The following is a 111060-nucleotide window of genomic DNA, read 5'->3' on the forward strand; positions in this document are numbered from 1 at the left end:
ACCGTCCGCGCCCAAACCCGAGCCGTGGGCCGGTCCGGCGGCACTAGCCTCCGGACCGGCCCTCGGCGTTTACCGCTTCTAGGCTGTGGTTGATCTGGGGTGTGACGCCCATACCGCATCGTGGAGGGAACGGGCCGTTTTCTTCAGAACCTTGCGCAGCTTTTCCTTGTTCTGGCCGTAGGTCTTGAGCGCATGGCAGTTGGGGCACAGGGCGATCATGTTCGATGGCACGTCCGGGCCGCCCTTACTGAGGTCGTCGATGTGGTCGACTTGCAGTATTGGGTCACCGGCAGTGGTGAGCTCCATGGGGTGGCCTGCGCAGCCGGGGTTCTCACATTGTCCGTTGCTTCGGCGAATGACGGCGGCTCGGGCGCCTGGGTTTCGAACGTAGCGATCGACTTTGGTTTCGCGCTTGGCTGCCTTCCTGCGGGCCAAGCTGGCCTCGGCTGCCTGGTCAAGACGGCGGTACGCTTCCTCGGCGCTCTCCTCGGGGCGTTGGATGGTGGGATCGACGTCTCCGGGCTGGTAGTCATCGGTATCGTCGTAAAGCTCGCCGGTGTCACTTGCCAGCGCCTCAAGGACGTCCTGTGGCCACGTTTCGCGTAGCGGTGAGGGCACTGGTGCGAGGATCCATACGAACTCTCGACGCCACTCCTTGTCCGAGCCCTTGCCCCAGCGGCGTCGGCGTTGGACGACGACGGCCCAGGTCTCAAAGTTGAAAGCGCTGTCGAGTGGCTTGTGCCAGTAGCGGAGTGGCCGCTGACTTGCTTGGTGCTGCTCCAGGGCCTTGTTCCCGGCGATGGGCCTTTGATCGCCCTTGAGTCCATCCCCGACGTAGGAGATCCAGTTCATACCGGCAACGCGGCCATCGGCGTAAGGCCCGTCGTCCGTGGAGAACGTGCTGAGGACGCCGTCGGCTAGGGTGCCGATGCCAGCCACCTTTTCTCCACCGTAGGAGTGCCAGATGGCTTCCCGGTCCTCGAATTTCTCGCCGATGAGCGGCCGAAGGGCATCTGCCCACCGATTGGTCAGATGACCCTGGAGGCCGATGTCGGCTAGCAGCCCGTCGGGCAGAGGATTGAAGAATCGCAGGATCAGAGCAGCAGCAACCTCTGTTGCTACCTCTGGCTTGGCGCGTAGCAGTTGGTAGTCGGCCTCCGGGAATCCGGCGTTTGGATTGTCCCGGTTCAGGGATTCGATCGTGGTGTAGCGACGCTTCGGAGACTCCTCAGAACCATCGGACCCAGTTGGTGCAATCTCCCATAGTTCATCGCTGACGAGAGCCGTGAACGGGTAGTGAGCGGCCTGCATGCCGTCTCGTACGTCTCCGTACTTTTCCAGCAGGGGCGCGAGTGCTGAACGTGTCACGGCCCAGGACTGTTCGCGGGGCGCGCCGGCGAGGAGCTGCCCAATGGCCCACAGGACGAGGAGTGCACGGTGTGGAGCTGGCTCGTCCTTACGATCGGTTGGCCGAATCCTGCCAACGCGCGTGCCGAACGACCTAGGCCGCTCGATCACGGTGAAGCCTTCGCGCTCTAGCCAGGCAATCGCACCCTCGGGGCCGCCACTGAACTTCCCCTGCTTGAGCGCTTCGCCGCAGTCGAAGAGATGCGCCACTCCTGCAATGGCTTTGACGTCGTAGTGCCGATCGTTGTGGGCGACTACATGGCTTGCGATCGCGCGGTACCTGTAGGTCTCACGAAAGGGCCCCTCCCCGAGTCGGTCGTGTTCCGCGATCGCTTGCAGGATGCCTGAGCGAGTGATGCCACCGATCTCCATGAAGGAACGGTAGACCACCCCTCTGACAACGTCGGTCGCCAGTTGTATCTCGGCGTGAGCAGCGGCTTGTGGAGGTCGTGAGGTGGACCTCGCGGAGTTGGTGATCTTGCAGAGTCGACAACTGCTCTGACTGCTAAGGCGATTCGATGCAGGGGCCCCGGCCACCGGCGGACTGCGGCGGGGCGGGGTGGGGCTCCACCCCCGGGTGGAGCGGGGGTGGCTCCACCCGGGGGTGGTGGTGGGGTGGTGGGGTGGGGTGGAGGCTTGCGGGATGGGAGCTCTGCAGTCGGTTTTGGGTGTGGTGACCGGGACGTGCGTGGCGATCTTCTGCGTGGCCTGGGTTGCGGGTGTCGTCTACTTCGCTGTGGTGGGGAGGTCCGGGTTCCGGGGGTGGTTGGGCGGGTTGCGCCGTTCGCTGTTGCGGCGGGTCCTGTTGGGCGTCGGGGTGTACGTGGTGCTGGCGGTGGTGGACCGGACTCAGGGGTTCTGGCGGGAGTTGAGGTTCTGGCAGCCGGAACTCGCGGTGCTGGGCGGGGCGTTGGTGGTGGCGTCGACGGCTTTCCTGCTGTGGGCCCGGTGGGTGCTGGGCACGATGTGGGCGAGTGTGCCGGCCGTTCAGGAGCGGCACGAGCTGCGGACCGACGGGCCGTACGGGCTGGTGCGGCACCCCATCTACACCGGGCTGCTCGGGCTCGTCGGCGGAGGCATGCTGGCCTGCGGCTTCGGGGTGTGGGTCGCCTATCTGCTGGTCGTCGTCCCGTGGTTGCTGCTGAGGGTGCGGGCCGAGGACGGGATGATGGCCGGCCTGTTCGGGGCGGAGTACGAGGGCTACCGGGCCCGGGTGCCGGCGCTGGTTCCGCGGGGGTGGCGCCGCCCGGGTCCGTCCGGGAGTTGAGGGCGTCCCCGGGGGGCCGGGGCGGGGGCCTGCTGTGGTAGGAGAAACGGGTGACTACCAAGGCTTTCGATGCGGTGCTGTGTGATGTGGACGGTGTGATCCGGTTCTTCGACGGGGTCGGGGTGGCCGCGCTGGAGCGGGCCGCCGGGGTGGAGGAGGGGAGCACGGCGGCGGTCGGGTTCGCGCCGGTGAACGACCTGCCCTTGTTGTTGGGGCGGATCGGCCGGGCGGAGTGGGTGGACTCGATCGCGCGCGGGTTGGCCGACCGGGTGTCGGAGGAGACGGCCCGGGGCCTGGCGGAGGCGTTCGCGCACTCGCCGTTCCGGGCGGACGAGGTCGTGGTGGAACTGCTGCGGCGGGTGCGGGAGCACTGTCGGGTGGTGCTGGTGACCAATGCGACGGTGTGGCTGGACGAGGACCTGGCGTTCCTGGGGCTGACGGACCTGGCGGACGAGGTGGTGAACAGCTCCCGGGTGGGCAGCGCGAAGCCGGACCGCCGGATCTACGAGATCGCCGCCGGGCGGGCCGGGGCGAGGCCGGAGCGGTGCCTGTTCGTCGACGACCGGCAGGAGAACGTGGACGCGGCGGTGGCACTGGGGATGACCGGGGTGCTCTACCGGGGCCCGGAGGACCTGCGGCGGGCGCTGGCACCGCTCCTGGGGTGACGGGTGACGGGTGACGGGTGATGGGGACGGGTGACGGGTGGCGGGGCCGCAGGGGCCGGGCGAGGATCGGGGGGACCGTACGGACCCCTGAGGGCGGTGGGCGCGGATGGCGGAGCGGACGGGGGAGGCGGGGGAGACCCGGGCGGAGCTGTCGGCGCGGTTGAACTGGTTGCGGGCCGCCGTGCTGGGCGCCAACGACGGCGTGGTCTCGACGGCCGGGATCGTGACCGGTGTGGCGGGCGCGGCCGGGTCCCGGGCCGCGCTGCTCGCGGCGGGGGTGGCCGGGCTGCTGGCGGGGGCGATGTCGATGGCGGCCGGCGAGTACGTCTCGGTCAGCACCCAACGGGACACCGAGCGGGCCGCGTTGGCGAAGGAGCGGCGCGAGCTGGCGGAGGACCCGGAGGGGGAGCTCGACGAACTGACCGACTACTACCGGGACAGCGGGCTGGCCGACGGTCTGGCCCGGGAGGTGGCCACGGCGCTGACCGAGCGGGACGCGCTGGCGGCCCACGCGCAGACCGAACTCGGCATCGACCCCGAGGCGTTGACCAACCCCTGGGAGGCGGCGCTGGCGAGTGCGGCCGCGTTCACGCTGGGTGCGCTGGTGCCGCTGCTGGCGGTGCTGCTGCCGCCGGAGTCCTGGCGGCTGGGGGTGACGGTGGCCGCGGTGGTGCTGGCGCTGACGGCCTCGGGCTGGACGAGTGCCCGGCTCGGCGGTGCGGGGGCGGTGCGGGCGGTGGCGCGCAACGTGGCGGGCGGGCTGCTGGCGATGGCGGTGACGTACAGCGGCGGGGTGCTGCTGGACCACCTCACCGGCTGAGGCGCCCGTCGGTTGCCCCGCCCGTCGGTTGCCCCGCCCGTCGGTTGCCCCGCCCGTCGGCTGCCGCGCTCGACGGGCAGGCTCCGGCGGCCTGTGTTTGTGTGGCTGCAAACCGCTTGGGAGAGGTGAACCACCGTGACCATGCCCCCGTTCGGATCGAACGACCCGTTCTCCGACCTGCTCAGCCGGTTCTTCGGGATGAGTCCGCTGGCCTCCCCGCCCGCCGTGCAGCGGGTGCCGATCGGGCGGCTGCTCAGCGAGTCCTCCCAGGAGCTGCTGGGGCTCGCCGCGCAGCGTGCGGCCGAGGACGGCAGCAGCGACCTGGACACCGCGCACCTCGCCTGGGCGGCCACCCGGGTGGAGCCGTCCCGGCGGATGCTGGAGCGTGCGGGCATCGACCCGGACCGGCTCTCCGGGGACCTGGAGCACGCGCTGCCCTCCGGCAACCCGGAGGCGCTGGACGGGCGGCCCGCGCTGACCCCGTCGGCCAAGCGCGCGCTGCTCGCCGCGCACGCCCGTTCGCAGGCGGTCGGCGCCTCGTACATCGGCCCGGAACACATCCTCGGTGCGCTGCTGGAGCAGGAGCGGTCCGGTGCGGGGACGGCGCTGCGCAACGCGGCGCCCTCGCAGGAGGCGTTGAAGTCGGTGCTGGACGGGCGTGGCACGGGCGGCGAGCGCAGCAGCACGGGCGGGCACCCGAGCGACACCCCGACCCTGGACGAGTACGGGCAGGACCTCACCGAGGCGGCGCGCGGGGGCCGGTTGGACCCGGTGGTCGGGCGGGCCGAGGAGATCGAGCAGACCGTGGAGATCCTCTCCCGGCGGACGAAGAACAACCCGGTGCTGATCGGGGAGCCGGGCGTCGGCAAGACCGCGATCGTCGAGGGCCTGGCCCAGCGGATCGTCTCCGGGGACGTCCCGCAGAGCCTGCGGGACAAGCGGGTGGTCACCCTGGACCTGACCGCGCTGGTGGCCGGCTCCAAGTACCGGGGCGAGTTCGAGGAACGGCTGAAGAAGGTGATCGACGAGGTCACGGCGGCCGAGAAGAGCGTGATCCTGTTCCTGGACGAGCTGCACACCGTGGTCGGCGCGGGCGGTGGCGGCGAGGGGTCGATGGACGCCGGCAACATCCTCAAACCGGCGCTGGCGCGCGGGGAGTTGAGCGTGGTCGGCGCGACCACGCTGGACGAGTACCGCAAGCACGTGGAGAAGGACGCCGCGCTGGAGCGCCGCTTCCAGCCGGTGCTGGTGCCGGAGCCGAGCGTCGAGGAGACGATCGAGATCCTCCGGGGGCTGCGCGACGCGTACGAGGCGCACCACCAGGTCCGGTTCACCGACGAGGCGCTGGACGCGTCGGCGACCCTCTCCGACCGGTACGTCAGCGACCGCTTCCTGCCCGACAAGGCGATCGACCTGCTGGACCAGGCCGGTGCCCGGGTGCGGCTGCGCAGCCTGAGCGGCTCCACCGAGTCGACCTCGGTGCAGGACCGGATCACCAAGTTGAAGCGGGAGCTGGACGAGGCGGTCGCGGACGAGGAGTTCGTCCGGGCCGCCAACCTCAAGTCCGAGCTGCGGCGCACCGAGGACGAGCTGGCGGCGATCGCCGAGTCCCGCGAGGAGGTCGTCGACGTGACCGCCGACGACATCGCGCAGGTGCTCTCCTCCCGCACCGGAATCCCGGTCGCGGAGCTGAACGCGACCGAGCGGGAGCGGCTGCTCAGGCTGGAGGACCACCTGCACGAGAAGGTGATCGGCCAGGACGAGGCGGTCACCGCCGTCGCCCAGGCGGTGCGCCGCGGCCGCGCCGGAATGGGCGACCCGGACCGGCCGACGGGCTCCTTCCTCTTCCTCGGGCCGACCGGTGTCGGCAAGACCGAGCTGGCCAAGGCCCTGGCGGCGCTGCTGTTCGGCGACCCGGACCGGATGATCCGCTTCGACATGAGCGAGTTCCAGGAGAAGCACACCGTCTCCCGGCTGGTCGGCTCCCCGCCCGGGTACGTCGGCTACGAGGAGGCCGGGCAGCTGACCGAGGCGGTCCGCCGCAAGCCGTACAGCGTGCTGCTCTTCGACGAGGTGGAGAAGGCGCACCCGGACGTCTTCAACCTGCTGCTCCAGGTGCTGGACGACGGGCGGCTCACCGACTCCCAGGGGCGTACGGTCGACTTCCGCAACACCGTGGTGATCATGACCAGCAACATCGGCTCGCAGCGGATCCTGGACCACTCGGGCAACGTGGACGAGATCAGGGACGACCTGATGCGGGACCTGCGCCGGCAGTTCCGGCCGGAGTTCCTCAACCGGATCGACGAGGTGATCGTCTTCCACGCGCTCACCCGGAAGGACCTGCTGTCGGTGGTCGACCTGCTGCTGGAGCGCAGCCGGCGGCGGCTGCGGGCCCAGGACGTGCGGCTGGAGGTCACCGAGGCGGCCAAGGAGTACCTGGTCAACCGCGGCTACCAGCCGGAGTTCGGGGCCCGGCCGCTGCGCCGGACGATCCAGTCGGAGCTGGACAACCGGATCTCCAACCTGCTGCTGGACGGGACGGTGCGGGAGGGGGACACGCTGATCGCGGACGTGGGCGACGGGGAGCTGACGGTGACGCTGGCGCGGCCGGAGGCGTCGGCGGCCGTCGCGGAGGCATCGGCGGGGGCGCAGCAGGAGGAGTAGCCGGGGGCGCAGCAGGGGGAGTAGGGGGAGACGCAGGCGGAGTAGGGGTAGGCGCAGGGTGAGGGCGGCCGGGGCAGGGAGCTGACCGGTTCGGGCGTACTCCAGCGGGAGTACGCCCGAACGCCACCGGTGGAGGACGCGCCGGGGCCGGGCGCGGGTCTAGCCTTCCGGGCATGATGCCGCCCACGTCCCCACCACCGGAGCAGGGGCCGCCCTCCCCGGAGGCGCCGCCCGAACCGTGGCGCCCGCCGTGGGCGCGGGGGGCCCGCTCGGGCCTGCCGGTGCGGCTGGCGGTGGCGGCCGCCGTGGTGCAGGTGGTCGGGTCGGGGTTCGCCGCCCGCCACCAGGACGGCCGGGCCCCGCTGGACGCCGTCGGCTACCTGCTGTTGCTGCTCGGCCCGGCGCTGCTGGCGGTGTTCGGCCGCCGTCCGGTCGCCGCGGTGGCGGGGACGTCGGTGGTCACCGCCGGGTACCTGGCCGCCGGGTACCCGTACGGCCCGGTGTTCGTGAGCTGGGTGATCGCCTGCTGCTTCGCGATCGGCTACGGACACCGCCGGGCGGCCTGGACGGGGGTCGCCGGGGTGTACCTGGTGCACGTCCTGATGTCCTTCGTCCTGCCGGACGACTGGCAGCGCGCCGCCAAGCCCCGGTTCGTCTGGCAGGTCGAACTCGGCCTGCTGGCCTGGTTGCTGCTGATGCTGGCGGTCGCCGAGCTGATCCGCTTCCGGCGCGAGCGGATCGCCGCCCACCGGGCCTACCGGCAGCAGCTGGAGCAGCGCCGGGCCAACGAGGAACGGCTCAGGATGGCACGGGAGTTGCACGACATCCTGGCGCACAGCCTGTCCCTGATCAACATCCAGGCCGGGGTCGCGCTGGCGCTGCTGGACCGGCGGCCGGAGGAGGCCCGCACGGCGCTGGTCACCATCAAGTCGACCAGCAAGGAGGCGCTCGGCGAGGTCCGCCAGGTGCTCGCCACGCTGCGCGGGCCCGACGCCGCGCCGCGCGGGCCGGCCCCCGGGCTGGGGCGGCTGGACGAACTCACCGAGCAGGCCGACCGGGTGGGGCTGGCGGTCGAGGTGCTCGAGGACGGCGTCCGCCGCCCGCTGTCCGCCACCGTCGACCTGACCGCCTTCCGGATCGTCCAGGAGGCGCTGACCAACGTGATCCGGCACTCGGTGGCCCGGGAGGCGGTCGTGGTGCTGGACTGGCGGGACACCGCCGTTCTGGTGGTCCGGGTCGAGGACCCTGGGCCCGCGGTGGTCGCGGACGCCGGCGGGTCGGGCAGCGGGCTGGTCGGGATGCGGGAACGCGCCTCCGCGTTCGGTGGCACCATCACGGCGGGGCCGCTGCCCGGCGGCGGCTTCCGGGTCCGGGCGGAGCTGCCGACACCGAAGGCGGAGAGCGATTGATTCGGGTACTGCTGGCGGATGACCAACTGCTGGTCCGGGCGGGCTTCCGGGCCCTGCTGGACCTCCAGGACGACCTCACCGTGGTCGGCGAGGCGGACGACGGCGAGGCGGCGCTGCGGCTCGCCCGCGAACTGCTGCCCGACGTCGTGCTGATGGACGTCCGGATGCCCCGGATGGACGGGCTGGAGGCCACCCGGAGGATCGCCGGGGATCCGGCGCTGTCCTCCGTACGGGTGGTCGTGCTGACCACCTTCGAGTTGGACGAGTACGTCTTCGAGGCGCTGCGCTCGGGGGCGTCGGGCTTCCTGGTCAAGGACACCGAACCGGCCGACCTGCTGCGGGCGATCCGGGTCGCGGTGGCCGGGGACGCGCTGCTCTCGCCGGGCGTGACCAGGCGGCTGATCGGCGAGTTCGCGGCCCGCTCCAAGGGGCCGGAGACGGCTCCGGAGGGGCTCTCGGACGTCTCGGCGCTGACCGAGCGGGAGCGCGAGGTACTGGCGCTGGTCGGGATGGGGCTGTCCAACGAGGAGATCGCCCGGCGGCTGGTGGTCAGCCCGCTGACGGCGAAGACGCACGTCAGCCGGGCGATGGTGAAGCTCGGGGCGCGGGACCGGGCGCAACTGGTGGTGCTGGCCTACGAGTCGGGGCTGGTGCGGCCGGGCTGGCTGGGCTGAGGCGCCGCGGCCGGCGGGGCGGGCGCCGGGCGTGCCTCTGTGCGCCGGACCTCGGGCGCGCCTTCGTACGCCGAACCCCGGGCGCGCTTCCGTGCGGCTACTTCCGGCCCGGCGTGGCGCGGGGCATCCGTACTCTCCCGGGAGTACCCCAACTGCCGCTGCTGGTAGGACGCGTGATGAGACCCCTCGGCGGGACGCTCAAGGCACCTCGGGAAGACCCGGGGCCGTGGAGCCGACCGAGGAGATGAACCGTGATGACCACACAGCTGGCGGAGCAACTGGCGGACTGGCACGGGCCGGGCCCCTGGATCCTGCTGGTGCCCCTGGTCTGGATCGCCGTGGTGGTCCTGGTGATCACCCTGCTGCGCCGGACGGTCTGGCGGCGGCGCGGCGCCTGCGGGTTCGGGGCCGGCGCCCCGGGTGGCGCGGAGCACCCGCTCGCCGTCCTGGGCCGCCGCTACGCCGAGGGCGACATCGACGCCGAGGAGTACCGCGCCAAGCGGGCGGTGCTCACCGAGCCGACGCGGGACGTCCCCCGGGGCGGTGGCGCCGCGTGACCACCCTCGACGTCGTACGCGGCACCGCCGCCCGGGTCGCCGACGCCGTGAAGGTCTACGGCGTCGGCGGCACCGAGGTCCGGGCGCTGGACCACGTGACGGTGGAGTTCCCGGCCGGGCGGTTCACCGCGATCATGGGGCCGTCCGGTTCGGGCAAGTCCACCCTGATGCACTGCGCGGCCGGACTGGACACCCTCACCGCCGGCAGCGCCTGGATCGGCGACACCGAACTCGGCCCACTGAACGACCGGCGGCTCACCCTGCTGCGCCGGGAGCGGATCGGCTTCGTGTTCCAGGCCTTCAACCTGGTGCCCACGCTCACCGTCCGGGAGAACATCACCCTCCCGCTGGACCTCGCCGGAGCCGCCCCCGACCAGGCCTGGCTGGACACCCTGATCGGGGTGGTCGGCCTCGGCGACCGGCTGCGGCACCGCCCGAGCGAGCTCTCCGGCGGCCAGCAGCAGCGGGTCGCGGTGGCCCGGGCGCTCGCCGGGCGGCCGCAGGTGGTCTTCGCCGACGAGCCGACCGGCAACCTCGACTCCCGCACCGGCGGCGAGGTGCTCGGCCTGCTGCGCCGCGCGGTCGACGAGATGGGGCAGGCCGTCGTCATGGTCACCCACGACCCGACGGCGGCCGGCCACGCCGACGAGGCGCTGTTCCTCGCCGACGGGCGGCTGGTGGACCGGATGGCGCGGCCCAGCGCCGACCGGGTGCTCGACCGGATGAAGGCCTTCGAACGGGGGCGGTCATGACCGCGGCCGACGCCACCCTCCGGCTCAGCCTGCGCTCGCTGCGTGCCCACAAGCGCCGGCTGGCGGGCACCCTGCTGTCCATCCTGCTCGGCGTCGCCTTCCTGACCGGCACGATGGTGCTCGGCGACACCCTGCGGGCCAACTTCGACACCCTGTTCGCCGATGCCAACGCGGGCACCGACGCGGTGGTCCGCAGCGCCGACGTCCTGGACTCCCCGGCGGCGCCCGGCGGGGTGCGGGCCCCGGTCGACGCCGCGCTCGCCGACCGACTGCGCGCGCTGCCCGGTGTGGCGGCCGCCGAGCCGTCCGTCCAGGGCGCGGGCCAACTCATCGGCAGCGACGGCAAACCGGTCGGCGGCCAGGGCCCGCCCACCCTGGCGGGGAACTGGCTCACCGACGCCCGGCTGAACCCCTACCGGCTGGCCGAGGGCCGGGCACCGGCCGCGCCGGGCGAGGTCGTGGTCAACCGGGGCGCGGCCAAGGCGGGCGGGCTGCACCTCGGCTCGACCACCGTGCTGCGCACCCCCGATCCGGTGCCCGTCACCGTCGTCGGCATCGCCACCTTCGGGGCGAGCGCGGACGGCATGGGGCCGAGCACCTTCACCGCGATGACCTTCGCCGACGCCGAGCAGCACCTCACGCCCAAGGGTTCGGGGCAGGCCAGCTCGATCCAGGTCCGGGCGGCGGGCGGGGTGTCCCAGCGGGAGCTGGTCGACCGGATCGGCCCGCACCTGGCCGCCGGCGTCCAGGCGGTCACCGGCGCCGCGGCCACCCAGGAGAGCACCCAGCAGGTGTCCGGGCGCTTCCTCAGCCTGTTCACCACGCTGCTGCTGGTGTTTGCCGGGATCGCCCTCCTGGTGGCGACGTTCACCATCCACAACACCTTCGCCATCGTGGTCGCCCAGCGGACCAGGGAGAACGCGCTGCTGCGGGCACTCGGCGCGGCGCGCGGCCAGGTGCTCGGGGCGACGCTCGCGGAGGCGTCCCTGGTCGGTCTGCTGGCCTCGCTCGGCGGGCTGCTCGGCGGGATCGGGGTCGCGGCCGGCCTCAAGGCGCTGTTCTCGGTGCTCGGCTTCGCCCTGCCGACCGGCGGCATGGTGATCAGCACCGCCGCCGTGGTGCTGCCGCTGCTGGTCGGCACGCTGGTGGCGGTCGGGTCGGCGCTGCTGCCGGCCGTCCGGGCCGGCCGGACGGCGCCGCTGGCGGCCCTGCGGGAGACGGCGGTCGACGGGGCGGCCCGGGGCCGGGCGGGGCTCGTCCGGGTGGTGCTCGGGGGCCTGCTGCTGGCGGGCGGCGTACCGGTCGCCGTCCTCGGTGCCACCGACGGCCCGTCGGTCCTGCTGACGGCGGGCGGGGCGCTGGCGGTGCTGGCCGGCACGGTGGTGCTCGGGCCGGTCGCCGCGGCCGTCGCAGTCCGGACGCTGGGCGCACCGCTGCCCGGGCTGCGCGGGGTCTCCGGACTGCTGGCCCGGCGCAACGCGGCCCGCAACCCGCGCCGGACGGCGGCCACGGCGAGCGCGCTGATGATCGGCGTCGCGGTGGTCACGCTGTTCACCGTCTTCGGCGCCTCGATCAGGGCCACCCTGGACGACACGGTGGACAAGTCCTTCGCGGGCGACCTCGCCGTCACCACCGCCTCCTTCGGGGCGGGCGGCAGCGGGATCAGCCCCAAGGCGGCGGACGCCCTGGCCGCGCTGCCCGAGGTGCGGCAGACGGTCGGGCTCGGTCGCGGCGTCGCCCGGATCGACGGGCACGGCCGCACCCTGGACGTCACCGACCCGGCCCGGCTGCCCGGCATCGTCGACCTCGGCCGGGTGGACGGCTCGCTCACCGCGCTCGGCACGGACGGCCTCGCCGTCTCCCGCAGCGAGGCGAAGCAGCACGACTGGCGGCTCGGACAGTTCGTCACCGTGGGCTTCACCGACGGAGCGAGCGGGCCGTTCACCATCCGCGCCCTGTACGAGGGCGGCGGGCTGGCCGGCGACTACCTGATGACCAGGCAGGCCTGGGCCCCGCACCGGGGGCAGGACGCCGACACCATGGTCGCGATCGGGCTGCGCGACGGCGTTTCGCCGGCCGCCGGAAAGGCGGCGGTGGTCAAGGCGCTGGTGCCCTACGGCAGTCCGCAGGTGCAGGACCGGGCGGAGTACGCGAAGAGCGCGGCCTCCGGGGTCGACATGATGCTCTCGGTGGTCTACGCGCTGCTGGCGCTGGCCGTCCTGATAGCCCTGCTCGGCATCGCCAACACCCTCACGCTGGCGGTGCACGAGCGGACCAGGGAGCTGGGGCTGCTGAGGGCGGTGGGCCAGACCAGGGCGCAGCTGCGCGCGATGGTCCGCTGGGAGTCCGTGCTGGTGGCGGCCTTCGGGACGGTGGGCGGCCTGGGGCTCGGGGTCTTCCTCGGCTGGGCGCTGGTGAAGGCCTCGGACAGCGCGGGGACGGGGTCGTTCGCGCTCCCGGGCGGGCAACTGGCCGTGGTCCTGGCGGCCGGACTGCTCGCGGGAGCGGTGGCCGGCCTCCGCCCCGCCGGGCGGGCCGCGCGGCTGGACGTGCTGCGGGCGATCGCGGCGGAGTAGGAAGGAGGGAGCGGTGGAGCAGGAGGGGGTACGGGAGCGGGGGAGACCCCCTAGCAGAGGGCCTCCCCGAGGTCCCGGGTCCGGCGGGTCAGTGGTCCGGCAGATCAGTGGGCCGGCGGGTCAGCGGGTCGGTGGGTCAGCCGGCCGGCTGATCAGCTCACCGTGACCTGCGGGAACACCTCCCGCAGCAGCGGGTCCGGCAGCCCGCGCTTGCGCCACTCGCGCGGGTAGCCGAGCGAGACCTCCTCGAACGGGACGCCGTCGTAGGAGGTCTTGCGCGGAATGTGCAGGTGCCCGTAGATCATCGCCGCGGTGTTGAAACGGCGGTGCCAGTCGGCGGTCAGCTCGGTGCCGCACCACTGGGCGAACTCGGGGTACCAGAGTACTTCGGTGGGGTGGCGCACCAGCGGGTAGTGGTTGACCAGGACCAGCGGGACGTCCGGGTCACAGGCCGCGAGCCGCTGCTCGGTCAGCCGGACGCGCTCGCGGCACCAGGAGTCGCGGTCCGGGAACGGGTCCGGGTGGAGCATCCGCTCGTCCGCGCAGACGATGCCGCTCTCGTACGCGGCCGCCAGGGACTCCTCCTTGGTGGTCGTCCCCGGGGCGCGGAAGGTGTAGTCGTACAGCAGGAAGAGCGGGGCGATCCGCACCGGGCCGGCGGGGCCGTGCCAGAGCGGGTACGGGTCCTCGGGGGTGACGACGCCGAGGGCACGGCACAGTTCCACCAGGTGGTTGTAGCGGGCCACGCCGCGGAGCTGGACCGGGTCCTCGGGGTGGGTCCACAGCTCGTGGTTGCCGGGGGCCCACACCACACGGGCGAAGCGGTCGGCGAGCAGGCCGAGCGCCCACTCGATGCTGGTGGTGAGTTCGGCGACGTCACCGGCGACGAGCAGCCAGTCGTCGGGGTGGGTGGGCCGGAGCTTCTCCACCAGGTCGCGGTTCTCCCGGTAGGAGATGTGCAGGTCGCTCACCGCGAGCAGCCGCCCGCCCCCGCCCGCCCCGGTGGGCCCCGGCTGTGCGTCGCTGCGGATCTCGGTACTCACTCCTGCCCCCTGTGGTCACCCGGCCGATGTGGCCACCCTACGTGGCGGGCGGGGGTCGTGGGCAGGGTTGACATGATCGACTGTTCGGCCCGGGGCGCCCGGGAGTTGAAGCCCGGTCAGGAGCCGAGGTCGATGAGCACACCGTGGGAGGTGGCGGTGGTGACGGCGAGGATGGCCAGCGAGGCGATGCCGAGGGCCAGGCCGAGGAAGGCGCGGCCGCGGCGGCTGGTGCCGCGGACCAGGGCCAGGGTGGCGAGGGTGACGGCGATCGGGCCCAGCACGAGGTTGAAGAGCAGCAGGCCCGGGAGGCCGAGCAGGAAGGAGGCGACGGCCAGGTTGTCGGCCTCGGCGGTGCCCTGACGCTCCTCGGCGGCGCGCTCGGCGCTGCTGCGGACGGCGGCGGTACGGCCGGCGCTGTCACGGCTGGTGACGGCGTTGCTGGTGACGGCGCGGTCGGTGACGGCGTTGCTGGTGACGGCGTGGTCGGTGACGGTGCTCATGGCGGTGGCGGTCCTCTCGGCGGTCGACGGGAGTGGACGGTGCGGCGGGCTCAGCGGTGCCGCAGGCGGGCGACGCCTTCGCGGGCGCCGAAGGCGAGCAGCCAGGCGGAGATGGCGGCGGAGGCGGCGAGGAACACCGGGAGGGGGAGGTGGGCGGCGGTGCCGATCAGGACTCCCATGGCGACCAGTGCGGAGAACAGGATCACGGCTGGCTCCTTCGGCTGCGGATGCGGCTGCTGCCGCGCCGATTTCGGTTGACAAGTGTTCACTGACTTCGAGGCCCACTGTACGCCCGGCTGGCCAAGTTCGGCAAACGACTGTTTACTGAATGGCGTGAATCACACCGTGGGGGCCAGACAGGCCCAGAAGCAGCAGAGTCGGCGGGCCTTGCTGGACGCCGGTCTGCACCTGCTGGCCGATCAGAACCTGGCGAGCCTGGGCGTCCGCGAGGTCACCCGGGAGGCGGGGCTGTCCCCGGCCGCCTTCTACCGGCACTTCCCGGACCTCGCCGCCCTCGGCGTCGCCCTGGTCGAGGAGTCGCTGGCCAGCCTGCACGTCATGATCCGCTCGGTGCTCGCCGAGGCCGGCGGCGCCGAGGAGCTGATCGACCGGGCGGTGGACGTCATCCAGCGGCACGTCCGCGAACACCGGCCGCACGTGCGCTTCCTGTCGCGCGAGCGGCACGGCGGGGTCCGGCAGGTGCGTGAGGCGATCGACGCCGAACTGGGCCGATTCGCCGCCGAAGTGGGCTCCGCCCTGGCGCTCCAGCCGGTCTCGGCGGGCTGGAGCGAGCAGGACCTGCGGATGCTGGCCGAGCTCTACGTCGACCACATGGTGTCGACGGCCTCCGCCTTCCTGGAGGCCCAGGAGGCGGACCCTGCCGGCGAGCAGCGGATCGCCGCCACGGCGCGCTCGCAGCTGCGCCTGATCAGCCTCGGCCGGCGGCACTGGCAGGGGAGTTGACCGCAGCAGGGACGCCGCGCCGCCCTGAGCGCCGGGCCGGGCACCTGCCCGGGCGCCGGGCGGTCGATTCCATGACCAGGGGTGTTCTCTTGGTCTGGTTTTGACTCTTGACAGTAAGTCATGTCCGCGACAGCTTTGGGGGACCCCCACACCGAGAGGTCTCTCATGAAGAAGCCGCTCATAGGCATGCTCGCCACGCTCCTGGTCGCGGGAGCCACCGCCCTCGGCGGTGCCGCCCCGGCCCAGGCTGCCGCCCCGGCGCAGGTCACCGCCCCGACGGAGGCCGCCGCCCAGGCCGAGGGCTCCGCCCCGGCGGCCAAGCCGGCCGCCGTCAGCTTCGCCGGGACGGTCGCGCTCAGCAACTGCTCCGGCTCCCTGGTGCGGATGCCCGGCTCGGCCGCGACCGACCCGGCCCTGGTGCTCTCCAACGGCCACTGCCTGGAGTCTGGTATGCCCGGCCCCGGCGAGGTCGTCCTCAACCAGCCCTCCAGCCGGACCTTCACCCTGCTCAACTCGACCGGCGGCCGCCTCGCCACCCTGCGCGCGACCAAGGTGGTCTACGGCGCGATGACCGACACGGACGTGTCGATCTACCAGCTGAACACCAGCTACGCCTCGATCAAGTCGAAGTACGGGATCTCCCCGCTGACGATCGCCGACACCCACCCCAACCAGGGCGCGGACATCCGGGTCGTCTCCGGTTACTGGAAGAAGATCTACTCCTGCTCGATCGACGGCTTCGCCTACCAGTTGAACGAGGCCGACTGGACGTTCAAGGACTCGGTCCGCTACACCTCGGGCTGCAACGTGATCGGCGGCACCTCGGGCTCGCCGGTGGTCGACGCCTCGACCGGTCTGCTGGTCGCCGTGAACAACACGATCAACGAGAGCGGCGAGTCCTGCACCCTGGACAACCCGTGCGAGGTCGACGAGTCGGGCGCGGTCACGGTGCACCAGGGCATCGGCTACGCCCAGGAGACCTACGGCATCCCCGCCTGCTTCGCGCCCGGCAACCGCCTCGACCTCACCCTGGCCGGCTGCACCCTGCCCCGCCCGTAGGCCCCGCTCGCACGCCCTGCCCGTAAGCCTTGCCCGTGCAAGCCCTGCCTGTGCAAGCCCTGTCTGTGCAAGTCCTGTCCGTAAGCCCTGGCCCGGCCCGGGTGCCCCGGCCCGCCCGCACCGCACCCCCTCGGCGGGCGGGCCGACCCACCGGGCCTCCGGGCCGTCGAAGGAACCGCAGCGACCCCCTTGACCAGCACCTTTTCCCCGATGGGCCACCCGCGACCAGGCGGGTGGCCCATTCGGCCGTCCATCGGGCGGCCACCGCACCACCCGCACCGCAGAGTAGTGCCGACGAGGCACATCATGTCCGTTGACCAGATGGAGAGTTGATGACCACCAGGTTCAAGAGGCTGCTGGTATCCGCCCTGCTGATACCGATGTTCGCGATCGGCGGCCTGGCCGCTCCGGCCTCGGCCGACACCGGCCGCGGGGCCGAGGCGTCCGGGGCCGCGCACGGCCGGAGCCCCGCCGACGACCCGACCGCCGACATCAAGGACCGCCTGGCGGCGATCCCCGGCGTGACGATCACCGAGGAGAAGCCCACCACCACCGGCCACCGCTACTTCCTGGCCACCTACACCCAGCCGATCGACCACTTCCGCCCCTGGCTGGGCACCTTCCAGCAGCGTTTCAGCGTGCTGCACCGCGGCTACGACCGCCCGACCGTCTTCTACACCAACGGCTACACGCTGGGCACCACGCCGTCCCGCACCGAGCCGACCCGGCTGGTGGACGGCAACCAGGTCTCCATCGAGTACCGCTACTTCACCCCCTCCCGCCCGGAGCCGGCCGACTGGTCCAAGGCGGGCATCCGCCAGCAGGCCGCCGACTCGCACAAGCTGGTGACCGCGCTCAAGCGGATCTACGACCAGGAGTGGCTCTCCACCGGCGCCAGCAAGGGCGGCATGTCGTCGACCTTCTACCGCCGCTTCTACCCGGACGACGTGGCCGGCACGATCGCGTACGTCGCGCCGAACAACACCGACGTCAGCGACTACGCGGCCTACACCGAGTTCTTCCGCAACGTCGGCACCCCGGAGTGCCGTGCCAAGCTGAACGCCGCCCAGCGCGAGCTGCTGGTGCGCCGTGACCGCCTGGAGTCGCGCTACATCGCCGACAACAAGGCGGCGGGTTCCACCTTCAACACCCTCGGCACCCCGGACCGCGCCTACGAGGCCGGCGTGCTCGACGTGGTCTGGGCGTTCTGGCAGTACAGCCTGGAGTCGGACTGCGCGAAGGTCCCGGTGGCCGCGACCGCGACCGACGACGAGCTGTACGCGTGGTACGACGCCCAGTCGGGCATCACCGGCAACAGCGACCAGTCGCTGGCGAAGTACACCGCGTACTACTACCAGGCCGCGACCGAGCTGGGTGCGCCGTTCTTCGACGTCTCGTACTTGAAGGACCAGCTGCACTACGACTACAAGGACCTCTACTCGGCCCGCTCCTACGTGCCGAAGGAGATCCCGACCGTCTTCAACCCGAAGGCGATGCCCGACATCGACCGCTGGGTGAAGCGCGAGGGCGAGCGGATGATGTTCGTCTACGGCGGCAACGACCCGTGGGGCGCCAAGCCGTTCCACCTCGGCCGGGGCAGTGACGACAGCTACGTCTACGTCGTGCCCGGCGGCAACCACGGCTCCAACATCGGCAAGCTGCCGGCCGACCAGTCGGCGGAGGCCACGGCCAAGGTGCTGGAGTGGGCCGGTCTGGGCGACCAGGCCGCCGCCCGCTCGCTCGCCAAGTCGGCGCAGCCGGGGGCGCCGTTCGGCCCGCTGGACGTCGAGGGCCAGCGCCTGGAGCAGGAGCGCCGCCCGCTGTAGCGCTGCGTAGCCCAGGAGCAGAACCAGGAGGCCGCCCCGCCCGGGGCGGCCTCCCGTCGTTCCCGCCGTCGTTCCCGCCGTCGTTCCCGCAGGTCCCGCTGCTGCCGCCGTCTCGACTCTCCCTCCCCCTCCCCGAAGCAGTGAATCGGTGCTTCAATACTTCCATGGCCTACCGACGCACCCCCGCCGTCCAAGCCCGCCTGGACGCCCAGCGCGAGGCGGTGCTGCAGTCGGCGGTCGGCCTGCTCGCCGAGCGCGGTTACGGCGGCTGCACCATGGCCGCGGTGGCGGACCGCGCCGGGATCGCGACCGGCAGCCTCTACCAGCACTTCGCCAACAAGGCCGAGCTGTCGGTGCAGTTGTTCCGCCGGGTGGTCACCCGCGAGATGGCCGCGGTGAACGCCGCCGTCGCGCTGCGGGACACCCCGCGGCAGCGGATCGCCGCCGTGGTCGAGACCTTCGCCACCCGTGCCCTGCGGGCCCCCCGGCTGGCGTACGCGCTGCTGGTCGAGCCCGCCGACACGGTGGTGGACGGCGAGCGTCTGGTGTTCCGGCGGGCGTTCCGGGACGTGATCGCCACCGAGATCGCCGCTGCCGTGGCGGCCGGCGAACTCCCCGAGCAGGACCCGGTGCTGACCGCCGCCGCCCTGGTCGGCGCGGTCGGCGAGGCCCTGGCCGGCCCGCTCGCGGCCCAGCCCTCGGGCCCCCAGCCCCCCGACGCCCGGCTCCCCGGTCCTCAGCCCTCCTACCCTCAGCCCTCCGACCCCCGGCCCCACTCCGACCCCCAGCGGGCCACCGCCGAGGTGGTCCCCGCCCTGGTCTCCTTCACCCTGCGTGCCCTGGGAGGACGCGATGACAGCGACGCATGAGGTCACCAACCAGGTGCCCCTGCCGTACGGACACGACACCGCCGCCGATCCGACCCTGCTCGCCGCCCTGCACCGGGCCGGCGCCGGCTGGGCCGAGCCCGAGCTGCGCGAGCTCGGCCGCCTGGCGGGCTCCGAGCAGGCCGCCGACTGGGGCCGGCTGGCCAACGAGAACCCGCCGGTGCTGCGCACCCACGACCGCTTCGGCCACCGGATCGACGAGGTCGAGTTCCACCCGTACTGGCACGAGCTGATGCGCACCGCAGTGTCCTACGGCCTGCACGCCGCGCCCTGGCGGGACGACCGGCCCGGCGCCCACTCCGCCCGCGCCGCCAAGTTCTTCGTCTGGAGCCAGGTCGAGGCCGGTCACACCTGCCCGATCTCGATGACCTACGCCGCCGTCCCGGCCCTGCGCCAGAACCCGGCCCTGGCCGCCGAGTTGGAGCCGCTGCTGGCCGCCACCGAGTACGACTACGGGCTGCGCGAGCCACGCACCAAGCGCGGGCTGATCGCCGGCATGTCGATGACGGAGAAGCAGGGCGGCTCGGACGTCCGCACCAACACCACCACCGCCGTCCCGCAGTCCGACGGCAGCTACCGGCTCACCGGGCACAAGTGGTTCACCTCGGCGCCGATGTCCGACCTCTTCCTGACCCTCGCCCAGGCCCCCGGCGGGCTCAGCTGCTTCGTGCTGCCGCGCGTCCTCCCGGACGGCAGCCGCAACCGGCTGCACCTGATGCGGCTCAAGGACAAGCTCGGCAACAAGTCCAACGCCTCCGCCGAGCTGGAGTACGACGGCGCGGTGGGCCTGCTGGTCGGCGAGGAGGGCCGGGGCGTGCCGACCATCATCGAGATGGTCAACATGACCCGCCTGGACTGCACGATCGGCGCCGCCTCCGGGATGCGCTACGGCGCCACCCGGGCGGTCCACCACGCCCTGCACCGGCGGGCGTTCGGCAAGGCGCTGGTCGACCAGCCGCTGATGCGCAACGTGCTGGCCGACCTGGTGGTGGAGTCCGAGGCGGCCACGGCCGTCGCGATGCGGCTGGCCCACGCGACGGACCTCACCCTCGCCGGGGACGGGAACGAGGCGCTGGTGCGGCGCCTGGGCCTGGCGGTGGCCAAGTACTGGGTCTGCAAGCGTGGTCCGGCGCACTCCGCCGAGGCGCTGGAGTGCCTGGGCGGCAACGGCTACGTCGAGGAGTCCGGGATGCCCCGGCTCTACCGCGAGGCACCGCTGGTGTCGATCTGGGAGGGCTCCGGCAACGTCGCCGCCCTGGACGCCCTGCGCGCCATGGCCAAGCGGCCGGAGACGATCGAGGCCTTCATGGGCGAGCTCGACGCGGCGGCCGGGGCGGACCGCCGGCTGGACGCGGCCGTCGCCGGACTGCGCAAGCAGTTCAGCGACCCGACCGACCTGGAGTACCGCACCCGGCGGCTGGTGGAGTCGATGGCGCTGGCCTTCCAGGGTTCGCTGCTGGTCCGGTACGGCAGCCCGGCGGTGGCCGACGCCTTCTGCGCGAGCCGGCTCGGCGGCGACCACGGTGCCGCCTTCGGCACCCTGCCGTCCGGCGTCGACACCGCCGCGATCATCGACCGCGCCCGCCCGGTGCCCGCGTGAACGATCGGGAGCACGATCTCGCGAACGATCAGGAGCACGACCCCGCGAACGACCAGGAGTCCGCAGGCGTACGGGAGTTCTGGCAGGGCTTGGGCCTGCCCGGGCTGATCGACGTGCACACCCACTTCATGCCGAAGAACGTCCTCGACAAGGTCTGGGCGTACTTCGACGCGGCCGGTCCGCTGGTGAACCGCCCCTGGCCGATCACCTACCGCGAGGCCGAGGAGCAGCGGGTCCGGCGGCTGCGGGACTTCGGCGTCCGGGCGTTCACGTCCATGCTGTACCCGCACAAGCCGGGTATGGCCGGCTGGTTGAACGCCTGGGCCGCCGAGTTCGCCGCCCGCACCCCGGAGTGCCTGCACACCGCGACTTTCTTCCCCGAACCCGGGGCGGCCGGTTACGTGGCCCGCGCGATCGAGGACGGCGCCCGGGTGTTCAAGGCGCACCTCCAGGTCGGCGGCTACGACCCGACGGACGACCGGCTGGACGAGGTCTGGGGGCTGCTCGCCGAGACCGGCACCCCGGTGGTCACCCACTGCGGATCCGGGCCGGTGCCGGGCAAGTTCACCGGTCCCGGCCCGATCGGCGCGGTGCTGGACCGGCACCCGGGCCTGGTCCTGGTGGTCGCCCACCTGGGCATGCCCGAGTACCGCGACTTCCTCGACCTCGCCGAGCGCCACCCGGCCGTCCGGCTGGACACCACCATCGCGTTCACCGACTTCGCCGAGGCCGACGTGCCCTTCCCGCGCGACGAACTGCCGCGCCTGCGCGGGCTCCGGGAGCGCGTCCTGCTCGGCAGCGACTTCCCCAACATCCCGTACCGGTACGTCCACCAGCTGGAGGCGCTGGCCGGACTGGGGCTGGGGGAGGAGTGGCTGCGGGCGGTCTGCCACGACAACGCGGCCACGCTGTTCGGTCTCACCTGAGGCCTCGCCCGAGGCTTCACCCGTGAGGCCTTGCCCGAGGCTTCACCCAAGTCCCACCCGAGGCCTCACCCGACCGCGCGCAGCACCCCCGCCGCGTCCGCGTGCAGTCCGGGCGCGGCGGTGAGGAAGCCGTCCGAGCCGGCCGTCCAGGCCGACCCGGCGGTGTCCGTCACCGTCGCGCCCGCCTCGCTCGCCACCAGGGCGCCCGGCAGCAGGTTGCCCGCGTCCTGCCCGTACTGCCAGAACAGCGCCAGGTGCCCGGAGCCGACCTGCGCCACCTGGAGCGCGGTCGGGCCGAGGTTGCGCACCGCGAGCACCGCGCCCGCCATCGCGGACAGCGACTCGCCGGCCCGGCGCAGCGCCACCGGGTCGGCGGCCACCAGCGGCGGCTGGCTGGTGGCGGCGACGGTGGCCGCCAGCTCGCGCTCCAGCGGCGCGATCGGCCGCCCGTCCAACTGGGCGCCGCCGCCCAGCACCGCCCGGTAGGTCCGGCCCGCGCCGAACAGCTCCGGGGCGTGCACCACGGCCAGCACCGCCGCGCCGTCGCGCACCAGCGTGGCCGTCACCGCCCAGTGCGGCTGCCCGAGCAGGTACTGCACCGCGCCGTCGGTCGCGTCACAGACCCACCACTCGCCCTCGACGGGCACCGAGCCGTCCAGTTCCTCCGGCACCCACCCGGCCTGCGGGCGCAGCGCGGTGAGCCGCTGGTGCAGTTCGGCGGCGGCCGGGCCGTCCAGTTCGGCGAACCGGGCCATCGCCTCCTCGACCGTCCGCCCCGGGGTCGGCTCGACCGGCCGGGCCGCCGCCAGCCCCGCGCCGACCTCGCGCACCGCCGCCTCCACGGCCTCCGTCAGCGCCCACAGCTCCGCGACCTGTCCCTGCCCGTCCATGTCCTGCCTCCTCGGCTCCGTGCTGCTCCGCCCCGGTCCGGTGCGTTCCGGTGCGTTCCGGCCGCGTTCCGGCCGGGCAGGACAAGGAGTACCGTCAAGACTGCCGAACAGGACGGACGAGCAGCCAAGAGCGACGGAGACCGGACACCATGGACCTCGAAACGACGGATCCGGACACCGTGCTGGACACCCTGGACCGCCGCCTGGTCTGCGCGCTCCAGGTGGACGGACGGGCCGAGCCCGGCCGGATCGCCGAGGTGCTGGGCGTCTCCGCCCGGACGGTCACCCGTCGGCTGGGCCGGATGCGCGAGGCCGGAGTGCTCCGGGTGGTGCGGCTGCCCGATGTCGAGGACGCCGCGGTGGGCGCGCTGCTGCTGCGGGTCCGGGTGCTGCGCGGCCGGGTGGACGCCCTCGCCCGGGCGCTGGCCGACCGCTCGGACGTGCCCTTCGTCGACGTGATGCTGGGCGGCCACGAGGTCGGCGCCGTGATGCTGGGCGACGCCCACGGCCGGGACCGGCTGTTGTACGGGCAGCTGCCCGCGACCGGTGCCGTCGTCGAGACCACCACCCACGCCGTCCTGCACGCCTTCGCGGACGCCGGGCAGTGGCGGGCCGGCGGGCTGACCGACGGGGAGGCCGCCGCGCTCGCCCGGCCGCTCGCCCCGCGCCCCGCCGTGCCCCCGCCGCTGGACGACCTCGACCGCGCCCTGCTGGACCGGCTGGGGCAGGACGCCCGGCAGTCCCACGCGGTGCTGGCCGGGGCGGTCGGCGCGCCCGAGTCGACCGTACGGCGCCGACTGCACCGGCTGGACGGGCTCGGCCTGCTGCGCACCCACGCCACCGTGGACCCCCGGCTGCTCGGCATGGCCGTGGACGCCAACCTCTGGCTGGACGTGCCGCCGGGCCGGCTCGCCGAGGTCGGCGCCGAGCTGGCCCGCCACCCGCAGGTGCACGGCGTCTTCGCCACCAGCGGCCCGACCAACCTGCTGGCCACGCTGTTCTGCCCGGACCACGGCGGCCTCTACCGGTTCCTCACCGACACCCTGGGCCCGCTGGGGGTCACCCGCGCGGAGACCACGATCACCGCCCGCGCGGTGAAGCGGGCCGGGGTGCTGCTGGACCGGCCGTCGCGCGCACGGTGAGCTCCGGGTGGGCCGGGCCGGGCGCCTCGCCCGTGCGGCGGCCGGGTACGTGACCCGCGGGGTAATCGACGGGCGCCGTCCGGCCCGGCAGGGTGGAGGTACCCGGGTGGGCGGTCGGCGCCACCGGGACACCACCCCGGTCAGGAGACGATCCGCATGCGTGCGAACGCACACCCCGTCACCCCCGTCACCCCCGTCACCCCCGTCACCCCCGTCACCCCCGTCACCCCCGTCACCCCCGCCCGGCCCGCTGCGGTGTTCTCGCCGTGGACGGTCCGCGGGGTCCTCGCCCTGGACGCGGTGGTCACCGCGGGCAACGGCCTGGCCTATCTGGCCTTCGCCGGTCCGCTCGGCGGCCTGCTCGGGGTCGGTCGTCCCACCCTGCTGGTCCTCGGGCTGCTCCTGACCTGCCACGGCCTGGTGCTCGGCGCGCTGGCCGCCCGCCGCCCGCCGCGGCCCGCGGTGCTGGCGGTGGCGGGGATCAACGCCGGGTGGGTGCTGCTCAGCCTGGTCGCGCTCGCCGTCCGGTTCGCGCCGACCGCGGCCGGCACGGTCTGGGTCCCGGTGCAGGCCGTCGCCGTGGCGCTGTTCGTGGTGCTCCAGCTCGCGGCCCTGCGCCGGAGCGGTGCCCGGTGGTAGGGCCGACCCACCGGGCACCGCTCCGGCGCAGGGCTACCGGTCCGGGCCGACCACGGACTGCAGGTGCTGCACGGTCTCCCGGTCGGCGGGCAGGAAGGTCTCCAGGGCGAGTTCGGAGACGGTCACGTCCAGTGGTGTGTTGAAGGTGGTGACGGTCGACAGGAAGGAGAGCACCCGGCCGTCGTGCCGGACCCGCAGCGGCAGCGCGAAGGGGTTCCGCTCCTCGGCGGCTTCCGGGGTCGGCTCCTCCTCCGGTTCGGGGTAGCCGAGGACCTCCTGGTACAGCTGCCGCAGCGGTTCCGCGTGGATCCCCGGCTCCAGCCGCTCCTCCAGCCGGGAGAGCAGGTGCCGCCGCCACTGCCGGAAGTTGACGATGTGCCGTGCCAGCCCGTCCGGGTGCAGGGCGACCCGGACGGCGTTGAACGGCGGCCGGAGCAGCTCGGGGGCGACGCCGTCCAGCAGCAGGGTGAGCGAGCGGTTGGCCGCCAGCACCCGGAAGGTGCCGTCGACGACCACGGCCGGGTACGGGTCGTGCGCGGCGAGCAGCCGTTCGACGCCGCCGCGCAGCGCGTCCATGGACGGGGCGTCCAGCGGTGTCTCGGGGTAGTGCGGGGCGTAACCCGCCGCCAGCAGCAGGGAGTTGCGCTCGCGCACCGGGACGTCCAGCTGTTCGGCCAGGCGCAGCAGCAGCTCCCGGCTCGGCCGGGCGCGGCCGTTCTCGACGAAGCTGAGGTGTCGGGCCGAGGAGTTCGCCCGCAGGGCCAGCTGGAGTTGGCTGAGCTGCCGCCGCTCCCGCCAGCCGCGCAGCAGCGGTCCGACGCCGGTCCCTGTCGGGCCGCCCATGCCCGCCATGATCGTCATGGGCAAGGACGGTACTCGAACCGACCCCGTCCGCGGGAGGGGGCCGTGGGTGCGGGTGCCGTGGGTGCGGGTGTCGTGAGATCGGGTGCCGGAGGTTCAGGCGCCGGTGGTCGAGCCGGGGCGGATCACCATCAGCACCACGACCACCGCCCACAGCAGGTTGAACACCCCGGCGGTCATCGGCAGCAGCCGCAGGCCGCTGACGGCCTTGGTGCGCTGCTCGTCCGCCGGGTCGAGGCCGAGCGCGTCCACGGCGGCCTGCTGGCCGGGCAGCACGAAGAGCAGCAGGGAGAGCGCGGCGACCGCGGTGAGCACCATGGAGGCGATCAGCCAGGACTGGCCGAGCACGTCCATCACCTGGGCCACGCCGATGCCCAGCAGCGGCACCGCGACGCCGAGCAGCGCGTAGACCTGGGTGATCCGGTGCAGGACGCGCAGCACGCCCGCGTCCGAGGCCTGGTCCGGGCCGCCGGCCAGGGCGGCCTTCGCCCGGCGCGGGAACATGCTGACGGCCACCGCGACCGGGCCTATGAACAGGACCGACGCGAGGACGTGCAGGCTCAGCAGGAACTTGGCCATGGCGGGGCACCCTTTGATCCGGTGGGCAGCGGGGGGACGGCGGGCGTGCGCGCTCGGCGTGCCCACGACCAGGCACGCTAACACCGCTTATCCACCGGCCCCGCGCTCGGGTGCCCGGCCCGGTGCCCCGCTCAGCCCGCCGGGACCAGCTCCACGATCCGCGGCGGGGCGGTGCTGACGGCCGCGACGGCGGCGCCCTGCCCGGGGTCGGTCCAGTCGAGCAGGTGGAGGTCCTCGAAGCGGCTGTGCAGCGGGGCGCCGGGCGGGACGTCCAGCGGCAGGGCGGAGAGGTCGACCTGCCCGAGGGTGTCCAGGGTGACCCGCCCGATCTTGATCAGCGACTCCTTGCGCACCCACTGCCGCAGGAACGCCCGGTCCGGCTCCGGGGCCGCCTCGACCAGGGCCAGCTCGGCGGGGGCGAGCACCCGGCGGGCCACGGCGCGCAGCGAGCCGCCCCGGCCGGCCAGCTCGACGTCCACGCCGACCGGGCGCCGGCCCGCGCCCGCCGCGACCACGCCCCGGGTGTGCGACAGGCTGACCTCCACCCCGGGGTGGTCGGGCAGGTAGGGCTTGCCGTGGTCGGCGAGGCCGCAGTCCGGGCACTCCTGGGCGAGCACCAGCCCGGCGACCGGGACGCCGAGCAGGCGGGCGGCGCAGAGCCGGACCAGCACGTGCCCGGCGACGAAGTCGGTCCGCCCGGACTCCTGCCGGAAGCGTGCGGCGCGGGCCCGCTCGATCTCGGTGAGCAGGTGTTCGCCCGCCTCGGGGTGCCGCAGTACGGCGTCGGCGGACGCGACGGCGACGAGCGGCGCGTCCGGCTCCTGGGCCTCGGTGGTCATGCCCTCCAACCTAGTCCGCCCAGCCGCCGGGCGGGGAGCCGGACCCTGGGGGAGCGGGCGGGACCGCGGTCCCGGCGGCGGGCGGGTCGGGCGGAGCGAGGAGTCGTCCGCAGGGTGCTCGGATCCGATCTGAGGGTCTGCAGGGTGTGAATATTCCGTTTTAGGGTTGAATGTCTCTGATCTATGGGATCGTCAGGAGATATGAATGAATCTGGCAGGTCGTCCGGACCTGCCCTTTTCTCTGCGCGGAGGAATTGTCGATGGGTCAGGCCACCGGTTCGCCGGATCACCGAGCGACCGCCGTGAGAAGAACACCCGCCACCGGCCGTCGCCGGGCCGTCCGGATCGCGGTGGCGACCGCCGTCGCCGCCGTGCCGATGGCCGCCGTGCTGACGGTCGGTTCGGCCGCCCCGCTCGCCCCGCCGCTGGGCGCCTGCTCCGGCCCCGACTGCCCCGCCACCTGGCCGCCGCCGAACAACGGCGACTTCACCGGGCGGGACGCCACGATCAACGTCTTCACCGGCGGCGACTACACCGTCAACGGCCGCGCGGCCGAGGCCGAAGGCAAGATCGTCACGCTGGGGAACCTGACCGTCGACAAGAACGGCGGCGGCGTCTACAACATGGGCGTGGTGGGCGTCGGCTCGCGCGTCGTGCCGCCCAACGGCAGTGACTTCGTCACCAGCGGCGGCAATGTCGACGTCAGGACCGGCAACTCGATCCTGATCGGCGGCAGCGACTCCCACGGCCCCGCCTTCGGCAATCTGCGCCACGCGGGCAGCGTCACCGGCACCGTCAGCATCGACCCCACCGGCCAGTCGATCCAGGACCCGAACGCCGCCGCGCCCTACCAGGACGTGCTGACCCAGATCGAGCAGGTCTCCGACTGCGTCGGGCGGGCCACCGCTACCGGCACCGTCGACGTCTCCTCCAGCCAGGCCACCTTCACCGGCGACGGCGTCAGCATGAAGCAGGTCTTCAACGTCACCCAGAACCTGGCCTCGCCGAGCGGCGGCCAGATCGGCCTGGTCTTCACCAACATCCCCGCCGGGGCCACCGTCGTGGTGAACATGCTCGGGGACAGCCCGGTCATCAACACCTACACCGGCACCGGCCTGGCCGGCGACCAGACCACCGACCTGCGCTCCAAGCTGCTGTACAACTTCCCGACCGCGACCTCGGCGCAGATCCTCGGCAGCGCCCAGTTCCAGGGCGCGGTCATGGCGGGCAACCCGGGCAGCACCACGACCCTCGCCCAGCCGGGCATCAACGGCCGGGTGTACCTCGCGGGCAACCTGATCCACACCGGTACGGGCGGCTACGAGATCCACAGCTACCCGTTCGACGGGGACCTGCCGGACTGCCGGGTGACGCCGAGCCCGACACCGACCTCGCCGTCCCCGACCTCGCCCTCCCCGACGTCGCCGTCCCCCACCTCCCCGTCGCCCACCTCGCCGTCCCCGACGTCGCCCAGCCCCACCTCGCCGAGCCCGACGTCCCCGTCGCCGACGTCCCCGAGCCCGACCTCGCCGCGTCCGACCCCGACCTCCCCGAGCGCGAGCACCACCTCGGCGTCGGCGAGCTCGTCCACGTCGAGCGCGGGCCCGGCCCCGACCAGCCACCACCCGAGCGGCCACCACCCGAGCGGTCACCACCCCGGTGGCCACGGCGAGTTGCCCTCGACCGGTGCGGGTGACGCGCCGGTGGTCTTCGGCCTGGCCGGTGTCGGCCTGCTCGGCCTGGGTGGTCTCGCCGTGCTGGCCGCCCGCCGTCGCCGGGGCCGCCACAGCTGACGCCCCGGCCAGTGCCCCTCGGGCCGCCCGCCCTCGTGGCCGGGCGGCCCGAGTCGTGTCAGCGCCCCGACTCGGTGCCCCGACCCAGTGCTCCGGCTCAGCCCTCCGACGGGTATCCGGCGAGTCCGGAGGCGAGCAGGCCGAAGGCCCGGTCCGCCGCCGCCGCGACCCGTTCCCGCACCTCCTCGGCCGGCTCCCCGGCGACCATCGCCCGCCGCACCTCGCCGAGTGCCGCCCGGTGGGCCCCGGCGAGGGCGCCGGCCACCACCCGGGGGAGCGGGTCCGCCGGTCCGGCGTCCGACTCCTCGGCCAGGGCGGCGGCCAGGGCGGCCTCGGAGCGTTCGCCGAGTTCCAGCAGCCGGGCCCGCAGGGCCGGGCTGTCCGCGACGATCCGCCAGAACGCGGCCATCCGGGGGTCGAGCCCGATCGTCGGCTCCCCGTCGGCGAGGCCCGCCAGCAGGTCGGCCCGGACGGCGTCGACGGCGGAGCTGCCGGCGGGCCGGCGGCGGACCACGTCGGCGAGGTGGCCGACGACCTCGTCCTGCCGGTCGAAGAACAGGTCCTCCTTGGTCGGGAAGTAGTTGAACACCGTGTTGGGCGAGACCCCGGCGGCCCGGGCCACCTCGACGACGGTGACCCGGTCGAAGCCGTGCTCGGCGAACAGGCCCATGGCGGTGTCGGAGAGGAGCTCCCGGGTCTGCTGCTTCTTGAGTTCGCGAAGTCCCATGGCCGCATCGTAGCGCCGAATCATGGTGTCACTTAAAACTTGCAGTGACACCAAAAATATCGGCTACGGTGTCGCCATGACCTTCACCTTCGGCATCTACCCCGGTGGACTGCTCGGCGACGAGGCAGGGCTGATCCCTCCCGTCCGCCCCGACGATCCCGCGGAGATCACCGCCGCCCTGCGCGAACTCCAGGGGGAGGCGGCCGAGTTGCTCGTGCGCGCCTACCGCCTGTACCCGGACGGCGCGCACACGCCGGAGCGGCCCGAGCGGTACGCCGCCGAGGGGCGGAAGCTCGACCTCGTGCTCCAGTTCCGCGAACAGAGCGGGGAGTTGGCGGGCTGGCTGGACTTCGTCCGGCGGACCGTCCGGGCCGAAGGCCCCCGCCTCGCGCTCCTGCAGATCTGCGAGGAGCCCAACCTGGACCTGCCCGTCCTCGACGGCAGCGTCCCGAACGTCCGCCGGGCGCTGGTCGAGGGTGTCGTCGTGGCCAAGGAGGAGGCGCTGGCCTGCGGTTACGACCACCTGGCGGTCGGCTTCAACGCGGTGCCGAGCTTCGATCCCGCCGACACCTTCTGGCCGGAGCTGGGCCGGCTCGCCGACGAGCGCTTCCACCGCGCCCTGGACTACGTCGGCCTGGACTTCTTCCCGGACGTCTTCCGCCCCGTCCCGGAGGGGCGGCTCGCGGACTCGGTGCGGGCGGTGCTCACCGGCTTCCGGAACGACGCGCTGCCCCGGGCCGGGATCGGGCCGGCCGTCCCGTTGCGGATCTGCGAGAACGGCTGGCCCACCGGTCCGGGGCGGAGCGAGGCCCGGCAGGCCGAGGTGGTGGAGCAGGTGGTCCGGGCGGTGGCCGGGCTGGCGGGCGAACTCGCCGTCCGGAGCTACTCGTTCTTCTCCCTCCGGGACGCCGACAGCGCCGGTCCGGGGCCGTTCCACCACTTCGGACTGCTTCGCGACGACTGGACCCGCAAGCCGGCCTTCGGCGTCTACCGCCAGCTGGTGGCCGAGTTGACGGTCGGTCAGTCGATCGGCTGAGCGAAGAACCGCTCCACCGTGCGGCGTTGGGCGGCGACGGTGTGCACCGGTTCGCCGACCACCCGGCCGGCCAGCACGACGGCCAGGTCGCCGACGTCCTGCCGCAGTACACCGGCGGCCTGCGTCCGGTCGGCGGCGATCCGGGCGCGGCCCGTGGCGAGGACCAGTTCGCGGTCGCGGACGCCTTCGGCGCGGGCCGCCGCGATCGCCGCCGTGCCGCGCTCGGTGTACTCCTGGCGGATCCGGGCCGCCTCGTGCCGGGCCTCGGTGATCTCGTGCAGCGCCGCGTCCCGGACCGCCTCGGCCTCGGCGCGGACGGCCTCCGCCCGTTCGGCGCGCCCCTCGGTCGCGTCCCACCGCTGGGCTCGCACCCGTTCGATGCGGGGGAGCAGGACGACACCGAGGGCGAACATGAGCAGGAAGAGCTGGGCCAGGCCGAGGACCAGCATGGAGGGATCCGGCTTGAGCGGGCCGAGTTCGATGTTCACGCCAACCTCCCCAGGGTGTGACGGATCGTCAAGGACGAGGTTTCCCTGGTGCGATGGCGGTCGAACTCCCGCTCGGGCATGAGCTGCGTCACGTCGCCGGGCGCGCCGTGCTCCCGGTCCCGCTGCGGGCTACTGGCCCATGACGTACCTGACGGTCGGCCCGGTGGTCCAGCCGCCGTCCACGGCCAGCTCGGCGCCGGTGACGTAGGAGGAGTCGTCGGAGAGCAGGTAGACCACGGCGGTGGCGATCTCGGGCGCCTCGCCGACCCGGCCCATCGGGGTGTTGGGGTAGTTGCCCTCGCCGCGCCGGATGCCGACCGAGGCGGTCATCGGGGTGTAGGTCATGCCCGGGTGCACCGAGTTGACCCGGATCCGCTCGGTGCCGAGCTCCACCGCGCCGATCTTGCTGAGGCCGCGCACGCCCCACTTGGAGGCGCCGTAGCCGGCGGTGAGCGCCAGGCCCATCAGGCCGGCCGCCGAGGAGATGTTGACGATCGAGCCGCCGCCGGCCGCGCGCATCGCCGGGACGACGGTCTTCATCCCGATGAACACGCCGGTCAGGTTGATGTCCAGGACCTTGCGGAAGTGCTCGACGCTCTCGTCCGCGAGCAGTGAACCGGTGGAGATCCCGGCGTTGTTGACCAGGCCGTGCAGGCCGCCGAACTCCGCCACCGCGAAGTCCACCACGCGCTGCCAGTCCGCCTCGGAGGTCACGTCGTGCCGGACGAACCGGGCCCGCTCGCCGAGTTCGGCGGCGGTGGCCGCGCCGTCCTCCGCCAGCACGTCGGTGATCACCACGTTGGCGCCGGCCGCGACGGCGAGCCGGGCGGCCTCGGCGCCGAGGCCGCGGGCGCCGCCGGTGATCAGGACGGTCCTGCCGGTGAGGTCGTTCATGACGTGCTCCTTCGGGGGGTGGGGGCGGAGAGCATGGCGGCGGACACCGTCACCAGGTCGGCGAGGAAGGTCTCCTCGTCCGTGAGGGGGGTGGACCCGGTGAGGTACTGCTGCGCCCGGTCGGCCAGGGCCGCGCCCACCAGGGTGAGGACCAGGTCGATCCGTTCCAGCCGGATCGGCTCCGGCAGCGCGGCGATCCGCTCCTCGACCAGCTCGATCAGCCGCCAGTAGCCGCCGCCCGCGAGGGTGGGGTGCGGGGTCCGGGTGCGGACCCCGCTGCTGTGGCTGACCTGGGCGGAGATCCGCAGGCAGTACCGGCCCTGTTCGGTGCGCAGTTCGGTGGCCTCGGCCGCGACCAGCGCGCCGAGCAGTCCGGACAGGTCCGCGTCCGCGAGTGCGGGCAGACGCGGCGCGAGGGCCCGCTCGGTGCGGTCCTGGCGGCCGGCCATGATCGCGTCGAGCAGGCCCTCGCGGGAGCCGAAGTGGTACTGCACGGCGGACGGGTTGCCCTGTCCGGCCAGCCGGGTGATGTCCCTGGTCAGGGCACCTTCCACGCCCCGGGTGGCGAAGAGTTCCTCCGCCGCCCGCAGCAGCCTGTCGCGGGTCTCGTGGCCCGCCGATGTCCTTGCCATGCGCACCAGATTAATACTGCGCATTATTAACGGCAAAGGACCCCCCGCCGCCGGCCCCTTTCCGTCGGCCCCTTGCCCCGGTCAGGTCACCTCGCCCCGACGGGAGAACCGTTCCTCCCGCCACTCACCGCTCTCCAGCACCTCGGCCAGCTGCCGGGCCGCGTCCCACACCTCGGTGTACGAGAGGTACAGCGGCGTGAAGCCGAAGCGCATCAGGTCCGGTGCGCGGAAGTCCCCGATCACCCCGCGCGCGATCAGCGCCTGGACCACCGGGTACCCGTCCGGGTGCCGCAGCGCGACCTGGCTGCCCCGCCGGGCGTGCTCGCGCGGGGTCACCACCTCGATCCCGTCCAGGCCCTCCACCAGCGAGACGAACAGGTCGGTCAGTGCCAGGCTCTTGGCCCGTACGGCGGCCAGGTCGGCCCGCTCCCAGATGTCCAGGGAGACCTCCAGCGAGGCCTGGCCGAGCAGCGAGGGCGAGCTGGTCAGGAAGCGCCCGATTCCCGGCCTGGGGTCGTACCCGGGCTCGAAGGCGAACGGGCGGGCGTGCCCGAACCAGCCGCTCAGCGGCTGCCGCGGACCGGCCGCCAGGTGCCGCTCGGCGACGTACAGGAAGGCCGGCGAGCCGGGGCCGGAGTTCAGGTACTTGTAGGTGCAGCCGACCGCGAAGTCGGCGCCGGCGGCGCCGAGTTCGACCGGCAGCGCGCCGACGGAGTGGCAGACGTCCCAGATCATCAGGGCGCCCGCGGCCTGCACCCGGGCGGTGATCCCGGGCATGTCCAGCAGTTCGCCGGTGCGGTAGTCCACGTGCGAGAGCACCACCGCGGCGACGTCGCCGTCCAGGTGCCGGTCCAGCTCCTCGGGGCGGATCAGCACGCTGCTCCCGCCCTCGACCAGGCCGGTCACGCCCTCGGCGATGTACAGGTCGGTCGGGAAGGCCTCGACGTCGCCGAGCACCGTGCGCCGCCCCGGGCGCAGTTGGAGCGCGGCCGCGAGCACCTTGAACAGGTTCACCGAGGTGGTGTCGCAGACGACCACCTCCGCCGGATCGGCCCCGATCAGCGGCGCGATCCGCCGTCCCAGCCGGTACGGCTGCTCGAACCAGCCGGCGTCGTTCCAGCTGCGGATCAGCTCCCGGCCCCACTCGCGCTCGACCACCCGGGCCACCCGCTCGGGCGTGCGCACCGGCAGCGCGCCCAGCGAGTTGCCGTCCAGGTAGATCACCCCGTCCGGCAGGGCGAACTCCTCGCGGAACGCCGCCAGCGGGTCGACGGCGTCCAGCGCCGCGCAGTCCTCGCGCGTGGTCATGCCCGTTCTCCCCTTCGCCACCGGCTCGGTCACAGCTCGTCCCGGATGGTCCACAGCTCCGGGAACACGTCCTGCTCGGCCGCCTTGCGCAGCCAGGTCAGTCCGCTGGAACCGCCCGAGCCGGGCTTGGCGCCCATGGTCCGCTTGACCGAGCTGAGGTGCCGCTGGCGCCAGCGGGTGACCCGCTCGGCGACGTCCAGCAGCGTCTCGGCGAGCGGCTGGAGGTCGGCGTACTCCGGCTCGGTGTAGACCCGGCGCCAGGCCGCGGCGACCTCCTCGGAGGGCCGGTAGCGCTGCTCCGGGACGGCCGCGGGCACCGCCAGGCCGCGGCGGGCCAGCAGGCCGAGCACCTCGTCGTACAGGCCGGGGGAGCGCAGCACCTCGGCCAGCTCGGCCCGGGTCTGCGGCATCCCCTCGTACATGTTCAGCAGCGCGGCGTTCTTGTTGCCGAGCAGGAACTCCAGGTGCAGGAAGGCCGAGGACTGGAAGCCGGAGGCCTCGCCGAACAGGGCGCGGAAGGAGTTGAACTCCTGCGGCGTCATGGTGGCCAGCAGGTCCCAGGACTCCACCAGCACGTCCTGGACGTGGGTGCCGCGGCGCAGCGCGGCCCGCGCGGCGGTCGGGTCGTCCTCGCGCAGCGCCTGCCGGGCGATCGTCCACTCGTGCCGCAGCAGGTCGAAGAGCAGCTCCATCACCTGGGTGGTGACGATGAAGGACAGCTCGGCCGGCTCCTTGCTGCGCGGGTGCTGGAGGCTGTGCAGCTCCTCCAGCCGCACGTACTGCGCGTACGGGGTGCCCCGACCCGGCCGGCCGTCCCCACCGAACGACAGGCTGGGTGTCTCCACCGTGTCGTGCCCCATCCCGATCCCTCCTGCTCCGTCCGGGCCGCGTCGCCCGGGTCCGGTGGAGCGGACGGACGTCCTGGTTCCACCGGGGTGCCCATTGTGCGGCGCCGCGGTCCCCCGCTTGAATGGCCGACGAGCACCGCAACAGGGCTTCGGGTTGTCGTTCGCGAGGCGTTCGGTCGATCTGCTTTACGAATGAAAAACCGCTGATCACACCTGCTGATCACCATCGCTCCGGGAGCCCCCATGGACGCCGTCGACCGCCGCCTGCTGGCCGAACTCCAGGCCGACGCCAGACTCTCGTACAACGAACTCTCCCGCCGGGTGAGCCTGTCCGCACCCGCGGTGGCCGAACGGGTCCGCCGCCTGGAGGCGGACGGCGTGATCAGCGGCTACCACGCCCACGTGGACCCCACCCGGGCCGGGCTGCCGATCACCGCGCTGGTCCAGGTGCAGTGCTACGGCCCGCGCTGCGTGCTGCGCGACCCCGAGGTGGCGACCTGGCCGGAGGTGCTGCAACTGCACCGGGTCACCGGCGGGGCCTGCTGCGTGCTGCTGGTCGCGGTCGCCACGATGGCCGAGTTCGAGGCGCTCTGCGACCGGCTCGGCGGGTACGGGCCGCCGGCCAGCTCGATGATCCTCTCCAGCCCGGTGCCCTGGCGGCCGCTGCTGCCGAGCTGACCGGCGCGAGCCCGCCTGCCCCGGCGCCGGCCGGCCCTGACACCCGGTGGCCCCGGCGCCGGCCGGCCCTGACGCCGGTTGGCCTTGACGCGGACGTCAGGGAGTAGGTTCCTCGGCATGCCGAACGAGCGCCACATCCTGCTGCTGCCCGGGAGCCTGCGGGCCGGTTCCGCCAACGAGGCCGTGCTGCGCACCGCCGCCGCGGTGGCCGACGACCTGCCCGGCGTCCGGACCACGTACTACGCCGACCTGGCCGGGCTGCCGCACTTCAACCCGGACCACGACACCGACCCCCTGCCGGAGCCGGTGGCCGCGCTGCGGGCGGCGATCGAGGCGGCCGACGCGCTGCTCGTCTGCACCCCCGAGTACGCCGGGACGCTGCCCGGCTCGTTCAAGAACCTGCTGGACTGGACGGTCGGCGGGATCGAGATCTCGGACAAGCCCGCGGCCTGGATCAACTGCGCCGGGCCCGGCCGCGGCCAGGGCGCCGAGGCGACCCTGGGCACCGTCCTGGGCTACACCGGCGCGGCCGTGCTGGCGCAGGCCTGCGTGCGGATCCCGCTGGAGCGCGGCGCGGTCGGCCCGGACGGGCTGGTCGCCGACCCGCTGGTGCGCGGGCGGATCGGCGAGGTGCTGGCCCTCCTGGCGGCCGGCTGAGCGCCCGTCCGGGGGCTGCGGCTCAGTGCCCGGGTGCTGCGGCTCAGTGCCCGGCGGGCAGCGGCACCCCGAGCCCGGCCAGGCCCTCCAGGAAGAGCTCGACGCCGACCGCCGCGAGCAGCAGCCCGAGCAGCCGGGAGGCCACCTCCAGCGAGGTGCTGTGGGTGCGCCGCATCAGCGGCGCGAGCACGGCCACGCAGAGGTAGTTGAGCACCGCGACGGCCACGTACGCCCCGGCGACGGCGGCCTTCCAGCCCCAGTTGTCCTGGTTGAGCGAGGCGACCAGGACGGCGGTGATCGCGAGCGGGCTGGCGATGTACGGCAGCAGCAGTTCGCGGATGCCGTCCACGAGCGGGTTGCCCAGGTGCTCGTCGTCGTCGCCGTCCGCGCCGAGGTGGAGGCCGAAGACCAGCGCGACGGCGTAGACGAAGAAGATCGCCCCGCCGGCGAGCTGCAGCGACTGGTCGCTGATGTGGAAGAGCGTGGTCACCTCGTCCGCGCCGAAGCCGAGGACCAGGCCGATGAGCGCCGAGACGGCCGTGCTCCAGGCGGCCAGCCGCCGGAGCTCCCGGGTGCTGCGGTCCCCGGCCAGCCTGGCGAAGGTCAGCAGGGTCTTCGGCGGGCCGACCACGGCGAAGAAGGTGATGAAGGCGCTGCCCAGGTTGAAGACGAACATGGGCCCAGCATTCCTTGTCGGGGCCGGATTCGCCCGGATGGCGGCCCCGGGTCGAGCCGGCGGGCGCTCTCGGGTGCCATGGAGGTACGGACGACCACTCCCCCGGCGGAAACGAGGATGCGACATGTGCCTGAACCGTAGGGACCTGGGCCTGCTGGCCCTGCGCAGCGCGGTCGGCGGGGTGCTGATCGCGCACGGGACCCAGAAGCTGTTCGGCTGGTTCGGCGGTGGCGGCCTGGAGGGCACCACCCAGGCGATGGACCACATGGGCTTCCACCCGGCCCGGGAGAGCGCCATCGCGGCGGGCGTCGGCGAGGCGGGCGGCGGCGCGCTGCTGGTGGCCGGGCTGGCCACCCCGGCGGCCGGTGCGGTGGTGGCCGGGACGATGGCCGGGGCCGTGGCGGTGCACGCCCCGGCGGGCTTCTTCGCGATGTCCGGCGGCTACGAGTACCCGGCGTTCCTGGGCGGGACCGCCCTGGCGATGGGCCTGGCCGGCCCCGGGCGGTACTCGCTGGACCACCTGACCGGGCACGTCTTCGACCGGCCGTGGGTCGGCGCGCTGGCCTTCGTGGCGAGCGCGGCGGGCGCGTACGGGGTGGTGGCGCGCCGTCGGCACCTGGTGCGGCTGCGCGAGGAGCGGGCGGCGGTGGAGGCGGACGAGCAGGAGGGCTCCGGGCTGTCCTGAGGCCGGGCCCTGTCCGGAAGGCCGCAGGAGGCCTCACCCGGAGGCACCACCCCTGCTGGCGGGCGCGGCGGGCGGCTCGGAGGGTGGGCGGGAGGTGTGCCGGGCAGCCCGGCGCCGGAAGGAACGAGGACCCGCATGGACCGCCAGCCGCTCACCCGGGCCGCCTCCGGGCCGCGCCGCACCGCACCGCGCCCGACCGTACCGACGAACCGTCAGCACCAGCTGGCCGCAGGGATGTTGGCGGCCGCCGTGCTGGGTTCGGCGGTGCTGGCCGGCTGCTCCTCCGGCAAGAGCGCGCGGGGTGAGGCCTCCGCGGCGGCCGGCGAGGTGCAGAAGGCGGCCAGCGCCGCCGCCTCCGCCGCGTCGGCGCTGGCCTCGGCGGCCGGCGGCGTGGGCGGGCTGCTCGGCTCGGCGCAGGCGGAGGCCTCCGCGGCGGTCTCGGCGGCCTCCTCGGCGGTCGCCGGGATCAAGGGCGGGCTGGACGCCAAGGGGGACGTCTCGGTCGGCGCGGTGTCGGCCGGTCCGGACGGCAGGCCGCAGGCGCAGCTGACCGTCACCAACCACGGGCAGGAGTCGTACCGGTACGTGGTCCAGGTGAACTTCACCGACGGGAGCGGCAAGCTGCTGGACGCCACCGCGGTGACCGTCCAGGACGTGGCGGCAGGCCAGAGCGCCCAGGCCACCGCGCAGGCCAACCGGGAGCTCAGCGGCACGGTGAAGGCCGAGGTGGCGAACGCCGTCCGGTTCTGAGCACCGGGCCGCGGGGAGCCCGTTCCGGCTCCGGGCGCCGCCGTTCCGGGGCGGGTGCGGAACCTTAAGCGGGTCTCAAGGCCAACAGGACCCCTTGACGGGGGAGTTGGTCTAGTCCATTTTTATTCCCCAGGTGCAGGGAGCCCCTGAACCGGCGTCACCGGCCTCGTGCCGGGGGCGCCGGTTCGGCACATCCCGGTGTCCGTCATGGCCTGTCCGCTCGATTCCCACCCCTGATCTGTCATGTCCCGGTCGTCCGGCCCCACCCCGGACGCGCCACCCCACCGGGCGACGGAACCCCCACACCCAGGAGTCACGCACCCATGCTGCGCTCACGCATTGAAAGGGCCGGGACCCCGGCTCCGGACGGGCCCCGCCGGCGCCGCCCGAAGAGCCTGGCCGCCATCGCGGCCGGCACCACCGCCTCCCTGCTGCTCGGCGCCGGCCTCGCGCTGTCCGGCGGCGGCGCGGCCAACGCCGCGACCACCAACTCCACCGGCGCGACCGCCACCAGCGGCGGCATCAAGGTCGCCTACTACGACCAGTGGTCGGTGTACGCCAACGCGTACTACCCGAAGACGATCCAGGACACCGGCGTGGCCGGGAAGCTGGACTACCTGATCTACGACTTCGCCAACATCTCCCCGTCCGACCTGGGCTGTTTCGAGGCGACCAAGGCCGCCGACACCAACGACAACAACCCCAACGCCGGTGACGGCGCGGCCGACGCCTTCGCCGACTACCAGAAGAGCTTCGGCGCGGACATCTCGGTGGACGGCGTCGGCGACGTCTGGAACCAGCCGATCGCGGGCAACTTCAACCAGCTCAAGAAGCTCAAGGCGAAGAACCCCAACCTCAAGATCCTGCTGTCGATCGGCGGTTGGACCTACTCCAAGTACTTCTCGTCGGCGGCCGCCACGGACGCCTCGCGCAAGCACCTGGTCTCGTCCTGCCTCGACATGTTCATCAAGGGCAACCTCCCGTCCGACGCCGGCTACGGCGGTCCGGGCACGGGCAAGGGCGTCTTCGACGGCATCGACATCGACTGGGAGTACCCGGGCGGCGGCGGCCACACCGGCAACATCTCCAGCCCGGCCGACAAGCAGAACTTCACCCTGCTGCTGCAGGAGTTCCGCAACCAGCTGGACGCCCAGGGCAAGGCCGACAACAAGACCTACGCCCTCTCGGCGGCGGTCGGCGCCGGCCAGGACAAGATCATGAACGTCGAGACCGACAAGATCGGTCAGTACCTGACCTTCCTCGACGTCATGACCTACGACATGCACGGCGGCTGGGACCCCCAGGGTCCGACCAACCACCAGGCCCCGCTGTACTCCGGCCCGAACGACCCGTCGACCCCGGCCAAGCCGGGCAACGGCAAGTACTCGATCGACAACGCCATCAAGGCGTGGACGGTCGGCGACGCCCAGTACGGCATCCCCGGCGGCTTCCCGGCCAACAAGATCAACATGGGTGTGCCGTTCTACTACCGCGGCTGGACCGGCGTCCAGAACAACGGCAAGAACGGCCTCTTCCAGCCCGCCACCGCCCCGGCCACCGGCGCCGCGATGTCCGGCAACGTCCCGGGCATCCAGATGTACAAGGAGCTGGCCGGCTTCGTCGACAACCCGTCCAAGACCTTCTGGGACGACGACGCCAAGGCCGCCTACTTCTACGACGGCACCACCTTCTGGAGCGGTGAGAACGCCAAGTCCATCCAGGCCAAGCTGGACTACGCGCACTGCAACGGCCTCGGCGGCTCCTTCGCCTTCTCGCTGTACGACCTGGGGACCAACACCAGCCTGTTCGACACGATGGTGAACGCCACCAACGGCTCCGCGGCCGGCTGCCCGGCCCCGCCGACCGGCACCCCGACGCCGACCCAGACCCCGACCGGCACGCCGACCGGAACCCCCACCGGTACCCCGACCGGCACGCCCACCGGGACTCCGACCGGCACCCCCACCAGCACCCCGACCACGCCGGCCACCTGCTCGGCCGCCCCGAGCTGGGACCCGAACGCCACCTACGCGGCCGGCGGCACCAAGGTCTCCTGGAAGGGCCACTACTACACCAACAAGTGGTGGACCAAGGGCGACGACCCGACCCAGAGCGGCCAGTGGGGCGTCTGGACCGACAACGGTCCCTGCTGACCCGCTGATCCGCGGAGCGGCTGACCTGCCGACCCGCTGACCGCCCGGGGCCCGACGGACCCCGCGGCACCTGAACGAGAACGGAGTCCGGCCCGCCGGGGGAGCACCCCCGGCGGGCCGGACTCCGTCGTTCCGGGCCCGCGACCGCGACCGCGACCGCGGCTCAGGCCAGGTCGGCCGTGCGCCCGAGCGCGTCCGGCTGGCTCTCCTCGATCCGCCGCAGCATCCGGGCCAGCAGGCCGGACAGCGCGGTGCGCTCCTCGCCCACGACGTCCTGCAGCAGCTCCTCCTCGAACACCGCCGCCATCCGCATCGACTCCAGCCACTTGTCGCGGCCGTTCTCGGTCAGCTCGATGATCACCCGCACCCGGTTGGACTCGTCCCGCTCCCGGGTGACCAGGTCCTCGGCCACCATCCGGTCGATCCGGTGGGTCATCGCGGCCGGGGTGAGCCCCAGCCGCTTCGCCAGCTCGCCCGGGCCCAGCCGGTAGGGGCTCCCGCTCACCACCAGCGCCTTGAGCACCTCCCACTCGGCGGAGGTGATCCCGAGCACAGTCAGCTGCCGGTCGTACGCGACGCCCATCCGCCGGGAGACCCGGTTGAGGGTCTGCACGATCGTCTCGACCTGGGGGTCGACGGTGGGGAACTCCCGCTGGTAGAGGGCCACTTGCTCGGCGATGCCGAACTCCAGGGGAGTGGTCCGCGGGGGCTTGTCGGCAGCCGGCGACGGCTTGTCCGTAGTCATGCGGACCAGTGTCGCACGGGCGTGCACTCCTTAAGCCTTTGACTCCGCAGTCTTCCGGTGCTAAGACTTTATCTCGGCAGAGTTTAGGTCTGAAATCTTCTGGGCTTAAGAGTTCCAGTGGAAACAGGAAGGGATGTGCACGGTGATCGGCACGGTGAAGCAGCAGAGGCAGCAGCGACGTGGGGCGGGCGGCCCGCTGCGCCGCGTCCAGATCGGCAACGCGCTCAGCGCGTTCGGCAGCGGGTTCACGATGCCGTACATGTTCGTGTACGTGGACCAGGTGCGCGGGCTGGGTTCGCTGGCGGCCGGGATGGTGTTCACCGTCTTCGCGCTGGCGGCGCTCGCCGTCCTCCCGTTCACCGGGCGCGGCATCGACCGGTACGGTCCCCGTCCGGTGCTGCTGGCGGGTGCGGCCCTGGCCGCCACCGGCGCGTTCGCCTTCGGCCACGCCACCGGCACGCCGGCCCTGCTGGTCTCCTCGTTCCTGTTCGGCGCGGGTGTCACCACCTGCCAGCCGGCCCTCGCCACGATGATCGTCCGCTGCTCGACGGCCGCGACCCGCTCGCACGCCTTCGCGCTGCAGTTCACCCTGGTCAACCTGGGCATGGGCATCGGCGCGCTGGTCGGCGGGCAGATCGTGAACGTCGCCGACCCGGCCAGCCTCACCCGGCTGTTCACCATCGAGGCGGTCACCTTCCTCGGCCTGGCCCTGGTCACCGGCACCGCCCGGATGCCGAAGGCCCAGCTGAGCGCCGTCCAGGACGCGGCGACCGGCCCGACCGGCCTGCGCGCCCTGCTCGCCGACAAGGCGATGGTGCGGCTCAGCATCCTCGCCGGGCTGATCTTCTTCACCTGCTACGGCCAGTTCGAGTCCGGTGTCGCGGCCTTCGCCACCGACACCGTCGGCACCGCGCCGTCCACCCTGGGCCTCGCGATCGGCGCCAACGCGGTCACCATCGTGGTGCTGCAGATGTTCATGGTGCGGATCACGGCGCGCCGCCGCCGCACCACCGCGATGGCCGCGGCCGGTGTGGTCTGGCTCGGCGCCTGGGGGATGGCCCTGGTCGCCGGCCTGATCCGGACCGAGACCATGGCCGCCACGGTCGCCATCGTCTCGATCTACGCCCTGTTCGGCGTCGGCGAGTCGCTGCTCGCGCCCACCATGGGCCCGATGGTCGCCGACCTCGCCCCGGCCCGGCTGCTCGGCACCTACAACGCCGGGTACGCCCTGGTGAAGCAGATCGCCATCGCGGTCGGCCCGGCCGTCGGCGTGCTGCTGGTCGGCTCCGGCACCTGGCCGCTCTACCTCGCGGCCATGGCGGGCTCGACGCTGCTGATCGTCGTGCTGGCGCTGCGCCTGCGTCCGTACCTCACGGCCGAGCAGGACAACGCGGCCCCGGCCGTGCTCCGCACCCCGGCCCCGGTCCGGGAGCGGGAGCTGCAGACCGCCGCGTGACGGCGGGCGGCCGAGCGAATCGGCCGCTTGTGCGGCCATGTGGACGGCCGCTCGTACGGGCGCCGACCAGGTCACCTGGTCGGCGCCCGTCGCGCTTGGCTTCCCGGGCACCGCCACATAGTGTCAGTGGCTGTTGACCGCCCGGCCCCGGCCGGGGCAGCAGACCCGGGCCCGGTGCAGCAACCCCCAGGGCCCCGCAGACAGGCGAATCGGCGAGGCTATGACGCAAGCGGCGCTCACGCACCCCCCGGCGGTCCAGGCCACCGCCGAACCGGACCCGGCACCGGCCCCGCGCGGCCTGCTGCGCTGGGCGGCCGACCGTTCCGGCTGGCTCGGCCCGATCGGCGTCGCGCTCTTCGCCGGCCTGCTGCGGTTCTGGAACCTCGGCTACCCCAACGCCTTCGTCTTCGACGAGACGTACTACCCCAAGGACGCCTGGTCCCTGCTCCAGCAGGGCTTCGAGGGCACCTGGCCCGACCACGCCAACGCCGACATCCTGGCCGTCCCACAGTCCGTCCCGCTCAGCTCCGCGCCCGAGTTCATCGCCCACCCGCCGCTCGGCAAGTGGGTGATGGCGGTCGGCGAGCAGCTGTTCGGACTGCACCCCTTCGGCTGGCGGTTCATGACCGCCCTGCTCGGCACCCTCACCGTGCTGATGCTGGCCCGGATCGGCCGCCGGCTCTTCGGCTCCACCCTGGTCGGCTGCACCGCCGCCCTGCTGATGGCCGTCGACGGCCTCCAGCTGGTGATGAGCCGGGTCGGCCTGCTCGACGGCATCCAGATGTTCTTCGTGCTCGCCTCCTTCGGCGCCCTGCTGATCGACCGCGACCACGTCCGCGCCCGGCTCGCCGGGGTCACCGACGGCGACGGGGTGCGGCTCGGGTGGCGCCCCTGGCGGATCGCCGCCGGGGTGCTCATCGGCGCCGCCTGCGCCGTCAAGTGGAACGGCGCCCCGATCCTCGCCGCCTTCGGCGTCCTGACCGTGCTCTGGGACCAGTCCGGCCGCCGCGCCGCCGGCGCCCGCCACCCCTGGCGCTCGATGCTGCGCCGGGACGCCGTACCCGCCCTCCTCGCCATGGTCGGCTCGGCCGTGGTGGTGTACGTCGGCGCCTGGAGCGGCTGGCTGGCCGGCGGTGCGAACGGCGGGGGCGGCTACGACCGGCACTGGGCGGACGGCCGCGCCGGGCTCTCCCCGGACCACGCCTTCGGCATCCCGCTGCCGCAGGTCCCGATGACCTGGGTGCCCGCGCCGCTGCGCAGCCTGTGGCACTACCACTCGCAGATGTACGACTTCAACACCGGCCTGAGCACCCCGCACACCTACCAGTCCAACCCCTTCGCCTGGCTGGTCGACGGCCGCCCGGTCTCGATGTACTGGGAGCAGGTGCCGACCGGGTCGCGCGGCTGCACCGCCCCCGGCGGCTGCGCGGCGCAGATCCTGGGCCTGGGCACCCCGTTCCTGTGGTGGGCGGCCTGCTTCGCGCTGGTCTACCTGCTGTGGCGCTGGTTCTTCCGCCGGGACTGGCGCTCGGGCGCCGTGCTGTGCGCGGTGGCCGGGATCTACCTGCCCTGGTTCCAGTACCAGGAGCGGACGATCTTCTCCTTCTACATGGTCGTGCTGGTGCCGTTCCTGTGCCTGGCCGTCGCCCAGATGCTCGGTGCGATCCTCGGCCCGGCGGGCTGCAGCCCCCAGCGCCGCCGGTACGGGGCGATCGGGGCCGGGCTGATCGTGCTCGCGATCGTCGGCTGCTTCGCCTTCTTCTACCCGCTGTACACGGCGGAGGTGATCCCGATGTCGTCCTGGCAGGACCGGATGTGGTTCACCAGCTGGATCTGATGCCGCTGTCCCCGTGGATGACGCCGTCGGCACCCGTACCGCTGGCGGCGTCCGGCGCCGGGCAGCTGCTGCCGGTCACCCCGGTGCTCGGGGTGGTCACCGCGGTGCTGCTGCTGGCCGCCGTGGCGGTGGCCGGCCGGGGTCTGCTCGGCCACGGGCGGGCGGTGGCGCGGGCCGGACTGCGGGCGGTCGTCCAGCTGGCCGCCGTCGCCGCGGTGATCAGCTGGGTGGTCGCCTCGCTCTGGTGGTCGGCGCTGTTCGTGCTGCTGATGTTCACGGTCGCGGTGCGCACCGCGGGCCGGCGGATGACCCCGGGCCCCGGCTGGGTCTGGGCGGCGGCCCCGATCGGCGCCGGGGTGCTGCCGGTGCTGGCCCTGCTGCTGGCCGTCGGGCTGCTGCCGCTCAAGGGCCTGTCGGTGATCCCGGTCGCGGGCATCCTGATCGGCGGAGGGCTCACCGCAACCTCGCTCGCCGGCCGGCGCGCCCTGGACGAGCTGCGGCAGCGGCGCGGCGAGGTGGAGGCGGCGCTGGCGCTGGGCTTCGAGGAGCGGGACGCCCGGCTGGAGATCTGCCGTACGGCGGCCGCGACCTCGCTGGTCCCGGCGCTGGACCAGACCCGCACCGTCGGCCTGGTCACCCTGCCCGGCGCCTTCGTCGGGATGCTGCTCGGCGGCGCCTCGCCGGTGCAGGCGGGCGCGGTGCAGTTGTTCGTACTGATCGGGCTGCTGGCGGTGGAGTCGGTGGCGGTCGTGGTGGTGCTGGAGCTGGTCGGGCGGGGTCTGGTGACGGCCGACGCCGGGCAGGGCGGCCACGGCGTCGGGTAGGCTGGAGCGCGTTGAAGGGGAGTAGCCCTCCACCGGACCGTCGACATACTGGCCCCCAGGGGCCCGGCGCCCGGGGCACCGCTCGAATGGCGGCTGCCGGCGAGACCTTCGGCCGCAGTGCTGTGACCATTTCCAGTGCTGTCGGGCCGAAGCGTCCCCTGACGGACCTGCGGAGGCCGGACAGCCGACCGAGGGGTTCCTCCGATGAGTTTGACCGTTGCCGCGTTGACGTTCGGCATCATCTTCCTGGCCGAGCTGCCGGACAAGACCGCGCTGGCCAGCCTGGTGCTCGGCACCAAGTACCGGGCGAGCTACGTCTTCGCGGGCGTCGCCGCCGCCATGCTGCTCCAGGTGGTGCTGGCGCTGGCCGCCGGGCACCTGCTCTCGCTGCTGCCGCACCGCTGGGTGGAGGGCGTCACCGGGGTGCTGTTCCTGGTCGGCGCGGCGATGCTGCTGTTCCACGGCGGTGAGGACGAGGAGGGGCACGCCGCCAAGGAGCCGTCCTCGAACCGCTTCTGGAAGGTGGCCGGGACCAGCTTCGCGGTCGTCGCGGTCGCCGAGTTCGGCGACCTGACCCAGATCATGACCGCCAACCTGGCCGCCAAGTACGCCGACCCGCTGGCCGTCGGCCTGGGCTCCTGGCTGGCGCTCTGCGCGGTCGGCGGGATCGCCATCGTGGGCGGGCAGAAGCTGCTCAAGTACGTGCCGATGAAGCTGATCGTCCGGGTGGCGGCGGCGATCATGGTGGTGCTGGCCGGGGTCAGCATCTTCGGGGCGATCACCGGCTGACGCCGGTCAGCAGGTGGTGCGGGTGGCCGGCGGTGGGACCGGCCGACGGCGCGGCCGCCTCCCGCCCGGCCCCGCTCAGCAGCCGGGGTCGGCGGCGAGGGCGGCCTGGGTCTTGGGGCCGTAGACGCCGTTCTCGCCCTTGATCCGGTTCTGCCGCTGGTAGTCCTGCAGCGTCGTCTGGGTCCACCAGTCGAAGGTGCCGGTGACGAGCGACTTGTCGACGAATCCGCACCCGGCGCCGACGAGCAGTTGCTGCATCGCCTTGACGTCGGGCCCGCTCATTCCCATCTGGAGCAGCCGCGGGGTCTGCGACGGGGTGGGCGTGGGCGTCGGGGTCGGTGTCGGCGTGGGGGTCGGCGTCGGTGTCGGGGTGGGGGTCGGGGTGGGTGTCGGCGTGGGGGTGGGGGTCCTGGTGGGGCTCGGTCTGGCCGACCGGGTGGCGCTCGGGCTGGGCGTCTCGGGGGTCGGCGTGGGGTCGCTGGGCGCCGGGGCGGCCACGGTCGGCGGCTCCACCGGGGCGGGGGCGAGCGAGGTGGTGGGCGCCGGTTCGGCCCGACGGGTCGGCTCGGAGGAGGGCGTCACGGCGTACGCGAGGCCGACGGTGAGCGCCAGCAGTCCGGCGCCGACGCCCGCGATCAGGCCCTTGCGCCCGGCGAGGGGGCCGCGCTCGGACTGCTCGGCGGCCCGGCGCGCGGCCCGTCCGCCGGTGGGGGCGGAGCCGGGCCCGGGGGCCCCGCTGTCGAACGGGAAGTAGCCGAGCTCGTCCCCGGACGCGTCCGGGCCGGGCCGTCCGGCCGGCGGGACCGCGGGCAGGACGGTGGTGGCGCCGTTGCCGTACGCGTCCGGCGCGGGGCCCGGGACGGGCGGCAGGACGGTCGTCGCGTAGGCGTCCGCGTCCGGCCCGAGCGGGGGCGTGGCCGGCGGCTGCATCTGCTGTGCGTGCTGGGCCTGCTGCACCGGATGCCTCATCGGTCGCGCCGGCTGTGCCGGCGCGACCGGGGGCAGCACGGTGGTCGCGAACGGGTCGGCCGTCAGCGGCGGCTCGTCGGCGACCTGCTCGGGCGCCTGCGGCACGTACGGGCGGACCAGCGGCGGGCCCTCCAGGTGCGGGAGGACGGTGGTCTCGTCGAGGCTCCGGTCGGGGAGGCAGCTGCACCCGGTGGAGCGTGCGGTGCCGCACGTCGGGCAGTGCTGGTCCGGCATCGGCCGGTCCTCCTCGGTTCTCGGGTCTCGCGATCGGGCCTGATTATGCAGGACGTCCCGGAGGGGGGACAGGGGCGTCCGGCCCCCGGCGGGGGTGTTGTGCCGGTTGGTGGTGGTTGGCCCCGGGGGAAACCGCCGGAACGCCCGCGACGGGTCCGGTGCTTACGTTCGGCTCAACCCGGCGGAGCATAACGGGACATATCTGCCAGCATGGGGAACGGGGAGTGATCATCCACCTGGGCGTCCGGTCGTCCGGCCCCGCGACCCGACGGAGAGGCCATGCCGCCTGTGGAGACGTCATGACGGAGCCGCGCGCCGCGGGCGGGCGGAGCCCGGCGCACCCGCCCGGCCCGCCCGAGGTCACCGCCGCCAACCTCTGGGTGCCGATCGGGGCCCTGCTGCTGGCGATGCTGCTCGCCGCCCTCGACCAGACCATCGTCTCCACCGCGCTGCCCACCATCGTCAGCGACCTCGGCGGCCTGGACCACCTCTCCTGGGTGGTCACCGCCTACCTGCTGGCCTCCACCGCCGCCACCCCGCTCTGGGGCAAGCTCGGCGACATGTACGGCCGGAAGCGGTTCTTCCAGGCCTCCATCGTGATCTTCCTGATCGGCTCGGTGCTCTGCGGAATCGCCCAGAACATGGGCGAGTTGATCGCCTTCCGCGCTCTCCAGGGCCTCGGCGGCGGCGGCCTGATGGTGCTCTCCCAGGCGATCGTCGGCGACCTCGTCGCCCCCCGGGACCGCGGCAGGTACCAGGGCCTCTTCGGCGCCGTCTTCGGCGTCACCAGCGTCCTCGGGCCGCTGCTCGGCGGGCTGTTCGTCGACCACCTCAGCTGGCGCTGGGTGTTCTACGTCAACCTGCCGATCGGCGCGGTCGCCCTGGTGGTGATCGCGGCGGTGCTGCACGGCACGGAGGCCCGGCGCGAGCACCGGATCGACTACCTCGGCACCGCGCTGATCGCCGCCGTCGCCACCTGCCTGGTGCTGATGACCTCGCTCGGCGGCACCACCTGGGCCTGGAGCTCCTGGCAGGTCGTCGGCCTGGGCGTGCTCGGACTGGCGCTGCTGCTCGTCTTCGTCCAGGTGGAGCGCTCGGCCGCCGAGCCCGTCCTGCCGCTGCGGCTGTTCCGCTCACGGACGTTCAGCCTGGTCGCGGTGATCTCCTTCGTGGTCGGCTTCGCGATGTTCGGCGCCCTCACCTACCTGCCGACCTTCCTCCAGGTGGTCCAGCAGGTCTCGCCCACCATGTCCGGCATCCACATGCTGCCGATGGTCCTCGGGATGCTGCTCACCTCGATCGGCTCCGGCCAGATCGTCGCCCGCACCGGCCACTACCGGGCCTTCCCGATCGCCGGGACGGCCGTCACCACGGTCGGCCTGCTGCTGCTCTCCCGGCTCGACGAGCACAGCGGCACCGCCGAGATGAGCCTCTACTTCCTGGTCTTCGGCCTCGGACTGGGCCTGGTGATGCAGGTACTGGTGCTGATCGTGCAGAACTCGGTCGGCTACCAGGACCTCGGGGTGGCCACCGCCGGCGCCACCTTCTTCCGCTCCATCGGCGCCTCCTTCGGCGTCTCCATCTTCGGGACGGTCTTCGCCAGCGGCCTGCGCTCCCGGCTCGCCGACGCCCTGGCCGGGCAGCCGCTGCCGCCGGGCTTCCGGGTGGAGGCGATCACCGCCGACCCGCGCCTGATCACCCGGCTGCCCGCCGCCCTCCAGGCCGGCGTCCACCACGCCTACGCCGAGTCGATCACCCGGGTGTTCCTGTACGCGGTGCCGGTCGCGGCGGTCGCCTTCGTGCTGTCGCTGTTCCTGCGCGAGCAGAAGCTGCGCTCCACGGTGACCGCACCCGACCTCAGCGAGTCGATCGGGATCAACCCGGTCGAGCGCTCCTCCCTGGACGAGATCGCCCGCGCGCTGTCCGTCCTGGGCACCCGGGAGGCCCGGCGCGACCTCTTCCGGCGGATCACCGCCACCGCCGGGCTCGACCTGCGGCCCGCCTCCAGCTGGCTCCTCCTGCAGATGCACCACCACGGTTCGGTGGAGCCCGCCGAACTGGCCGAGCGGCGGGTCGTCCCGGTCTCGGTCGTCGAGGAGGCCGTCCGGGAGGTGGAGGGCCGCGGCCTCGCCGCCCGCACCGGCGGCCTGCCGCTGCGGCTCACCGAGCCGGGGGAGGAGGCGGCGCTGCGGCTGGTCGCGGCCCGGCGCACCCAGCTCGCGGAACTGCTGGGGGACTGGGACGAGCGGCAGTACGAGGACCTCGCCGCACTCCTCACCCGGCTCAGCTCCACGCTCTGCGCCGACCCGCGGGACCGGCCGGATCCGCCGACCGGGCCGCAGCCGCCGTACCGGGGGGAGGGGCGGTCGTTCTAGCCGTCCCCAGCGCTGGTGCGGCGTTCCTCACGGGCTGCCGAACCAGCGCGGGGTGTCGAGCCGGAACGGGTCCCCGGGGGCGAGCAGCCGCAGACCGTCCTCGATCCGGCGGAGTTCCTCCTCACCGAGGGCGGCGGACCACTCGGTGCGCAGTTCCTCGAAGATCCGCGCCGAGCGGACCAGGCAGTCCACGCCCCGCTCGGTGAGCCGGACCACCTTGCGGCGGGCGTCGGCCGGGTCGCTGCCGCGCTCGACGTAGCCGAGCTGTTCCAGGGTCTCGACGGTCTTGCCCGCGGCCTGCTTGGAGACGCCGAGCCGGCGGCCGAGTTCGACGGCGGTGGTGCCCCGGGGGCCGATCGCCTGAAAGACGAAGCCGTGCATCGGGCGCAGGTCCGGGTGCCCTTCGCGGGCGATCCGCTCGTGCAGTTCGTCGATGATCGTGCGGAAGGCCAGCAGCAGGCGCAGCGGCAGCTCGAAGCCGGGCGGGGCGGGTTCGCTTGACACGATAGACAACCTCATTGACCATATAGACAACGACATTGTCCATCTTAGGGGGTTCCTTCACCATGCCCGTGATCCGCTCCGCCGACGCCCGTCGCACCGAGACCCCGAACGCCGTCATGACCACCCTCGCCTCACCCACCCAGGGTGCGACCGCCCTCGCCCAGTGGCGGGTCGAGATGCCCGCCGACCGGCAGGGCCCGCTGCACGCCATGGACACCGAGCAGATCTGGACCCTGCTGGCCGGCTCGGCCGAGGTCGACCTCGCGGGCGAGACCCTGACGGTCGCCGCCGGCGACACCCTCGCCCTCCCCGCCGACGTGCCCCGCCGCATCACCACCGCCGAGGGCTTCACCGCCCTCGTCGCCTCCCCGTCCCCCTCCCACGCCTACAACCCCGACGCCCGTACCCCCGAAGGCGCCTGCGCCCTCGCCCCGCGCGACGCCGACCGCCTCCTCCCGGCCTGGATCGCCTGAGCCGGAAGCCGGAGCCCCGCCCCCTGCTCCGCCCCCGGCGGCCCCCGGGCCCGCAGCGCCCGACCGGCGGGGTGTGAGGTGTAGCAGACTGCTCGGGAGCAACCGAGCCGACGGCCGTACGGGCCCCGGCGGATCAGTGAGGAGCGGCATGTCCGTCGTCAAGATCAACGTACTGACGGTGCCCGCCGAGCAGCGCGAGGTGCTGGAGCAGCGCTTCGCCTCGCGGGCCGGTGCGGTGGAGAACTCCGACGGCTTCGAGTGGTTCGAACTGCTGCGTCCGGTCGAGGGGACCGACCAGTACCTGGTCTACACCCGCTGGCGCAGCGAGGAGGACTTCAAGGCGTGGATGGAGGGCCCGATGCAGGCCGCCCACCGGGGTGGCGGCGAGGGCGGCGAGGCGCCGAAGCGGCCGGCCGCCTCCGGGTCCACGCTGTGGTCCTTCGAGGTCGTGCAGTCGGCGGGCCCGAAGGCCTGATTCGGCGGGTGGGTAGGAGGCGGACGGCGCGCCCCGGGGTTCCGGGGCGCGCCGTCCGGCGTTCGAGGGGCCGGGCGATACCGTCCGGGCCGACCGGGTGTGCGGTGAACGGGCTTGTGGTGTGCGGGAGTTCAGGCCGCGGCGGCGTACAGGGCCGCGCGCAGGCCGGGGACGGTCTCGCGGTCGGCGCGCCACACCAGGCGGAGGTGCAGGGGCGGGGGAGTGAGGGGGAGGCGGACGAGGGCGCCGGAGGCGAGGGGCTCCCGGACGGCGAAGTCGGGGAGCAGGGCGATGCCGAGGCCCTGTTCGGCGCAGGCGCGGGTGACGGCGACGCCGCCGGTGGGGACGCGTTCGACGGCGTGGCCGAGCAGGCGCTCGCCGGCCAGCCGGAAGGAGCAGGCCGGGGTGTTCACCAGCAGGCGTTGGCCGCGCAGGTCCTCGCGGGTGAGGGCGGCGGCGCCGCCGAGCGGGTGGGCGGGGGCGGCGACCAGGGCGAGCGGGACGTCCTGGAGGTCGAGGTGGTCGAGCGGGGCGGGCGGCAGGTAGAAGCCGAGGTCGCCGAGCGGTCCGGCGGTGTCCAGGATGAGGGCGGCCTCCAGTGCCCCGGCCGCGACGCCGCCGAGCAGCGCGTCCCGGGCGGTGTCGGTGTGCAGCGCGACGTCCAGGCCGGGGCGGCGTTCGGCGAGCCGGGCCAGCACGGCCGGGACGTGGGTCGCGGCTATCGTCTCCAGCGCGCCGAGCCGCAGCCGGGCGCGGTCGGCGACCACCTCGCGGCGGGCCTGTTCGGCCTGGTCGAGCAGTGTGCGCGCCCAGGGCAGCAGCCGCTCGCCGGCCGCGGTGAGCCTGGTTCCGCGCGGGGCGCGGTCGAACAGCTCGGTGTCCAGGCTGTGTTCGAGGGTGCGGATCTGCTCGGACACCGAGGAGGGGGCCAGGTCGAGCGCCACGGCCGCGGCGGTGACGGTGCGGTGGGTGGCCACGGCCTCGAAGACGCGCAACTGACGAAGTTCCACTGGTTTCTCCGGTTCCCCCGAACGCCCGCGTGCGGTCGCGGGCCCGCTCGGCCCGCTCGTGGTGCGTGCTGCGGCTCGTGTTGAGGTGTTCGCGATGATCCTGCCGGTGTTGCGGGACAGCGTACGGCGGCGTTCGGGCATTCCGAACGCCGCGTGCGCAATCACCGGTGGAGCGGGTACCGGTCAGGCGGGCGGTTTCCAGAGCTGGTTGGCGCCGCCCGTGCAGTCCCAGAGTTCGAGCCTGGTCCCGTCGGCGCTGCCGCCGCCCCGGGCGTCCAGGCAGCGGCGGGAGCCCGGGTTGAGCAGGGTGCCGTCCGGGCGCGGGTACCAGCTCTGGGCGGCGGTGCCGTTGCAGTCGTAGAGCTGGACGGGGGTGCCGGCGGCGGTGCTGCCGTTGGTGACGTCCAGGCACTTGCCGAGGGCCCGGAGCGAGCCGTCCTGGTGGACGGTCCAGTCCTGGGCGCCGGTGGAGTTGCAGCGGTAGAGCTGGACGGCGGTGCCGTTGACGGTGGACGCCCCGTCGACGTCCGTGCACTGCCCGTCGATGCCGGTCAGCGGCCCGCTGGGGCTGGGCGTGGTCCAGCGCTGTCCGGCGGTCGTCCCGCAGGGCTGCAGCAGCAGTCGGCCGTCCGCGCCGCTCAGGCAGCGGCCGGTCGACGGGTTCAGCAGCGAGGAGTCCGGCCCCCTGCGCCATTCCTGGTCGGCGGTCCGGGTGCAGTCCCGCAGGAGCACGGCGGCGCCGTCGGCGGAGCCGGCCGGGGTGAGGCAGCCGTCCAGGACGCCGATGCTGCCGTCCGAGCCGACGGTGGCGTCCTGGGCGGCCACGCCCGAGCAGTCCGTCGCCTCCAGCGGCCGGCCGGCGTCCCCGGCGGCGGCCGAGGCGTCCAGGCAGGCGCCGTCGGAGCCGGTGATCCGCCCGGACCAGGTGGAGACGGCGGGGGACGCGGGGGCGTCGACGCCGCCCCGCAGCCGGGGCGCGCGGGAGGAGGAGCCGACGGTGAGGCCGTACCGACCGCCGGGGACGCCCCAGCCGTGCACGCCCTCGTCCCAGACGGCGAAGGCGGAGCGGTCCAGCAGCAGGTCCACGTGGGTCGAGGCGCCGGGCGCCAGGGTGACCTTGTCGAAGGCCTTCAGCTGCTGCGGGGGTTCGCCGGCCGCGGCCGGGAAGGTCAGGTACAGCTGCGGCACCTCGGTGCCGGTCCGGCGGCCCCGGTTGGCGACGTCGAAGCCGACCCGGACCCGGCCGGCCTGGTCGGGGCCGGTCACGGTGAGGCCGCCGTAGTCGAAGGTGGTGTACGAGAGGCCGTGGCCGAAGGGGAACAGCGGGGCGGTGCCGCTCGCGTCGTACCAGCGGTAGCCGACGCCGAGGCGCTCGGTGTAGTGGTAGGTGCCGTCCGTGCCCGGGTACTGGGCGGCGTCCCGGATCGGGGTGGCGTCGGCGGAGGTCGGGAAGGTGACGGGCAGTCGCCCGGCCGGGTCGACGTCGCCGAACAGCACGTCGGCGAGCGCGGCGCCGCTCTGCTCGCCCGGGTACCAGGCCTCGACCACGGCGGGCACCGCGTCCAGCCACGGCATGGTGACGGGGCCGCCGGTGTTCAGCACCACCACGGTGCGCGGGTTGGCCCGGGCGACGGCCTGGATCAGCGCGTCGTCCGCCGCGGTGAGGTTCAGCGAGCCGCGGTCGGCGCCCTCGGTCTCCTGGTCGCCGACCACCACCACCGCGACGTCCGCCCCGGTGGCCGCCGCGGCCGCCGCGGCCGGGTCGTCGCCGGGGTCGTGGCGCACCTCCGTGTTCGGGCCGACCCGGGCCGCGATGCCCTGGCGGGGCGTCACCGTGTGCTCGGCGTACGGGGTGACGTGCGAGGAGCCGCCGCCACCGGTGTAGGCGCGGTCCGCCCAGGGGCCGATCACGGCGACGGACTTGAGCCGGGCGGCGTCCAGCGGCAGGGCGGACCCCTCGTTGCGCAGCAGAACCGTTCCGGCGGCGGCGGCGGCCCGGGCGTCGCGCGCTCCGGCGGCCGGGTCGGCCGGGGGCGCCTGGACGCCGTCGAGCGCTCCCGTGCGCGCCATCAGCCGCAGCACCCGGCGGACCTGGTCGTCCAGCACGGCCGGGGCGAGCCGGCCGTCCGCCGCGGCGGCGGGCAGGTCGGCGAAGTAGCTCGAACCGCCGAACTCCTGGTCCAGCCCGCCGGCGGCGGCGTTGACGGCGGAGTGGGTGGCCGGGTAGTCGGAGCCGACCACCCCGTCGAAGCCCCAGCGGCCCTTGAGCACGTCGCGCAGCAGCGGGAAGTTCTCGCACGCCCACACGCCGTTCACCGGGTTGTAGCCGCACATCGCCGACCAGGCCCGGCCCTCCCGTACCGCCGCCCGGAAGGCGGGCAGCTCGATCTCGGCCAGGGTGCGCTCGTCCACGTCCGAGCCGTACGACTGGCGGTTGTCCTCCTGGTTGTTGGCCGCGAAGTGCTTGACCTGCGCGGCGACGCGCTGCGCCTGGATGCCGCGCACCTCGGCGGTGGCGAGCCGCCCGGCGAGGTACGGGTCCTCGCCCAGCGTCTCGAAGTTCCGCCCGCCCTGAGGGGTCCGGACGATGTTCACCATGGGCGCGTACAGCACCTGGTAGCCGCGCGCCCGGGTCTCCCGGCCCAGCACGTCGCCGTACCGGGTGGCCAGCGCCGGGTCGAAGGCGGCGGCCAGCGCGACGGGTGCGGGCAGCGCGGTCGCCGGGCGGCCGTCCCGGACGCCGGCCGGGCCGTCCGTCAGCAGCAGCGGCGGGATGCCGAGCCGGGGCACGCCCGCGACGTAGCCGACGGAGTCCACCCCGGCGGGGGCGTCCCGGCCGCGTAGCAGGGTGACCTTCTCGTCGGTGGTCAGCTGGGCGAGGAGGCTCTCGATCCGCTGCTCCGGCGAACCGGGCCCGTCCTTCGGGCGCTCGCCCGGCGCGGCCGCGGCGTTGCCGGCCGTGGCGGCGGCCAGCAGGCAGCCACCGAGGCCGAGCCGGAGGATTCGCATCCGCAGGGAGGGACGTCGCATGGCAACCACCACCGATCGACGGAGTCGTGGACGGCCGGGCGGGCCTAAAAAGTGACGATCCGTCAAATCTACGGTGGTTCGGCCCCGTACGGCAGGTGGCGCGCCGGGGCGTGTCGGGTATGTCCGGTGCGCGCGCCGGGCGGTGCGCGCGCCGCCGTCCGCCCCCCAGGGGGGCGGGAGTCGGTGTCGCGGCGGGGGCTGGGGCGGGGTCAGCCCAGTTCGGCCAGGGCCTGCTGCGCCGCCCGTGTCTTCGGGTGGCCCTCGCCGAAGTGCTCCTGCCAGGCGGCGGCGTTGGTCCGGAGGGCCTCGCGGGCTTCCGGCAGGCGGCCCTGGGCGGCGAGGACCCGGCCCCGGAGCGTGCCGACCTCCAGGGCGCGGTGGTGGTTCGGCCCGAGCGTGCGCCGGCAGAGCTCCGAGGACTTCTCCAGGGACGGCGCCGCGTCCTTCCCCAGCCCGAGCAGGGTGACCGCCGTGACGAGGTGGAGCGCGGCCTCCAGTTCCTCCTCGCCGACGGGGTCCGGCGTGGTGTGTTCGAGCGCGGGGCGGAGCGCCGACAGTGCTTCGTCGTGGCGGCCCTGCGCGTTCAGGGCGCGGGCCAGGCCGAGCCGGGCGGTGAGGAGGAAGCGGGCGTCCAGGCCCGCGATGCCGGCTGCGTGTCCGACGGCGGTGCGGGCCTCGGCCTCGGCCTCGACCGCCCGGCCGCGGGCCGTCAGTGAGAGCACCAGGGCGTTCCGCGCGGCCATCCCGAGCAGCACGCCACCGGGACCGCCCGAGGCCGCGACGTCCATCAGCGCCCGGGCCTGCGCCTCGGCCTCCTGGAAGCGGCCCAGGTAGACGAGTGCCTGGGTCCGGTCGGACCGGGCCTTGAGCGCCTGGGCACTGCCCCCGCCCGCGGTGGCGGTGGCGGCCGCCTCCAGCTCCGTCCAGCGCGCGACCGCCTCGGCGTGGCGGCCGAGCGTGCTGAGTGCCGCGGCCTCGATCGCCAGCGCGGCGCGGGTGTAATCGACGTCGGCCCGACCGGTGAGTTCCAGGAGGAGGGCTGCCTCGGCCCGCGCCTCCTCGGCCCGTCCCGTCCGCACCTGGACCTGGGCGAGCCCCAGCCGGGCCCAGCGGACGAGCTCGCCCCGGGCGGTCGGGTCGGGCGCCAGCCGCAGCACCTCGCGCAGCTCGGCCTCCGCCTCGGCATGACGCTGGAGGCCGCCGAGTGCGCGCGCCCACACCACCCGGCTCGCCAGGGTGGTGGCATCGTCCGGGCCGAAGACCTTCGAGCGGATGCGGACCGCCTCGCGCGCCACGGGCTCCGCGTCCCGCGCGCGCCCCCGGTTGAGCAGGCGGATGCCCTCCCGGTGCAGCTCCTGCGCCTTGGAGTCCCGCCAGTGCTGGATCAGTCCCACGTCGTACCCCCTCCGTCGATCACGGCCGGGCGATGGTAACGGGGCGCCGGGGCGCCGCCCCCGGGCGGTGCGGTTCCGGCCCCGGGCACCGCCCGCCGGGTCCCGCGAGGGGGTGGGTAGATTCTCGATCATGAGAACGACAACGGGGGACGGTCGGCCGGTGCGGGCGGCGCTCGACCGCCTGGGATCGGCACACCCGACGGCGGAGCGCTCCCGCACGCTCCTGGGCGGGGCGCTGATCGCCGTCTCGGTCCTGCTCTTCGCCTGGATCCTGGTCCTCGGGTCGGCCACCCGAGGGCAGGCCGAGGTCCGGAACTGGTCCACGGTGTGGATCGGCATGGACGTCCTCCAGGTCGCCGGCCTGATCGCCACCGCCAGGCTGCTCGTCCGGCGCTCACGCCTGACCGCCCTGGCCGCCGCCGCGGCCGCCACCCTGCTGCTCCTCGACGCCTGGTTCGACGTGATGACCGCCGAGGGCGGCGGAGCCTGGTACACCGCCCTCGCGATGGCGTTCCTCGTCGAACTCCCGGCCGCGCTCGGGCTCGCCGCCCTGGCCCGGTCCGCCCTGGACTGGGGAGTCCCGGACCGCTGAGTGCCACCGGCGTAGGCCGGGAGGACTACCAGGTGAAGAAGTCGACCAGTTCCTCGGCGGGCGGCAGCGGCGCCGCCGCCGGGAGGGGGCGGATCTGGACGAAGGCGTGCTCGAACTGGGAGTACGAGAAGGGGTCCAGGCCCGGGGCCACCACCAGGGCGTTGTCGCCGCGGCGCCAGACGCGGTAGCGCCGGACGCTGCCGGAGTGCGGTCGCCGTTCGTGGCTGACGTCGTGGTCGGGCGGGCCGAGCAGGGTGGTGAACCGGGCGGCGACGGCGTCCAGTTGCTCGGTGAAGGTGTCGGTCTCCTGGTCGGTGCTGCTCCGCCAGCCGGGGAGGGTGCCCCAGAAGTCCTCGGCCATCCCGCCGTCGGGGTGCACGTAGTACTCGTAGGCGAAGGGCAGGAAGAGGCAGTCGTCGCCGTACGCGAGGTGGCCCGCCGGTGTGCAGGCCTTCTCGTTCAGCTCGCCGAGGTGGTCGCCGGTCGAGTGCCAGCCGGCGTCGGTCATCGCGCGTTCGCCGACGTCGCCGTCCGTCCAGTCGAGGTCCGCCATCGCCACCAGCCGGGCGGCCAGTTCGGGGTCGACGGGGCAGTACGCGGTGATCCAGGGATCGTCGTCCTGGTCGGTCTCGGTGTCGGAGTCGGCCTCGTAGCCGGGGGATTCTGCGGACACTGGGGTGGACTCCCGTTCTGGCGGACGCTTCGAACGGTCACCCTAGCGGCGGTCGGAAGTCGACGGGGGCGTCGAAGGCCGCGCGGCGGGTGGTGCGGCGCAGGGCGCGCAGGACGGGGGTGCCGAGGGTGAGGCAGAGCACGACGGTGAGGGCGGCGCGCGGGAGGTCCCAGCCCAGGGAGGTGGTGAGGCAGTAGGCGGCGAAGCGGACCAGGTTGGCGGACAGCGGGTCGCCGGGGTGGAAGGAGATGGAGCCGGCCAGGCCGCCGATGTACGGCCAGCCCTGGAGGTTCATGATCGTGCCGTACAGGACGGCGGAGACGGCGCCGTACCCCGCGAGCAGCAGCAGTTCGAGGCGGCCGCGCAGCGAGGCCGGGCCGGGCAGCAGGCCCGCGCCGAGGCAGACCCAGCCCATGGCGAGCATCTGGAACGGCAGCCACGGTCCGACCCCGCCGGTGAGCAGCGCGGAGGCGAACATCGACAGCGAGCCGAGGACGAAGCCGAAGCCGGGGCCGAGGACCCGCCCCGACAGCACCATCAGGAAGAACATCGGCTCCAGGCCCGCCGTCCCCGCCCCCAGCGGCCGCAGCGCGGCGCCGGCCGCCGCCAGCACCCCCAGCAGGGCGACGGACTTGGCGTCCAGGCCCGGCGCCCCGCCGCTCGCCGTACGGCCTTCGGAGATCTGCGCGATGACGACGGCCAGCAGCAGCGGCAGCAGCAGGGCGAACAGCCACGGCGCGTCGGCGGAGTGGCCGACCAGAGCCGATCCGGTGGAGGCGAGCAGCGGCCAGCCGAAGGCCGTCACGCCGACCAGGGAGACCAGGGACAGTGCCGCGACGGAGCGGCGGCCGAGCGGTACGGGTCGGCTGCTCATGCGTTCAGTGCCTCCGCGACCTGCCGGACGGTGAGCCAAGGTCCGGGCGCCAGCACCTTGGCGACCTGCGGCGCGAAGGCGGGGGAGGAGACCACCACCTCCGCGGTCGGGCCGTCGGCGACGATCTCGCCCTCGGCCAGGATCAGGGTGCGGTGGGCGAGTTCGGCGGCGAGCTCGACGTCGTGGGTGGCCAGCAGGACGGCGTGCCCCTCGGCCGCGAGCCCGCGCAGGATCTCGACCAGCCGGGCCTTGGCGGCGTAGTCCAGGCCGCGGGTCGGCTCGTCCAGGAGCAGCAGCGGGGGCCTGGCGGTGAGGACGACGGCGAGGGCGAGGGTGAGCCGCTGGCCCTCGGAGAGGTCCCGGGGGTGGGCGGTGCCGTCGATGCCGGGCAGCAGTCGCCCGACCAGGGCGCGGCAGGTGCCCGCGGCGGCCCCGGCGTCCGCGTCCGCGGCGGCGCACTCGGCGGCGACGCTCTCCCCGTAGAGCAGGTCGCGCGGGTCCTGGGGGACGAGGCCGACCTGCCGGATCAGTTCGGCGGGGCGGGTGCGGTGCGGGGTGCGGCCGCCGACGGTGACGCGGCCGGAGTCGGGGGCGTGCAGGCCGACCAGGCTGCCGAGCAGGGTGGACTTGCCGGCGCCGTTGCGGCCCATCAGGGCGGCGATCTCGCCGGGGCGCAGCGTCAGGTCGACCCCGCGCAGGGCCTGGACCGGGCCGCGCCGTACGGCCAGGCGGGCGCAGTCGGCGATCGGAGCGGCGTCGGGAACGGCGACGGCGCCGGGCGCGCGCCCGTCCAGGTCGGCGCGCAGTGCGGCGGCCTTGCGCCGGGCGTCCCGGACGGACAGCGGCAGCGGCCGCCAGCCGGCGAGCCGGCCGAGGCCGACCACCGGCGGGTGCACGGGGGAGTGCGCCATCACCTCGGCGGGTTCGCCCAGGACGGGCGGTTCGCCCGGGGTCAGCAGCAGCACCTGGTCGGCGTACTGGACGACCCGCTCCAGCCGGTGCTCGGCCATCAGCACGGTGGTGCCCAGGTCGTGCACCAGTCGTTGCAGCACGGCCAGCACCTCCTCGGCGGCGCCCGGGTCGAGTGCCGAGGTGGGCTCGTCCAGGACCAGGACGCGCGGGTGCACGGTGAGCACCGAGCCGATCGCGACGCGCTGCTGCTGGCCGCCGGAGAGCGAGCCCAGGGCGCGGTCGCGCAGGTCGGCGAGGCCGAGCAGGTCGAGGGTCTCCTCGACCCGGCGCCGCATCACGTCGCCGGGCAGGCCCAGTGACTCCATGCCGTAGGCGAGTTCGTCCTCGACGGTGTCGGTGACGAAGTGCGCCGCCGGGTCCTGGCCCACGGTGCCGACCAGGTCGGCGAGTTCGCGCGGCCGGTGTTCGCGGGTGTCCCGGCCGCCGACGGTGACCCGGCCGTGCAGCACCCCGCCGGTGAAGTGCGGTACCAGGCCGCTGACGGTGCCCAGCAGGGTGGACTTGCCGGAGCCCGAGGGGCCCACCAGCAGGCAGAGTTCGCCCTCGGGCACGGTGAGGTCGACGCCCGCCAGCGCCGGGGCGGCGGAGTCCGCGTACCGGACGGAGACCTGCTCGAAGGTGATCACGATGCCCTCCGGGGCGGGGTCGGGGCGGCGAAGGCCGGTACCAGGCCGAGGAGTACGGCCAGGACGGCGGCCAGCGGCAGCTCGGGGACGGTCGGCGGGACGACGGTGGGGGCGAAGGCGGCCGGATCCCGTGTCGCGAGGTAGCTGAACAGGGCGGCGGCGGCGACCCCGGACCCGGCGGTCAGCCACTCCGGCAGCGCCCACGGGTCGGGCCGGTAGCGGGATCTGACGGACCGTCGGTTGCCGAGCAGCAGTCCGGTGAAGGCGGCGGCCAGGCCCAGCAGCAGCACCGGCGGCGCCCAGCCGGCGCCCCCGGCGGTCAGCAGTCCGTACGCGGCCAGGCAGACCCCGAGCAGCCCGGCCAGGGTGAGCGCGGCCGTGACCCGGGCCAGTCGGCGCGGCACGTCGGCGGTGCGGCCGAAGCCGCGGGTGTCCATCGCCGCGGCCAGGGCGATCGAGCGCTCCAACGCGCCCTCCAGGACGGGGAGTCCGACGCTCAGCACGGCCGCGACGCCCTGGTCGCTGCGGCCGCGCAGGCGGCGGGCGGCGCGCAGCCGGCGTACGTCGGCGACCAGGTTCGGCGCGAAGGTCATCGCCACCACCACGGCCACGCCCGCCTCGTAGAGCGCGCCGGGCAGGGCGCGCAGCAGCCGGGCGGGGCTGGCCAGCGAGTTGGCGGCGCCGACGCAGACCAGCAGGGTGGCCAGCCGCAGCCCGTCGTACAGTGCCGCGAGCACGCCTTCGAGGGTGACCCGCCCGCCGATCCGCACCCCCTGCGCCCAGGCGGGGAGCGGGACTTCGGGCAGGCCGAACAGCGTGTGGGTGCCGGGGACGGGGGAGCCGAGCAGCACCGCGAAGGCCAGCCGGATGCCGAGCACCAGCAGTCCGAGGCGCAGGAACGCCCCGTACGAACGCGACCAGGGCGCGTCGCCGCGCCGCGCCGCGACCACGTAGCCGGCGGTCGCGGCGAGCAGCAGCAGGAGCACCGGGTTGGTGGTGCGGGTCGCCGCCGCGCCGAGCCCGAGTGCCCACAACCACCAGGCCCCGGGGTGTAGTTGGCGCGGTCCGACGGGCGGGCGGGTGCTGCGGGTGCTGCGGGTGGTGCTGCTCACGGATCTGTCCTGGGAACGGGGTCGGGGCGTGTCACGGCACGCCTCAGGAGTGACGGCGGCGGCGTGCCTGCCAGACGGCGCCACCGGCGAGGATGGCGACCAGCGCGCCGCCGGCGGCCAGGCCGAGGTCCGGGCCGCTGCCGCTGCTGCCACTGCCGCCGTCGGCGCCGGCCTTGGGCTGGGCGGCGGCGCCCGCGTCCACCTGGTCGCCGCAACCGGCCCCCGGGTAGCCGGCGATGGCGCACAGCATCCCGTTGGACTCGTAGCGCAGCGGCGGGGCCACGGCGGCCAGCACCTCGGCCGAGGTGGCGCGCGGTGCGACGCTCGCGCAGGCGGTCCGCGACCCGGGCGGCGCGGCGGCGGACGCTCCGGCGTCCTGGGCCGTGCCGAAGTCCAGCACCACGGCGACCCGCTTGCGGCCGTCCTGGGCGGGGGTGGCGGCGCAGATCCCGTCGAACCCGGACGCCGTGCGCGGCCGGGCGGCGTCCTGTCCGCCGTCCGGGCTGAGGGCGAACCGCCAGCCGTCCACCGAGCCGTCCGGCGGCACGGAGATCGCGGGCCCCTGCTGCTGGTACGCCCAGGCCCCGCCGTCGGCCCCGCGCCAGAACGACCAGTACCGGTACCCGGCGGCCTGCGCCGGGGTGGCGCAGGCCAGCAGGACCAGGGTGCCGAGCAGGGTGAGCAGCAGGGCGGCCGGTGCCCGCCGGGGGCCGCGGCCCCCGGCGACGTCACGCAGGGCCCGCATCAGAGCTTCGGGTTGCGCTTGCGCTGGAGGCTGAGCAGCAGCCCGCCGCCGACGCCGATCAGGAGGCCGACGATGATCAGCCAGAACTGCCCGATGCCGTCGCTCTTCTTCTTCGCCGGGGTGGCGGTGGTCGAGGCGGCCTCGGCCTTGGGCGCCGGGCCGAGGGCGGTGAGCTGGCCGGTGAGGGCGGCGTCGCCGCGGTGGGTGGCCTGGCCGACCAGCAGGAGGGTGGCGGTGGCGGCGGCGTCGGTGCCGTTCTTGGTCCAGGTGGCGCCCTGCCCCTCCAGCCAGTCGACGGCGTCGGTGGCCTCGTCGGGGTGGCCGCTCTGGACGAGGGCGAGGGCGGCCCAGGCGGTGGCGGTGTAGTCGGGCTTGGGCTCGGCGCCGGGGGTGGTGAGGGTGAGGTGCCCGTCGCCGGAGCCGAGCTGGGCGGCGAGGTAGGCGCTGACGGCCTCGCCCGCTTCGGCGTGCGGCACGGTGGCGGGCGCGGAGCCGTCGGCGCAGGCGAGGGGCTTGGCGGTGGCGTCGGCGTGCACCGAGGAGGCGACCGGCAGGTGCCCGCCGGCGGCGGCGAGGGCGGCCTGGGCGGTGGCGAGGGTGTTGGGGGCGAGCGTGCCGGCGGCCGGGTCGGGCTGGAAGGCGAAGGCGCCGCGCTGGTCGGCGGGGGCGGCGCAGCCGAGCTGGAAGCGGGCGAGGCCGTCGAAGGCGTTCTTCCCGGCGGCGCCGCCGGTGCCGGGCTTGGCGATGCTCGCCGGGTCGGTCCGGGCGGCGAACAGCGCGTTGACGACGAGGCCGGTGGAGTTGGCGTCGCCGGGGTTGCCGGGGTTGTAGGCCCAGCTGCCGTCGGCGTTCTGGTTGGCCTTGAGCCACTGGAGGCCCTTGTCGACGGCGGGCTGGTGCCCGCCGACGGCGACCAGGGCCTGGAGGGCGACGGCGGTGGCGTTGCTGTCCTCGGTCTTGGGGTCGCAGGCCGCGCCGGGGGCCCGGTAGGAGGGCCAGCCGCCGTCCTCGCACTGCTGTCCGGTGAGCCAGTCGACGGCGGAGTCGGCGGGGGTGACCTTGGCCGCCGTCAGCGCGGTGAGCGCGAGGGACTGCCGCCAGACGCCGTCGTACGTCGGGTCGCTCTTGCCGTACAGGCCGTCCGGGGTGGCGGCGGCCGTGGGCGACGGGCTGTCGGCGAGGGCCGGTCCGGCGGCGAGGCCGGCGAGCAGCGCGGCGGACAGGGCGGCGGCGCCCAGGCGGGCGGCGGTCAGCATGGTGCGGTGTGCCTTTCGGTGAGCGGTGGCGGGCCCCGGCGGGGGCCGTTCCGTAGTCCTCGACGGGTGCCGGGCGGGTGCGGGTGCCCGGTTCGCCGCTCGTCCCTCCCCGGGTGCCCCGGCTCGCCCGGGGCGCCGGGGGCGCGGTCGGGCTCACGGTTGCGGGTCAGCGCCGGATTCGCACCGGCTTCCCCCGGGGGAGGAGCGGGATGGAGTTGTGCTGCCCGTCGACTCTAACCGCCGGGCCGCGGCGCGCGGGTCGGCCGGGGCGGCGCGGGGCTGGAACAGGTTCCAGTAATCGCCCCCGGTGGCCGTCCCGCCGGCCGGGGCGGTCAGGGCAGTGCGAGCAGCCGGGCCGCGGTGTGCAGGTCGGCCCGGACCTCGGCGATCGAGGCGCGCCCGGAGAGCCAGGCGACCAGGGCCGAGTGCCAGGTGTGCTCGATCACCCGGACGGCCGCGCGCTGGCCCTCGCTGGGCGGGCCGGACTGCCCGATCGCGTCCAGGATGAGCTGTCCGGTGGCGGCGCTGACCTGGTCCACCTCGGTGCCGACCGAGCGGTCCGCGAAGCTGAGCGCCCGGACCATCGCCTCGGCCAGCAGCGGCTCGCGCTGGAGCGCGTGGAAGGCCCGGGTGAGGGCGTCGGCGACCCGCAGGGCCGGCTCCGGATCGGTCGTCGGGTGCCGCCGGATGTGCTCCTGGAGCCCCTGGAGCTGCTCCAGCATGACCGCGACCAGCAGGTGGACCTTGGACGGGAAGTACCGGTACAGCGTCCCGAGGGCGACCTGGGCGCTCTCCGCGACCTCCCGCATCTGCACCGCCTCGTACCCGCCGCGGGCGGCCAGCGCGGTGGCGGCGCGCAGGATGCGGCGGCGCCGCTCGGCCTGGCGCGCGGACAGCGGCGGCTCGCCCGGTGCGGGGGAGGCGGGGCTCACGGACGTGGTCGGCGACGGCAAGGGTGCTCCCGGGGGCGCGTGGGTGGCGGCGTGCTCCAGAAAGGTCGACCCGAAGGCGACCCGCGGTCGGTCGGGCCCGGCGTGGCGGGAATCACCAGCCCTGGCTCCTGAGCGAAAGCTACGGGCCGGTATCTTCGAGGTCTCTCATTGTTCACACGGTCGATGACGAGTTCCACAGCCACTGAAACCTGATCTACTTTAGCGACCGGTGCCACCGTTGGGCGCCGCTCGCACCGATAGCAGCCAGAGATGAGGGCCGAGGATGACCGCGCAGCCGCTGCGGATTGCCCTGCTGTCATACCGCGGGGACCCGTTCTGCGGCGGTCAGGGCGTGTACGTACGGCACCTCTCCCGGGAGCTGGCGCGGCTCGGCCACCACGTGGACGTGATCGGCGCCCAGCCCTACCCCGTGCTGGACGAGGTCGAGGGCCCCGGCTCGGTCCGCCTGGTCGAGCTGCCCAGCCTGGACCTCTACCGCGCCGACGACCCCTTCCGCACCCCCGCCCGCGGTGAGTTCCGCGGCCCGGTGGACGTGCTGGAGTTCGCCACCATGCGCACCGGCGGCTTCCCCGAACCGCTCACCTTCTCGCTGCGCGCCCGGCAGTACCTGGCCCGGCACAAGGGCCGCTACGACGTGGTGCACGACAACCAGACCCTCGGCTACGGCCTGCTCGGCCTGGCCCGGCACGGCTTCCCGCTGGTCACCACGATCCACCACCCGATCACCGTGGACCGGCAGTTGGAGCTGGACGCGGCCACCACCCGGGGCAAGCGGCTGTCGCTGCGCCGCTGGTACGCCTTCACCCGGATGCAGCGCCGGGTCGCGGCCCGGCTGGACCACGTGATCACCGTCTCCGGCACCTCGCAGCGCGAGATCGCCGAGCACCTGGGCGCCGCCCCCGGCGCGATCTCGGTGGTGCCGATCGGCGCCGACACCCGCCTCTGGTCGCCCTCGGCGCGGATCGAGCGGGTCCCGGGCCGGATCGTCACCACCTCCAGCGCGGACGTGCCGCTCAAGGGCCTGGTGTTCCTGGTCGAGGCGCTGGCCAAGGTCCGCACCGAGCGGGACGCCCACCTGGTGGTGGTCGGCAAGCCGCAGAAGGAGGACGGGCCGGTGGCCGAGGCGGTGCGCCGCTTCGGGCTGGCGGAGCACATCGAGTTCCGCACCGGGCTGAGCGACCGCGAGCTGGTCGACCTGTACCGCTCGGCGGAGGTCGCCTGCGTCCCGTCGCTGTACGAGGGCTTCTCGCTGCCCGCCGCCGAGGCGATGGCCACCGGCACCCCGCTGGTGGCGACCACCGGCGGGGCGATCCCCGAGGTGGCCGGGCCGGACGGCGGGACCAGCCTGGCGGTGCCGCCGGGGGACGCGGGCGCCCTGGCCGCCGCGCTCGGCCGGCTGCTGGACGACCCGGAGCTGCGCGCCGGGCTCGGCGCGGCCGGCCGCGAGCGGGTGCTGGCCCGGTTCACCTGGGAGCGGGCCGCCGAGCTGACCGCCGAGGCCTACCGCGCGGCGATCGCCACCGGCGTCGGCGCCCGGGCCCGCTCCGGGCCGGGCTGGCGGTACGTGCCCTGAGGGGCGGGCTCGTGAGCGAGCCGCTCCGGGGTTGAGGCGAGTGTGACCTGACGAAGCGTCAAGAACGCTTGGTGGCAATAGAAATGGGAGCCCTGCAGTGCTGACCGTCGATTTCTCGCGCTTCCCGCTCGCCCCCGGCGACCGGGTGCTCGACCTGGGCTGCGGCGGGGGCCGGCACGCGTTCGAGTGCTACCGCCGCGGCGCCAACGTGATCGCCCTCGACCAGAACGCCGAGGAGATCGCCGAGGTCAAGAAGTGGTTCGCGGCGATGGAGCTGGCCGGCGAGGCCCCCGAGGGCGCGTCGGCGGTCGCGATGGAGGGCAACGCGCTGGCGCTGCCGTTCGAGGACGACTACTTCGACAAGATCATCATCTCCGAGGTGATGGAGCACATACCCGATGACAAGGGCGTGCTCAACGAGATGTTCCGGGTCCTCAAGCCGGGCGGCCTGATCGCCGTCACCGTGCCGCGCTGGCTGCCGGAGAAGATCTGCTGGGCGCTGTCCGACGAGTACCACGAGGTCGAGGGCGGCCACATCCGGATCTACCGGGGCGACGAGCTGCTCGGCAAGCTCAAGGACGCCGGCCTGGAGCCGTACGGCACCCACCACGCGCACGCCCTGCACTCGCCGTACTGGTGGATCAAGTGCGCGGTCGGCGTGGACAACGACAAGGCGCTGCCGGTCAAGGCCTACCACCAGCTGCTGGTCTGGGACATCGTCGGCACCCCGGTGATCAGCTCGATCACCAAGGCCGCCGAGAAGGCGCTCAACCCGCTCATCGGCAAGAGCTTCGTCGCCTACGCCTCCAAGCCGAACAAGGTCGAGCGCGCGCCGGGCGGGGCGGAGTGACCGCCGCCGTCCCCGAGGTGCTGCTGCTCGACGGGGTGCTGGACGCCGAGCAGGCGGCCGACACCGTGCGCAGCATCCTGGCCGAGCAGCGCCCCGACGGCGCCATCCCCTGGTTCGCGGGCCACCACCTCGACCCCTGGGACCACACCGAGGCCGCGATGGCCCTGGACACCGCCGGGGAGCACGCCGCCGCCGAGGCCGCCTACCGCTGGCTCGCCTCCCGGCAGAACCCCGACGGCTCCTGGTACGCCGCGTACACCGACGGCACGGTCACCGACCGGGCCAAGGAGAGCAACTTCTGCGCGTACATCGCGGTCGGGGTCTGGCACCACCACCTCAGCACCGGCGACGACGCCTTCCTGGAGTGGATCTGGCCGGTGGTCCGGCGGGCGCTGGACTTCATCGTCGGCCTGCGGCTGCCCGGCGGCCCGATCGCCTGGCGGGTCGGCGAGGACGGCGCGGCCACCGAGGAGGCGCTGCTCACCGGCTCGTCCAGCATCCTGCACGCGCTGCGCTGCGGGCTGGCCGTCGCCGACTACCTGGAGGAGCCGCAGCCCGACTGGGAGCTCGCGGCCGGCCGGCTGCGGCACGCCATCGCCCACCACCCCGAGCGGTTCCTCGACAAGGACCGCTACTCGATGGACTGGTACTACCCGGTGCTCGGCACCGGCCTGCGCGGCGACGCGGCGGTGGCGCGGATCGAGCGGGACTGGGAGCGCTTCGTCGTCCCCGGCCTCGGCGTGCGCTGCGTCAGCGACCGCCCGTGGGTGACCGGCGGCGAGAGCGCCGAACTGGCGCTCGCGCTCTGGGCGATCGGCCAGTCCGACCGCGCGGTGGACATCCTGCGCTGGATCCAGCGGCACCTGCGGCACGAGGACGGCTCGTACTGGACCGGGTACGTCTTCGAGGACGACGCGATCTGGCCCGAGGAGCGCACCACCTGGACGGCCGGGGCGCTGCTGCTCGCGGTCGCCGCGCTCGGCGGGGACCCGGCGACCGTCGCGGTCTTCGGCGGGGACCAGCTGCCCGCCGGGCTGGTGGTCCAGGACTGCTGCTGAGGGCCTCCCGGCCCCGGGGACACGGAAGGGGCGGGACCGGTGATCCGGTCCCGCCCCTTCTCCGTGCCGTCGCGCGGCTCGCGTCCGCGCCGCGGCGTCAGCCGCGCTGGATGCCGGCGGTGTCGGCCAGCACGCCCTGGGTGCCGTCCGGCAGCTGGGCGACCAGGGCCGCGCCGCGCTGCTCGACGGCCAGGTACCAGGTGCCCGGCACGACCTCGCCGACCGGGGCGCCGACCGGGTTGTCCTTCGGGGCCAGCTGGCGCGGGGCCGGGACGGCGAACCAGAAGGGCTGGAAGTCCGCCGCCGGGGCGGCCGGCTGCTGGGCGGCCGGGGTCGGCTGCGGGGCCGGCGCGGCGGCGTCCTGCGGACCGGCCTGCACCGGCTGGCCCGGCTGCGGCTGGCCGGCGGCCGGGTAGCCGTAGCCACCGGCCGGCTGGGCGCCGAAGGCCGGGTCGTGACCCTGGTTCGGGTAGCCGTACTGGCCCGGGCCGGGCTGGCCGGGGGCACCCGGGTGGCCGGGCTGACCCGGCATCGGGTAGCCGCCCTGGTACGGGACGGCCGGGCGCTCGTTGACCAGCGGGGCCTTGAGCGCCGGCACCAGCGGTGCGGCCGCGGCCGCACCGGCCAGCACGAGCAGCGAGATGAGGCCGAGCCAGGCGCCGAAGCCGTGGCTGAGCGTGGTGGCCGTCGGGCCCCCGCCGAGCGCCCAGACCGAGGTCCAGAGCGCGGCGACGCTGAACGCGATGCCCCACTGGTCCAGCCGCAGGCCGAGCACCTGGCGGTTGGCCGCGGCGGGGCCCTGGAAGCGCTGCACCAGGATCAGGACGGCCGCGGCGATCCCCAGGAGGTAGATCGACGGCAGGATGGGGAACAGCTGGGTGCTCCACGCGTTCTGCGAGGTGTCCCCGCAGTACCGGCCGCTGCAGTCCACGGTCCAGTAGGGCAGGAAGGAGGCGATGAACAGCAGGACGGCCGCGCCTGCGACGGCGGCGTCTCCCCTGGTGAGAGCGCGCAGATTCACTTACGTTCCCCTCGTTGACGTGTCGTGGACGGTGCTTCGTGCGGTCGGTCCGACCGGCCGAAACTCCCGAACGGACCAGAAGCCTAGGCCCAACCGTCCCACCGGTGCACGGCGGGACCGGGAACGGGTCGAAGTCGTTGCAAACCGTGCCGACTCGGCGGGTGTCCGCCGGTCGGCCCGCTTCGCCCCAACTCCCTTGCCCGGTCCGGTCAGTGGGTGGTCAGGAAGGCGCCCAGCGCGTCGGCGATCCCCTGGGCGGCCTGCTGCCGCCACTGAGGGTCCGTCATCCGTCGGGCGTCCGCGGAGTTGCGCATGTTACCGCACTCGATGAACACCTTGGGAACCGCGGAGAGGTTGAGGCCGCCCAGGTCGGAGCGGGTGTCCAGGCCGTCCTTGGCGATGTAGTCGGCGTACGGCTCGCCGGTCGCGGCGTGGAAGCGGTCGCGCAGCAGCAGGCCCAGCCGGCGCGAGGGTTCGACGATCGCGGAGTTGTCCGCCGTACCGGCGACCACCTTGGCGGGCAGGATCACGTGGAAGCCGCTGCCGCTCGCCGGCGCGCCGTCGCCGTGCACCGACAGCGCGACGTCCGCGTGGGCGTCGGCGCCCGCCCTGGCCCGCTCGTCGACGCACGGGCCCCACGGGCGGTCGCCGTCCTGCACCATGACGACCTTGGCGCCCCGGGCGGTGAGCAGGGCGCGGGCCCGGCGGGTGACGTCCAGGGTGTAGTCGGCCTCGGTGTAGCCCGCGTTGGTCTCGGTGCCGGTGGTGTCGCACTCCTTGTGGCCGTTGCCGACGTCCACCTGACGGTTGATCTCGGTGGGGTGGGAGAAGTTGCCGGGGTTGTGGCCGGGGTCGAGCACCACGGTGCGGCCGGCCAGGTCGCCGCCGCCGGCCGGGGCCTGCGGGGTGGCGGCGGGCGTCGGCGTACCGGTGGGCGCGCCCGTCGTCGGGTCCGGGACGGGGCTCGTCGTCGTGCCTGTCGCCGTGCCCGTCGCCGGCTCCGGGGACGGGTCGGTCGGGGTGGTGCCGGTCGGGGTGGCGCCGGTCGGCGACGAGGCGGGTTGCGCGGCGGCCGTGGCGGCCGCCGGGCCGGAGCCGTCCAGGGCCTGCCAGCCGAACCAGCCCGCCGTGCAGAGCGGAACGACCACCGCCACCGCGGTGGCGGTGCGCAGCAGGGCGGAACGGCGGGGGGCGGGGGAGGTCGGGCCGGTCACGGGCTGTTCAGATCCTGTCCGAGGTGGGCGGGGTGAGGCCGTAGGCGTCCGCGATCGGCTTCCACTTGGTCAGGAAGTCGTTCTTCGCCTGGGTCGCCTGCGGGTTGAGCTCGTCCGCGTGCTTCTTGTCCGGCGTGCTCGGCGCGTTGCCGGAGCAGCCCTGCTTGGCCACGGCGCGGGCCCAGGCCGCGTACGCCTTGTCGATGTCGGCGGACAGCTGCCAGGCGGACTTCAACGAGTTCACCGCGTCCGCGCCGCCCGGGACGTCCGTGACGCTCAGCTTGGCGAGCTTGCCCAGCAGCCCCTGGCGCTGGCCGGCCCCGCTGTCGAAGACCTGCGCCGCGCTCTCGATGTCGGCCTTCGACGGGCAGCTGCTGACCTTGGCGACGGCGTTGCCGATCTGCGTCCTGGCGTTGCCGCCCTCGGTGAGCAGTCCGTCCAGCGCCTGCGCCTGGGCCTTGGCGTTCGGGCCGGCCGTGGTCGCGGACGGGGCCGGCGTGTCGGAGGGCGTGGCCGTGGCGCCGGGCGCGGCGTCCGTGCCGGTGGGCGCCGGGGCGGGCGGCGGGTTGCCGGCACCGGTCGCGGCGCCGGCCGGCGGGGTGGGCGCGGCCTGGCCGCCCTTGTCACCGCCCTGGGCCGCGTACAGCAGGCCGCCGCCGACGGCCAGCACCAGCAGGACCGCGAAGCCGATCAGCAGCGGGGCCCGGCGGTTGCCCGGGCGGTCCCCGTCGTCCTCGTGGTCGGGCGGGAGGGCGGCCGGGTGGTCCGGCCGGGCCGGGTACGGCGGGGCGCTGTACGGGGCCTGCGGGTTCTGCGGGGTCTGCGGGTAGGGCGGCGGCGGGTACCCGTACCCGCCCTGCTGGTCCGCGGCCTGCTGGTACGGGTTGCCGGCCGGAGGCGGCGGCGGGTAGACGTACCCGGGGCCGGGGAGCGGCCCGCCCTGGGTGCCGCGGTCCTGCGGGGTCGCGTGCGAGGGGAACGGCGCCGCCGCGGGCGGGGCGCCCGGCGCCGGGGCGATCCGGGGGAGGGCGGCGGTGGGCGCGCCGGGGCCCGGGGGCGGGGGCGGCGGGGTGGCCGGGCCCGACATGTCCGGCGCCGGGCCGAAGCCCGGGGCGGTGGACAGGTACGGGCGGCCGCCCAGCGGCGGGTCCTGGTCCTCGGCCGCGCCCGGGGCGGGGGAGCCGGTCGGTGCGGCAGGATCGGCCCCGGCGTCCGGGCGCTGCGGATTGCGGACCCAGCCGCCCGCGCCGCCGCGCGCGGTCGGGTCCCAGACCGCCGGAGCGGTGTTGTGCTGGTCCGTCATGTGCCGCTGGCCCCCACCGTCCGCCGATGCTCTGCCTGGTGCTGCCGCCCGTGCCGCAGCTGCCTGGTGCTGCGCGGACACCGTACCGTTCGAACCCCCGCCCGACAGCCCAGGCACGACGTTAGAGCATCGGGGCGTGGCTGCGGGGGGTATCTCGCGGTGCGGTCGGGGCGGGGGCCGGTGTGCGGGAGCCTCGGGCGGACAGGGCTAGGCGGCGGCCCGGCGCAGGACGCGCAGCGAACCGGTCACCGAGACCTCCTCGAAGCCCTCGGCCAGCGCCCGCAGGTAGACCCGGTACGGGGCCTGGCCGCCGTCCGCGGGGTCCGGGAACACGTCGTGCACCACCAGCAGGCCCTCCGGCGCCAGGTGCGGCGCCCAGCCCTCGTAGTCGCCGGTGGCGTGCTCGTCGGTGTGCCCGCCGTCGATGAAGACCAGGGCGAGCGGGCGCCCCCACAGCGCGGCGATCTGCGGCGAGCGGCCGACCAGCGCGACCACGTGCTCCTCCAGCCCCGCCGCGTGCAGGGTGCGGCGGAACCGGGGCAGGGTGTCCATCCGGCCGACCTCCGGGTCCACCAGGGTCGGGTCGTGGTACTCCCAGCCCGGCTGCTGCTCCTCCGAGCCGCGGTGGTGGTCCACGGTCAGCGCGACCGTCCCGGCCTCCCGGGCCGCGGCGGCCAGCAGGACCGCCGAGCGGCCGCAGTAGGTGCCGATCTCCAGCACCGGCAGCCCGGTGCGCCGGGCCACCGCCACCGCCGCCTCGTAGAGCGCGAGGCCCTCGTCCACCGGCATGAACCCGGTGGCCGTCTCGAACGCCGCCAGCACCTCCGGCGCCGGGCGGGCGCCCTCCAGCAGGTCGGACATGCGGTGCTCCTCGGGTTCGGGCGGCGGACGGACGTGCTCGGACCCTACTCGACGGTAGCGGGGCGGCCGCCGGGAGGTCGGCCGGTCCGGTCGGCGGCGTGCCGTCGGCCGAGGCCGTGAGCACGGCGATCATGATGGCGGGCCGGATCGTCGCTGCGCAGAGGGCTTGTTCGTACTGTGATCACTCCGCCGGGCCGCCGCACCCGCGCCGTTCTGGAACGCGTTCTAGTCCGTGCCCGGCGGCCGTGCCAGAATCGCCCCGACCCTTGACCCGATGACCCGAGGCACACCGGGAGCAGCCCATGCGCGCAGCCGTCCTGCACAAGACCGGCCAGGACACCCTCGACGTCCGCGAGGACGTCACGGCGCTCGGCTTCGGACCGGGCACCGTACGGGTCCGGATGCGCGCCGCCAGCCTGTGCCACTCGGACCTCTCCGCGATGAGCGGGATCCTGCCGCAGCCCGCGCCCTTCGTCCCCGGGCACGAGGGCGCCGGGGACGTCGTCGAGGTCGGCGAGGGCGTCACCGGCGTCGCCCCCGGCGACCGCGTGGTGCTCTGCTGGATGGCCCCCTGCGGACGCTGCGCCCACTGCGAGCGCGGCCGCGGCCACCTCTGCATCGCCAGCCTGCGGCGGCTCGGCGCCCCCGGCTTCCGGCTCGCCGACGACGGCACCGAGGCCTCCGGCTTCTACGGCACCGGCGCCTTCGCCGAGGAGGTGGTGGTCGCCGCCGACGCGGTGATCAAGGTGCCCGCCGACCTGCCGTACGAGGCCGCCGCCCTGATCGGCTGCGGCGTGACCACCGGCATCGGCGCCGCCGTCAACACCGCCCGGGTGGAGCCCGGTTCCTCGGTCGCGGTGATCGGCGCGGGCGGTGTCGGCGTGGCCACCGTCCAGGGCGCCCGGGTCTGCGGCGCCGCCCGGATCACCGTGGTCGACCCGGTCGCCTCGCGCCGCGAACGGGCCCTCGCCTTCGGCGCCACCGAGGCCATCGCGCCCGAGGAACTCAAGGCGTTCGCCAAGGGGTTGCCCGGCGGCGGCTTCGACCATGTCTTCGAGGCCGTCGGCCGCGCGGCCACCGTCCGGGCCGGCTACGACGCCGCCCGGCGCGGCGGCGCCGTCGTCGTCATCGGCGCGGGCGCGCAGGACGACCTCGCCCAGTTCACCATGGGGGAACTGTTCTTCAACGAGAAGCGGCTGCTGCCCTCGCTGTACGGCGGGGCGCCGGTCGCCCGCACGATCGCCCTGGTCGTGGACCTCTGGCGGGCCGGGCGGATCGACCTCGACGGGATGATCACCCACCGGGTCGGGCTGGCCGAGGTGAACCGGGCGATCGAGCAGATGCGCAGCGGCGAGGCGCTGCGGACGGTGATCTCGCTGGACTCCTGACGCCCCGCGCGCCCCGCCCCGCCCCACAGTGCGGTGGGGGTGGGAGTGGGGCGCGGGGTCGGGGTGACGTGCGAGGGCCCGCCGGGAAGTCTCCTCGGCGGGCCCTCGCGGGGTGTGTCGGTGTGTTCGGCGGATCAGCCCCGGGCGCCGGCGGCGCGGTGGCGGCCGTGCGGGTCCGTCCCGGGGGTGTCGTCGTCGGCCGAGCCGCCGCGGTGGCGGCCGTGCGACGCGGTGTCCTCGGCCGTCTTCTCGTCGGCGTCGGTCCCGTTGACCGCAGGGCCCGTGGTGTCGGTGAGGGTGTCGGACATGAGAAATCGTCTTCCGTGCGAGGGTGCAGGTCATCGGCGCCCGTCCGATGCCTGCGGCACACGGTCGGGTCCCCGATCGGGCGCTCGGAACGCGCCCACAGCCGGTGATCGCGGCCCGTGCCCCGGCCACCATAACGGCCGGGACGGACGAGATCCTATCGACCTCATGGGGCGAGTCCCGCCCCGCCCGCGGCCCCGGGGGCCACCCTGGAAGAACCCAGCCAGTGGCCGACGAGCTCGCGGTAGAACGGCGACAGCACCTGGAGGTCGCCGTGCCGGGCCAGCAGTCCGCGACCGCCGTCCAGCAGCAGCACCCGGTCCGCCCGCAGCGCCGAACTGATCCGGTGCGCGACCACCACCAGCGTCCCCGGCCGCGCGGCGAACGCCCGCTCCACCCGCTCCTCCGCGGCCGCCTCCAGATGGCAGGTCGCCTCGTCCAGCACCACCACCGGCGCGTCCGCCAGGTACGTCCGCACCAGAGCCAGCAACTGGCGCTCACCGGAGGACAGTTCACCCGGATCGCGCAGCGCGCCGGCCAACCCGCCCAGCCGCGCCACCAGCCCGTCCGCCCCCAGTCGCCCGACGGCCTCCGCGACCTCCCGCCCGGACGCGCCCGGGGCGAGCCAGGTCAGGTTCTCCCGCACCGACCCCGGGAACACGTACGCCTCCTGCGGCAGCAGCGCCACCCCGCGCGGGCCGCCACCGACCACCACCGCCCCCGCCGTCGGCGCCACCAGGCCCGCCAGCAGCCCCGCCAGGGTCGACTTCCCCACCCCGCTCGGCCCGACCACCGCCACGTGCTCCCCGGGGCGGAACTCCGCGTCCACCCCGTCCAGCACGGCCGGAGCGCCCGGTCCGTGGGCGTACCGCACCCCGACCAGCCGGACCGCGCCGAGCGGCACGCCGGGGGTGGGGAGGAGGGTGGGGGCGGGAGTGGGGACGGGGGTTGGCGTGGGGTTGGGCCCGGACTCGGTGGTCGATTCCGCCAGGCGGTCCAGCACCACGCCGAGGTTGAGCAGCCAGCCCCCGACCGTTCCCGCCAACGTCCGTACGGCCGGCTCCAGTTGCTGGAGGAGGTAGGTGGCGACGCCGAGCAGCCCGCCCGCCGTCAGCGCGTCGTGCGCCAGCAGCCAGGGCGCCGCCGCCAGGACGGCCAGGACCGGCAGCCGCCCGCCGAGCGCCACCACGAGCGCGCGCAGGGCCGACGCCCGGCCCAGCGCCCGGGAGGCGGCCGCGCTCTCCTGCGCCACCCCGGTCAGCGCCCGGGCGACCGCGTCGCCCGCCCCCGTCGCGTGCACGTCGCGCAGCCCGCGCAACGCCCGCCCGGCCTCGGCGGCGAGCCGTTCCTCGGCCAGGACCGCCGCCCGCCGCCCGGCCGCCAACGGCCGCAGCAGCCGAACGAACAGCAGCCCGGCCGCCAGTAGCGGCACCAGTACCAGCGGCAGCACGGCCGGCGCCAGCAGCGCCAGCCCGACCAGGGCGGCGACCAGCGTGACCCCCACCCCGCGCAGTGTGCGGAGCAGCGTCGCGGTCAACTGCCGTACGGACTCCACCTGTTCGGTCAACCGCGCGACGGCGGCCGGATCCGCCCGCGGCCGCGCCAGGGCGCCGCGGACCACCCGCTCCACCAGCGCGTCCCGCAGCGGTTCCACCACCCCCGCGAGGTACGGGAACCCGGCCCGAGCCGCGTACGCCCGCACCGCCATCGCCGCCCCGAACCCGCCCAACCAGGCCACCCCGACCCCCGGCCGCCCGGCCAGGAACCCCTGATCGACGGCGGCCGACACCAACAAGCCGGACACCAGCGGCGGCACCGCCTCCACCCCCGACCAGACGAGCAACCCCACCAGAGCTCCTCGCGTGCCCCGCATCGCCCCTACGGCCATCCCGACCCCGCGGTGCCGCTGCCTCCATTCCGGGGTGCGCCGACGGCCTCGCCCCCGCCCCCGGCCCGCCACTGTGCCCACCGCGGGTATCGGCGCGCTTGCCCCAGGCCACAGTTCCTCGGCCACCCGCACCCGTGCCCCGCCCCGCGCGGCCAGCCGCGTCAGTGCGGCTCGCGAGGCCCGCATCGGGTGTGCCAGCAGTTCCCTTCCCGACACCCCCGGCCGCGCCGCCCGCCGCCGACCCCCAGATGCCGGCGCCCCCACCGCAGGCTTCGAACTCCCGGCAGCCACCGTGCCCACCTCAGGTATCGGCGCGCTCGCCCCCGGCCGCGCGAGCGGCGCCGCCGAGGCCCCCGGCCGCAGCTCCTCGGCCACCGACACCCGTGCCCCGCCCCGCGCCGCCCGCAAGGGCCGTGCCAGCAGCCGCCACCGTGGCCGATGCCGGCGCTTGGGCGCGTCCGCCTCTCCTCCGGGGCGGGCGGACCGCCAGGTCGATGCGCCCGGCGCCCGTCGGTGGCCTGCTCGGGGCGGCGGTTGCACCGGAAGTCGGCCCTGCCGACTTCCGGTGTCGGGGTTGGCGTCGGCGCTTGTGCGGTGCGAGGTGGGCAATCCCATGGACGTCGATCCAGTCGGCTTTCGGAGAGGACGGGAAGTCGATCGGGCCGACTTCCCGTGCGGTCAGGGCGTGGTGGCTGAGCGGCGTGCACCAGAAGTCGACCCGGTCGACTTCTGGTGCAGGCGCGGAGGGCGCGGTGGGGCGGTAGGGCGGGGGTGCCGGCTGATCTCCCCGCACCGGAAGTCGATGAGCTCGACTTCCGGTGCGGCTGAGAGGAAGCGTCGAGAGCTCGGCAGGGCAGAGGGTGGCCGGTCCCCCCGCACCGGAAGTCGGTCAGGTCGACTTCCGGTGCGTCACGTCGTGGCTGCCTGGAGGGTGGTGGCCGAGAGGGTGGCGCGGTAGTCGGGGTGGGCGAGGAGGTGGGTGTGGGGGGCGAGGGCGCGGAGGCGGCCCCCGTCGAGCCAGGCGACGAGGTCGGCGCGGGCGGCGACGGTCGCGCGGTGGGCGACGACCAGCCGGGTGCGTCCGTGGGTGGCGCGGTCGAGGGCCTCGGTGACCTGGTACTCGGTGGCGAGGTCCAGGCCGGAGGTGGCGTCGTCGAGGACGACGACGCGGGTGGGGCGGGCCAGCAGCCGGGCGAGGCCGAGGCGTTGGAGTTCGCCGCCGGAGAGCTGGAGGTCGTCGAGCGGGGTGTCCCAGCCGTGGGGGAGCCGGGCCAGGAAGCCGTCCGCGCACGCGGCCGCGGCTTCGGCCGGGCCCGCTCCGGCGAGGGCGTCGCGGACGGTGCGGCCGACCAGGTCGGGCCGGGCGAAGGCGTAGCCGACGGCGTCCCGCAGGGCGGTGGGGGACAGGGTGTCCACCGGGACGCCGTCGATCAGTACAGTGCCCTCGTCGGGGTCGCGCAGTCGCCCCGGCAGTGCGGCGAGCAGTGACTTCCCGGCACCGGAGTGCCCGACCAGGGCGACGGTGCGGCCGCCGGGGACGGTGAGGTCGAGCGGGCCGAGCAGGACCCGTTCGCCGTCGCGCACCACCACGCCCCGCAGGGTGACCTCGCCGGACCCGCCCGCCGGGAGGGCCGCCGGGCCGGCCGGGGCCGGTGCGAGCGCCAGCAGTTCGTCGACCCGGGCCTGCCCGGCGCGCGCGTGGGCGACCCCGACCAGCGACTCCACCTGTTCGAAGAGCCCCGCGCCGAGCGCCGCCCAGCCCGCCGCCGCGGCGAGCGCGCCGGGGGCGAGGGCGCCGTCGGCGAGCAGCGCCCCGGCGGTGGCGAGCACGGTGATCTCGACCAGGGCGATCAGCAGGGTGGCCTGCCAGGCGGTGCGCCGCTGGGCGGCCCAGAGCGCGTGTCCGGCCGCGGACAGGTCCGGGAGCGGGGCCAGGACCCGGGCGGCTTCGCGGTGTTCGGCGCGCGCCGCGTGGATGCTGCGCAGCCCGGTGAGGGCGCCGCTGAGCCGGGCCGCGAGTTCGGCCTGCACCTCCTGGTAGCGGGCGAACACCGGCCCGGCCCGGTGCAGGAAGAGCCGGATGAGCAGCACGCCGGGCACCACGCCCGCGAAGAAGGCGAGTGCCAGCCACGGCGAGAGCGCGGCGAGTCCGAGGATCGCGCCGATCGAGGTGAGCAGCGCGGTGGCCGCGCCGAGTACGGCGGGGAGCCGGCCGCCCGCGTCGGCGGCCGAGCCGAGGAGCCGGGCGGCGAGGTCGCCGGGTGGCGGCCCGCCGTGCAGGCGGCCGCCGGGCCCGAGGGCGAGGAGGTGGCGGAGCAGGCGCCCGCGCAGGGCGGCGGTGGCCTCGGCCGAGCAGGCCGGTCCGGCGGCCGCCGCGGTGGCGTTGGCGGCGGCGGCCGTCAGCAGCAGGAGGGCGGGTGGGGCGAGGGCGGTCCCGGTCCGGTGGGCGAGGGCGGCGTCGACGGCTGCGGCGAGGACGGCGGGCAGTGCGAGGGTGGTGGCGGCCTCGACCGGCAGGGCGATGCCGAGGGCGAGTGTCCATCCGGTGGGTCGTCGTGGCAAGTCCGGCCTCCTGTCGGTGAGTTGGACGCGAGCATGGGAAGGCGGGTGTGGGAAGGAGGGTGCGGGAAGGCGGGTGCCGCCCTCGCCTGTCCGGACAGGCGAGGGCGGCACCCGTGGGCCGTTCCTGATCAGCTGTTGGTGAAGATCAGACAGGTCAGGATGAGACAGGTGTACTGGCAGCCGCTGCCGTGGCCGGTCAGCTCGACGGACTCGGTCTCCGGCAGGTCCTGCAGCGCCGCGAGGTCGGTCTCGAAGTCCACCATGTTCTCCATGATCGGGTCCTCCCCTTGAGGGTGTCGCCCGCCGCGATCTGTCTGCGGGCGTCGGGTGTTGACCCCCGGCGCGGCCTCCATCCGCCGCACCGGGGTGGTGCCCCGGGCCTCGGCGGGCCCGGGAGTCTGTGGGTGGCCGGGCGGGATCAGCCCGGTCGGCCGGTCCGCAGGAACGCGGCCAGCAGTTCGTGCAGCACGGCGGCGCCCTCCTCGGCGAGCACCTCGTGGCCGGAGCCGGCCGCCTCCACGTACCGGAAGTCCGCGCCCTCGACCCGGCCGATCCGCAGCAACTCGTGCCGCAGCGAACGGGATTGGCCGACCGGTACCACCTCGTCCCGGTTGCCGTGCACGACCAGCAGCGGCGCGCTCAGCCGGTGCGCGAGCTGGAGTACGTCGCGCGGTCCGCGGGCGTCCAGGATCGGGTCGCCGCCGCCCAGCCGGGTGGTCAACGCCCGTACGGGGGGCGCCGCTTCGGCCATCAGCCGGGCGCCGGACAGGAACGGTGCGACCACCGCGCAGCGGGCGACCTGCTCGGTCGGCGCGTGCGCGGCCGCCAGCAGCGCCAGGAAGGCGCCGTAGCTGACCCCGAACAGGGCGGGCGGTTCCAGGCCGAGTGCCGCCCGCTGGCCGGCGATGCCCTCCAGCAGGTAGAGCACGTCGTCCAGGTCGGGGCCGCCCCAGGCGCCCCGGATGGCCAGCGCGTGCGGCACCCCGTAGCCGGTGGAGCCGCGCTGGTTGGGCGCGACCACGGCCAGGCCCTCGGCGGCCATCCGTTGCAGCGCCGGGTCGAACTCCAGCCGCCAGGCGTCGGCGGGGCCGCCGTGCAGCGCCAGCACCAGGTGCGGGCTGCTCAGCCAGGCGTCGCCGCCGTACACCACCGCCTCCAACGGGCCCGCCGGGCCCGCGAGTTCGAGGCTCTGCGCGGGCTGCCAGCGGCTGCCGTCGCCGGGCTGGGTGCTGCCGTCCAGGCGCCAGCCGGCCGGCGGGGTGCGGGTGACGCGCGGTGCACCGGGCTGCCAGGGCAGGACGGTGTCCCGCCACGGGCCGGGCAGGCCCGAGCCCAGGGGCGCGAGTTGCAGCGGCAGCGGCATCGGGGCGGTCTCGGCGGGGGCCGGGCCGTGCGCCAGCAGGGCGTCCACGTCCAGGGTGGCCAGCGCCGCCGGGTGGTCGGGCGAGGAGTACGGGATCCGCAGCCCGGCGCCGTCCCAGTGCCCGACCGCGCCGAGCCGCCCGGGTGACACCGGCAGCGGGTCCAGCCGCCCGACGGCGGGCCGCCACAGGGCGAGCGCCGAGCCGGCGCCGTGGTCGATCTGCACCGCGACCCGCGGGCCGTCCGCCGCCTGCCGCAGTGCCACCGGGCGCAGGAACATGCCCGAGACGTGCAGGCATTCCGGGAACCGCAGTGGTTCCCCGCCGCCCAGCACGCCCCAGCCGAGCCGGTCGGTGCCGGGCGCGTCGCTGCGCACCATCGCGAAGCGGCTGTCGGGGTCGAACAGCACCAGCCGGTCGTTGCTGTGCTCGCCGATCTCCAGCAGCGGGGTGGTGGTGCCGCTGCGCAGGTCCAGCACCACGCTGCGGACCAGCCCGCCGGCCACCCGGTCCAGGGCGAGCAGCGCGCCCGCGTGGTCCAGCCAGGCGCCGCCGCCGTGCAGGCCGGGGATCTCGGCGACCTGCACGGGCTCGCTGCCGTCCGCCCGGATCAGCCAGGCGGTGGTCGCCGGGCGGGTGTCGGTGCCCAGGGCGATCGCCACCGGGGTGCGCGGGTCGGCGCCGGGGGCCACCGGGAGCGGCAGCAGGCGCAGTCCGGGCATCCGGAGCGAGGCCAACTGCTGTTCCACGGTGCCGTTCCCGCCGTACGAGAGGCGGACCAGGTCGTGCCGCTCGCCGTCGTGCCGGCAGACCAGCACCGAGCCGTCGGGCAGGGCGACGAGCTGCGAGCGCAGCTGCTCCGACCGGTTGCCGGACAGCGGCAGCGCGGCGGGTACGGCGGGGGAGCCGTCCGGTGGGAGCCGCCAACTCTCCACGTACCAGCCGCTGTCGGCGGCCGCGGCCAGGCAGGCCGCGTGGCTGCCGTCGGTGGCGAAGGAGAAGCTCAGCCGGCGCAGGGCCCGGGTGGTGGCGCGGGTGGCCGTGTTCACGTCTCGCTCACCCCGTCGCTGTCGCACGGCAGTTGGTTGCGGGCGGGGGTCGGCGGGCAAGGGGGAGCGAGCGGGTGGCTGGGGGAGAGTGGGTCCAGCCAGAGCCGGGGGCCGCCGTGCCGGAGCCGGAGCAGGAAGGCCAACGGCCCTGCCGTGCCGGTGCCGTAGGCGGCGGCGCAGCCCGTGCCCGTCTCGTCGGGCAGGACCAGCAGGCCGTCGCGCAGTGCGCTCCGGGCCGCGATCAGTCGTGCCAACCGGCGTGCCCCGGAACGGAATTCGGGCTCGGCCGTGGCCTCGGCGAGGTCCAGCAGGTACTCGCCGTCACCGGCCAGGCCGTGGCAGGCGCTCACTCCGCCGTGCCAGCGGCCGGCCAGGACGGCCCGGCCGGCGGCCCGGGCGAGGCGCAGCGCCTCGGTGTCGCCGGTGGCCCGCCACAGCCGCAGCAGGAAGCTGCCCGCGCCGGAGGAGCCGCTGCACCAGTGCGGGAGCCGGATGTGCTCGGGGTCGGCGGCGCTCTGCGGCCACCAGGCGCAGGCCCGGTCGGTGCGGCGATCGGCCGCGCCGTTTCGGTCGCCGTCGCCCTCGCTCCACCGCACGGTGGCGCCGAGCGTCCGCCCGGCGTCGAGGGCGGCCGTCGTGCAGGCGTCCCGCAGGGCGCGGTCGCCGGTCGCCCCGGCGGCAGCGAGCAGGAAGGCGCCGACGCCCGCCACGCCGTGCGCGAAACCGAGGTGGGTGATCCCGGCGAGCGCCGAGTCGAAGTCGGCCGGCACCGGCCAGACCGTCCCGTACGGTTCCCGTCGCGCGGCGGCGAGCAGGGCGCGGGCGCAGCGGTCGGCGCGCTCGGCGAAGCCGTGGTCCGCGCGGAAGTCCTCCCCGGCGAAGCGGAGTTGGGCGAAGCCCGCGCCCGCCGCGCCGTGGCAGACGTCCGGGTTGGGCCACTCGACGGCGATCCGCCGGGCGAGCGCGGCGGCCCGCTCGGCCGCCTCCTGGTCGCCCAGCACCCGGGCGGCGTCGAGCAGTGCCCAGGCCGTCCCCGACCGTCCGAAGTGCAGCCCGGGCAGTACCACCGGCTCGGCGGCGACCCGCCGCTCGATCCAGTCCGCGGCGGTCCGGGCCGTATCCGCGGCCGCCGCCCGGACCTCGGCCGGCAGGCCGGGTGCTGCGGCCGCCCGCGCCAGTACGGCGAGCACGCCCGCGGCGCCGTGCTGGACGTTGCACGGGTCCGTCCGTTCCCCGGCGGGCACCGCGGGCCACAGCCGGTCGGACCGTTCCGGTGTCGCGCCGGCGGCGAGGTGCCGCAGGCCGTCGTGCAGCAGCCGGTCGAGGGGCGGGGCATCGGCGTCCGTGCCCGGCCGAGGGGCGGCCTGCCACAGCGGGGCGACCAGAGCGGACACGGCCGGCCTCGCAGCCGCACCGGGCACGGCAGGAGCCGAAACGGCGCCGGGGTCCACGCGAGGGTCCACGCCCGGCACTCCGCCGCCGCCCCGCCCGCCCAGCGCCTTGCCGCCCAGAGCCTTCCCTCCCAGCGCCTCCCGGGCCCGCGCCAGGCTCCACCGCAGCTCCGGCTGCTCGGCCCGCAGCCCCAGCACCACCGGCGCCAGCCGCCGCGCGGTGGCACCCGAGCGGGCCGCCAGGTCGAGCCAGCGGCCGAGCCGTTCGGCGACCGGACGGGCCCGCGGCAGGTCCTCGGGCAGCAGCGGGTCGTGCCCGGTGGCCAGCAGGAAGAACAGCCCGCCGAGGGCGTAGCGGTCGGCGGCCGGGTCGGCGGTGCCGGTGCCGGCGAGGGCGAGCCGCCCCTGTTCGGGGGCGCGGTAGCCGGGGGTGCCGGCCGTGCCGGCCCGGTGGCCGGTCTCGGCGGCGAGTTCGAGGTCGATCAGCCGCAGGCTGCCGTCCGGCCGGACCATCACGTTGCCGGGGGAGAGGTCGCGCAGCACCAGGCCCTGGCCGTGCACCCGCCCGACCAGGTCGAGCAGTCCGTGCGCCACCGGTCCGGCCTCGGTCCAGTCGACGTCCGGGCTGCCGTCGCGCCGCAGCCGGGTGGCGACCCAGGCGCCGAGCGGCTGCCCGGCGATTCGTTCCTGCACCAGGAAGACGGAGTCGTCCTGCTCGATCAGTTCGACGGCGCGCGGTACCAGCCCCTGCCCGTCCAGCCGGGCGAGCAGCGCGGCCTCGTGCCGCAGCGCGTCGCGGGCGTCGGTCCCGGCGCGGTCGACCTCGATGTGCGCGCGGGCCTGCTTGACCACGACCTCCGCGCCGCTCGCGGCCTCGCGCCCGAGGAACACCCCGCCCTTGGCGCCGTGCCGTACGGCGGCGGTCACCGCGTAGCGCCCGGCCAGCAGCACCCCGCCGCCGCGCCTGCCCCCGGGCCGGTCGCCGCGCCCGCCCCCGCCTGCGTCCCCACGCCGGCGGGGGTCGTCGGCACCGCGGAACGGGTCCCGGACCCACCCCGGCGCCCGGTACGACCCGCCGCGCACGTCCTCGGCCCGTTCCCCGCCGGGCCCGCGCAGCACCGAGCGGTACTCCCCGTCGTTGCCGAGCTCGGCCCGGGCCGCGAACGCGCCGTAGCGGTAGTGCACCCGGCTGCCGGGCCGGTACGGCCGGTCGGAGAGCACCACCGGTCCGGGCAGCCCGGCCGTCACCCGGTCCAGTTCGGCTGCCAGCCGCTGGAACTGGGCGTCGTCCGCCGGGTAGACGGTGATGAACTTGCCCGCCGAACCACGGTCGTTGTTACGGGAGTTGAGCTCGCGCAGCCGCTCCTCGGCGGCGGCGAACTTGAAACTGCACGGGTCCGCGGCGAGCACCCGGACCACGGCCGTGAGCACCTCCCCACCGACCACCGAGGCGGCGCTGACGTGGAGCTTCCACCCCTGCGCCGGTAACGGCGCGGACGCGGACGGCCGGGCCGCGCACCAGAAGCCCCCGACGGTGACGCCCCAGTCGCCGTCGCCTCCCCGGCCCCCGGTGCCGGCCAGGGCCGCCCGCGTCGCCTCCGGCCACCCCATGCGTCACCACTCCCCTTCGTCCTCTGCTCGGCTCCTCGCGCCCCCCTCCAGGGGCTCCCGGCCGAGGTGACCGGGGCAACTCCCGTTCGCAGGAATGAAGTTAGTTTCGAGAAATCCGAAGCCTCAACGCAGAGCCGGTCACTTCACTCGTAAGGGTGATCAGTGGGCGGTTTCGAATTCGTACGAGAACACTGCTGTGAGTAACGGGCGCACGGCGTGCGGGCGCGTACGGCGCGCGCGGGGCCCGAACACGCGCCCCAGCTGCAGGTTGACGCGCATCCGTACGCCTGCGGCACCCGCGTCCGAAGCACGCCCGGCGCCGCCCCGCCGCCGCCCCGCCGTAGCCCCGGCGCCGCCCTGCCGCCGTTCCGCCGCCGTCCCCCGATCGGCCGAGGCCCGACCGGCCCCGCGCGCACGGTAGTCTCGACAGGTGCCGAAACTGTCCGACGTCATCACCGCGCTCGAAGAGGTCTACCCCCCGCAGTGGGCGGAGTCCTGGGACGCCGTCGGCCTGGTCTGCGGTGATCCTCAGGCCGAGGTCAGCCGCGTGCTGTTCGCCGTCGACCCCGTCCAGGCGGTCGTCGACGAGGCCGTGGAGTGGGGCGCCGACCTGGTGGTCACCCACCACCCCCTGTACCTGCGCGGCACCACCAGCGTCGCCGCGACCACCTTCAAGGGCCGGGTGGTGCACACCCTGATCACCAACGGCATCGCCCTGCACGTCGCCCACACCAACGCCGACCACGCCGACCCCGGCGTCTCGGGCGCGCTGGCCGAGGCCGTCGGCCTGCGGGTCACCGGCCCGCTGGTGCCGGACCCGACCGACCCGCTGGGCCGTCGCGGCACCGGCCGGATCGGCCTGCTGGAGCCCCCGCTGACCCTGTCGGCCTTCGCCGCGCAGGTCGCCGCCGGTCTGCCCGCGACCGCCGCCGGTGTGCGCGTCTCCGGTGACCCGGACCGGCTGATCGGCCGGGTCGCGGTGTGCGGCGGTTCGGGCGACGGCTTCCTCTCCGACGTACGGGCGGCCGGCGTGGACGCCTACGTGACCGCCGACCTGCGCCACCACCCGGCCTCCGAGGCCACCGAGGCCGCGCCGGTCGCGCTGGTCGACGCCGCCCACTGGGCCACCGAGTGGCCCTGGCTCGGCCTGGCCGAGCGCGCCCTGCGGGCCGTCGCCGACCAGCACGGCTGGGCCGTGGAGACCAAGGTCTCCCACCGGGTCACCGACCCGTGGACCGCGCACGCCCCCATGTCCTTCACCGCCTGACCCGATCCACAGGAGCTTTCCCCTTGAACGCCGCGCCCGCCGACCAGATCCGCCTGCTCGACCTCCAGGCCTTCGACTCGAAGCTCGACCAGCTGGCCCACCGGCGCCGGGGCCTGCCCGAGCACGCCGAGATCGACAAGGCCACCGCCGACCACACCGCGCTCAAGGACCTCGTCGTCGCCGCCGAGGCCCAGAAGGGCGACACCGCCCGTGAGCTGACCAAGGCCGAGCAGGACGTCGAGCAGGTCCGCGCCCGCTCCGCCCGCAACCAGCAGCGGCTGGACTCCGGCGCGATCACCTCGCCGAAGGACCTGGAGAACCTCCAGCACGAGATCGGCTCGCTGGCCAAGCGCCAGGGCGACCTGGAAGAGGTCGTGCTGGAGATCATGGAGCGCCAGGAGAGCGCCAAGACCCGGGTCGACGAGCTGACCGCCCGCCTGGAGCACTCCACCGTCGTCCTCGCCGAGGCCGAGGGCCGCCGCGACGCCGCGTTCGCCGAGATCGACGGCGAGGCCGACAAGGTCAAGCGCGACCGCGAGACCGTCGCCGCCGTCATCCCGGCCGACCTGCTGAAGGTGTACGCCAAGCTGCGCGAGACCCAGGGCGGCGTCGGCGCGGCCCGGCTCTACCAGCGCCGCTGCGAGGGCTGCCGCACCGAGTTCTCGATCACCGAGCTGAACGCCATCAAGGCCGAGCCCGCCGACAAGGTGGTCCGCTGCGAGAACTGCGGGCGGATCCTGGTCCGCACCGCTGACTCGGGCGCCTGATCCGGTGGCGGCGCGCTTCATCGTCGAAGCGGACGGCGGGTCCCGGGGCAACCCGGGGCCGGCCGGCTACGGCGCGGTGGTCCGGGACGCCGACACCGGGCAGCTCGTCGCCGAGGCCGCCGAGTTCATCGGTCACGCCACCAACAACGTGGCCGAGTACCGGGGCCTGATCGCCGGGCTCAAGGCGGCCCGCGCGCTCGACCCGGACGCCTCCGTGGACGTCCGGATGGACTCCAAGCTGGTCGTCGAGCAGATGTCCGGGCGCTGGAAGATCAAGCACCCCGACATGCAGCCGCTCGCCGCCGAGGCGCGCGCGGTCTTCCCGCGCGGCCGGGTCGGCTACACCTGGATCCCGCGCGAGAAGAACAAGGACGCCGACAAGCTCGCCAACGAGGCGATGGACGCCGGCCGCGACGGGCGCCAGTGGGAGCCCAGGCCCCTGGCCGAAGCCGGGGCCGCCGCCACGGCCGAGGAGCCGCTGCCGAAGCCCCCCGCCCCCAAGGCCGGCTGGGCCGCCCCGGCCGACCTCGGCACCCCGACCACCTTCGTCCTGCTGCGCCACGGCGAGACCCCGCTCACCCCGGAGAAGCGCTTCTCCGGCAGTGGCGGCACCGACCCGGAGCTGTCCGACAAGGGCCGCTGGCAGGCCGAGCGGGCCGCCGAGGCCCTGGCCGCGCGCGGCAGCGTCCAGGCGGTCGTCGCCTCCCCGATGTGCCGCACCCGGCAGACCGCCGAGATCGTCGCCGCCCGGCTCGGCCTGGAGGTCCGGTACGAGGAGGGCCTGCGCGAGGTCGACTTCGGCGACTGGGAGGGCCTGACCTTCGCCGAGGTGCAGGAGCGGTACCCGGACGACCTCTCGGCCTGGCTGGGCTCCGCGAAGGCCAAGCCGACCGGCAGCGCCGAGAGCTTCACCACCCTCACCCACCGGGCCGGCGTCGCCCGGGACAAGATCCTCGCCCGGTACGCGGGGAAGACGGTGCTGGTGGTCTCGCACGTCAGCCCGATCAAGACCCTGGTCCGGCTGGCGCTCGGCGCCCCGCCGGACTCGATGTACCGGATGGAGCTGTCCGCCGCCTCGATCTGCGCCGTCCAGTACTACGCGGACGGCAACGCCTCGCTGCGGCTCCTGAACGACAGTTCCCACCTGCGCTGACCCTCCCCACCCGGGGGGGTCAGTGCACCTCGGTGACCACCACGTCCAGCTGCCACGGCTTGCGCGCCGTGCCCTCCGCCGCCAGCTCGACCCGGTGGCCCAGCGCCAGCAGCGCGTCCATCAGCTCGGCCGGGGTCTTCGGCTCGGCCCCGGCGACCAACAGGTCCCGCACCAGCCGCCCCTTGGTCGCCTTGTTGAAGTGGCTGACCACGCTGCGCTTGCCGTTCCGCTCCTGGAGCACCCGGACGGTCGCCGTACGGGAGGCCACCTCGCCGGCCGGCTTCCAGGCCGCCGCGTACGCGGAGCTGCGCAGGTCCAGCACCAGCCCGTCCGCGACCTCCGGGAGCACGTCGGCCGTCACGCCCCGCCAGTACGCGCCGAGCGCCCCCAGCTCAGGGAGTTTCACGCCCATCGAGCAGCGGTAGGACGGGATCCGGTCGGAGATCCGCACCGCGCCCCAGAGGCCGGAGAACACCAGCAGCGCCCGCTCGGCGCGGTCGTACGCGGCGGCGTCCAGGGTGGCCAGCCCCAGGTTGTCGAACAGCACCCCGGTGTACACCTCGGCCGCCGGGCGGGCCCCGGCGGTGGGCAGCCCGGCGTTCTTGGCGATCTCGCCGCGCAGCCCGGGGGTGAGGCCGAGCACCTCGGCGGCGGCGTCCTCGTCGCCCCGGCAGAGGCCCACCAGCGCCTCCAGCACTGCGCCGCGCGCCGCCGTCAGCCCCGGCAGCGACAGCCCGTCGAGCGCGAGCGGCGCGCCGTCCCCGGACGCGGCCTTGCCCTCCGAGGGCGGCAACAGCACCAGCACAGCGGACTCCTCAACAATCTGTGGCGGACGAACCCCGCCACCCTACTGCGGCCGCTCCGGCTCCCAACGCCACGCACAGGGGCGAGTAGTAGCGCAGGTTCAGCCGCCGGAACCGCGCCGAGCGCTCGCTCAGCCGCCCGAACACCACCGGCCCGGTGAGCCCGCGGGCCAGCAGCACCCCGGCCGCCGTCCGCACCCCGGCCCGTTGCAACCCGGCCCGCCGCAACCCCCGCGGGCCCGCGGCCGGCAGCAGCCCGGCCTCCGCCGCCACCAGGTAGGAGGCCGTCCCCAGCAGCCCCGCCACCACCAGACAGGCCGACGGCGGCGGCGGCCCCTCGCCCGCGCCCACCACGGTGTCCACGAACTCCTCCGGCGTCCGCAGCGGCCAGGGCGTCACCGCCCACACCGCGTGCAGCGCCCCCGTCACCGCCAGCCCCGCCGACACCACGCCCCCGGCCGCCTTGACCGCGTCCATCGCCCGCACCCCCTCCGTGAAGCAACGCCCGACCCCACCGTACGAGCCCTTACACCCCTCCGGCCCCCGGCCCGCCCGGACGGCAATTCGGTGGGCCGGCCCGGCGTTGCCCACTACGGTGACCGGCGAAGGAGAGTGAACGAGATGACCATGCGACCCCTGGACCTGGTGCCCGGCGACGGCGACGCCGAGGAGGAGTCCCTGCCCGTGCGCCTGCCCGCCGGCCTGCCCGCGGAGACCAGGCAGGCGCTGGAGTTCGCGGTGCGGGCGGCGGCCGAGGCCGTGCTGGCCGGCCGGGTGCGCGTGACGGGGTCGGCCACGGAGGCGGACACGGCCGAACTGGCCTTCGAGGTCCGCCAGTCCGAGCTCCCGGAGGCGCTCGCGGACCCGCTCCCGCCGGCGCCGGCCGACCCGGCCCCGCAGGACAGGGCCGCGCGCCGGGCCGCGATGGTGGCCCGGATCCGCGCCGGGAACGCCGAGACGCTGGAGAGGTTGAAGGACCTGTGACCACGGAGTACCTGGACCTCGACGACGTCACCTACCTCGCCGGGGGCCCGCAGAACGTCCGCGACCTCGGCGGCCTGCTGTCGGCGATCGCCCGCCCGCAGGCCACCCTGTTCGGCGACGACGCCTACCCCGACCTGTGGACCAAGGCGGCCGCCCTCGGGCAGAGCCTGGCCCGCAACCACCCGCTGGTCGACCGGAACAAGCGCACCGCCTTCGAGGCGATGCTGCTGTTCCTGGACTACAACGCGGAGCCCTACACCGACCCGCACCCGGACGACGCCGTGGCCTTCGTGCTGCGGCTCGCCACCGGCGGCTACGACGACGCGATCGCCCTGGCCGCCAAGGACCTCAGGTCCCTCCTGGGCCGTTGAGCCCCGACGGGCGCGGTCCCCGACGGGCGCGGGCCGCCGGCGGACGCGCCGGGGGCCTGCGCCCGGAACCTCCCGGTCCGCCCTACGCTGGCCTGCATGCCTCGCCGAAAACTGCGCGTCAAGGCCGTCGACTCCGCCCGGATCAACACCGAGCTCACCGAGCTCCGCACCCGCCTGGAGATCCACACCGAGTGGCCCGAGGCCGTGCTCGCGGAGGCGGAGGAGGCCGCCGGGCGCCCCCGGCTGCCGGAGTACGACGCCACCGACCTGCCGCTGTTCACCGTCGACCCGCCCGGCTCCCGCGACCTCGACCAGGCCATGCACCTCACCCACCGCCCGGGCGGCGGCTACCGGGTGCACTACGCGATCGCCGACGTCGCCGCCTTCGTCCGTCCCGGCGGAGCCGTCGACACCGAGGCCCGCCGCCGGGTCGAGACCCTCTACTTCCCGGACCACCGCGTCCCGCTGCACCCCGCCCGGATCTCCGAGGACGCCGCCAGCCTGCTGCCCGGCGAAGCCCGCCCCGCCCTGCTCTGGCAGCTGGACCTGGACGCCGACGGCGCCGTCGTGCTGGCGGACCTGCGCCGCGCCCTGGTCCGGTCGCACCGCCGACTGGACTACGCCGCCGTCCAGCGCGCCGTGGACCTCGGCGGCGCCGACGAACAGCTCGCCCTGCTCGCCACCGTCGGCCGGCTGCGCGAGGAGCAGGAGCGGGCCCGGGGCGGGATCAGCCTGCCGGTGCCCGAGCAGGAGGTCGAGGAGACCCTGCACGGCTACGTCCTCGGCTACCGCGCGCTGAGCCCGGCCGACGGCTGGAACGCCCAGATCTCGCTGCTCACCGGCATGGCCGCGGCCGAACTGATGCTGGACGCGGGCGTCGGCCTGCTGCGCACCCTGCCCGCCGCGCCCGCCGCCGCGTACGAGCGGCTGCGCCGGATCGCGGCCGCCCTGGACGTCGACTGGCCGCAGGCCCTCCCGTACCCGGAGCTGATCCGCTCGCTGGACCCGGACGCGCCGCTGGACGCCGCCTTCCTGAACGCCTGCACCGGGCTGCTGCGCGGCGCCGGCTACCACGCCTTCGACGAGTCCCGCGGCCTGCCCGCCCCCGCCGAGCCCGGGCACGCCGCGCTGGCCGCCCCGTACGCGCACTGCACCGCGCCGCTGCGCCGGCTCGGCGACCGCTTCGCCCAGGAGGTGTGCGCGGCGGTCGCGGCGGGCGAGGACGTGCCGGACTGGGCGCGCGAGGCGCTGCCGGCCGTACCGGCGCTGATGGCGAGCGGGGACCGGCGGGCGGCCGAGGTGGAACGGGCCTGCGTGGACCTGGTGGAGGCCGAGCTGCTGGTGGGGCGGGAGGGCGAGGAGTTCTCGGCGGTGGTGATCGAGGTGGACGGCAAGCGCCCCGGCTCGGGCGTCGTCCAGCTGCGCGAGCCCGCCGTCCGGGCCCGCTGCGACGCCGCCGACGGCACCGGGGGCGGGCCGCCGCTCCCGCTCGGCCGGGTGATCGACGTCCGCCTCGCCCGGGCCGATCCGGCCACCCGTACGGTCCGCTTCGCCGCGGTCTGAGCCCCCCTCACCCGGCCCGGGGTGGGAGGATCGGTCCGTGCCCGATGCCCAGCCTCCCGTCGCACCCGCCGCCGGACCCGCTGCCCCGTCACCCGCCGTGCCGGACACCGGCCGCCGCCGCCGGCTGCTGGTCCTCGCGATCTGCTGCCTGAGCCTGTTCATCGTCGGCCTGGACAACACCGTGGTGAACATCGCGCTGCCGGTGATCCAGAAGGACCTGGACGCCCCGGCCTCCGGCCTGCAGTGGATCATCGACGCCTACACCCTGGTGCTGGCCTCGCTGCTGATGCTGTTCGGCTCGGTGGCCGACCGCTTCGGCCGCCGGCGGGTGTTCCGGATCGGGCTGGCCTGCTTCGCCCTGGGGTCCCTGCTGTGCAGCCTGGCGCCGAGCCTGGAGTGGCTGGTGGCCTTCCGGGCCCTGCAGGCGGTGGGCGGCTCGATGCTCAACCCGGTGGCGATGTCGATCATCACCAACACCTTCACCGACCCGAGGGAACGGGCCCGGGCGATCGGCGTCTGGGGCGGCGTGGTCGGCATCTCGATGGCGCTCGGCCCGCTGCTCGGCGGCTTCCTGGTGGACGGTGCCGGCTGGCCGTCGATCTTCCTGATCAACGTCCCGGTGGCCCTGGTCGCCATCCTGCTGACCTACCGTTACGTCCCCGAGTCGCGCGCGCCGCGGCCCCGCCGGCTCGACCCGGTCGGGCAGCTGCTGATGATCGTCCTGCTCGGCTGCGGCACCGCCGCGATCATCGAGGGCCCGGGCAACGGCTGGACCTCCCCGGTGATCCTGGCCCTCGCCGCGGCCGCGGTCGCCGCGCTGATCGCCTTCCCGCTCTGGGAGCGGCGGGTCGCCGAGCCGCTGGTGGACCCGCGCTTCTTCGCCAGCGCGCCGTTCACCGGGGCCACCGTCACCGCGGTCTGCGCGTTCTCGGCACTGGGCGGCTTCCTCTTCCTCAACACCCTCTACCTCCAGGACGTCCGGCACTACAGTCCGGTCGAGGCGGGCCTGTGGACGCTGCCGATGGCCGGGATGATGCTGGTCTGCGCGCCGCTGTCCGGGCGGATCGTCGGCAGCCGGGGCCCGCGCCTGCCGCTGGTGGTGGCCGGGCTGGGCCTGGCGGCGAGCGGCCTGCTGCTCACCCGGCTCGGTGCCGACTCCCCGGCCGCGCTGCTGCTGGCCGCGTACGCGCTGTTCGGCTTCGGCTTCGGCCTGGTCAACGCGCCGATCACCAACGCGGCGGTCTCCGGCATGCCGCGCTCCCAGGCGGGCGTGGCCGCCGCCGTCGCCTCGACCAGCCGCCAGGTCGGCCAGTCGTTGGGCGTCGCGGTGATCGGCACGGTCGTCACCTCGGCCGTGGTGGGCCCGATGGCCACCGGCTTCGCCCCGGCCAGCCACGCCGGCTGGTGGATCCTGGTCGGCCTCGGCGGCGCCGTCCTCGTCCTCGGCCTGGTCACCACCGGCGCCTGGGCCGACCGGACCGCCGCGGGGGTGGCCGCCCGCCTCGGCGGCGAGCCGCCGGCGGCCCGGCCCGGTGTTCGGGAGGCTCCGCCCGAGCGGCTACCATGACCACTACGGCGGAAGAGCCGGCCGGGCGGTCGCGACGGGTCCCTGACCCGCCGAGGAACGTCCGGGCTCCACAGAGCAGGGTGGTGGGTAACGCCCACCCGGGGTGACCCGCGGGACAGTGCCACAGAAAACAGACCGCCCACCGCTTCGGCGCGTGGGTAAGGGTGAAACGGTGGTGTAAGAGACCACCAGCGACCGGGGTGACCCGGCCGGCTAGGTAAACCCCACCTGGAGCAAGGTCAAGATCGGTGCCCTCGGGCACCGTGCGCGAGTGTTCGAGGGCTGCTCGCCCGAGCTCGCGGGTAGACCGCACGAGGCTGTCGGCAACGGCAGCCCTAGATGGATGGCCGTCTCCCCGGGCCGCGCGAGCAACCCGGGTGACAGAACCCGGCGTACAGGCCGACTCTTCCGCCCCTCGAACAGCCGAAGGCCCTCCGACCCGCAACGGGTCGGAGGGCCTTTCGCGTCGTCCTTTTCGCGTCGTCCCTTTCGCGTTGCCGCGGGACCTTCGCGCGTCGCGGGGCCGGGTTCAGGCCGGGTGGGTGCCGACGGCGTCGCGGATCTGTTCGCCGAGGCCGCCGTTGACGCGGGCGCAGTTGGCGCAGCAGAAGAACATGCCGGCCACCTCGACGCCGTGGCCCACGATGCGCACGTTGCAGTGTTCGCAGCGGGGGGCGAGCTTCTCCATCGCGCACTCGAAGCTGTCGAAGGTGTAGGTGTCGCCGGTGACCGTCCTGATCTCGAAGGCGAGCCAGTAGTCGTTGCCGCAGGTGACGCAGATGGCCATGGCGGCCGTCTCCTTCCGGTGGGGGCCGGCCCTGGCGGGGCGGCTCCCTCCAGTCTCGAAGGCGTGCCCGGCGGCGGCCACCTGGTGGGCCCGTCCGGCGGGACGGGCCGGTGGGGCGGGCCGGTGGGGCGGGCCGGTGGGAGCGGTCAGCCGGAGTCGGCGGAGAGCTGTTCCAGTGCCCGGACGGCGCGGTCGGCGTCGTCGGCGGCGACGAACAGGTGGTCGTGGTGGAAGCCGGCCACCACGTTGCAGCTGATGCCCTGCTCGGCGAGGCGCCCGGCGACGGCCGCGGTGAGTCCGACGGCCTCCAGTGCGGAGTGGATCTGCAGGGTGATCCAGGCGGCGACGTACTCGTAGCGCAGCCCGAGCGCGTCGGCCTCCTCCTGGGTGACCACCACCGTCACCCCTTCGGGTTCGGCGACGGTCACCACCGGCCGCATGCCGGCGGGCACCTTCGCGGGGAGGGTGCAGTAGACGTACCGCCCCGGGTTGAGCTGCGGGCGCATCCCGCGCAGCAGGGTCGCAAGGTCTCGTTCACCGGCCATGCCCGTCACCGTATCCGTTCCGCCCGGGCCCGCGGGGTCTGTCGCAACCGTGTCGGTATCCGTTGACGAGCGACAGTCGCCGATATATCGTCGAACTATCGAGACAGTGACTCGACTGTTTCGACGGAACCGAAGGAACCATCGAGGAGGTGGGCGCCATGCGCTCAGGAATGCGATTTCGCGCGGAGGACCCGCGCGGCGGCGGACGCCGTAGCGGTCCGGGTCCGGAGTTCCGGGGGATGCCCGGAGAGGGCCCCGGCGGCTTCGAGGGGCGGGCGGCCTTCGGCGGCTTCGGCCCGCCGTTCGGCGGCGGCGGCCCCGGCCGGCCGATGGGCGGCCCGTTCGGGCACGGCTTCGGCGGCCACGGCGGCCGGCGCGGCGGCCCGCACGGGCGTCGCGGCGGCCGGGCCCGGCGCGGCGACGTCCGGGCTTCGCTGCTGGCGCTGCTCAAGGAGCGGCCGATGCACGGCTACGAGATGATCGCCGAGATCGCCGAGCGGACCAACGGGGCCTGGCGGCCCAGCCCCGGCTCGATCTACCCGAACCTCCAGCTGCTGGAGGAGGAGGGCCTGATCACGGCGGAGGAGGTCGGCGGCAAGCGGCTGGTCTCGCTCACCGAGCGGGGGCGCGCCGAGGCCGAGGCCGGCCCGGCCGAGCCGTGGGCCGAGGCCGGTCGGGAGGTCGACTGGGAGGCCGTCCAGGAGGTCGGCCAGGCGCTCGTCGCGGTCGAGCAGGCGGTCCAGCAGGTCATGCGCACCGGCACCGAGGCGCAGCGCGCCAAGGGCCTGGCGGTGCTGACCGAGGCCCGCAAGAAGCTGTACCTCGTCCTCGCCGAGGATGACTGACCGGTGCGGGGGGCCGGTCCCGGCGCAGGCCGGTGGCCCGGGCGGTGCCGCTGCTCAGGGGCGGACCAGGAACAGGCCCACGCAGGCGAGCAGCAGCACCGCCCAGCCGAACCAGAGCCAGCCATCGGGCCCGATCGTGACGCTGTAGAGGCAGACCACCAGCAGCAGGGCACCCGTCACCCAGGCGACCTGCCGGTTGTGGTGGGCGGCAGCCCGCGCGCGGCTCCTGCCGTGCCGTTCGGGGTGCGGAACCGTCCTGGCCATGCCGACCTCCCGGGGAGGGCGAAGGGGGAACGGGCGGCCGGTCAGTCCACGGGCCCGGTGGGGCCGGTCGGCTCCGTCGGTCCGGTCGCCTCCGCGGACCCGGCGGGCCCGGCGCCGGTGGAGGCCGCCTCGTCGTACTCGTAGCGCCAGAACCAGCTGAGCCCCCGCACCTGCTTGCTCCGGACGTACACCAGTGTGCGCGCGGGGGAGTCGCCCTGCGCGGGGACCGGGACCTTGTACTTCTTGGGCACGCCCAGCATCGGCCCCAGCGGGATCGGCAGGACCGTCCCGTCCAGGGGCCCGCCGACGAATTCGGTGTCCGCGCTCTTCACCCCTCCAGGGTCTCACCTCCACGGGGTGGCCACGCCGGGAGCACCCGGGAGCGGAGGCACGGTGACGGCCGGGTGCCCGGAGTGTGGCCCGCGTGGCCGGGGTGTGACCGGAGAGGCACCGCCCCCGGTCATCCGCAGGCCCCGCGCACCCCTATCCTTTCCTGTACGCCCCCGGGGTCCACCCCGGGTCAGCGGGCCCCGTACGGGCCGGGCGAGGCGCGAGTCAGTGTGCCCTCCGGCCGTCACCGGCGCGGACAGCGTGCTGCCGCGACAGGCGTACCGAGACCCGGGCGTCGGCCGTCCGGTGACCCCGGCCGCGGTCGGCGGGGCGCGGACAGCAGGGCCGAGCACCGCCCCGGGAAGCAGCGGGGGATGCCGCGCGTTGCGTCCGAGTGGTACGTCGAACGCTGTGTCGCACCAGGCACGGCAGTTGCGCGGAAGGGGCACGATGGAAGCCGGCAGCAGGTGGACGACCTGGTGGCAGAAGCGTGACCGTGAGCGGGCCCGCCCGGGAGGCGCGGACCCGGCCGCCAGACTGGAACAGCTGCTCGGCGCCGTGCGCGCCGGATTCCCGCTCGCACCCGCCGCCCACCCGGCCGGCTACCGCTGTTCCTGCGACCGGGTGGCCTGTCCGGCCCCGGCCCGGCACCCGGTCTCCTTCGCCTGGCAGACCCAGGCCACCACCGACCCCGAGCAGCTCTCCCGCTGGCTCTCCCGCGACCCCCAGGCCAACTTCGTCACCGCCACCGGCCGGGTGCACGACGTCCTGGACGTCCCCGCCGAGGCCGGCCGGCTCGCCCTGGAGCGGCTGACCGCGCTGGGCGTCGAGGGCCCGGTCGCCGCCGTCGGCGAGGACCGCTACCTCTTCTTCACCGCCACCCGCGGCACCCCCCAGGACGAGGACGAGTGGTGGGACAGCGCCCTCGACTCCACCCCGGACACCGTGTCCGAGCACCCCGGCCTGCGCTGGCACTGCCGCGGCTCGTACACCCTGCTCCCGCCCGCCGCGCTGCCGGACGGCTCCGAGGTGCGGTGGCTGCGCGGGCCCGAACTGCCGCTGCCGGACCCGCTGCGCGTCCTGGACGTGCTCACCGACGCCTGCACCGAGGTGGGCGCCGTCGCCGAGGAGCAGTGGCTGATCGGCTGATCCGGCGCCCACCGGGTGGCACGGCTACGGCAGGGTGAGGATCTCCGCGCCGTCCGCCGTGACCACCAGGGTGTGCTCGAACTGGGCGGTGCGCTTGCGGTCCTTGGTGACGACCGTCCAGCCGTCCGGCCAGATCTCGTAGTCGTAGGTGCCCAGGGTGAGCATCGGCTCGATGGTGAACGTCATGCCGGGCTTGATGACCTCGGTGGCCCGCTCGCTGTCGTAGTGCGGGACGATCAGGCCGGAGTGGAACGACGTGTTGATGCCGTGTCCGGTGAAGTCCCGCACCACGCCGTAGTCGAAGCGCTTGGCGTAGGACTCGATGACCCGTCCGATGACGTTGATCTGACGGCCCGGCTTGACCGCCTTGATCGCCCGGTTCAGCGACTCCCGGGTGCGCTCGACCAGCAGCCGGGACTCCTCGTCCACGTCGCCGACCAGGTAGGTGGCGTTGAGGTCGCCGTGCACGCCGTGGATGTAGGCGGTGGCGTCGATGTTGACGATGTCGCCGTCCTGCAGCACGGTCGAGTCCGGGATGCCGTGGCAGATCACCTCGTTGACGGAGGTGCAGACGGACTTGGGGAAGCCGCGGTACCCGAGGTCGGACGGGTAGGCGTCGTGGTCGCACATGTACGCGTGGGCGACGGCGTCCAGCGCGTCGGTGGTGACCCCGGGGGCGATCAGCTTCGCCGCCTCTTCCATGGCCCGGGCCGCGATCCCGCCCGCGATCCGCATCTTCTCGATCGTCTCGGCGGTCTGCACCTCGGGCCCGGTGTACGGCGTCGGGGCGGGCTTCCCGACGTACTCGGGGCGCGCGATGTGCGCCGGGACCTTGCGGGTGGGGGACTGGATGCCGGGTACGAGAGCCATGCCGGCGAGTCTAGTCGCCGCCCCCGCCGCCACCCGGCGGTTCCCGCGCGGTGTGCACGGCGGCCCCGCCCGGGGAATGATCGGTACCGACCCCCATGTCTGGACGGGAGAACGCGATGCCCCTCGGATTCCACCGCAAGCCGACCGGCCGACCCGGCGAATGGTTCTACTGCATCAAGCACGCCAAGGTCGAGGAGGGCCCCGAGTGCCCCGCCAAGGACCGCCTCGGCCCCTACGCCACCCGCGAGGAGGCCGCCCACGCCCTGGACATCGCGAACGAACGCAACCGCGAGTGGCAGAACGACCCGCGCTGGGACGACCGCCCCAAGGACGGCGGGGCGCAATAGCCCGGCCGCTCCGGGGCGGTCAGGCCGGGGCGGGGGTGTCGAGGGCGTTGCGTTCGTGTTCGGCGCGGACGGCGGCGGTGTGCGGGTCGGTGCGGTCGTCGTAGGCGAGCAGGCGGGGGAGGGCGGCGGCGAGGGCGAGGACGGCTGCGACGCAGGCCAGGCCCCCGGTCCAGACGGCGGCGCGGACGCCGATCAGGCCGGCCATGGTGCCGGCCCGGACCTGGCCGAGCTGGGGCCCGACGGAGTAGCTGAGCAGCTCGACGCCGGCCATCCGGCCGCGCACCTCGTCCGGGATGGACTGGTTCCACATGGTGGAGCGGGCGATCCCGCTGATCTCGTCCGCGCCACCGGCCAGGGCCAGCCCGAGCAGCACCACCCAGACGCTGCCGGACAGTCCGGCCAGCGTCATGGCCGCGCCCCAGCCGACCGCGGCGGCCACCAGCAGCCGTCCGTGCCGGTGCACCCGGGACGTCCAGCCGCTGGTCGCACCGACCAGCAGGCCGCCGACGGCGGCGGCGGCGTACATCGGGCCGAGCGCCCAGTCCGCGCCCAAGTCCGAGGCCAGGAACGGGAAGACGGCCACCGGGAAGGCGAACAGCATGGCGCACAGGTCGATCGCGTAGGTGCCGAGCAGGTCCTTGCGGCTCCACGCGTACCGCACGCCGGTGAGCACCGCCCGGATCGACGGGCGCTCGGCGCCGGTGGCCGGCGGCACCGCCCTGATCCGGACGAGCAGCAGCAGCGAGACCGCGAAGGTCAGCACGTCCAGCGCGTACGCGGTCTGCACCCCGGACACCGCCACCACGACACCGGCCAGCGCCGGACCGGCCACCGAAGCGACGTTGTGGTAGAGCGACTTGAGGGCGAAGGCGGCCGACAGGTGCTGGTGCGCGACCACCCGCGGCAGCAGCGAGTCCAGCGCCGGGCGCTGGAGCCCGTCGCAGGCCGCGACCAGGGCGGCGACCAGGTAGATCGGCCAGAGCACCGGGTGCGGCAGCAGGGCGTTGAGCAGCAGCAGCCCGGCGAGCAGCCCGAGCGCGGCCTCGGAGCGCAGCACCAGCCTGCGGCGGTCCAGGGCGTCGGCGAGGGCGCCGCCCCAGAGGCCGAAGACGATCAGCGGAACGAGTTCGACGGCGCCGATCAGGCCCACCGCGAAGGAGGAGTCGGTGAGTTCCTTGATCTGCATCGGAACCCCCACATGTCAGGAGTAAGGTATCTTCATGAGGAATCCGCGGGTGCCCCAGCGTGCAATCCTGCTTGTTCGAATTTCGGACGACCGCGAAGGTGAGGGCCTCGGCGTCGGTCGTCAGGAGGCGGACGGCCGCACGCACGCCGACCGGATCGGATGGGGGATCGCCGAGGTCATCGTTGAGAACGACACCTCAGCGTTCAAACGGCGAAAGGTCCGACTGTCGGACGGCAGCAGTGCCCTCCGTGTGGTCCGGCCTGGACTGAGGCGGTCACTGGAACTCCTGGCGAGCGGCGACCGTGACGGCCTGCTGGCCTACGACCTCGACCGGTACACCCGCGACCCCCGGGACCTCGAAGACCTGATCGACCTCGTCGAGCAACAGCGCGTGCCCGTGACATCGGTCACCGGATCTCTGCGATTGGACAGCGACGCGGACATCACCATGGCCCGAGTCATGGTCGCCGTCGCCAACAAGAGCAGCCGCGACACCAGCCGTCGTGTCGCGCGCAAGCACGAGCAGCTCGCCGAGCAAGGCAAGCCTGGTGGAGGTGGCGCCAGGCGCTTCGGCTACGAGCGAGACGGCATCACCGTCAAGAAGGGCGAGGCCGACGCCATCAAGAAGATGGCCGAGATGGTCATGGGCGGGGCCAGCTACTACGACATCGCCAACTACCTCAACGCCAACGGCCCGATGCCTGTGAGCGCGGAGCGCTGGCGCGAGCGATCCGTCCAGTCCATCCTGACCGGCCCCCGAATTGCTGGCCTGCGCGTATTCCGGGGCGAGGTCGTAGGACCAGCGGTTTGGCCGGCCATCATCGAGCGCGAGGCCTGGGACGAGTTGCAGACCGCAATCGCCAACCACATGGGCCACCGTCGTCGCGGTGCATTGACCTTCAAGCGTTGGCTCAATGGCCTGCTGTTCTGTGGCTTGTGCGATACGGCTCTGGTTGGCTGGTCGGGGGAGTACTGGTGTGCCACTCCTAAGGGTGGGTGCGGGCGGATCTCGATCGATGACGAGCTCGCCGAGGCGGAGGTAGAGCGACAGCTCCTTGAGTACCTGACCAACCCGATTGTTCTGGGACGTCTCCGAGACACCGTTTCCGAGTCCGCCACCGCGTCGGTACGGGCCGACGTCGCAAGCGACGAACAGCAGCTCAAGGAGTTGGCAGGGATGTGGGCGAGGCGAGAACTCACGTTCGCCGAATACCAGGAAGCCCGTGCGATCATCGCGGCGCGGCTGGAGGAGAGCAAGAGTCTCGCCACGTCTGCACTGCCTGGGATCGTCCGGCCACTACTGGCAGACCCTGCCGGGAAGTGGAAGGGCCTGCAGGCGAGAGATCGCCGGGAGGTGGCGAAGGCGATCATCCCCGGCTACACCGTGGCGCCGTCGAAGAAGGGCAAGAAGGTCTTTGACCCGGACCGGCTGGTACTCAGAGAGTAGTGCCGGCCCCGTGGGCGCCCACGGGGCCGGCAATCCCCCGGCCCGCCTGGGGGACGTTGCCGGGGAGTCTGGAGGCGGACGAAGCCTAGTTCGAACTGGCTAGCGAGTCACTGTCGTTTTGGTCATACAGACTTTTGATCTTGCGCACGCCAGTGTCGACGGGTGTATGGCCGTCCTACCCCACTTCAGCTGCAGGAACGCCGAAGAGTCGGCGACCGGATCCGGTACTTACGTCGACAGCGAGGACTCAGTCAGGAGAAGCTCGCGGAACTCATCGGCAGAGACCGGCAATCCGTATCCAGCTGGGAGCGGGGTGCCACGCCACTCAACCTCGACGACCTCGCTGCCATCGCGCAGGTTTGCGGCGTTGCCACCTGGCGCCTGTTCTACGGGTAGCCCTGGCCGACCGCACCGCCGTACGGCCGGCCAGGGGGCGCTACTTCTTCGGCGGGTCGGTGGGCGATCAGCCGTTGTAGGTGCGCGCCCGGACCCCGCGTGGAGGCTTCCCCGGGCAGTCGTCGTGCTCGATCAGCTCACGACGCTCGTCGACCGTCTGGATCAGCCGCCCGTGGGTGTACGCGTAGCAGCGCGGGCAGGTCCCCACGGTGATGATCGGCTGAACCGGGCGTCCGCCAGCGGCGCTCACTCGGCGGCCAGCCAGGCCGGGCCCCGGCGGTAGCTGGCGAGCTGCACCTGACGGAGCCGCCACGCGTCAGCGTCGGCCTTCGTGTCGAACAGGAGCGGCCGGCCGTCCTCCAAGACGATGTCGTCGTCGAGGCAGTCCCGGATCACCCACGGCATCTGGCCACCGCGCCACTGCGGGGAATTGTGCTGCTCGGGCACGTACCGGGCCCCCACGCGCTGGGCCGGGGTGAGGCCGTCGCCGTGCGAGGCGCGGACGATGGCGTTCTGGCCGCCGCCGAGGCTCAGCGGCCAGTCGACGGTGCCGCTCCCGGCCATCATCCGCTCCAGGTCTGCGGTGTTGCCGGCATTGAGCAGCCACCCCATGGCCCGCAGCTCGTACTCGCTGATGGGGAGTTGGCGCACCGTCTCCCAGAGCCGCGCGAGGGCCTCCAAGGCTGGGGCGGTCACGGGGTCGAGGTGGCCGTCCACCGAAACGGTCAGGGGGTCGGTGATCACCGGTAAGCCTCCAGGCTCGCGGCGTACTGCGGGCACGCCGAGCACACCACGACCGCCCACACGAGCCCGTCGTCCTCGACGTGGCCAGCGTTGCGCAGGCCGGTTGTACCACCACACGCGACGCACGCAGTGCCGTTGCGCTGGGCGCAGGTGAGGCGAGCGCTGGTGCGCGGGGCGACCACCCGCACGCTGTCACCGAGCACTCCGGAAGCGGCGTCCTGGAGGTGATGCCGACGGTCGAGATCCTGGGGTGTGCGATTCAGGGCGCGGGTGGTAGCAGCCATCGTGCTCTCCTCGGTGTAGGTGTCCCGATACTGAGAGTGTCGGCCGCACAGGAGCCCTCAACTATCACTCTTCGGTGATAGTTGAGGGCTCCTGTGTAATCGTCAGATCCCCACCCAGTGAGCCAGGTTGGAGAGCGTGCCAGGCGTCGAACGACGCGCGGAGACGAGCCCGGCGACGGTCTCTCGCACCATCGGGTGATACCTCGTCTGCTGCGGCGCGATCTCCCGTGCGCGCTGGAGGGTCCGCAGCGCCTGCTCGCCTCGGTTGGTCCAGAGCTGGGCCCGTGCGACCTCAGCCAGGTACGCGGCAGCCCGCGAGGCCGGCCAGTCGCTCGGGATCGTCAGGCCGCCGGCGGCCTGCAGAGCCTCGGCGTACTGGCACTGCTCGGACAACGTCACTACCTGATGCACGGCAACGTTGGTGGGGCCGAACGAGAGCCAGTGCACTCGGGTGGCCTCGCCGGTGATTTCCGCCATGCGCTGAGCCTCGGCGATGTGGCCAGCCGCGGTGTCGCCGTCGCCGCTTCGGGCTGCCAGGACCGCAGCGCCGAGGTGGAGTTGACCCGTGGCAACGTCCCTCGTGCGGCTCGGATCGCCCTGAGCGAGGGTGGCCATGCCAACGGTCACGAGACGCTGACCTACCCGGTACTGGCCGGCCCGCAGATAGACCAGGGACCGCAGGTACTGCCGGATCCCAGCGAGGACGGGGTCGGATGCACGCTCGGCAGCCCAGGCCATCCGGTCTAGGGCGACCACACAGAGGTCTGGGTAGCCCAGTTTCGTGGTCACGTCGTACGCGGTGCGGTACGTGCTGGCCAGGACCCGCCAGGCCTCATCAGTCTGCACTGTGTGTGCGACGGTGGTGACCTCGGTGATGAGGGCGGGCAACGCGCGCGCGGCGTCCTTGAGCCTGGTGTCCCGGACGAGTGCGCACAGTTGGTCTGCCTCGGCCGCGAGGGCGGTGATCCCACGCGGGGAGACCTCGGGGTCCACGCCGAGGTCGTACAGATCGAGCGCCTCGCGGATCGGGTGGATCAGTACGTCGAGCTCATCTTGCTGCAGCTCGGCAACGTAGGGCTGGCCCGTCAGTTCGATCGTCTGGACGGACAGGGCGCGCGCGATCGCGGCCAGCACGGCCGGGCTGCTGGGCTTCACCCCCTGCTCGATCTTGGTGAGCATGCTGTAGGAGACGCCCGCCGTCTCGGCGAGGGCCCGCTGGGTCAGGTGACGCAGTTTCCGGTACCGGGCGATACGGTCCCCGGTGTGCTCGGAGGCGTGCAAGGGCATACTGGACTCCGTTCGTAGCGACCACTGCGGACGATACCCGCTGTAGGTGGCGGGATGTCATCGGCGGCGGAGTCTCCGACTCCGTCGCCGATTGCGTGGCCCCGTTCCCGTAACGACGAAGCGCCCCCGTCCGGCCGAGGCCGAACGGGGGCATGGTGGTTCAGGGGTGGGCCATGGCGTAGATGGCGGCGACGGCGCCGACGACTCCGCCGATGGCGCCGATGGTCGGGAGCGGCCAGCGGCTCCGCTTGAGGGACTCGACGTCGGACCTGAGTTGGGCGATGTCCCGTTCGGTGACGGCGGACTGCTCGACGGTGCGGATTCTGCTCTCGTGGTCGGCGATGCCGATGGTGGCCGTGTCGAGCTTGGTCTCCAGTCTCGTGAGCACCACCAGCAGATCCACCGTCGTCGGGGTAGGGGCCGGGCTCGTCACCCCGCGGTTCCGATCGGCGGGGCGGGCGGGGCGGGCGGGACCGGGTCCGGGAGCGCCAGGGTCGGCGGGGCCATCCGCAGCCAGGACGGCAGCAGCCGGTCCACGGCCGGGAGGGCCATCACCCGGGTGAGGCCGGCCGCGACGGCGAGGCTGGCGCCGACGCCGACGGCGGTCTGCGGGATGCCGGAGGCGGTGATGATCAGCGGGGCCGCGGCGGCGAGGCTGAGAGCGTCCTGGACGACGGTGCGGATGGTGCGGCGGGTGGAGTCGCGCATGGTCAGTTCCCCTTCGGGGTCGGGGTGACGGTGAGCTGGATGCCGGAGGCGAGGGCAGCGGCCACGGCCGGACCGACGGCGGCCTGCACGGCGGCGGCCACCTTGGCCTCCAAGCCGAAGGCCGTCAGCCGGTCGTCCACCACGGCGCCTATGCAGGTCTGCGTGGTCTGGTGCAGCCAGCCAGCCATCTGGGTCACACCGCTGTCTCCGCCCGGCGGCACCTGGCCGGCGAACGAGTAGGCCAGGAAGTTGGCGACGGCGTAGGCGTCGCGATCGCTTGGCGGACCGGATCTCACCGTGTTCCGGATGAGATCGGCGATGGCGGCCTTGTCGGCGTCGTTGAGGGGCATGTCGTCCTCCGGGGACGGGGTGTTGGGGGTGGCGAACGAGAGTGCCCAGCTGCGGAGTTCGTCGATGCTGCCGAGGTGGCAGTAGTCGGAGTCGACGGGCTGGTCGGAGTACTGGTGGAACAGCCAGGGCGCCTGGATGCCGGGGTCGCCGGCGGGACGACCGGCGGTGGCGATCCACAGGAAGTCGCCGTAGAAGCCGCTCTTGTCGACGTTCTTCCAGTAGTCCACGTTGGCGTACATGCCGACCGGATTGTGAGGCATCTTTGCCTTCACGTACCGGAGCCACGCGTCCTTGTAGGCGGCCTGGTTGGCCCGGCTCACGCCCTGGTTGGCCGAGTCGTAGCCCTCCCAGTCGAGGACGATCAGGTCGCCGGGCTGCCACGCGACCTGGGCGAGGAAGTAGTCGGCCTCTGCCTGCGGGGAGTTGCCCATGTGCGGGTAGTGGTAGCCGCCCCACACGAGCCCGTTGGCCTTGGCGTGGTCTCGTTGGGCGACCCAGCGGGGGTTGATGTATCCGGTGCCCTCGGTGATCTTCGTGAAGACGAAGGCGAGGCCACCGGTGTCGGGCTGGGCGCTCTGGTAGCTGGCCCAGTCCTGGCCGTAGATGCCCATCAGGCGGCTCCGGTTGGTGAGGTAGTGGGGGTTGCCCAGCCGGGCGGCAGGTTCGGGGGTGTGGCCTGCACGGGGGCGCAGGGCTGGATGGGTTCGGGGGTGCAGGTGCAGCCGCCCGGGCCCGGGGCGGTGCAGGTGGATGTGTGGATGTGGGCGGCGGCGTCGATGCTGATGGCGTGGCTGTCGCAGGCGAACACGGCGGTGGTGTGGCCGGGGTCGGTGCGGCGGCGCCACTGGACGGCGGGCGCGTTGGTGCAGCCGGTGGCGTTGCAGCCGAGGGTGGGGACGGGGGCGGTCATGCGTGCTTCCAGATGACGGTCATGCCGGTGGCGGACGGGTTGGTGGCGAGGGCGCCCCCGGAGGTTTGGTAGGCGAATCCCTCCACGTAGTCCCCGGCGGCGAGTTGGACGATGGCGGTGGCCTGGAGGGCGGCGGCGATGTCGGTGCGGCTGTCGTCGGTCCCGTCGTAGCCGAGCTTGATGACGCCGCCGTTCTTGTGGATCTCCAGCGCCCGGGCGCCGGACGCGTTGGCGGCGAACCCGAGGGCGCAGGTGACCTGGTACCAGCCGCCGGCGCCGGACTGCACGGTGTACCGGCTGTTGTTGGTGGTGTTGGAGTGTCCGCCGTAGGTGTCGATCACGGTGGTGTCGATGCCGATCGCCGTGACGGAGCCGTTGGCGATGGACTGCGCGGCGGACTGGTAGCCCTCGAACAGCGGCGCGTTGAGGAGGAACAGCCCGAGGTTGTAGACGCCCGCGTTCCACAGGGCGGCGGTGATGTAGCCGCCGGGGACGACGCTGGCGGGGGTGGGGACGGCGAGGCCGGGCACGGGCGCCCCTTTCGTCAGTAGGAGAACGCGGTGGTGTCGAACTTGGCGCTGGCGTCCCAGATGGTGGGGTCGGTGACGCCGGCCGGGAGGGGCTCGCACACGGTGTCGCCCGCGACGTGCGACTTGGTGGTGGCGGCGGTGAGGGTGATGACCGCGGTCGTCCAGCCCGTGGTGGTGGTGCCGACGGACTGGATGGTGACGGTCTCCTGGTTGGCGGTGCCGAGGCCGAGGACGAGCTGCTGGCCGCCGCCGAGTTGGGCGGCGGCGGGGTTGGTGTTGTCCGCGCCGGCGTTGATGGTGACCGTGGTCGCGCCGGCGGACGGTGAGTTCGCCAGGGTGGTGTGGAACGACGCGAACAGGCCGTACGGGGTGGTGTCGACCGGGCTGAGCTGCAGGACCCACCGTGCGACGCCGGGCCCCATATCGGTCTGGATGTTCTCGACGAAGCACGGCAGCGAGATCAGCGACCCGTCGGCGCGGCGTCGGTTGACGGTTACCCGCATGCCAAGCTCCAGGGCTAGGCAGACGGGCCATAGCGTCGGGTTGGCGGCGGGGTTGAGGGTGATGGAGGTGATGCGCATCGCAGGCTGCCGGTACCGGGACAAGAGGTAGTTCGCGGCGTCCTGCACCTCCAGCGCGTTCTGGGAGTTGATGGTGCGCGAGGCGGTGCGGGGGAAGTACTGGTTGATGGACGTGTTGTCGCGTGCGGTGAAGGTCTGTCCGCCGACCTGGGTGGCGCTGACGATGTTGGCAACGCGGGTGAGGTCGTAGTCGAAGCTGACGCCGGGTTCGTACGGGTACTCGCCGGGTCCGTCGCCGAACGTGTAGACGCTGGTGACGGCGTTGTAGCGGTCCGCCCTGCTCTTGAAGACCACATTCCCGGCCCGGTCGACGTAGTGGGCGCCGCCCTCGGTGGTGACGATGTCCTGGAGCATCTGTTGGACGGTGCCCCCGGATGCGGGTCCCATGGCGGTGGTGCGGCCGGTCTGGATTGCCGTGCCGCCGATGTATCCGGCCCAGTAGAGGACCCGGTTGTATCGGGTGTCGGTGGAGTCGCCGGCCAGCGCGTTCCGCCATGCGTTGTACATGGTGGTGAGGGTCGGTGAGTCGATGGTGGCGGCGAAACCGCCCTGGAACTCGGTGGCGTAGGAGAGGTCGCCCTGCCAGGCGTAGACGCCGACGTTGCCGCCGCGGGGGTCGATGTAGCCACCGATGTTGTCGGAGATCAGGCCGACGGGGGCGGCGGTCGACGGAGCGGGAGGGAACGCAAAAGGGCTCCCGTCGACGGAGAGCACGGCGTACCCGGCGCTGGCGGAGTACCCGAACACCGCCAGATGCCAGTTGCCGTCAGCGAGATTGGCGGCGGGGTAGGCCACCGTCGTCCCGGCGTTGGTGCTGACGGACGCGAGTGTGAAGTTCGCCTGTCCGGCGGAGTCCAAGAACAACGTGGTGTGCGCGTTCGCCGCCGGGTTGGTGTTGCCGTCCTGGCAGACCCAGATGTTGGCGGCGGAGGCGATCGCGCCGCCGGTCCACCGGAACGCAATCATGCGGATCCACTCAGCGGGATTGGCCGGCCCGACGACGCCGCCCTGCGACAGGGACAGGTAGGTGAGGCCGCCGATCAGGGTGCTGCCCGGGTACTGGCCGACGATCCGGCACACGGTGCCGGTCGCGCCGGTGTAGACGCCGCTTTGGCTGGTGGCGGCGATCTGGGTGCCGAACGCCAGGCTGGCGGGCCCCGCGGGAGTAGTGGCGACCACGGCGGGCGGGCACTGTCCGGTGGAGTCCGCTGCGACGGTGGATCCCTGGGGGTCGCCGAGGGTGTACATGAACCGCAGCCCGCGGGCGCTGATCTCCTGGCCGAACGCTCCCTGGAGGGTCAGTTGGCTGAACGGCGCGAACACATCGGTGGCCACAGGGTTGACCAGGGCGTACTTGGGGTCCGTCCACGACTGCGGCCAGCGCTCGACGAACCCGGCGTACAGCGGGTACCAGGTACCGGGCTGCACCCACGCCGAGGCGCTGGCCCCCTTCTCCAGCTGCCAATCGTCCAGCTGAACGGTCACGTTGGCTGTCGGAGCGGATGCGAGGATCGCACCGACGGATATGCCGAGCGTGCCGGCGGGGATCGTCGCGGTGCAGGTGATCTGTGTCCATGCGGCAGTGGCCGACCCGGTGAGGGTGACGGCAGAACCGAGCGCACATGTGGTGGAGAAGGTGGAGCTGGCCGACTGGTAGGACCCGATCCGCGCCTGGACCTGCACGGTGGTGCCGGGGGTCACGTTCCGCACCCGCATCTGCATGGTGTAGGTGGTGCCGGGCTCGCTGGCCGGCTCGGGAGTCCAGACGATGGCCGTGCTGGTGGCGGTGCCGCTCAGAATGGGGAACTGCAGGACCCTGGCGCCGCGGTAGGCGGTTGCGTCGGTGACGACGGAACAGGTGCTCGTTAGGCTGAACACCTGGCTGCTGTTGGTGTCGAGGGCGCCGAGCGGCCATCCTCCGACGTCGCCTCCGGTCGCCTGGCCCTGTGTCAGCCTGTTGATGGTCGGCGGCCACTGGGCGCGGCGGCGGACCGGGGTCATCGGCACGACGTGGCCGTTGTAGGGCGACGATGTGTTGGTCGGGTCGAACATCCCGTCGGTGTTGTCGAGGCTGTACCGGAGTTCGCCTGACCGGACCTGGTCGAGCTCGTACTGGCGGCCGCGGTTCTGGCTGACGGTTCCGCGGATTCTGCTGGTCACCTCGGTCCAGTGGTTGCCGGAGATGAGGCCGCCGTAGGGCTGCCAGTAGGGGCCCCATGCCTCCTCCACGACCGGCCAGTTGGTGTTGAGGGTCACGGGGCCTCCTGTCAGCGGTTGTAGGGCTGGTAGGTGCCGAGGTTGCGGGCGCCGTCCTGGAGGTTCTGCTGTCGGACGAGGTCGCGTAGGTCGCGTTCGGCGAGGACGCTGCCCTGGACGGTGATGTGGGTGGTCTGCTGGATGATTGGTCCGCTGCCGGCTGCGGCCGGGAGCGAGACGGCGGGGGGCGCCTGGGCGGCGGTGAGGGCGCCGGCGTCGACCGCGGCACCGGACAGGGCAGTCACCGCGGCAAGGGCTACACCGGCGCTGGCCTGCACACCAGCGGCGATGCCGTGTGGGATCCAGTGGCCGACTTCCTCGGCGAAGACCCGGCTTGGCGAGGAGATGCCGAGGAACGACTTTGCGGCGTCGAGGGCATCGTTCGCCAGATTCTTGATCTTGTTCTTGAGCCAGTTCCAGCCGCCCTCGATGCCCCGGATGATGCCGTTGATGATCTCCATGCCGATGCTGGCGAACTTCACGGCTTCCGCCTTGGCCGCGTTCCAGGCTGAGGAGATTCCGCCCTTGATGGCGGAGCCGATCCTGTTCACTCTGGCGCCTACCGCGTCGACGGCGTCCTCGACGGGCTGGACGATCGCGGAATGGACCTCGTCCCAGCCGGCGCGGGCCGTGTTCCGGATGGCCTGCCACTTGCCGGAGAGCCAAGCGGAGGCCTCGTCCCACTTGCCGCTGACGTAGTTCCATGCGCCCTCGGTGGGCTGGACGATCCAGTTCTGGATGTCTGCCCACGTGCTCTGGGCAGCGTCGGAGATGCCGTTCCAGATGCCGGCAAGGAAGTCGGAGACGGCGTGCCAAACGGTCATCACGGTGTCGGTGATCTGCTCGTGGAAGTGGTTCCAGATCGCCACGACGAGCGCCACGACCGGAAAGAAGATGACCAACAAGAGTGGCCACCACTTCGCGAAGAAGTCGTGGATGCCGTTCCAGACTTGGGACGTGACGTTGCTGACCCAGTTCCAGGCTTCGACGATCGGGTCGGTGACGGTGTGCCAGGCGGCGACGAAGAAGCCGGCGATGGCGTGCCAGGCGTCCTGGACGTGCTGGCTCACCCACTGCCATGCGGTGCCGGTTTCGTCGCCGAGCCAGTGCCACGCGGCGACGACAACGGCGGCGACCTCGTGGCCGGCGCCTTGGATCCAGTTCCAGAGCGCGCGCCAGTGCATCGCGACGTAGACGATCGCTGCCGCAAGGGCGAGCATCCCGACGATGATCCACACGACCGGGTTGGCCACCGCGGCGGCGGTGAAACTCCACATGGCGACGGTGAGGGCGACCAGGGCGACGACCAGGACGCCGCCGATGGTGAACGCTGCCGCCTTGGCGGCCCATTCGTGCTGGGTGATCCAGCGCGCGCCGTCCGCGAAGACTGCGGCGACCTTCTCGGCGACGGGCATGAGGTACTGGCCGATCTGGATCGCCAGCGCGCCCGACGCCGCTTTTGCTGAGTCGATCTTCTGGTTGAAGTTCTGCTGGACGTCGGCCCAGCCCTCGATCTCCTTGCCACCGGCCTTGACGTGCTCGTTGATGCCCTCGATGTTCTGCTTGAACGTCTCCATGTGCGGGCCGGTCAGCTGCAAGGCGGCCATCATGCTCTTGGTTCCGCCCACCATCGTCGCGAGGGCGCCGATGTAGGTCTGCTGCTCGGGCGCGAGGTTGGCGAGCACCTTCTCGTAGTCGTTGGTGTTGGCGGCCGCCTTGCGAAGGTGGTCGATCAGCACGGTGCCTGCCGGGCCCATGCGCTTCTCGATGGCGTCGGTCAGCATCTCCAGGGTGGAGGCGAGGCCGTTCTTGCCGAGGTTCTGGCCGACGTCGACCGCGGACAAGCCGAGCGACTTCATCTCCATCGCGGCCTTGCCGGACGGGTTGGAGAGCGCGCCGATGGTCTGGCGCAGGTAGGTCGCGGCGACGTCCGCGGTGGTGCCCTGCGCGGTCATGGTCGCCATCGCGGCAAGGACTTCGTTGAGGCCGACCTTGGCGGCAGATGCGGTCGGCAGGATCTTGGACATGGAGCCAGCGAGGGCTTCCATGTTGGTCTTCCCAGAAGCCTCCGTCGCCACCAGGGCATTGGTGACCTCGGCCGCCTTGTCCGCACCCATGGAATAGGCGTTGAGGCCGGTGGTCACCGCGTCGGCAACCGTGCTCAGTTCGGCGGCGCCGACCTTGGCACCCATGGCCGAATTCTTCAACACCTCAAGGGCGGCAGAGCCGTGGTAGCCAGCAGACTCGATCTGGTACAGGCCAGCGGTGAGATGCTCCGTGGACTGGCCGACTTCGCCGGCCATTGCGAGAACCCCGTCGCTGACCGTCTTCATGTTCTCGGCGGCCTCGCCCGCGCCGGTGCGGACCCGGGTCATCTGGAACTGGAAATCACCGGCGGCCTCGACGGCGTGCTTGCCTGCCTCGAACGCCGCCAGGCCGAGCCCGGCGAGGGCGGCCTTGCCGAGCATGCCGGTCTTGGCGAAGGACCCGGCTCCGGCGGCGTCTGCCTCGGCGAGGGCCGTCTTCGTCTCAGCAACGGCGGTCTTGACGCCCGCGCTGGAGCCGATGAACTCAATGAAGACGGGAGGCAGCCCGGCCATGCCACCTCCCGCTGTTCAGTTGTCCCTGGTCACCACTTGTCGGTAGCGCGGCCCCACGCCGCCGCCCAGATGCCTGCCATCCGCGGCTCGGCCTTGTCGACGCCGGGCTTGAAGTAGGGGAACCGGGACTCGAGTTGGCCCTTGTACAGGTTCTGGGGTCCGCCACGGCCGCCGGCGAAGACCACCCCGTTGAAGCCGCCGCCGGGTACTGGCCGCGGCTTGCGGTTGGACTTGATCGACTTCGACAGGGAGCCGGTGAGGCGGCCTGGGCCACCGGACTTGGCGACGACGTGCGGGCTGAGGTTGAGGCGCACGGTGTCGCCGGTGCGGCTCGACTTGCCGCGGTGGTCCCAGCGCGGCCGACCCCTCAACTGGCCCTTGATGCTTGATCTGGCCAGGCCCTGGCAGGCTTTGAGTGCTTTGAGGGTGGCGAGGTCGATGCTGGCGTCCATCTTGACGAGGGAGGCCTGGGCTTCCTTGACGCCGCGGACGACGGCGCGCACTTCACCGGGCATCGGCCGCTCTCCTCTCCATCGTGGCCCGGGCCTTAGCGGCCACGTCGTCGACGGCGAGGAGCCAGTCCAGGGTGAGCGCCGACTCGTCGTCGAGCTGGGACGGCAGGCAGTGCAGCAGTGTGCACAGTCGCCACGTGCGGTACTCCTCCGCCGGGATCCGGTCGGCGGGGACCGCCATCCCCTCCAGGGCGTTTCTCAGGCGCTGGAGGGCTCGGTAGGGGACGCCGGGTCGGGCGACGGCTCCTTGAGGTTGGGGTTGAGGGCGCCCTGGTAGGGAGCGACGGCGGCGCGCAGGGCGTCCAGGGCCTGCCCGGGGAGGTCGAGCAGCCCGTCGACGGCGATCGGGACCGCATCGAAACTCCAGCCGCGGACGGCGGCGACGACGAGGAGATCCTGGATGGCCTCCAGGTCGTCGAACGCCGATCC

108 protein-coding genes, 1 other RNA gene and 1 riboswitch (1 of these 110 running past the window's edge) are annotated in these 111060 nt (G+C 74.0%); of the genes, 49 read left to right on the forward strand and 60 right to left on the reverse strand.

Features of this window, described 5'->3' with window-relative positions:
- Positions 1–78: 78 nt before the first annotated feature.
- Positions 79–1779 carry an HNH endonuclease gene (locus ACFC1T_RS13980; protein ID WP_375887810.1) on the reverse strand — a complete coding sequence of 567 codons (1701 nt, stop codon included), beginning with the start codon at positions 1777–1779 and terminating at the stop codon, positions 79–81.
- 403 nt (positions 1780–2182) lie between these two features.
- Here ACFC1T_RS13980 and ACFC1T_RS13985 point away from each other — a divergent pair, with 403 nt between their 5' ends.
- From ACFC1T_RS13985 to ACFC1T_RS14025, 9 genes are all read left to right on the forward strand, one after another.
- A complete protein-coding gene (locus ACFC1T_RS13985; RefSeq protein WP_375887812.1) occupies positions 2183–2674 on the forward strand; it encodes a methyltransferase family protein in 492 nt (163 codons plus the stop codon).
- Positions 2675–2724: 50 nt separating this feature from the next.
- Positions 2725–3339 carry an HAD family hydrolase gene (locus tag ACFC1T_RS13990; RefSeq protein ID WP_375887815.1) on the forward strand — a complete coding sequence of 205 codons (615 nt, stop codon included), beginning with the start codon at positions 2725–2727 and terminating at the stop codon, positions 3337–3339.
- A 106-nt stretch (positions 3340–3445) separates the two neighbouring features.
- Positions 3446–4159: a VIT family protein gene (locus ACFC1T_RS13995; protein WP_375887817.1), complete on the forward strand. Its 714-nt coding sequence runs from the start codon at positions 3446–3448 to the stop codon at positions 4157–4159.
- Positions 4160–4300: 141 nt separating this feature from the next.
- Positions 4301–6826 (forward strand): ATP-dependent Clp protease ATP-binding subunit, encoded by a 2526-nt coding sequence (locus tag ACFC1T_RS14000; protein WP_375888123.1) that lies wholly within the window; start codon positions 4301–4303, stop codon positions 6824–6826.
- Positions 6827–6999: 173 nt separating this feature from the next.
- Positions 7000–8235: a sensor histidine kinase gene (locus ACFC1T_RS14005; protein ID WP_375887819.1), complete on the forward strand. Its 1236-nt coding sequence runs from the start codon at positions 7000–7002 to the stop codon at positions 8233–8235.
- Positions 8232–8909: a response regulator gene (locus ACFC1T_RS14010; RefSeq protein ID WP_375887821.1), complete on the forward strand. Its 678-nt coding sequence runs from the start codon at positions 8232–8234 to the stop codon at positions 8907–8909. Before ACFC1T_RS14005 ends, ACFC1T_RS14010 begins: the two co-directional genes overlap by 4 nt.
- A gap of 254 nt (positions 8910–9163) precedes the next feature.
- Positions 9164–9466, forward strand: a complete 303-nt coding sequence (locus tag ACFC1T_RS14015) for an SHOCT domain-containing protein (protein ID WP_375887823.1) — start codon at positions 9164–9166, stop codon at positions 9464–9466.
- Positions 9463–10218, forward strand: a complete 756-nt coding sequence (locus ACFC1T_RS14020; RefSeq protein ID WP_375887825.1) for an ABC transporter ATP-binding protein — start codon at positions 9463–9465, stop codon at positions 10216–10218. The genes ACFC1T_RS14015 and ACFC1T_RS14020 overlap by 4 nt, the downstream gene beginning before the upstream one ends.
- Positions 10215–12794 (forward strand): FtsX-like permease family protein, encoded by a 2580-nt coding sequence (locus ACFC1T_RS14025; RefSeq protein WP_375887828.1) that lies wholly within the window; start codon positions 10215–10217, stop codon positions 12792–12794. Before ACFC1T_RS14020 ends, ACFC1T_RS14025 begins: the two co-directional genes overlap by 4 nt.
- A gap of 152 nt (positions 12795–12946) precedes the next feature.
- Here the strand turns inward: ACFC1T_RS14025 and ACFC1T_RS14030 are convergent, their stop codons facing one another.
- The 3 genes from ACFC1T_RS14030 to ACFC1T_RS14040 form a co-directional block, all read right to left on the reverse strand.
- Positions 12947–13825, reverse strand: a complete 879-nt coding sequence (locus ACFC1T_RS14030; protein WP_375888125.1) for a metallophosphoesterase family protein — start codon at positions 13823–13825, stop codon at positions 12947–12949.
- A gap of 128 nt (positions 13826–13953) precedes the next feature.
- Positions 13954–14337, reverse strand: a complete 384-nt coding sequence (locus tag ACFC1T_RS14035) for a hypothetical protein (RefSeq protein ID WP_375887831.1) — start codon at positions 14335–14337, stop codon at positions 13954–13956.
- A 50-nt stretch (positions 14338–14387) separates the two neighbouring features.
- Positions 14388–14543, reverse strand: a complete 156-nt coding sequence (locus tag ACFC1T_RS14040; protein WP_375887834.1) for a hypothetical protein — start codon at positions 14541–14543, stop codon at positions 14388–14390.
- A gap of 127 nt (positions 14544–14670) precedes the next feature.
- Here ACFC1T_RS14040 and ACFC1T_RS14045 point away from each other — a divergent pair, with 127 nt between their 5' ends.
- From ACFC1T_RS14045 to ACFC1T_RS14070, 6 genes are all read left to right on the forward strand, one after another.
- A complete protein-coding gene (locus tag ACFC1T_RS14045; protein WP_375887836.1) occupies positions 14671–15300 on the forward strand; it encodes a TetR family transcriptional regulator in 630 nt (209 codons plus the stop codon).
- A gap of 165 nt (positions 15301–15465) precedes the next feature.
- The gene (locus ACFC1T_RS14050) at positions 15466–16359 is read left to right on the forward strand and encodes a trypsin-like peptidase domain-containing protein (RefSeq protein ID WP_375887837.1); all 894 of its coding nucleotides are present in this window, start codon (positions 15466–15468) and stop codon (positions 16357–16359) included.
- A 332-nt stretch (positions 16360–16691) separates the two neighbouring features.
- Positions 16692–18185, forward strand: a complete 1494-nt coding sequence (locus tag ACFC1T_RS14055) for a S28 family serine protease (protein ID WP_375887840.1) — start codon at positions 16692–16694, stop codon at positions 18183–18185.
- 164 nt (positions 18186–18349) lie between these two features.
- Positions 18350–19054 (forward strand): TetR/AcrR family transcriptional regulator, encoded by a 705-nt coding sequence (locus ACFC1T_RS14060; protein ID WP_375887843.1) that lies wholly within the window; start codon positions 18350–18352, stop codon positions 19052–19054.
- Positions 19038–20672: an acyl-CoA dehydrogenase family protein gene (locus ACFC1T_RS14065; protein WP_375887845.1), complete on the forward strand. Its 1635-nt coding sequence runs from the start codon at positions 19038–19040 to the stop codon at positions 20670–20672. Before ACFC1T_RS14060 ends, ACFC1T_RS14065 begins: the two co-directional genes overlap by 17 nt.
- Positions 20669–21598 (forward strand): amidohydrolase family protein, encoded by a 930-nt coding sequence (locus tag ACFC1T_RS14070; RefSeq protein ID WP_375887846.1) that lies wholly within the window; start codon positions 20669–20671, stop codon positions 21596–21598. The genes ACFC1T_RS14065 and ACFC1T_RS14070 overlap by 4 nt, the downstream gene beginning before the upstream one ends.
- Before the next feature lie 65 nt (positions 21599–21663).
- On the opposite strand, the gene ACFC1T_RS14075 is transcribed toward ACFC1T_RS14070, so the two are convergent.
- Complete coding sequence (locus ACFC1T_RS14075) at positions 21664–22488, reverse strand: inositol monophosphatase family protein (RefSeq protein ID WP_375887848.1); 825 nt, start codon at positions 22486–22488, stop codon at positions 21664–21666.
- A 149-nt stretch (positions 22489–22637) separates the two neighbouring features.
- On the opposite strand from ACFC1T_RS14075, the gene ACFC1T_RS14080 reads away from it, so the two are divergent.
- Together ACFC1T_RS14080 and ACFC1T_RS14085 are read left to right on the forward strand one after the other, a co-directional pair.
- On the forward strand, positions 22638–23630 hold the full coding sequence (locus ACFC1T_RS14080; RefSeq protein ID WP_375887851.1) for an Lrp/AsnC family transcriptional regulator: 993 nt from the start codon (positions 22638–22640) through the stop codon (positions 23628–23630).
- Positions 23631–23786: 156 nt separating this feature from the next.
- Positions 23787–24269 carry a hypothetical protein gene (locus ACFC1T_RS14085; RefSeq protein WP_375887852.1) on the forward strand — a complete coding sequence of 161 codons (483 nt, stop codon included), beginning with the start codon at positions 23787–23789 and terminating at the stop codon, positions 24267–24269.
- Positions 24270–24302: 33 nt separating this feature from the next.
- On the opposite strand, the gene ACFC1T_RS14090 is transcribed toward ACFC1T_RS14085, so the two are convergent.
- The 3 genes from ACFC1T_RS14090 to ACFC1T_RS14100 all read right to left on the reverse strand — a co-directional run bounded on the left by ACFC1T_RS14090 (position 24303) and on the right by ACFC1T_RS14100 (position 26548).
- Positions 24303–25130, reverse strand: coding sequence for a helix-turn-helix domain-containing protein (locus tag ACFC1T_RS14090; RefSeq protein ID WP_375887854.1), 828 nt, complete (start codon positions 25128–25130; stop codon positions 24303–24305).
- A gap of 96 nt (positions 25131–25226) precedes the next feature.
- Positions 25227–25709, reverse strand: coding sequence for a DUF2269 family protein (locus tag ACFC1T_RS14095; RefSeq protein WP_375887856.1), 483 nt, complete (start codon positions 25707–25709; stop codon positions 25227–25229).
- Between the two features lie 131 nt (positions 25710–25840).
- Positions 25841–26548 (reverse strand): 4'-phosphopantetheinyl transferase family protein, encoded by a 708-nt coding sequence (locus tag ACFC1T_RS14100; RefSeq protein WP_375887859.1) that lies wholly within the window; start codon positions 26546–26548, stop codon positions 25841–25843.
- A 302-nt stretch (positions 26549–26850) separates the two neighbouring features.
- Here ACFC1T_RS14100 and ACFC1T_RS14105 point away from each other — a divergent pair, with 302 nt between their 5' ends.
- Positions 26851–28341 (forward strand): choice-of-anchor A family protein, encoded by a 1491-nt coding sequence (locus ACFC1T_RS14105; protein WP_375887860.1) that lies wholly within the window; start codon positions 26851–26853, stop codon positions 28339–28341.
- A gap of 97 nt (positions 28342–28438) precedes the next feature.
- Here the strand turns inward: ACFC1T_RS14105 and ACFC1T_RS14110 are convergent, their stop codons facing one another.
- Entirely contained in the window at positions 28439–29068 is a 630-nt protein-coding gene (locus ACFC1T_RS14110; protein ID WP_375887863.1) for a TetR family transcriptional regulator, read from the reverse strand.
- Between the two features lie 76 nt (positions 29069–29144).
- Here ACFC1T_RS14110 and ACFC1T_RS14115 point away from each other — a divergent pair, with 76 nt between their 5' ends.
- Positions 29145–30104, forward strand: coding sequence for a hypothetical protein (locus ACFC1T_RS14115; protein ID WP_375887865.1), 960 nt, complete (start codon positions 29145–29147; stop codon positions 30102–30104).
- On the opposite strand, the gene ACFC1T_RS14120 is transcribed toward ACFC1T_RS14115, so the two are convergent.
- From ACFC1T_RS14120 to ACFC1T_RS14140, 5 genes are all read right to left on the reverse strand, one after another.
- A complete protein-coding gene (locus ACFC1T_RS14120) occupies positions 30089–30592 on the reverse strand; it encodes a hypothetical protein (protein WP_375887867.1) in 504 nt (167 codons plus the stop codon). The genes ACFC1T_RS14115 and ACFC1T_RS14120 overlap by 16 nt on opposite strands.
- Before the next feature lie 129 nt (positions 30593–30721).
- On the reverse strand, positions 30722–31486 hold the full coding sequence (locus ACFC1T_RS14125) for a glucose 1-dehydrogenase (RefSeq protein WP_375887870.1): 765 nt from the start codon (positions 31484–31486) through the stop codon (positions 30722–30724).
- Positions 31483–32118, reverse strand: a complete 636-nt coding sequence (locus tag ACFC1T_RS14130) for a TetR family transcriptional regulator (RefSeq protein WP_375887872.1) — start codon at positions 32116–32118, stop codon at positions 31483–31485. Before ACFC1T_RS14130 ends, ACFC1T_RS14125 begins: the two co-directional genes overlap by 4 nt.
- Positions 32119–32199: 81 nt before the next feature.
- On the reverse strand, positions 32200–33426 hold the full coding sequence (gene kynU, locus ACFC1T_RS14135; protein WP_375887875.1) for a kynureninase: 1227 nt from the start codon (positions 33424–33426) through the stop codon (positions 32200–32202).
- 29 nt (positions 33427–33455) lie between these two features.
- A complete protein-coding gene (locus ACFC1T_RS14140) occupies positions 33456–34286 on the reverse strand; it encodes a tryptophan 2,3-dioxygenase (RefSeq protein ID WP_375887877.1) in 831 nt (276 codons plus the stop codon).
- A 231-nt stretch (positions 34287–34517) separates the two neighbouring features.
- On the opposite strand from ACFC1T_RS14140, the gene ACFC1T_RS14145 reads away from it, so the two are divergent.
- Both ACFC1T_RS14145 and ACFC1T_RS14150 read left to right on the forward strand, forming a co-directional pair.
- Positions 34518–34952 (forward strand): Lrp/AsnC family transcriptional regulator, encoded by a 435-nt coding sequence (locus ACFC1T_RS14145; protein ID WP_030288688.1) that lies wholly within the window; start codon positions 34518–34520, stop codon positions 34950–34952.
- Between the two features lie 117 nt (positions 34953–35069).
- Positions 35070–35609 carry an NADPH-dependent FMN reductase gene (locus ACFC1T_RS14150; RefSeq protein ID WP_375887879.1) on the forward strand — a complete coding sequence of 180 codons (540 nt, stop codon included), beginning with the start codon at positions 35070–35072 and terminating at the stop codon, positions 35607–35609.
- 43 nt (positions 35610–35652) lie between these two features.
- Here the strand turns inward: ACFC1T_RS14150 and ACFC1T_RS14155 are convergent, their stop codons facing one another.
- Positions 35653–36285: a MarC family protein gene (locus tag ACFC1T_RS14155; protein ID WP_375887882.1), complete on the reverse strand. Its 633-nt coding sequence runs from the start codon at positions 36283–36285 to the stop codon at positions 35653–35655.
- A gap of 124 nt (positions 36286–36409) precedes the next feature.
- Between ACFC1T_RS14155 and ACFC1T_RS14160 the strand changes: the two genes are divergently transcribed.
- The 3 genes from ACFC1T_RS14160 to ACFC1T_RS14170 all read left to right on the forward strand — a co-directional run bounded on the left by ACFC1T_RS14160 (position 36410) and on the right by ACFC1T_RS14170 (position 39873).
- Positions 36410–36970 (forward strand): DoxX family protein, encoded by a 561-nt coding sequence (locus ACFC1T_RS14160; RefSeq protein ID WP_375887885.1) that lies wholly within the window; start codon positions 36410–36412, stop codon positions 36968–36970.
- 135 nt (positions 36971–37105) lie between these two features.
- Positions 37106–37720 (forward strand): FxLYD domain-containing protein, encoded by a 615-nt coding sequence (locus ACFC1T_RS14165; RefSeq protein ID WP_375887887.1) that lies wholly within the window; start codon positions 37106–37108, stop codon positions 37718–37720.
- 323 nt (positions 37721–38043) lie between these two features.
- Entirely contained in the window at positions 38044–39873 is a 1830-nt protein-coding gene (locus tag ACFC1T_RS14170) for a glycosyl hydrolase family 18 protein (protein ID WP_375887890.1), read from the forward strand.
- Between the two features lie 163 nt (positions 39874–40036).
- Here ACFC1T_RS14170 and ACFC1T_RS14175 read toward each other — a convergent pair whose 3' ends face one another.
- Positions 40037–40618, reverse strand: a complete 582-nt coding sequence (locus tag ACFC1T_RS14175) for a MarR family winged helix-turn-helix transcriptional regulator (RefSeq protein WP_375887892.1) — start codon at positions 40616–40618, stop codon at positions 40037–40039.
- Positions 40619–40772: 154 nt separating this feature from the next.
- On the opposite strand from ACFC1T_RS14175, the gene ACFC1T_RS14180 reads away from it, so the two are divergent.
- The 4 genes from ACFC1T_RS14180 (at position 40773) to ACFC1T_RS14195 (ending at position 45524) form a co-directional block, all read left to right on the forward strand.
- Positions 40773–42074 (forward strand): MFS transporter, encoded by a 1302-nt coding sequence (locus ACFC1T_RS14180; protein WP_375887895.1) that lies wholly within the window; start codon positions 40773–40775, stop codon positions 42072–42074.
- Positions 42075–42294: 220 nt separating this feature from the next.
- Entirely contained in the window at positions 42295–43911 is a 1617-nt protein-coding gene (locus ACFC1T_RS14185) for a dolichyl-phosphate-mannose--protein mannosyltransferase (RefSeq protein WP_375887897.1), read from the forward strand.
- Between the two features lie 17 nt (positions 43912–43928).
- On the forward strand, positions 43929–44735 hold the full coding sequence (locus tag ACFC1T_RS14190; RefSeq protein WP_375888127.1) for an ABC transporter permease: 807 nt from the start codon (positions 43929–43931) through the stop codon (positions 44733–44735).
- Between the two features lie 204 nt (positions 44736–44939).
- Positions 44940–45524 (forward strand): TMEM165/GDT1 family protein, encoded by a 585-nt coding sequence (locus ACFC1T_RS14195; RefSeq protein WP_375887899.1) that lies wholly within the window; start codon positions 44940–44942, stop codon positions 45522–45524.
- A 75-nt stretch (positions 45525–45599) separates the two neighbouring features.
- On the opposite strand, the gene ACFC1T_RS14200 is transcribed toward ACFC1T_RS14195, so the two are convergent.
- Positions 45600–46727 carry a peptidoglycan-binding protein gene (locus tag ACFC1T_RS14200; protein WP_375887901.1) on the reverse strand — a complete coding sequence of 376 codons (1128 nt, stop codon included), beginning with the start codon at positions 46725–46727 and terminating at the stop codon, positions 45600–45602.
- A gap of 299 nt (positions 46728–47026) precedes the next feature.
- Here ACFC1T_RS14200 and ACFC1T_RS14205 point away from each other — a divergent pair, with 299 nt between their 5' ends.
- On the forward strand, positions 47027–49102 hold the full coding sequence (locus ACFC1T_RS14205; protein ID WP_375887903.1) for a DHA2 family efflux MFS transporter permease subunit: 2076 nt from the start codon (positions 47027–47029) through the stop codon (positions 49100–49102).
- Positions 49103–49129: 27 nt separating this feature from the next.
- Here ACFC1T_RS14205 and ACFC1T_RS14210 read toward each other — a convergent pair whose 3' ends face one another.
- A complete protein-coding gene (locus ACFC1T_RS14210; protein WP_375887905.1) occupies positions 49130–49606 on the reverse strand; it encodes a MarR family winged helix-turn-helix transcriptional regulator in 477 nt (158 codons plus the stop codon).
- Between the two features lie 62 nt (positions 49607–49668).
- On the opposite strand from ACFC1T_RS14210, the gene ACFC1T_RS14215 reads away from it, so the two are divergent.
- Positions 49669–50079: a cupin domain-containing protein gene (locus ACFC1T_RS14215; protein ID WP_375887907.1), complete on the forward strand. Its 411-nt coding sequence runs from the start codon at positions 49669–49671 to the stop codon at positions 50077–50079.
- A gap of 148 nt (positions 50080–50227) precedes the next feature.
- Complete coding sequence (locus ACFC1T_RS14220) at positions 50228–50554, forward strand: antibiotic biosynthesis monooxygenase (RefSeq protein WP_188303748.1); 327 nt, start codon at positions 50228–50230, stop codon at positions 50552–50554.
- A 131-nt stretch (positions 50555–50685) separates the two neighbouring features.
- On the opposite strand, the gene ACFC1T_RS14225 is transcribed toward ACFC1T_RS14220, so the two are convergent.
- The 3 genes from ACFC1T_RS14225 to ACFC1T_RS14235 all read right to left on the reverse strand — a co-directional run bounded on the left by ACFC1T_RS14225 (position 50686) and on the right by ACFC1T_RS14235 (position 55988).
- On the reverse strand, positions 50686–51564 hold the full coding sequence (locus ACFC1T_RS14225) for a LysR family transcriptional regulator (protein WP_375887910.1): 879 nt from the start codon (positions 51562–51564) through the stop codon (positions 50686–50688).
- Between the two features lie 183 nt (positions 51565–51747).
- A complete protein-coding gene (locus ACFC1T_RS14230; RefSeq protein WP_375887912.1) occupies positions 51748–54594 on the reverse strand; it encodes a glycoside hydrolase family 3 C-terminal domain-containing protein in 2847 nt (948 codons plus the stop codon).
- 209 nt (positions 54595–54803) lie between these two features.
- On the reverse strand, positions 54804–55988 hold the full coding sequence (locus ACFC1T_RS14235) for a tetratricopeptide repeat protein (protein WP_375887915.1): 1185 nt from the start codon (positions 55986–55988) through the stop codon (positions 54804–54806).
- Positions 55989–56118: 130 nt separating this feature from the next.
- Between ACFC1T_RS14235 and ACFC1T_RS14240 the strand changes: the two genes are divergently transcribed.
- Complete coding sequence (locus tag ACFC1T_RS14240) at positions 56119–56580, forward strand: hypothetical protein (protein WP_375887918.1); 462 nt, start codon at positions 56119–56121, stop codon at positions 56578–56580.
- A 25-nt stretch (positions 56581–56605) separates the two neighbouring features.
- Here ACFC1T_RS14240 and ACFC1T_RS14245 read toward each other — a convergent pair whose 3' ends face one another.
- The 7 genes from ACFC1T_RS14245 to ACFC1T_RS14275 form a co-directional block, all read right to left on the reverse strand.
- Positions 56606–57253 (reverse strand): hypothetical protein, encoded by a 648-nt coding sequence (locus ACFC1T_RS14245; RefSeq protein ID WP_375887920.1) that lies wholly within the window; start codon positions 57251–57253, stop codon positions 56606–56608.
- Positions 57254–57290: 37 nt separating this feature from the next.
- The gene (locus ACFC1T_RS14250; protein ID WP_375887923.1) at positions 57291–58127 is read right to left on the reverse strand and encodes an ECF transporter S component; all 837 of its coding nucleotides are present in this window, start codon (positions 58125–58127) and stop codon (positions 57291–57293) included.
- Positions 58124–59725: an ABC transporter ATP-binding protein gene (locus ACFC1T_RS14255; protein ID WP_375887925.1), complete on the reverse strand. Its 1602-nt coding sequence runs from the start codon at positions 59723–59725 to the stop codon at positions 58124–58126. The genes ACFC1T_RS14250 and ACFC1T_RS14255 overlap by 4 nt, the downstream gene beginning before the upstream one ends.
- Positions 59722–60837, reverse strand: coding sequence for an energy-coupling factor transporter transmembrane protein EcfT (locus ACFC1T_RS14260; RefSeq protein ID WP_375887928.1), 1116 nt, complete (start codon positions 60835–60837; stop codon positions 59722–59724). The genes ACFC1T_RS14255 and ACFC1T_RS14260 overlap by 4 nt, the downstream gene beginning before the upstream one ends.
- Before the next feature lie 43 nt (positions 60838–60880).
- Positions 60881–61582, reverse strand: a complete 702-nt coding sequence (locus ACFC1T_RS14265; protein WP_375887929.1) for an SCO2322 family protein — start codon at positions 61580–61582, stop codon at positions 60881–60883.
- Positions 61582–62838, reverse strand: coding sequence for a prenyltransferase/squalene oxidase repeat-containing protein (locus ACFC1T_RS14270; protein ID WP_375887931.1), 1257 nt, complete (start codon positions 62836–62838; stop codon positions 61582–61584). The genes ACFC1T_RS14265 and ACFC1T_RS14270 overlap by 1 nt, the downstream gene beginning before the upstream one ends.
- A gap of 112 nt (positions 62839–62950) precedes the next feature.
- Positions 62951–63031: riboswitch (cobalamin riboswitch) on the reverse strand.
- A gap of 139 nt (positions 63032–63170) precedes the next feature.
- Positions 63171–63791 (reverse strand): TetR family transcriptional regulator, encoded by a 621-nt coding sequence (locus ACFC1T_RS14275; RefSeq protein WP_375887934.1) that lies wholly within the window; start codon positions 63789–63791, stop codon positions 63171–63173.
- Between the two features lie 262 nt (positions 63792–64053).
- Here ACFC1T_RS14275 and ACFC1T_RS14280 point away from each other — a divergent pair, with 262 nt between their 5' ends.
- The 3 genes from ACFC1T_RS14280 to ACFC1T_RS14290 all read left to right on the forward strand — a co-directional run bounded on the left by ACFC1T_RS14280 (position 64054) and on the right by ACFC1T_RS14290 (position 67272).
- On the forward strand, positions 64054–65364 hold the full coding sequence (locus ACFC1T_RS14280; RefSeq protein ID WP_375887936.1) for a glycosyltransferase family 4 protein: 1311 nt from the start codon (positions 64054–64056) through the stop codon (positions 65362–65364).
- 97 nt (positions 65365–65461) lie between these two features.
- Positions 65462–66214 (forward strand): class I SAM-dependent methyltransferase, encoded by a 753-nt coding sequence (locus tag ACFC1T_RS14285; protein ID WP_375887939.1) that lies wholly within the window; start codon positions 65462–65464, stop codon positions 66212–66214.
- The gene (locus ACFC1T_RS14290; protein WP_375887942.1) at positions 66211–67272 is read left to right on the forward strand and encodes a prenyltransferase; all 1062 of its coding nucleotides are present in this window, start codon (positions 66211–66213) and stop codon (positions 67270–67272) included. The genes ACFC1T_RS14285 and ACFC1T_RS14290 overlap by 4 nt, the downstream gene beginning before the upstream one ends.
- Positions 67273–67369: 97 nt before the next feature.
- Here the strand turns inward: ACFC1T_RS14290 and ACFC1T_RS14295 are convergent, their stop codons facing one another.
- From ACFC1T_RS14295 to ACFC1T_RS14310, 4 genes are all read right to left on the reverse strand, one after another.
- Positions 67370–68293, reverse strand: a complete 924-nt coding sequence (locus ACFC1T_RS14295) for a hypothetical protein (RefSeq protein WP_375887945.1) — start codon at positions 68291–68293, stop codon at positions 67370–67372.
- Between the two features lie 209 nt (positions 68294–68502).
- On the reverse strand, positions 68503–69507 hold the full coding sequence (locus tag ACFC1T_RS14300) for an N-acetylmuramoyl-L-alanine amidase (protein ID WP_375887948.1): 1005 nt from the start codon (positions 69505–69507) through the stop codon (positions 68503–68505).
- A gap of 7 nt (positions 69508–69514) precedes the next feature.
- Complete coding sequence (locus ACFC1T_RS14305) at positions 69515–70810, reverse strand: hypothetical protein (RefSeq protein WP_375887951.1); 1296 nt, start codon at positions 70808–70810, stop codon at positions 69515–69517.
- A gap of 207 nt (positions 70811–71017) precedes the next feature.
- Positions 71018–71671: a class I SAM-dependent methyltransferase gene (locus ACFC1T_RS14310; RefSeq protein ID WP_375887954.1), complete on the reverse strand. Its 654-nt coding sequence runs from the start codon at positions 71669–71671 to the stop codon at positions 71018–71020.
- A gap of 302 nt (positions 71672–71973) precedes the next feature.
- Here ACFC1T_RS14310 and ACFC1T_RS14315 point away from each other — a divergent pair, with 302 nt between their 5' ends.
- Entirely contained in the window at positions 71974–73059 is a 1086-nt protein-coding gene (locus ACFC1T_RS14315) for a Zn-dependent alcohol dehydrogenase (RefSeq protein WP_375887957.1), read from the forward strand.
- Between the two features lie 134 nt (positions 73060–73193).
- Here the strand turns inward: ACFC1T_RS14315 and ACFC1T_RS14320 are convergent, their stop codons facing one another.
- From ACFC1T_RS14320 to lanL, 6 genes are all read right to left on the reverse strand, one after another.
- Complete coding sequence (locus ACFC1T_RS14320; RefSeq protein WP_375887959.1) at positions 73194–73367, reverse strand: hypothetical protein; 174 nt, start codon at positions 73365–73367, stop codon at positions 73194–73196.
- Positions 73368–73531: 164 nt separating this feature from the next.
- Positions 73532–75214 (reverse strand): ATP-binding cassette domain-containing protein, encoded by a 1683-nt coding sequence (locus ACFC1T_RS14325; RefSeq protein ID WP_375887962.1) that lies wholly within the window; start codon positions 75212–75214, stop codon positions 73532–73534.
- A 948-nt stretch (positions 75215–76162) separates the two neighbouring features.
- On the reverse strand, positions 76163–77815 hold the full coding sequence (locus ACFC1T_RS14330; protein WP_375887964.1) for an ATP-binding cassette domain-containing protein: 1653 nt from the start codon (positions 77813–77815) through the stop codon (positions 76163–76165).
- A 128-nt stretch (positions 77816–77943) separates the two neighbouring features.
- Positions 77944–78087: a VenA family class IV lanthipeptide gene (locus ACFC1T_RS14335; protein ID WP_157882160.1), complete on the reverse strand. Its 144-nt coding sequence runs from the start codon at positions 78085–78087 to the stop codon at positions 77944–77946.
- Between the two features lie 146 nt (positions 78088–78233).
- Entirely contained in the window at positions 78234–80225 is a 1992-nt protein-coding gene (locus tag ACFC1T_RS14340; RefSeq protein ID WP_375887967.1) for an alpha/beta fold hydrolase, read from the reverse strand.
- On the reverse strand, positions 80222–83227 hold the full coding sequence (gene lanL, locus ACFC1T_RS14345; protein WP_375887970.1) for a class IV lanthionine synthetase LanL: 3006 nt from the start codon (positions 83225–83227) through the stop codon (positions 80222–80224). Before lanL ends, ACFC1T_RS14340 begins: the two co-directional genes overlap by 4 nt.
- A 430-nt stretch (positions 83228–83657) precedes the next feature.
- On the opposite strand from lanL, the gene ACFC1T_RS14350 reads away from it, so the two are divergent.
- From ACFC1T_RS14350 to ACFC1T_RS14360, 3 genes are read left to right on the forward strand one after another with little or no spacing between them, the layout of a single operon-like run.
- Positions 83658–84494 (forward strand): Nif3-like dinuclear metal center hexameric protein, encoded by an 837-nt coding sequence (locus ACFC1T_RS14350; RefSeq protein ID WP_375887973.1) that lies wholly within the window; start codon positions 83658–83660, stop codon positions 84492–84494.
- Positions 84495–84517: 23 nt separating this feature from the next.
- Entirely contained in the window at positions 84518–85261 is a 744-nt protein-coding gene (locus ACFC1T_RS14355; protein WP_375887975.1) for a zinc ribbon domain-containing protein, read from the forward strand.
- A gap of 4 nt (positions 85262–85265) precedes the next feature.
- Positions 85266–86414, forward strand: coding sequence for a bifunctional RNase H/acid phosphatase (locus ACFC1T_RS14360; protein WP_375887978.1), 1149 nt, complete (start codon positions 85266–85268; stop codon positions 86412–86414).
- A 19-nt stretch (positions 86415–86433) separates the two neighbouring features.
- Here ACFC1T_RS14360 and yaaA read toward each other — a convergent pair whose 3' ends face one another.
- Together yaaA and ACFC1T_RS14370 are read right to left on the reverse strand one after the other, a co-directional pair.
- Positions 86434–87219, reverse strand: a complete 786-nt coding sequence (gene yaaA, locus ACFC1T_RS14365; protein WP_375887981.1) for a peroxide stress protein YaaA — start codon at positions 87217–87219, stop codon at positions 86434–86436.
- Between the two features lie 10 nt (positions 87220–87229).
- On the reverse strand, positions 87230–87694 hold the full coding sequence (locus ACFC1T_RS14370; protein ID WP_375887984.1) for a DUF3995 domain-containing protein: 465 nt from the start codon (positions 87692–87694) through the stop codon (positions 87230–87232).
- Between the two features lie 144 nt (positions 87695–87838).
- On the opposite strand from ACFC1T_RS14370, the gene ACFC1T_RS14375 reads away from it, so the two are divergent.
- From ACFC1T_RS14375 to rnpB, 5 genes are all read left to right on the forward strand, one after another.
- Positions 87839–88201, forward strand: a complete 363-nt coding sequence (locus tag ACFC1T_RS14375) for a hypothetical protein (protein ID WP_375887987.1) — start codon at positions 87839–87841, stop codon at positions 88199–88201.
- Positions 88198–88572 (forward strand): type II toxin-antitoxin system death-on-curing family toxin, encoded by a 375-nt coding sequence (locus ACFC1T_RS14380; RefSeq protein WP_375887989.1) that lies wholly within the window; start codon positions 88198–88200, stop codon positions 88570–88572. The genes ACFC1T_RS14375 and ACFC1T_RS14380 overlap by 4 nt, the downstream gene beginning before the upstream one ends.
- Before the next feature lie 96 nt (positions 88573–88668).
- Positions 88669–90135 carry an RNB domain-containing ribonuclease gene (locus tag ACFC1T_RS14385; protein WP_375887992.1) on the forward strand — a complete coding sequence of 489 codons (1467 nt, stop codon included), beginning with the start codon at positions 88669–88671 and terminating at the stop codon, positions 90133–90135.
- A 97-nt stretch (positions 90136–90232) separates the two neighbouring features.
- Positions 90233–91702 (forward strand): MFS transporter, encoded by a 1470-nt coding sequence (locus tag ACFC1T_RS14390; RefSeq protein ID WP_375888129.1) that lies wholly within the window; start codon positions 90233–90235, stop codon positions 91700–91702.
- A gap of 13 nt (positions 91703–91715) precedes the next feature.
- Positions 91716–92113, forward strand: an RNA gene (gene rnpB / locus ACFC1T_RS14395) — RNase P RNA component class A.
- A gap of 118 nt (positions 92114–92231) precedes the next feature.
- On the opposite strand, the gene ACFC1T_RS14400 is transcribed toward rnpB, so the two are convergent.
- Both ACFC1T_RS14400 and ACFC1T_RS14405 read right to left on the reverse strand, forming a co-directional pair.
- Positions 92232–92489: a Prokaryotic metallothionein gene (locus tag ACFC1T_RS14400; protein WP_375887995.1), complete on the reverse strand. Its 258-nt coding sequence runs from the start codon at positions 92487–92489 to the stop codon at positions 92232–92234.
- Between the two features lie 146 nt (positions 92490–92635).
- On the reverse strand, positions 92636–93034 hold the full coding sequence (locus tag ACFC1T_RS14405) for an ACT domain-containing protein (RefSeq protein WP_375887996.1): 399 nt from the start codon (positions 93032–93034) through the stop codon (positions 92636–92638).
- Between the two features lie 170 nt (positions 93035–93204).
- Here ACFC1T_RS14405 and ACFC1T_RS14410 point away from each other — a divergent pair, with 170 nt between their 5' ends.
- Positions 93205–93879 carry a PadR family transcriptional regulator gene (locus ACFC1T_RS14410; protein WP_375888132.1) on the forward strand — a complete coding sequence of 225 codons (675 nt, stop codon included), beginning with the start codon at positions 93205–93207 and terminating at the stop codon, positions 93877–93879.
- Positions 93880–93933: 54 nt separating this feature from the next.
- Here the strand turns inward: ACFC1T_RS14410 and ACFC1T_RS14415 are convergent, their stop codons facing one another.
- Both ACFC1T_RS14415 and ACFC1T_RS14420 read right to left on the reverse strand, forming a co-directional pair.
- Entirely contained in the window at positions 93934–94143 is a 210-nt protein-coding gene (locus tag ACFC1T_RS14415) for a hypothetical protein (protein WP_375887998.1), read from the reverse strand.
- Between the two features lie 41 nt (positions 94144–94184).
- On the reverse strand, positions 94185–94475 hold the full coding sequence (locus ACFC1T_RS14420; RefSeq protein WP_375888000.1) for a hypothetical protein: 291 nt from the start codon (positions 94473–94475) through the stop codon (positions 94185–94187).
- Positions 94476–94923: 448 nt separating this feature from the next.
- Here ACFC1T_RS14420 and ACFC1T_RS14425 point away from each other — a divergent pair, with 448 nt between their 5' ends.
- Positions 94924–95622: a bifunctional DNA primase/polymerase gene (locus ACFC1T_RS14425; protein WP_375888002.1), complete on the forward strand. Its 699-nt coding sequence runs from the start codon at positions 94924–94926 to the stop codon at positions 95620–95622.
- A 24-nt stretch (positions 95623–95646) separates the two neighbouring features.
- On the opposite strand, the gene map is transcribed toward ACFC1T_RS14425, so the two are convergent.
- A complete protein-coding gene (map, locus tag ACFC1T_RS14430) occupies positions 95647–96492 on the reverse strand; it encodes a type I methionyl aminopeptidase (protein WP_375888004.1) in 846 nt (281 codons plus the stop codon).
- 116 nt (positions 96493–96608) lie between these two features.
- On the opposite strand from map, the gene ACFC1T_RS14435 reads away from it, so the two are divergent.
- Positions 96609–96839, forward strand: coding sequence for a hypothetical protein (locus tag ACFC1T_RS14435; RefSeq protein ID WP_375888007.1), 231 nt, complete (start codon positions 96609–96611; stop codon positions 96837–96839).
- 19 nt (positions 96840–96858) lie between these two features.
- Here the strand turns inward: ACFC1T_RS14435 and ACFC1T_RS14440 are convergent, their stop codons facing one another.
- On the reverse strand, positions 96859–98025 hold the full coding sequence (locus tag ACFC1T_RS14440) for an MFS transporter (protein ID WP_375888009.1): 1167 nt from the start codon (positions 98023–98025) through the stop codon (positions 96859–96861).
- A gap of 49 nt (positions 98026–98074) precedes the next feature.
- Between ACFC1T_RS14440 and ACFC1T_RS14445 the strand changes: the two genes are divergently transcribed.
- A complete protein-coding gene (locus ACFC1T_RS14445) occupies positions 98075–99472 on the forward strand; it encodes a recombinase family protein (protein ID WP_375888012.1) in 1398 nt (465 codons plus the stop codon).
- 162 nt (positions 99473–99634) lie between these two features.
- Entirely contained in the window at positions 99635–99868 is a 234-nt protein-coding gene (locus tag ACFC1T_RS14450) for a helix-turn-helix domain-containing protein (RefSeq protein ID WP_375888014.1), read from the forward strand.
- 67 nt (positions 99869–99935) lie between these two features.
- Here the strand turns inward: ACFC1T_RS14450 and ACFC1T_RS14455 are convergent, their stop codons facing one another.
- The 14 genes from ACFC1T_RS14455 to ACFC1T_RS14520 form a co-directional block, all read right to left on the reverse strand.
- A complete protein-coding gene (locus ACFC1T_RS14455; protein ID WP_375888016.1) occupies positions 99936–100076 on the reverse strand; it encodes a hypothetical protein in 141 nt (46 codons plus the stop codon).
- A gap of 38 nt (positions 100077–100114) precedes the next feature.
- Positions 100115–100612, reverse strand: coding sequence for a hypothetical protein (locus ACFC1T_RS14460; protein ID WP_375888018.1), 498 nt, complete (start codon positions 100610–100612; stop codon positions 100115–100117).
- On the reverse strand, positions 100609–100896 hold the full coding sequence (locus tag ACFC1T_RS14465) for a hypothetical protein (RefSeq protein ID WP_375888019.1): 288 nt from the start codon (positions 100894–100896) through the stop codon (positions 100609–100611). Before ACFC1T_RS14465 ends, ACFC1T_RS14460 begins: the two co-directional genes overlap by 4 nt.
- Positions 100897–100998: 102 nt before the next feature.
- Entirely contained in the window at positions 100999–102183 is a 1185-nt protein-coding gene (locus ACFC1T_RS14470) for a helix-turn-helix domain-containing protein (protein WP_375888021.1), read from the reverse strand.
- A 160-nt stretch (positions 102184–102343) separates the two neighbouring features.
- Positions 102344–102574 (reverse strand): hypothetical protein, encoded by a 231-nt coding sequence (locus tag ACFC1T_RS14475; protein ID WP_375888023.1) that lies wholly within the window; start codon positions 102572–102574, stop codon positions 102344–102346.
- Positions 102575–102612: 38 nt separating this feature from the next.
- A complete protein-coding gene (locus ACFC1T_RS14480) occupies positions 102613–102891 on the reverse strand; it encodes a hypothetical protein (RefSeq protein WP_375888026.1) in 279 nt (92 codons plus the stop codon).
- 2 nt (positions 102892–102893) lie between these two features.
- Complete coding sequence (locus tag ACFC1T_RS14485; protein ID WP_375888028.1) at positions 102894–103853, reverse strand: glycoside hydrolase family 25 protein; 960 nt, start codon at positions 103851–103853, stop codon at positions 102894–102896.
- Positions 103853–104152 (reverse strand): hypothetical protein, encoded by a 300-nt coding sequence (locus ACFC1T_RS14490; protein WP_375888030.1) that lies wholly within the window; start codon positions 104150–104152, stop codon positions 103853–103855. The genes ACFC1T_RS14485 and ACFC1T_RS14490 overlap by 1 nt, the downstream gene beginning before the upstream one ends.
- On the reverse strand, positions 104149–104682 hold the full coding sequence (locus ACFC1T_RS14495) for a hypothetical protein (protein WP_375888033.1): 534 nt from the start codon (positions 104680–104682) through the stop codon (positions 104149–104151). The genes ACFC1T_RS14490 and ACFC1T_RS14495 overlap by 4 nt, the downstream gene beginning before the upstream one ends.
- A 14-nt stretch (positions 104683–104696) precedes the next feature.
- Complete coding sequence (locus ACFC1T_RS14500) at positions 104697–107519, reverse strand: hypothetical protein (protein WP_375888036.1); 2823 nt, start codon at positions 107517–107519, stop codon at positions 104697–104699.
- Between the two features lie 11 nt (positions 107520–107530).
- The gene (locus ACFC1T_RS14505; RefSeq protein WP_375888038.1) at positions 107531–110119 is read right to left on the reverse strand and encodes a phage tail tape measure protein; all 2589 of its coding nucleotides are present in this window, start codon (positions 110117–110119) and stop codon (positions 107531–107533) included.
- Between the two features lie 29 nt (positions 110120–110148).
- Positions 110149–110634, reverse strand: coding sequence for a hypothetical protein (locus ACFC1T_RS14510; RefSeq protein ID WP_375888041.1), 486 nt, complete (start codon positions 110632–110634; stop codon positions 110149–110151).
- The gene (locus ACFC1T_RS14515; protein ID WP_375888043.1) at positions 110624–110812 is read right to left on the reverse strand and encodes a hypothetical protein; all 189 of its coding nucleotides are present in this window, start codon (positions 110810–110812) and stop codon (positions 110624–110626) included. The genes ACFC1T_RS14510 and ACFC1T_RS14515 overlap by 11 nt, the downstream gene beginning before the upstream one ends.
- A gap of 17 nt (positions 110813–110829) precedes the next feature.
- Positions 110830–111060, reverse strand: the 3' end of a protein-coding gene (locus ACFC1T_RS14520; RefSeq protein WP_375888045.1) for a hypothetical protein. The gene runs 231 nt beyond the window's last position; the window shows 231 of its 462 coding nt (coding positions 232–462); the start codon falls outside the window, past its right edge; the stop codon is at positions 110830–110832.

Source organism: Kitasatospora sp. NPDC056076 (assembly GCF_042266305.1).
Classification (GTDB): Bacteria; Actinomycetota; Actinomycetes; order Streptomycetales; family Streptomycetaceae; genus Kitasatospora.

Bases quoted from the DNA above. Each gene is read 5' to 3' on its own strand.
- ACFC1T_RS13980 (WP_375887810.1), bottom strand. From the start codon at position 1,779: ATGGAGATCGGTGGCATCACTCGCTCAGGCATCCTGCAAGCGATCGCG.
- ACFC1T_RS13995 (WP_375887817.1), top strand. From the start codon at position 3,446: ATGGCGGAGCGGACGGGGGAGGCGGGGGAGACCCGGGCGGAGCTGTCG.
- ACFC1T_RS14000 (WP_375888123.1), top strand. From the start codon at position 4,301: ATGCCCCCGTTCGGATCGAACGACCCGTTCTCCGACCTGCTCAGCCGG.
- ACFC1T_RS14005 (WP_375887819.1), top strand. From the start codon at position 7,000: ATGATGCCGCCCACGTCCCCACCACCGGAGCAGGGGCCGCCCTCCCCG.
- ACFC1T_RS14015 (WP_375887823.1), top strand. From the start codon at position 9,164: ATGACCACACAGCTGGCGGAGCAACTGGCGGACTGGCACGGGCCGGGC.
- ACFC1T_RS14025 (WP_375887828.1), top strand. From the start codon at position 10,215: ATGACCGCGGCCGACGCCACCCTCCGGCTCAGCCTGCGCTCGCTGCGT.
- ACFC1T_RS14035 (WP_375887831.1), bottom strand. From the start codon at position 14,337: ATGAGCACCGTCACCGACCACGCCGTCACCAGCAACGCCGTCACCGAC.
- ACFC1T_RS14050 (WP_375887837.1), top strand. From the start codon at position 15,466: ATGAAGAAGCCGCTCATAGGCATGCTCGCCACGCTCCTGGTCGCGGGA.
- ACFC1T_RS14055 (WP_375887840.1), top strand. From the start codon at position 16,692: ATGACCACCAGGTTCAAGAGGCTGCTGGTATCCGCCCTGCTGATACCG.
- ACFC1T_RS14060 (WP_375887843.1), top strand. From the start codon at position 18,350: ATGGCCTACCGACGCACCCCCGCCGTCCAAGCCCGCCTGGACGCCCAG.
- ACFC1T_RS14065 (WP_375887845.1), top strand. From the start codon at position 19,038: ATGACAGCGACGCATGAGGTCACCAACCAGGTGCCCCTGCCGTACGGA.
- ACFC1T_RS14075 (WP_375887848.1), bottom strand. From the start codon at position 22,488: ATGGACGGGCAGGGACAGGTCGCGGAGCTGTGGGCGCTGACGGAGGCC.
- ACFC1T_RS14080 (WP_375887851.1), top strand. From the start codon at position 22,638: ATGGACCTCGAAACGACGGATCCGGACACCGTGCTGGACACCCTGGAC.
- ACFC1T_RS14085 (WP_375887852.1), top strand. From the start codon at position 23,787: ATGCGTGCGAACGCACACCCCGTCACCCCCGTCACCCCCGTCACCCCC.
- ACFC1T_RS14090 (WP_375887854.1), bottom strand. From the start codon at position 25,130: ATGACGATCATGGCGGGCATGGGCGGCCCGACAGGGACCGGCGTCGGA.
- ACFC1T_RS14095 (WP_375887856.1), bottom strand. From the start codon at position 25,709: ATGGCCAAGTTCCTGCTGAGCCTGCACGTCCTCGCGTCGGTCCTGTTC.
- ACFC1T_RS14100 (WP_375887859.1), bottom strand. From the start codon at position 26,548: ATGACCACCGAGGCCCAGGAGCCGGACGCGCCGCTCGTCGCCGTCGCG.
- ACFC1T_RS14110 (WP_375887863.1), bottom strand. From the start codon at position 29,068: ATGGGACTTCGCGAACTCAAGAAGCAGCAGACCCGGGAGCTCCTCTCC.
- ACFC1T_RS14115 (WP_375887865.1), top strand. From the start codon at position 29,145: ATGACCTTCACCTTCGGCATCTACCCCGGTGGACTGCTCGGCGACGAG.
- ACFC1T_RS14125 (WP_375887870.1), bottom strand. From the start codon at position 31,486: ATGAACGACCTCACCGGCAGGACCGTCCTGATCACCGGCGGCGCCCGC.
- ACFC1T_RS14130 (WP_375887872.1), bottom strand. From the start codon at position 32,118: ATGGCAAGGACATCGGCGGGCCACGAGACCCGCGACAGGCTGCTGCGG.
- kynU (WP_375887875.1), bottom strand. From the start codon at position 33,426: ATGACCACGCGCGAGGACTGCGCGGCGCTGGACGCCGTCGACCCGCTG.
- ACFC1T_RS14140 (WP_375887877.1), bottom strand. From the start codon at position 34,286: ATGGGGCACGACACGGTGGAGACACCCAGCCTGTCGTTCGGTGGGGAC.
- ACFC1T_RS14145 (WP_030288688.1), top strand. From the start codon at position 34,518: ATGGACGCCGTCGACCGCCGCCTGCTGGCCGAACTCCAGGCCGACGCC.
- ACFC1T_RS14150 (WP_375887879.1), top strand. From the start codon at position 35,070: ATGCCGAACGAGCGCCACATCCTGCTGCTGCCCGGGAGCCTGCGGGCC.
- ACFC1T_RS14155 (WP_375887882.1), bottom strand. From the start codon at position 36,285: ATGTTCGTCTTCAACCTGGGCAGCGCCTTCATCACCTTCTTCGCCGTG.
- ACFC1T_RS14160 (WP_375887885.1), top strand. From the start codon at position 36,410: ATGTGCCTGAACCGTAGGGACCTGGGCCTGCTGGCCCTGCGCAGCGCG.
- ACFC1T_RS14165 (WP_375887887.1), top strand. From the start codon at position 37,106: ATGGACCGCCAGCCGCTCACCCGGGCCGCCTCCGGGCCGCGCCGCACC.
- ACFC1T_RS14170 (WP_375887890.1), top strand. From the start codon at position 38,044: ATGCTGCGCTCACGCATTGAAAGGGCCGGGACCCCGGCTCCGGACGGG.
- ACFC1T_RS14175 (WP_375887892.1), bottom strand. From the start codon at position 40,618: ATGACTACGGACAAGCCGTCGCCGGCTGCCGACAAGCCCCCGCGGACC.
- ACFC1T_RS14185 (WP_375887897.1), top strand. From the start codon at position 42,295: ATGACGCAAGCGGCGCTCACGCACCCCCCGGCGGTCCAGGCCACCGCC.
- ACFC1T_RS14190 (WP_375888127.1), top strand. From the start codon at position 43,929: ATGACGCCGTCGGCACCCGTACCGCTGGCGGCGTCCGGCGCCGGGCAG.
- ACFC1T_RS14195 (WP_375887899.1), top strand. From the start codon at position 44,940: ATGAGTTTGACCGTTGCCGCGTTGACGTTCGGCATCATCTTCCTGGCC.
- ACFC1T_RS14200 (WP_375887901.1), bottom strand. From the start codon at position 46,727: ATGCCGGACCAGCACTGCCCGACGTGCGGCACCGCACGCTCCACCGGG.
- ACFC1T_RS14205 (WP_375887903.1), top strand. From the start codon at position 47,027: ATGACGGAGCCGCGCGCCGCGGGCGGGCGGAGCCCGGCGCACCCGCCC.
- ACFC1T_RS14215 (WP_375887907.1), top strand. From the start codon at position 49,669: ATGCCCGTGATCCGCTCCGCCGACGCCCGTCGCACCGAGACCCCGAAC.
- ACFC1T_RS14220 (WP_188303748.1), top strand. From the start codon at position 50,228: ATGTCCGTCGTCAAGATCAACGTACTGACGGTGCCCGCCGAGCAGCGC.
- ACFC1T_RS14230 (WP_375887912.1), bottom strand. From the start codon at position 54,594: ATGCGACGTCCCTCCCTGCGGATGCGAATCCTCCGGCTCGGCCTCGGT.
- ACFC1T_RS14240 (WP_375887918.1), top strand. From the start codon at position 56,119: ATGAGAACGACAACGGGGGACGGTCGGCCGGTGCGGGCGGCGCTCGAC.
- ACFC1T_RS14250 (WP_375887923.1), bottom strand. From the start codon at position 58,127: ATGAGCAGCCGACCCGTACCGCTCGGCCGCCGCTCCGTCGCGGCACTG.
- ACFC1T_RS14265 (WP_375887929.1), bottom strand. From the start codon at position 61,582: ATGCGGGCCCTGCGTGACGTCGCCGGGGGCCGCGGCCCCCGGCGGGCA.
- ACFC1T_RS14270 (WP_375887931.1), bottom strand. From the start codon at position 62,838: ATGCTGACCGCCGCCCGCCTGGGCGCCGCCGCCCTGTCCGCCGCGCTG.
- ACFC1T_RS14280 (WP_375887936.1), top strand. From the start codon at position 64,054: ATGACCGCGCAGCCGCTGCGGATTGCCCTGCTGTCATACCGCGGGGAC.
- ACFC1T_RS14305 (WP_375887951.1), bottom strand. From the start codon at position 70,810: ATGACGGACCAGCACAACACCGCTCCGGCGGTCTGGGACCCGACCGCG.
- ACFC1T_RS14310 (WP_375887954.1), bottom strand. From the start codon at position 71,671: ATGTCCGACCTGCTGGAGGGCGCCCGCCCGGCGCCGGAGGTGCTGGCG.
- ACFC1T_RS14315 (WP_375887957.1), top strand. From the start codon at position 71,974: ATGCGCGCAGCCGTCCTGCACAAGACCGGCCAGGACACCCTCGACGTC.
- ACFC1T_RS14320 (WP_375887959.1), bottom strand. From the start codon at position 73,367: ATGTCCGACACCCTCACCGACACCACGGGCCCTGCGGTCAACGGGACC.
- ACFC1T_RS14335 (WP_157882160.1), bottom strand. From the start codon at position 78,087: ATGGAGAACATGGTGGACTTCGAGACCGACCTCGCGGCGCTGCAGGAC.
- lanL (WP_375887970.1), bottom strand. From the start codon at position 83,227: ATGGGGTGGCCGGAGGCGACGCGGGCGGCCCTGGCCGGCACCGGGGGC.
- ACFC1T_RS14370 (WP_375887984.1), bottom strand. From the start codon at position 87,694: ATGGACGCGGTCAAGGCGGCCGGGGGCGTGGTGTCGGCGGGGCTGGCG.
- ACFC1T_RS14375 (WP_375887987.1), top strand. From the start codon at position 87,839: ATGACCATGCGACCCCTGGACCTGGTGCCCGGCGACGGCGACGCCGAG.
- ACFC1T_RS14385 (WP_375887992.1), top strand. From the start codon at position 88,669: ATGCCTCGCCGAAAACTGCGCGTCAAGGCCGTCGACTCCGCCCGGATC.
- ACFC1T_RS14400 (WP_375887995.1), bottom strand. From the start codon at position 92,489: ATGGCCATCTGCGTCACCTGCGGCAACGACTACTGGCTCGCCTTCGAG.
- ACFC1T_RS14405 (WP_375887996.1), bottom strand. From the start codon at position 93,034: ATGGCCGGTGAACGAGACCTTGCGACCCTGCTGCGCGGGATGCGCCCG.
- ACFC1T_RS14410 (WP_375888132.1), top strand. From the start codon at position 93,205: ATGCGATTTCGCGCGGAGGACCCGCGCGGCGGCGGACGCCGTAGCGGT.
- ACFC1T_RS14415 (WP_375887998.1), bottom strand. From the start codon at position 94,143: ATGGCCAGGACGGTTCCGCACCCCGAACGGCACGGCAGGAGCCGCGCG.
- ACFC1T_RS14425 (WP_375888002.1), top strand. From the start codon at position 94,924: ATGGAAGCCGGCAGCAGGTGGACGACCTGGTGGCAGAAGCGTGACCGT.
- map (WP_375888004.1), bottom strand. From the start codon at position 96,492: ATGGCTCTCGTACCCGGCATCCAGTCCCCCACCCGCAAGGTCCCGGCG.
- ACFC1T_RS14435 (WP_375888007.1), top strand. From the start codon at position 96,609: ATGCCCCTCGGATTCCACCGCAAGCCGACCGGCCGACCCGGCGAATGG.
- ACFC1T_RS14440 (WP_375888009.1), bottom strand. From the start codon at position 98,025: ATGCAGATCAAGGAACTCACCGACTCCTCCTTCGCGGTGGGCCTGATC.
- ACFC1T_RS14465 (WP_375888019.1), bottom strand. From the start codon at position 100,896: ATGGCTGCTACCACCCGCGCCCTGAATCGCACACCCCAGGATCTCGAC.
- ACFC1T_RS14470 (WP_375888021.1), bottom strand. From the start codon at position 102,183: ATGCCCTTGCACGCCTCCGAGCACACCGGGGACCGTATCGCCCGGTAC.
- ACFC1T_RS14480 (WP_375888026.1), bottom strand. From the start codon at position 102,891: ATGCGCGACTCCACCCGCCGCACCATCCGCACCGTCGTCCAGGACGCT.
- ACFC1T_RS14485 (WP_375888028.1), bottom strand. From the start codon at position 103,853: ATGGGCATCTACGGCCAGGACTGGGCCAGCTACCAGAGCGCCCAGCCC.
- ACFC1T_RS14490 (WP_375888030.1), bottom strand. From the start codon at position 104,152: ATGACCGCCCCCGTCCCCACCCTCGGCTGCAACGCCACCGGCTGCACC.
- ACFC1T_RS14505 (WP_375888038.1), bottom strand. From the start codon at position 110,119: ATGGCCGGGCTGCCTCCCGTCTTCATTGAGTTCATCGGCTCCAGCGCG.
- ACFC1T_RS14510 (WP_375888041.1), bottom strand. From the start codon at position 110,634: ATGCCCGGTGAAGTGCGCGCCGTCGTCCGCGGCGTCAAGGAAGCCCAG.
- ACFC1T_RS14515 (WP_375888043.1), bottom strand. From the start codon at position 110,812: ATGGCGGTCCCCGCCGACCGGATCCCGGCGGAGGAGTACCGCACGTGG.